Here is a 112,082-nt window from a genome sequence, read left to right as displayed (position 1 = left end):
CAGAAGTGTCGGCCGCGAGGGGACGGCAAGGCAGTCGCGGACATCGATAGAATCAGCCGATTCGGAAATCGCAACGGTGATCCTATTTGTCCGGCGTGCGGCCGCCCGCAGTCCTTGTCGCCTTGCGAACCCGGGCTGCCGCCTTGTTACGCAATCGTTCGATCTGGCCCCTGGGCAGGGTGACGCAGATCTCCCCGATCCATTCCAGCTTTACGCCGGTGATCGGCTTGGCATTGAAACTCGTGAGGTTGACCGAGGTCTGAGATTTTCCCCTCTCGATCGTCTTCAGATAACGCTCACCGGTCTTCAGGCGGACTGCAGCTTCCTCGCCATAGAAGCTCGACAGCGGATGGCGCTGCTCGCGATAGACCACAATAATATCGCCATTCTCGTACTTCGGCAGCATGGAATCGCCGGAGACCTCGAAGGCGATGGTCTCTTCGGCGATCGGGAAGGGCAGTTCGACCTCGCCGAGGCCTTCCGGCGGCACCTGCTCATGCTCAGGCTCGATCGAGGCGCCAGCGCCGACGCGGCCCATGATCGGCACCGAGTTCAGTTCGAGATAGTCGATGATCGGCGCGATTTCGGACGCCTTGATCAGGCGTATTCCGGACAGGATCTCGGAAACCGCGCCGGGGCGAACGCCCATTGCCGTCGCCAATCCACCCTTGGTCTTGCCCGGCTTCTCCAGGCCCCGTTCGATCAACCTGATGTCCAGCATGGTCAGACCTTTCCGAATTTCGGAAACGATAGCAGTTCCGATTATCCGAAATCAAGCTTGACTTTCATTTCGGAATATCAGAAATTGATTGCCGGCGTCGGGCGGCGTTGACAAGAGCAAGGACAACAAATGGAACTGTCGAACTGGGCGCCCGAGCACTCGGACGCGCTGCGGGACTTTATTGCCAAAGGCATGACCTTTTCGGAGGCTACGCGAGCGATCAATTCACGATTCAATACTTCCTACTCTCGCAGTGCTGCGCTCGGGCGCGCCCGGCGCCTGGGGCTGGGACCGGACGATCGCCAGCAACCATCGATGCCCACCAAGCCTGCCGAGCTGCATGAGATCGCTGAACCCCGTCCCAGCGATTTCAGGACGCTTGCGCTTCCCTGGCCGACGCCGGTGTTCAAAGCGATCAAGCCGGTCAAGCTGCGCTGCGTGCCGCTTGAACCGCGACATCTCTCCCTGATCGACTTGGAGCGCGGCGACTGCCGCTATCCCTACGGCGGCGATGAAGAGGGCGAGGCCATCACCTTCTGCGGTCATCCGCGCCGTCCGGGCTCGAGTTATTGCACGCCGCATTTTCATCTGAGCCGCGATCTGATCGTGCCCGCAGAACGCGCGGTGAGCGAGCACCGTTTCACTGCGCGTGGTGGCGGCATGAAGAGCGCCGCTGTTACATGCGTGGCCGACAGGCTGAAACCGCTACCGCGCCGCCATCGCATCGCTCATCTGCGTGCGCTGATCGGACTTCAGCCGGTGGGCTGCGGCCGTCGGGACGAATTGTCGGAATTGCTGCGCGACGAGATATCGGACGCATCAATCGAATAGGGCCTGCAACCGAATAGAGCTGCCGGTCGCGACCGAATTCCACTGCTTCAAGGAGCCCCTCAGATGCCGAGAGCCAAACGCCGAAAGCCGCACAATCCCGCCAAGGCGCATGACCGAAGGTCCCGCGACTTGTTACGCAAGGCCGAAGTTGCAACCGTCGAGGTCGATAATCCCCTGGCGTTGGAGCCGGGTGATAAGATCGTGGCCCTGCGTTCTATCCGCAACGATCCGCTCGCTCGCCTGCATTCCCACCGCCAGATCGACGAGGCGCAGTATCAGGCCGGACGTGCGTTCCAGAGCGACTGGGAGAAGGCCGAGCGCGGACCGCGCGCGGTCGACCCGACCCGGGAATATGTCGATGGCGGGCAGAGCCGCGAACCGATCACCGAGGGCCAGCGCAAGGCCGTGCTGCGGTTGAACCGGGCCGAACGCGAGCTTGGCGCGGATGGCTCGGCGCTGGTGCATGATGTCCTGGTCCAGGGTCTGACCATGGAGCAGATCGGCCAGCGAAGGGGCCTGTGTACCAAACGCTGGAGCGACTATTTTTCAAGACGATTCCGCGAATGCCTCGACCGGCTGGCGCTGCTGTATGGGTTCGCGACGGAGCATCCCGTTCCCGTCAAAAGCCTCCCGCGCTGAATCGCAGAGGCTGCACCACGTCATAGGCAGCCTTGGTCAGCGGAACGGCGTAGTCGACGGTCAATGCGCCGAACGGCGAGGCCCAGGTCAGGCCTGCGCCGATCGACGAGCGAACGACATTCTTGTTGGCGACCTGAAGCGATGCCGTCGATCCGCTGTAGCGGAATACGCTGCCGGCATCGACGAAGGCCGTGGCCCTGAGCCCGTATTCGTTGGGTACGCCGGGGATCGCGCTCTGCAGTTCGGCGGTCGTTGCCCAATAGGCGCTGCCGCCGACATTATCCATCGTGGTGCCCGGCGTCAGGTCGCGTGGGCCGAATCCGTTGGGGGCAAATCCACGCACCATGGTCGGGCCGCCGAAGAAATTGTTCATCAGCGGCACCTGCTGGCCACCCCAACCGGTGACGTAGCCGCCCTGGGCGCGAACCATGCCAACCAGGTCGCTACTGAGCGATTTGTAGTAGCGGACGTCTTCCGTGGTCTTCAGAAACTTTACGTCGCCGCCAAGTCCCGCCAGATCCTGGCTGAGCTGCGACCTGATTCCGCTGGTCGGGCTCTTTGTGTTGTCCAGTGTGCTGTAGGTTGTCGTACTGCCGGGGGCGGAGACCCAGGTCGGACCGGCGGCCGCCGCCTGCCGGACGGCGAGCGAGGGCGTCAGGCCCGAAGCGTTCGGCGAAAGCGTGATGTTTTGATTGTAGATCGAGTAACGCCACTGCACGCCGAGTTGCTCGTTGATCGGCGTACCGAGCTGCAGTCTCGCGCCATAGGTCGTGCTGCCATAGGATTGGTAGCTATTGGCGTCGTTCTGGCGGCCGAAAAGCTCGATGCCGGCCGCGACCTTGGTGCCGAGAAAATAGGGTTCGGACGCGGCCAGATTGATGCCACGCGCATATTGGCCGTAAGTGAAGGCGGCCTGGACGTTCTTGCCCGTGCCATAGAAATTGCGCTCGCCCACCTTGACCTCGACGAGCGCGCCGTCGGTGGTCGAGTAACCCCCGGCGACGTTGAAATCGCCGGTCGCCTGGTCAACTGCCTCGACATCGAGGATAACATGATCCGGCGCCGAGCCCGGCCTGTTCGATATCTTCACCGTCTTGAAGTAGTTCAAATTCTTCAAACGTCGTTCGGCCCGGTCTATCAGCGTCTTGTTGTAGGGATCGCCTTCCGCGATGTCGAATTCGCGCCGGATCACGTAATCGCGGGTGCGCGTATTGCCATGGATCTCGATCCGCTCGACATAGGTGCGAGGCCCTTGATCGATCACGAAGGCGACGTCGATGCGTTGCGCGGCGGCATCGCGCGTGAGGTGAGGGGTCGCTTGGGCAAAGGGATAGCCGAGCTTTGCCATTTCGATGGCCAGAAGCTCGGTGGTCTTGTCGAGGGCGTTGCCGTCGAACACGGCGCCCGGGTGGGCGGTAGGGACGGCACGAAGCTTGTCGCAATCCATGCCCGGAACGTTGCAGGCGACGCTGACTTCCCGGAAGTGATAGAGCGGGCCCTCATCGATTGCGAAGCTGAGCGTAAAACCCTTCGCCGCCGGATCATACTCGGTCTTTGCCGATGAGACGCTGACATCGGCATAACCCTTGCTGCGGTAGTAAAGGCGCAGCTGTTCCTGGTCTTGCGCGACGCGGTCGGGATCGTAGACGTTACCGCCGGTTAGAAAACTCAGCATATGGGTGGCGGAGGTCTTGATCACGGCGCTGAGCTGCCGTTTGCCGAAGGCCTTGTTGCCGGTGAAGTCGATCTGCCGCACCGGGGTTTTTGCTCCCTCCGTTATGGCGTAGATGAGATCGACCCGGCCATTGCCGCGGTCGATGATTTGCGGATCGACCTTGACCTCGGTGCGGCCGACACGGCGATACGACTCGATGATGCGGCCGACGTCAGCCTGCACGGCGGCGCGTTGCAGCGAGCCGCGCGGTTTGGATTCGACGGTAGCGGCAAGGTCGGTGTCCTTGACCTTCTTGTTGCCTTCGAATGCGACGCGGTCGAGCACGGGCGCTTCGGACAGATGCACTACAAGTCGCTCGCCGGCGCGTTCGATCGAAACCTTATCGAACAGGCCCGTTGCGATCAGCGCTTTCAACGCCGCGTCACGCGCGGCGTCGTCGAAATGCCCGTCGGGCGCTGCGTGGAAGTAGGAGCGTACGGTCTCGGCATCGACGCGGCGATTCCCTTCGACGATAACCGATCCCGGTGATGGCGGTGCGGATTGAGCGACGGCAGACGCCGCGAAAATCAAGCCGAGGGCGCCGGCTAGCCGGCAAGCAGCTAGCCCCGATCGGGACGATCGGTTGCGCAGCGTGATGCGTCTGATCCTCACGTCCCGCCGGACTCCTGTTGATCGGTTAAGATCGAATTGCCCGCGCGGGGCAAAAAAATGTCTGGGATAAGGTGAGTTGCGGGCGAGGCTCTCGTGATGCGCCACAATTTGGACGTCTTCTCGTAATGCGAACTTTCTCAGAATTGTCGCAATGCGCGCTTCATGCTTCGCCATCGAGAGAGCCCAGGACGTTCGCGCACTGACCGCGCATGCGTCTGCGCTCGCAGGAGCATCACATGCGTTATGCAGCTTTCGTCGCCGCCGCGTTCATGCTGATTCAGCCGGCGCACGCAGAGAAGACGCCGGAGGTCGATCCGCGCGCTTCGCTCGGCGTGGTCCAGCAATGGATCTATAACTACCGGGCCAAGCCGGACTATGCCCATATCCCGGCAGCCGTGCGCGTACTGTTTCATTCGCAGACGTTCAAGGAACCTGAGAACGCCGGAATCTATCTCGGCTTTATCGCCGGTGCGATCGGCTCGAACCCGGCCAAGGCCGAGCAGCTCATTGCCAGTTTCTTTCCCGTCCGACCGGAAGACGAATGGGTGATCGTCCGTGCCATCGCCTATTCGGGGCTGCCCGACTGGAGAAACGTTCTGCGCCGGGTTGCGCCACGAATGCCGGGCCGGCGGGTCATGATCGACAGCTACCTGGCGGGCAAGCTGCCGACCTTGACCGACATCCCACTGGAGGAGGTGAAGCCCGGCGTGATGGACAAGCTGCGCGGAGCATTCACCAAGAATCCCTTTGCCAAGGACGAGCGCAAGTTAAACACGACGCTCACATTCGCGAGCAACCAGGATTTGCTGGATACGCTGTGGGGCTACTATTTTGCGACCGGCTCGCATGCACCCATCCAGCGCATCATCCAGATGCTGCCGTGGAGCAAGAGCCGCGACACGATCGACAAACTGACGGTCGGAAGCATGGCGCGCTACACGCTGGCAAGCTACGCGATCCGCGACGCCGGTTTGCGCAACTATCTCCGCAACGAACTTGCAAGGCAACCGGCGGCGGTCAAGGCGCCGCTCGCCGAAGTGGTCGAGGCAGCGGACACGGTGCAGATCGCAGCCCTGCGCAAGGATGCGCTCGCTGCCGTGGATGAACTCAAGACCAAGGGCTCCGATAGCCGCCGCGACCTCAGCTTCTGGGGTCAGGTCGGCGTCGGCGCGGTCGCGGTCGGTTGTGTCTCTGCGGCTGCGCTGGGGCAGGTCGCGGTCGGCATTCCCTGTGTGATCGGCGGTTCGGCCTCGCAGGGATTGCTGTCGTTCTGGGAAAAGCAGCAGTAATCCAGAACCAGTCGCCGCAGTTCATTCCAGCCCGGCGCGGCGAAAGCCTTCGAGGTAATGCTCGCGATCGGCGTCGAGCTTCCAGGGCAACTGCGTCGCGATCCAGGCAAGCGAAATATTGGGCTGGGTCCGGCGCAGCTCCTGAAGCGCGGTCCGGGCGAGTTCGATCTGGCCGGTCATGCCGGCCGCGACCGTCAGCACCCGATAGGCGCCGGTGAGGTCGCCGCGCTGACGCGTCGCCTCGCGCGCCAGAGCGATCGCTTGGTGATAGTTCCGTCCGACAAACTGGGCGTAGGCCGCAACGCCGTAATAGATCGCGGAAGAAGGATCGCGCGGGCTCTGGCGGATGGCGCGTTGCGTCGCCGCATAGGCATCCGTCCACCGGCCGGTATAGGACAGCGCCAGGGCATAGTACCCCTGCGCCAGCGAGAAATTCGGGTTGAGCTGGAGCGCCAGTTCGAACTCGGCCAGCGAATGGTCGAGCCGGCGCGTGGAGAAATACACGCTGCCCAGCGCCGTATGCGCCCAAGCATCCTCGCTATCGGCGGCAATGGCTGCCAATGCCGCTTGCTCGGCGGCGGGCGCCGCAGTTGCAAGGTCAGTCCAGCCCAGATGCACGCCGAACATATGGTTGGTCGCGAACAGGGCCAACGCCTGGCCGTAGCCCGGATCGATCGCAATCGCGCGTTCCAGCAACGCCTGCGCGGCGAGGCTGTCAGGCCGCGTCACCCGCCAGTGATGCGACAGCGCCCGCATCACCAGGTCCCACGCGTCCACGCTATTGGGCGGCTTGCGCCGGCTGCGAAAGTTCTCAGCCGCGTAAATCTGCGGTTCGATCGCCGCGACGATGGCGTCGGTGATCTCGTCCTGTACGGCGAATACGTCGATCAGCTCGCGGTCGTAATGCTCCGCCCAGATGTGGCTGCCGGTCGCGGTGTCATTGAGCTGCGCTGTGATGCGGACGCGATCGCCGCTCCTTCTAACACTGCCTTCGACCACGTAGCGCACGCCGAGCTCGGCGGCGACCTGCCTCATGTGCACCGCCTTGCCTTTGTAGGTAAACGACGAGTTGCGCGCGATCACGAAGAACCAGCGCAATTTCGACAGCGCAGTGATGATGTCCTCGCTGATCCCGTCGGAAAAATACTCCTGCTCGCGGTCGCCGCTCATATTGTCGAACGGCAGTACGGCTATTGCCGGCTGGCTGGGCAGCGCTAACACCGAACGAGGTTGTTCTGCTTCTACCGGCGACGCGGCCTGTGCATCGCATGGCCCATTCACGACTCCGACGAAGCGGATCCCCTTACGGGGAATGGTGCGAATGAGCCGCTGTTCCTTGCCGTTGTCGCCGATCGCGTTTCGAGCGGCGTTGATCCGGCTGTCCAGCGTCGAGTCCGAGACGATCCGTCCTCTCCACACCAGCGCAATGAGATCATCCCGGCTGACCACGCGATCGCGGTGTTTCAACAGGTGAACCAGCAAGTCGAATACTTGCGGCTGCATCGCCACCAGTTCGCCGCCATGGCGCAGCTCGCGACGATCGGTGTCCAGGATGTAATAATCGAAGTTGAATTTCACGTGCGCTACCGCACCTTTCTCAAGAAACAATCAAGTCCGCCTCATGAAGAGATCAAGCGTTAGGCAAAGTCCTGGCGCCATCCTCCGTGCATCCTGCCAAAACCGGGAGTTGCAAGCCCATTTCCCGTAGCGGAGTCGATTTCATGACGGAAACCCAAGCCATCGGCCCGGCCATGCCGGGCAATCGAATACTAAGATTCACTGCATTTCTGTTCGGCGGTGTGGCCTATCTCACATTTCTGTTTCACGATTCTGTACGCCATCGGGTTCGTATCGGGGCTCGCCGTGCCGAAGGCGATCGATACCGGCGCGAGTTCGGGGATATTCGAGGCAATCGTCGTCAATCTCGCTCTGATGTCGTTATTTGCCATTCAACATAGCGTCATGGCGCGTAGATCGTTCAAACACTGGTGGACGCAGTTTATTCCGAAGTCTGTCGAGCGCAGCACCTATGTGCTGTGCGCAAGCCTGACGCTTCTGTTGCTGTTCTGGCAATGGCGTCCGATGCCGGCCGTCATCTGGAACGTGCAGGAGCCCGAAATGGCCGTGGTGATCGTCACACTGTCGTTCATTGGTTGGGTGATCGTGTTCACGAGCACCTTCCTGATCAATCATTTCGAACTGTTCGGACTACATCAGGTCGCCAACAATCTCGTAGGCCGCGAGATGCCGGCGCCCGTCTTCCGGACGCCGTTCTTCTACCGTTTTGTCCGGCACCCGATCTATCTCGGTTTCATCATCGCGTTCTGGGCGACCCCGACCATGAGCGCCGGGCATCTGCTGTTCGCGGCGGTGACCACGGCCTACATCTTCGTCGGTATCATGCTCGAAGAGCGCGATCTCGTAGGCATGTTCGGCGACGAATATCGCCGTTACCGGGAGCGCGTTTCCATGCTATTCCCCTGGCGCAGGCCGACCTGGTTACTTCTCAATTATCTGTAAGGAGACAGAAAATGATGAAGCATACTGGAAGCTGTTTTTGCGGCGCAGTGGAGGTCCAGGTCACGGGTCCGCCGGAAGGAATGGGTTATTGCCATTGCAGTTCCTGCCGTTCGTGGTCCGGCGGACCGGTGAACGCGTTTAGCCTGTGGAGGCCGGAAGCGGTACGGATCACGGCGGGGGCGCAACACGTCGCGACGTTCGAGAAGACTCCGATGAGCCAGCGCAAGTATTGCGCGGAGTGCGGCGGCCACCTGATGACCAATCATCCGACGCTCGGGCTGGTTGATGTCTTCGCCGCAACCCTTCCGACGCTCCCTTTCACGCCCGGCGTGCATGTCAATTACGCGGATACGGTGCTGCCGATGCGGGATGGCTTGCCCAAGCTAAAGGATTTTCCCGCCGAGCTTGGCGGCTCCGGTGAGGTGATCGCCGAGTAGGAAAGACGGGTCGCAACGGCGCGGCGTTGTTCGCGGCGCCCGCTCATCGATGAGGCGCCGCTCGGCTCCCGGATCAGACCGGGGGCGGGCGGCGCTCTTTTTGGGGTACCGTAACCGTCGGGCCGGGCCTGCAGCATGGATGGAAGAGCAATTCCCCATGGCCGCGTGCCGTCTTCAAGAGCTATGTCAGCGGCAGGTCCCGCCCTGCAAAATCGGGGTTTGGCCTTACCCGTCTGGTTCCGGTAAGAAAGCCTTGAAGTCGCGGCGAAAGCTTTCGTTTCGCCAGGCAGAATAACAAGAGGAAATGCCGGGGATGACTGCCAGACCGCAATTGCCGGAGCGAACGCCGCGCGTAACGGGCGAACCGACTGCGCTGGATGGTCTGCTGGTCGTCGATTTCACCCGGGTCGTTGCCGGCCCGGCCTGCACGCAAACGCTGGCCGATTTCGGCGCCGAAGTGATCAAGATCGAAAACCCCGACGGGGGCGACGATACCCGCCATTACGAACATGCGGAAATCGGTGGCGAGAGCGCGGCCTTCCTCAGCCTCAATCGCAACAAGCGCAGCATCGCGCTCGATTTCAACAATCCTGCGGCGCTCGAAGTCGCCCGCGAATTGATCGCGAAAGCGGATGTTGTCGTTGAGAATTTCTCCGGCGGGGTGATGAAGAAGTTCGGGCTCGACTATGCTTCCGTTGCGCCGACCAATCCGAAGCTGATCTATTGTTCGATCTCGGCCTATGGCCGCAATGGGGAGTTCGCTTTGCGTCCGGGCTTCGATCCGATCACGCAGGCCGAAAGCGGCTTCATGTCGCTGAACGGGTTTCCGGATGGAGAGCCGGTGCGGACCGGTCCGCCGATCGTCGACATGGCGACGGGCATGTCGGCATGCAACGCGATCCTCTTGGCGCTGATCGCCCGCGACCGGCTCGGCCGCGGCCAGCAGGTCGAGGTCGCGCTGATCGACACCGCCGTGACGATGACCGGTTTCTACGGCATGGCCTATCTGGTCAGCGGCGCGAATCCTGGCCGCTTCGGAAATTCGCCGAACGGCTCGCCCACCGTCGGCGTCTATCAGGCATCCGATGGACCGCTTTACATGGCCTGCGCCAACGACCGCCTGTACCGCCGGCTCGTGGTGGACGTGCTCGATCGGCCGGACCTCGTCACCGATCCCGAGTTCGCCCACAGGAAAAACCGAACCGCCAACAAGGAAAAGTTGCGCGCCATCATCGCCGGTATCTTTGCCAGCGACAGCCTTGAGCACTGGATGGCGAAGATGAAGAAGGCCAACATACCGGTCGGCTATCTGCGCACCGTAGAGGAAGGTTTCAACGCGCCGGAAGTGCGCGACCGCCATCGTCTCAGCCGGATTCCGCATCCAACCGCAGGCGCCGTCCCCAATATCGAAACGCCGCTGCAGATGAGCTTGACGCCAACCGTCGATCCCGTGGCGGCGCCGCTGCTCGGCGAACATACCAGGGAAGTGCTCCGAAAGACCCTCGGCTACGATGAGCGACGTATCGCAGCTCTGGCGGAGGCGGGGGCTTTCGGGAAGGCGGGCAATACTGCCTGAGCAGGCATTCAAGCGGAGACGAGGGAGTAGCTCGTGCTTCTGCCACCGCCTTCGTCCTTGGCGAGGATGCCCTGGTCAACGAGATTCTGAATGTCGCGCAAGGCCGTATCGGGCGAGCACCTCTCGATTGTTGCCCATTTGCTCGATGTCAGTTTTCCCTCGAAGCCGTCCAGCAGACGATTGAGCATATCGCGCTGCCGGTCATTGAACCTGGCGGCGGCATGCCGCTTCCAGAATTCCGTCTTTTCGAGCACGGCTGCGAGAATGGTGTTAGCTCCACTAAAGGCGCGGTCGAGACAGTCCAAGAACCACTCAAGCCACGACGTGACGTTGAGGTCGCCCTTCTGGGTGCCCTCCAGCATGTCGTAGTAAGTTTTCCGTTCCGCACGTATTTGGGCGGACATGCTATAGAAGCGTTGCGGGATTCCTTCGGAACGGGCGAGCGACATGTCGGCGATGGCGCGCGCAATCCGTCCGTTGCCATCCTCGAAGGGGTGGATGGTCACGAACCAAAGATGCGCGATCGCGGCCTTGATGATCGGATCGATGTTTTCCTCCGTGTTGTACCAATTGAGAAACGCGGTCATTTCGGCGTCAAGCTTTTCCGCCGTCGGTGCCTCGTAATGCACGCGTTCGCGTCCGTAATCGCCGGAGACGACCTGCATCGGTCCTGCCGACGCGTCGCGCCAGGCTCCCACGGTGATCTTCTTCATGTTGCTGTGGCTCGTCGGGAAGAGCGACGCATGCCAGCCAAAGAGTCTCTCCGCCGTAAGCTCGGCTTTGAATTTCTGAGTGGCGTCGAGCATCATCTCGACAATGCCTTCGACGTTGCGATCTGCGGAGGGCAAAGCACCAGCGTCCATGCCAAGGCGACGCGCGAGCGATGAGCGCACCGCGTTCTTGTCGAGCTTTTCTCCCTCGATGTCGCTGGACTTGAGGACTTCTTCGGTCAGGCTGGTCAGGACAGCTTCTTCCTGCTGGGGGAAGCCCAGTCCCTGCATCCGGCCAATAAACTGCCCCTGCCGCAGCCGAACTGCGGCAAGCTGCTTTGCCAGGGTGTTCGAATCCCAGGAAAAGTGAGGCCAATCAGGTAGTTGGTGGACATAATTCGGCATTATCCGCATCCTTTGCGGAGAATATGCCAGTTATTTGCCGCATCCGCAAGGCTATTATCCGCAAATTATGCGGAGAATGGAGCGACCATTCTCCGCATCGGGCCCAAAATCCTAGCATCGGACGATGGATTGAGCCCGGGGTTAGCGAGAGCGGTCTGCTCGCCAGTTCGCCCTGAGGGCCACGTAACCCAACGTCGGTGGGAGGGATCGTCCGTTCGTTGTTTTCGATGAAAGGACCATCGGCTCAGGCGAGACGGGTGTAAGGGTGGAGCGGGCCGTCCGTTCGCACGCAATCATAATCGTTTCGTCGAATGAGTATAACCCGCGCGCATTCGGGCAGTCAGTTGATCCCACGAACGCTCGAACGAGGTTCTTCGATTCGCTCGCCTACTGGCGTTCGGTCTTATGCGCAGCGCAATCGAAGCAGGCCAGACGATTTGATCCAGTTTGATCATTCCGTTCACTTCTACTGAGGTGTTTCCCGCGCCGACATCTTCTGCCATGGCATGCTGGATGCGCAGATCGCGATTCATCGCGTGCTGGCCGTGATGGCGGCGTTTCTGGTTGCTTCCCAGGTTTCGCGGGCGGAATCTTCCACCCCACCCGATGCACCTCGCAAGCGAATAACATCCTTGCGTTTGCGCGACGCCTAACCCGTTTCAAAGCGGTAGCTTTTCCCATTTATCTGCGGCTAATGTGCCGCCAAACGGGAGAGAAACAGCATGAATGAGGGGACCCCCCTACGGCCGACGCGGAATGTCGAACTCGGCGCCAGCGGTGAAGAATTCCAGAATCTCCATGAATTCATCCGAAAAGCCCGCTCCCGGCTCAACCAGAACGCATGGGACTATATCGTCGGCGCCTCGGAGACGGAGACCACCATGCGCCGTAACCGCATGGCGCTCGACGAGATTGCATTCCGGCCGCGGGTGCTGCGGAACGTCGCTCAGGTCGACGGGTCGACCGAGGTCTTCGGCCGCCGCCTGCGGTTGCCTGTTATGATTGCGCCGGTCGGCGCGCTCGAGATTTTCGATCCCAATTCAGGCGCCGCCGTCGCACGCGGCGCGGGGCAGTTTGGCGCCGCTCACATGTTGAGTTCGGTGTCCGAACCGGGGCTTGAGGCCACCGCCAAGGCCGCGCCCGCCGCGTTGCGCATTTTCCAGCTCTATGTCCGCGGCGATGACGCCTTTGTCGAAGACGTTGTCAGTCGCACGATCGATAACGGCTATGCCGCGTTCTGCCTGACCGTCGACACGGCGCATTACAGCCGGCGAGAACGCGATATCGCCAAGCGGTATGTCCGCGAAAGCCGCATCCGGGCCACCGGCGGCGACTTCCAGAAGGGGCTGGAATGGCGCACGGTGAAGCTGATCAAGGACAAGTATAAAATTCCGCTGGTGATCAAGGGTATTGCGACTGCGGAAGACGCAGCCATCGCGCTCGATCATGGCGTGGATTGGATCTATGTGTCGAACCACGGCGGCCGCCAGCTCGACCACGGACGAGGGTCAATGCACGTCTTGCCGGAAATCGTCGACGCCGTTGCCGGCCGCGCCAAGATCATGGTTGACGGTTCGTTCTGCCGCGGCACCGACATCGTGAAGGCGATCGCTTCCGGCGCCGATCTGGTCGGCATCGGCCGCCTGCAATGCTGGGCACTCGCGGCCGCGGGCGAAGCCGGCATCGCGCGGATGCTGGAGCTGCTGGAAGATGAGGTTATCCGCTGTCTCGGGCTGCTTGGCGTTACCAGCTTTGCCGAACTCGACAAGTCTTACCTGCATGCGGCGACCGCGACGAATCTGCCGAGCGTGTTCAGCGCCTTTCCACTGCTGGAAATCGAACCCTATCGCTATTGAGAAGGGCGGCCTCGCGGGGTCTTTCGCCTGAAGCCAGCCCTGTCATTTCAGGAGTGGTCGCTCGTCAGGGGAACTCAGCGGACATCTCCGCATTGTCAGGTGCGCCGAGGACGGCGCCGCCAAACACGAGTCTGATCTCCATGGTCCAGTAGTCTCAAGCGAATGGCAGAAAATCCTTTCGCTCAATTCAGCCTCGAGAAGGCAATCGATCTTCGCTGGACGTTGCGGGATATCCAGGCTCGCCGGCTGAAAATGTCTCCAGTCAGCGACGAAGATTTGAGGACATTGACAGGCCTCGGCCTGGTCGAAGTGCGCGACGAAGGGCTCGTGCTGACGCCGGCCGGAACGGCCGTGCTGAACGGGTCGTAGTCAGCGCGCCTTCAAGAAGCTCTCGCCCGAGTCGCAAGGCGTGCAGCGGTAGGTCAACACGTCGTAATTCTGGTCGCGCGGCTCGATCATCGCCAGCCGCATCTGTGCGCCGCATTTCATGCAAGCCATTTCTATGCTGGTTTGAAATCGCGTGCAGGTCGGCGTCGGTCGAAAAGTTTGCAGCATTTTATCCCCATGTCCCGAGAGAGACTTAAAACCAGAGACGCAACGCCACCGACAATCGATCCCTAACCCGAATCACTATGCCACACTGTTGCCACCATTGGAATCGGGCGTCGCACCGTATGGCTACGGGTCGCGAGGAAAGGAAATCATTCCTTGAGATGGCGCCGGCCCCGGGTCCCCGCCGCCAAATCCATGCCCGTGCGTCGGTCCATTACGGCGCAGACGCAGCCGGGAATTGTGCTAACCTGCCAAGGTCGACATTGGAGAAGCGACCATGACTGAACCGAAACTCGAAGTCCCGGCCGAGCTGCGCGATCTGGCCGAGAAAACCATCGATCAGGCAGAAAAGGCGTTCGGCATGTTCTTCGATGCCGCCGGAAAGTCCATGACGTCGATGCCCGGTGCGGGTACGGAAATTTCCAAACAGGCGCTATCGTTTACCGAGCAGAATATGAAGGCTGCGTTCGAGCATGCCCGAAAGCTGGTCCATGCGACCGACCTTCAGGAAGCGATGCGGATCCAGTCTGAATTCCTGCGCAGCCAGTTCACCAACGCCGGTGAACATATGCGCCAGATTACCGGCGGCGTCATATCGGCCGCGAAAGATTCGACGAAAGGCAAGTTCTGAGACTGCGTGCTAGCGGCGGCGTCCGATCGCGACACCGAATAGAAAGGCGATGCACAAGCTGGCGAGCGGCGCTTCGCGCGTAATCGCACTGATGGTTGAGAGCGGCATTCCCGGTTGCCGTGCCGCCGTGATCGCGTCGCTGAGACGCCCGACCGCAGCCTGCAGCGCGGCTGACACTTCCGTGAGCGTGCGCGATACATCGGTCGCCGTGTCGATGGCGCGTTCTGCCATGCCGGGCTGCGATGGCTCTGGGGTTTCGATGTTCACGTTCCACAACTCACTTGGTCGCTCGGCATTTGCCGGGCAACGGCTAACGTCCTGACAATACGCAGCCAGGACATTTGTTCCCGGAAGTCATCGCCTTGCTGAACTGATCAGGAACCTTCCTCATCGTCGGGATTTAATCTCGTGAGGAAATCAAAGCGGATTTTCAAATGGCGAAGGACTTGACAGAAGATTATTTGAGCCGACGTGGTGGCGCGCCGCTGAAGGTTGCGATTGCGGTCGCGGTTGTCGGCGTGCTCGGCATGCTGATTTTCGACCATGGGCCATGGAACAAGCCGAAGGTACAGCCGGCCTTTATGGCGAGTTACAGCTCCACCGGCGAAGCTGCCCGGGCAGCCGGCGCGCAGGTTATGCCGACCGAACCGAAGCTGCAGGTGGAGCCTGAGCCACCCGTGCCAAAGCCCGTTCATCCGGTTAACCCAGCGCGGCAGTAAAGCGCGCCGTTTGACACGTCGGGCAAATCACCGGCATAACGGCATCCTCACCGAGGTCCGCAAGCTTCCAAACGAACGCGTCAGCGCACGCTGACGAATGCGCCCCAGCACGCAGCCAACCCTGCAGCTACCAGTACGAGCAGCGGATTGTCGCAAAACGGGCTGCCGTATTGGCACATCGCTACACCCAGCGAGCCGATCTCGTGACGGCCCGCCGCATAGAACAAGCCCGACAGAATCGTGAGCACCGCAGCAACGAAAAACATCCGATAGCCTCCTTGCGCTCGGTTGGGCCGCAGGTCGCGCCATCCACAGCCCAACGGTCTTGTTTTCGATGTCGCTGTGCTGAACCTGGTTTGCTTGGCCACTTGACGCGTCGGGCAAATCAGGGGCACATTGGCATCATCGCCGATATCATAGAGCCCGCGCCGGAAACGGCGGCGGGCTTTTCATTTCACAAGACAATCGGCCAAGGCGGTTTCAATTTATCGAAACCGTTTCGTCGAATTTTCTGCAATTTGTTGAGAGCCGGCCATCGGAGTGCAGTGAAGGCTGCAAACCGGCGGAGCCGGTTGCTTGCAGCGCGAGCCTTTATTGCGACCGTCAGTTTGGCGGTGTTCTCCCATGCAATCACGGCTCGACATGCACGCGCAACGAGACGCTCCGCTGCGAATGATGGCGTCCGGAGCATTGATTTTGTTGCCTTCTCAGTTCGAGCGCCACCATGCCGGTTCATACGGCGCCGCTGCTGTGTCATCAAAATCAATGCGCAGACAAACACTTACGATCACCGGCGGCTGGCGCGACATCGTCGCTTTTATCTTGCCTTCCTAATCGGGCGTGCAAAGTCAACTCCGTCCTACGCCTTTTTGCTACTTCTCTAAACAAGCAGCGCTCCTTTCGTATGCGTCCGGAGGCTGCACATGACGTCGGGTCTTGACGAGCCTAGCCGTCTCGGGTGGCAATGCGCCGACTCGGGGAGCTCCTACTCTGTACGGGGCTCAGCAATGGCAGCTTTCGCGATCACCGCTTCGGCACGTTCTATCGCGGCACTGAGTTCATCGCTTTTCCAGGCATCAACCGAATGGCCATCGTCGAACGACCGATCGTTGGCGTCTCGCGCGCGTGCGACCAACTCACGAAGCGCGGCAACGGCTTCGGAGAGCAGCCTGGCATCCGTTCCGTTTCGGGAAGACTGCGTCACCTCTTTATCCCCATCACACCGTAATTATGGACCGCCAGGCAATATCGTTACAAAGGACGACCATTGCAACCGCCCGCGGTCTCATGTTCGCCGTTTGGCGAGAGCCTGGCTTTGCTCAGGCTGTGGCAGCGGCGGGCCCTGCGGAGCTCCAATTCCACGGCAGCAGTTCATCGAGACGATTGACGGGATGTCCATCCATTTCACCAAGCGAGGTTTTGAGAACGTGGCTCGGATTTTCAAGCGATGACTAGAGTGCAGGCTGCGGATGTCAGGGCCATCGTCGCAGAGACTCTGGCCGAACAACAAAGGACTGGTCGAGACGACATCGATGCAATGGTTGTCAAAGCCGTCGCGACGACACTGACATCCTTCGGGATCGACGAAGATGATCGCAAGGAGCTTCGCGCGGATCTTCACCACTTGCGGCGCTGGCGTAGGGGCGTCGAGCAGGTACAGAGCTATGCATTCAAGACTGTCGTCACGGTCATCGCAACAGGCTTTGTCGTAGCTGTGTGGCTCGGCATCAAGGTGACGCTCGGCAAATGACCGCTAACGTGCCAACGATGAGGGAGAGTTCAGGTGCGGCGGATATATCGGAGTCGCGAGGTTGACGCGAATGACAATGACATTGCTGATGTCCGCAGCCTGCACCCCATCGTCGCTTGATAATCAAACTTCGCTTGGCGAAATAGAACGACGACGCGAGGGATACGGGCAAGCGAACCCCGGCAAAAGCACAGAAGCGCGATTCTACCTAATCAACTTAGCGAGCTCGGCTGGCGACTACCCATGGACGCGAAGTGTAGAACGTTCACGGATCGCCGTGGGGCACTGCGAAGCGCTTATCTTCGTACGCCTTGATACGTAAATAGGACCGAGCTCACCGATAAGCTTTGGTCGCAAATAGAGTCGTAGGCCGACAGGAAATTACACAAACCCTATCAGTTGTGCGAGCAGGGCAACATCGTGCACCGCGTCGATAGGTTGCCTCGCCGTCGTCCTCAACAAGAAACACTCTTCGCTTATCAGTTCAGAGGGGAAAGCTTCTGGCTAGCTGTCTTGCGGAACGAAAACAGCTGAGCGTTGCCAAATACTCAACTTGCGAACCCAAGCTACTGCAGCAGAGTATTTGCAACATTCAACTTCGGCGAGCCGCCCGCCACCATCAGATATTGAGCTCCAGCGGACTGGTCTTCAGTGTTTTCCACGTTGAGCTTGCCGCCGCTGCCCGCCTTCGCGTCCGCCGGCGCCTCTTCGACCAGCAAATAATGCTCGAGCGATTTCTCCAACGACTTGGTCGACTTTCCTTTGCGAGAGAAACCGTTTGAGCAGTTGATTTTGAAACGGTCCTTTTTTGGAGGAGGGACCAACTAGCGCTCGATGATCTGAGGGCCTGCATCGTGCGATAGCTGAGCTCGCAGTGTTCATTGCAGCCCAGACCCGTCTCAGCAGATGGCGACCGGGAACGGCACCACGATTTGTCCAATGATGGATTGGAGCGAGAGTTTAGTTCTTTCAAATAGTTAGGAGACGGCGTGTGCACGAGGTGTGCACCGGGAGATCAAAGAAAATCTAGCGACAGCTAAATTAGCAGAGCCTCGACCGGGCGCGCTTCCTCCATTGGAGGCGTGGATCGGCGCGGTCGAGGTATCGACGGCCGGGACCGGCTCTCCAAAGGGATCGAATGCGGGCTGGCTCATGGTGGCTTCCGTTTTTGCTGAGCCTTGCCGTCGCGAGTAACCGTGCGGAAGGGTAGGGGAACGCGTTTGCGGCAGCGCCGTGGAAGCACGTTTTCCGCTGGCGACCCGGGACAGGTCTTCTTCCATAGTCCGGAAATGCGGCCATCAGCCTGCGAGAAAAGCCGCCATCGACGGCGACAACCGTGCCGGTCGTGTATTGCGATGCCGGCATGCAGAGAAATGCGACGGCGCCGGCAATGTCCTCTGGCTGCCCCCATCGTTTGAACGCCGTGCGATCGGCGATACGCTGGTAGTGCGCGCGATCGGATCGTCCTGCGGCATTGATCGCCGTCTCGATATAGCCCGGCGCGACCGCATTGACGCGGATACCTTCTTCCGCCCAGGCCAGCGCCAGCGCCTTGGTCAGCATGACGACGCCACCCTTGCTCGCGCAATAGGCGGGGATGCGCGGCAGCGCGAGCGTTGCGTTCATCGACGCGATGTTGACGATCGAACCTTTGGCGCCGGTAAGCGCAGCCCGAAAGGCCATGCAGGTGCGGAACGTCCCGGTGAGGTTGACATCGAGCACTTTTGTAAAAGTCTCGATCTCAAATTCCTTGTCGCGCGCCAGTATACCGGCGCAGTTGACCAGCGCATCGACGCGTTCATGCCGGCGGGCGAACGATGTAACCGCCTCGTCATTCGTAATATCGAGAGGAATCAGCTGCAATCCCGGTCGGGGCAGCAGTACGGTGCGCGCGATGTCGGCATCGTTGACACCGGTGGCTGTTACCGTGGCGCCGAGGTCGCAGAAAAGATTGGCGATGGCAGCGCCAATGTCGCCGGCGCCGCCGATCACCACGGCATGGAATCCAGAAGCCAGCGCGAAGGGTGCGTTCATCGGGTTGCTCCTTGTTCTTGGGATGATCGCATCGGCGGTGCGGTCGACTCGCGGACGATCAGCGAGTAATCGACTTCGTGATGCATGATGGTCTGCTCGCCCGCGAGGTGACGGACGAGATATTCGCCGGCGCGCTGCCAGGTATCTCCAGTCGGTACATGGATGGTCGTGAGGCTGGGTCGCAGATGCCGGCTCCAGTCGAGATCGTCGAAGCCGACCACCGACAGGTCGTCGGGCACTGAGAATCCGCTGCGTTCTGCCTCCAGCAGCACGCCATAGGCGATAACGTCATTGCCGCAGACCACGGCCGTCGGCCGGTCCTTGAGGCCGAGCAGGTAGCGGGCGGCTTCGCGCGCATCGTCCAGCGTATAGGGCACTTCGACATGCCATTGCGGGGGCGTCTTGATGCCGTGTTCGGCCATCGCGCGGCGAAAGCCGGCGACGCGGGCGCTCGCCCGATCGTTGTTGCGCTGGAGTGCGGACACGATCCCGATCCGCCGATGGCCGAGTTCGATTACATGCGAGGCGGCACGGTGCGCAGCGGCTTCGTTGTCGGTGCCGACACAAGGGTAGGGCCGGTCGGGGCGATAGATGCCGACATTGATGAAGGGCACGGAATAGTCGGCGAGCATCTTGCGCAAGCCGTCATGATGGCAGTCGCCGCGCAGCACCAGGCCGTCAACACCACGGCTGACGAGGTTGCGGGCCTGCTCCAGCTCGGCGTCGAGGTCGTAACCGCTCGTGGTCAGGAACAGCATGTAGCCGACGGAAGAGAGATACTTCTGCAGCGAGGCGATGCCGCGCGCGAACATGGTGTTGTCGATGGTCGGGACGATCGCGCCGAGTGTGCGCGAACGGCGTGACGACAGCTCACGCGCCGGTGCGTGCGGAATATAGCCGACCGTCTCGACGGCGCGCGCAATGCGCGCCCGCAGCGGCGCGCTTACTGAGTCCGGGTTGTTGAGGGCGCGCGATACCGAAGCGATCGACACGCCGGCCTTGGCGGCTACCGCGCGAATTCCTTGTTTTGCGGATCGTTCCATCGCCACGTACGCCGGTTGGCATTTGAAATGTAACGTTACAAGATTAAGGATGCCGGATGCGAGGCGACGTGTCTATCGATATTTGCCTTAGAAGTTGTGTTATGCGCCAACTTGACAGCCGGCTTTGTCGGCCTACTATGTAACCGTTTTCAGAGAATGCCGGTTCAGCCGGAAACGGGGGCGGTCAGCTCCCACCAAGGGAGGAGACCGATGAAAGCCACAGCCTTTGCGGCGCGCCTTGTGCTTGCCGTTGTCGCGGCCGGTAGCGCGGCTTCGGTGGCTTGCGCCGCCGATTTCGACTGGAAGAAATTCCAGGGCAAGACCGTTACCTTCCTCGCCAACAACAATCCGGTGTCGCAGGCGCTGCTGACGCACAAGGCCGATTTCGAGAAGCTCACCGGCATCACGCTGAAGGTCGACGGCTACCAGGAGCAGCAGATGCGCCAGCGCCTTGTCACCGTGATGAACGCACGTAGCGACGAGGTCGACGTGTTCATGTCCTTGCCATCGCGCGAAGGTCCGCAATTCGCCGCTGCCGGCTGGTACGCCGATCTAACGGCAATGACCAAAGGCGCGGTCGCAGGCGACTACGACTATGCAGGCCTCAGCCAGGCTCTGCTGAAGGCGGGAACCTTTGACGGCAAGCTGACCAGCATGCCGATGAATATCGAGGGGCCGATCCTCTATTACCGGACCGACATTCTCAAAAAATGCGGCGTCGAACCGCCCGCGACCATCAAGGACATCGAGCCGGCGGCGAAGAAGCTGAAGGCGTGCGACGCCAATATCACACCATTCGTCTCGCGCGGGCTGAAGCCTGCGATCGCCTATACCTTCAGCAACGTGCTGCACAATATCGGCGGCCACTACATCGCCAACGGCAAATCCAATCTCTGCTCGGGCAAGGGCAAGGAAGCGCTGGAAACCTACAGCGGCCTGCTCAGGGACTACGGACCGCCCGGCGTCGTCAATTACAGCTTCCAGCAGATTTCAGCACTCTATCGCAGTGGCCGCGCGGCGATGTCGTTCGAATCCTCAAACGAACTGCGTACGGTGATGGACGGCGGTGAGCGGCTGAAGGACACCGCGCTTGTTCCGTTCCCGGCCGGCGAAGCGGGGCAGGTCCCGACCGCGATCGGCTGGGGCATGGCCGTCTCCGCCCACAGCAAGCAGCCGGAGGCCGCCTGGTACTTCGTGCAATGGGCAACGAGCCCTGAAATTCAAAAGCGCATGGCACTGCAGGGGATTGCGCCGCCGCGTTCCGCCGTAGCCAACGATCCCGCGTATCGCAAGTGGATCGAGGAGGAGCCGGTGCGCAAGCAATGGCAGGCCGCGCTCGATGTCCTGGCTGCGAAGGGCTCGTCTGAAGTCGGCTATCCCATTGTCGCCAATCCGGAGTCGCGCGAATTCATCGGTCAAGCCGTACAGGATTTGATCCTGAAGCAAAAGACCGTCGATCAGGCCTGCGCCGACGCCGACAAGGGGCTCGATGCCCTGATCGCCCAGAAGTAGCACATGAGGCGTCGGCCGTATTGACGCGGTCGACGCCCTGTCGTTCCAGATTGAATCCGGGAAAACTGCAGGCATGTCCGAGGCTGCCGCCACATTGACTGAAGATCGGCAAAGGCTGGAACTGGCCGCGCTTTCGGCGCCGGCGGTGATCTTCACCGTCGCCATGATTGCGTTCCCGGTCATCTATACGGTCTGGCTCGGGCTGCACAGCTTTTCCTCCACCGGCAAGCAGTCGTTCGTTGGGCTGGCGAACTATGCAAGGCTGCTCGCCGATACCGAATTCTGGCACGGACTGTGGGTGACCATCGCGCTCTATGTTCTCTCGCTGGTGCTGCAACTGGTATTCGGGGTGTGGCTGGCGCTGGTTCTGTTTCACGCCAAGCGTCTGCCGGGCATCGTACGTTCGTTCTTCATCTCGCCCTTCATGATGCCGCCGGTGGTTGCCGGCATGATGTGGCTCGTCATCCTCGATCCGTCGCTCGGTGCTGCCAACTACATTCTGCAATCCCTCGGGTTGCCGCCATCGGAGTGGCTGGCATCGCCGGTCTGGGTAATCCCGACGGTTGCGCTGATCGACACCTGGCAATGGACGCCGTATGTCGCGCTCATTGTGCTCGGCGGTCTGCAGTCGCTGCCGCCGAGCGTTTATGAGGCGGCGCAAATCGATGGCGCCTCGGCGTTCAAGACGTTCCAGCGCATCACGCTGCCGCTGCTGATGCCGACGATCGTCACAGCAACGATCCTGCGCAGCGTCGATCTGCTGCGCTTCTTCGACATCATCTACATCACGACCCAGGGCGGTCCCGGCAACGCGTCGAACACGCTCAATATCTACGGCTTCCGGGTCGGCTTCGAGTTCTTCAACATCGGCTATGCGAGCGCGCTGATGCTGACATTGACCGCAATCGTGTTCGGCGCCGTGCTGGCGTTCAACCGCCTGCGCGGCGCAGTGGCTTGGTGAGGTGAAACCGTGACCGACGCGCCGATCACCGATGCCTGGATACGCCGCCTCAACCTGCTTCAGCTCGTGGTCGCCGGCATCGTTGTGCTGACGCCGACCCTCTGGATGGTGTTGTCCTCGCTGAAGCCGTCATTCGAGGTGACAGCTTATCCGCCGACGCTGATATTCACCCCGACGCTCGAGAACTATGCGCAGCTTACAAAAACGACGCCTTTCGTTAGCTACGCAATCAACAGCCTGATCGTCACCATCGGCTCGACCGCACTCGGCCTGTTGTTCGGAATTCCCGCGGCGTTTGCGGTATCGTGGACGCGCATTTCATGGCCGGCGATATTGACGCTGGCGGCGCGGATGGCGCCTGGCACGCTATTCCTGCTGCCGTGGTACGTGATGTTCCGTCAGGTCGGCATGATCGGCTCCTACACCGCGCTCATCCTGAGCCATGCCGTCATCACGCTTCCGATCGTCATATGGGTGCTGTTGCCGTCGTTTGACGGCATTCCGCGCAGCGTCTTTGAAGCGGCACAGGTCGATGGCTGCAGCGTCACGCGCATTCTCTGGCGGATAGCGCTGCCGCTGGTTGCCTCCGGCGTGGCCGTGGCGTCCATTCTGGCCTTCGTGTTTTCCTGGAATTATTTCCTGTTCGCGCTGGTGCTCTCGAATGGCGACAGCAAGACGTTGATTGCAGCGGCATTCAACTTTATCGGCGAAGGATCGACGCAATGGGGCGCATTGATGGCCGCGGCGACCCTGATCGCGCTGCCGCCACTGATTTTGGCTGCGCTGGTTCAGCGCTGGCTGGTATCCGGGCTGACGCTTGGCGCGGTGAAGGGTTAGGGCTTTGAGATGAACGTCGTTCCGCGATCCAATTCGATCATGCAGGCTGCCGTGTTCCACGGCGGCGACCGCATCACCATCGAGCGCATTGCGATGCCGGAAGTGTCGACTGGCGAGGTGCTGGTGCGCGTCTCGCGCACGGCGCTGTGCGGCTCCGATTTCAAGCTCTGGCACAAGGGCGCCGAATTCACCGCCGGTCACGAGATCTTTGGCGTGGTCGAGCAGCCCGGCCATCCCATGCACGGCAAACGGTGTGCCGTCTACATCCCGCTGCATTGCGACCGCTGCGCGGCTTGCCAACGCGGCGATACGCAGATGTGCCTTGAGGTATCGAGCCTGATCGGCTGGAACAGGCCCGGCGGCTACGCCGAGTACGTCCCGGTTCCGGAAAATTGCCTACTGCCGGTGCCTGACGACATCGAAGATAGCCTGGCCCCGCTTCTGCTCGACGTCATCGGCACGTCAGGTCATGCCGTGCGTTTTGTCAGTCGTATCGTGCCGCCGCAGGAAGCGAGTCCGGTTCTGGTGATGGGCGCGGGGCCGATTGGGCTCGGCGTGGTGCTGGCATTGCGCAGTCTCGGCTATCGCGACATTCATGTCGCCGATCCCAATGCGGCGCGCCTCAAGATCGCGCAGTCCTTCGGCGCGAAGGCGCATCCGGTCGGCCATACGTCGAGGCGGTTTGCGCTGATCATGGAATGCTCAGGCGCGCATGCGGCCCGCAATCTCGGGATCGAGCTCGTCTTGCCGCGCGGAGCCCTTGTGCTGGTTGGCGAGAACGTCGCGCCCTGGACGATCGAGGAGGGCAAGGTGTTTCGGCGCAAGGATTTCTACATGATCCGCACCTTCTATTTTCCGGTTAGCGATTTCGAGCCGAACGTGGCGCTGCTGCGCCGGTACAAGGAAGAATATCGTGTCCTCGTCGATGGCGAATTCGGGCTCTCGGCGCTGCCGGAGAACTTTGCGCGCTTTGCCAAGGGCGAGTTGATCAAGCCCGTGCTGGCGCTGGATTAGCGATCATGGCCTCGATCTCGATCCGCAACCTCGTCAAGTGCTACGGCAATTACACCGTGATCCCCGATCTCAATATGGAGATCGCGGACCACGAATTCGTCGTCTTCGTTGGCCCCTCCGGCTGCGGAAAGTCGACATTGCTCAGGATCATCGCAGGGCTCGAGCCAATCACGGCGGGCGATCTCTATATCGGCGACAGGCGCGTCAACGGTGTGCGGCCGGCGCAGCGCGATATCGCCATGGTGTTCCAGGACTACGCGCTCTATCCGCATATGCGGGTCTACGAGAACATGTCCTTTGCGCTGGAGCTGCGCGGCACGCCGAAGGCCGAGATCGACGCACGGGTCAAGCGCGCGGCAGCGCTGCTGCACATCGAGCCTTATCTGAACCGCAAGCCGAAAGAATTGTCCGGCGGCCAGCGCCAGCGCGTGGCGATGGGCCGCGCGATCGTACGCAATCCAAAAGCATTTTTGTTTGACGAGCCGCTCTCCAACCTCGACGCAAAGCTGCGGGGCCAGGTGCGCGCCGAGATCAAGGCGCTGTCGCAGGAGCTCAAGACCACAATGATCTTCGTCACCCACGACCAGATCGAGGCCATGACCATGGCCGACCGGATCGTGGTGATGCAGGGTGGCACGGTGCAGCAATACGATACGCCGGAAACGGTGTATGAGCGGCCGGCGAACCAGTTCGTGGCCGGCTTCATCGGCTCGCCCGCGATGAATTTCCTTCCCGTCGAGTGGCGCGAGGATCGCGCTGTCTTTTCCCACGATGGGACCGTCGTGCCTCTGAACGGTGAGTGCGGTGGCCGGCTGCGAGCAGCCGGCAACGGTGTACTTGGAATTCGTCCCGAGCACTTCGCTTTAGTGGCGGATCCGGCCGACGGCATTGCTGTCAATATCAGGCTCGTCGAACCGCTCGGCTCGGACACGCTGATTCACTTCGATATTGCCGGCGCTTCGGCTATTGCGCGGGTCGATCCGTCGCTGCGCCCGAAGGTCGGCGATTGTCTCCGGCTTCGTCCGCAGGCTGGGAAGGCGCATCTGTTCAACGGCAGCGACGGTCAGGTGTTGCGGTGAACCAACCCGGCAGGATCGGAGATCGCGTCGCGCTGGCGGACATCGCGTCCGAGGCCAGGCGCGTCCGGGTCATCTGCCTGGGCTTGTCCGCGCTCGACCAGATCTGGCGTGTCGATCGGCTCTTCTTCGGTCAAAGCGAGAAGATCAGGAGTCTCGACTATGCGACGCTCGGTGGCGGCATGGCGGCGAACGCTGCCGTGACGGTCGCCCGGCTCGGCGGTTCGGCCGCGTTCTGGGGCCGGGGCGGGGACGACGCAGCCGGGCACGAGATGCGATCGGCCTTCGTGGCCGAAGGCGTCGACGTCGAGAACTTCAGGCTATTTTCTGATGGCCGCTCGTCCGTCTCTGGCATCATCGTCGACAAATCCGGCGAGCGGCAGATTGTGAATTTTCGCGGCCTCTACCCCGAAGCTGCCGATTGGCTTCCGGTGGAAGAGGTGGCGCGCGCGTCGTCGGTGTTGGCCGATCCACGCTGGGTTGAGGGTGCGGCGGTCCTGTTTGGCAGAGCACGTGCGCTCGGTATTCCCACGGTGCTCGATGGCGACGTCGCCGATGCCGAGGTTTTCGAACGGCTGCTGCCGCTCACGGATCATGCAGTCTTCTCTGAACCGGCGCTCGCTTCCTTTGCGGGATCGGTGAACGATGAATCCCTCCCGAACCTCGCGCGCTTCAAGTGTCGCGTGATTGCGGTGACGCGCGGTCACGGCGGAGTTAGCTGGTACGAAGAGGGCAGTCTGCACCGGCAAGCCGCTTATCCCGTCGATGTCGTGGACACCACGGGGGCCGGCGATGTCTTCCACGGTGCCTACGCCTTTGCGGTAGGCGTCGGTCTTGAGGTGCGCGACGCCATGGCGTTTGCCGCCGCGAGCGCCGCGCTGAAATGCACCCACTCCGGCGGCCGCGTCGGAATCCCATCCATCAACGATTGTCTTGCATTCATGAGGACGAACCCATGAGAACGATTGGAAAGAACCGCGGCCTTGCGCGCCTGGCGGACGCGGACGGCCACTTCTGCATGGTCGCGTTGGATCAGCGGCCGCCGCTGTTCGACGCCATCGCGCAGGCGAGGGGCATTACGCGGGATCAGGTCGAATATGCTGACGTGACCGCCGCCAAGCGTCTCCTCGTCGAAAACCTCGCGCCTCACTGCAGCTCGATGCTGTTCGATCCGAACTTCGCCGTGCCTGCGGCGATCGACCTGTTGCCGGCACGTTGCGGACTCATCATGACGCTCGAGGAGCACCGCGTCGAGGAAACGCCGGGCGGACGCAAGTCGCGGGCGATCACCAATTGGAGCGTCGAGAAGATCCGCTCCATGGGCGGCGACGCCGTAAAAGTGCTCGCTTGGTATCGGCCGGATGCGGATCCGGCGGTGAACGAGCATCAGAAGCGGTTCGTGCGCGAGATCGGGCAGGACTGTGCGCGCTACGATATTCCTTATGTGCTGGAGCTCCTGGTCTATCCCTTCCTCGGCAGCGCCAATCATACGGCTGACTACGTAGAGTCTCCGGGCAAGCTCCCGGGCCTCGTGGTCGAAAGCGTGCGCGAGTTCGCCAAGCCGGAATATGGCGTCGATCTCCTGAAGCTGGAAAGCCCGCTTGCCGCCAACAGCCTGCCGCCGCGCGACGGAAGTCCCGCGGCGCTGGCGGCGCAGAAGGAATTTGACGCGATCGGCGACGTCTGCCGCGAACGCAGCATCCCCTGGGTGCTGCTGTCGGGCGGCGCGGCGCCGGAGAAATTCGAACGCGTGCTGGATTTTGCCTATACAGCGGGTGCAGGCGGCTTCCTCGCCGGACGAACGATCTGGCTCAATGCCGTGCTCAAGAACTTTCCGGACCGCGCAGCGGTTGCAGCAAGCCTACGCAAGGATGGCCTTGCCGTGCTGGAACGGTTAAATGATCTCACCACGGCCAAAGGAACGCAATGGAGGGCATGCTTTCCGGCATTCAGCGACATCAAGCAGGAGGGCGACTTCGCACGCGCCTACTGACGGTGCAAACGCTCACTAGGTCTGTTGTGGTCGGTGGATCCGGAAAATGACATCTGATACGTTCACCCTCCGCTCTGTCGAAGCGCGCTGCTACCGCTATCCATTGTCGACGCCGGTGGTGACGTCGTTCGGCAAGATGCTGAACCGTCCGGCGGTCTTCATTCGCGCGGTCGATGACGATGGCGTCGAGGGATGGGGAGAGGCTTGGTCCAATTTTCCCGCACCCGGTGCCGAGCATCGTGCACGGCTCGTCAATGAGGTGCTCGCGCCTGCCGTCGTCGGACGTAAGTTTGATGGCCCTGTGCAAGCCTTCGAGACTCTTACGCAAGGCACCGACGTGCTGGCGCTGCAATCCGGTGAGGCCGGGCCCTTTGCGCAGGCGATCGCGGGAATTGATCTGGCGCTGTGGGATCTCCATGCGCGCCGGCGGAAGATACCGCTGTGGCGGTTGTTGGGCGGCCGGACCGGCAAGATCAGAGTGTATGCGAGCGGCATCAATCCCAGCGGCGCCGTGCGGACGGCTGAGGCAGCCCTGAGGCGCGGGCATCGCGCGCTGAAGCTCAAAGTCGGGTTTGGCACCGAAACGGACCTCGCCAATCTGGCGGGGCTACGAGCGATCGCCGGCGCGGGCATGCTCGCGGCTGATGCGAATCAGGGCTGGACGGTCGAGCAGGCGCTGGAGATCCTGCCGCGGTTACGCGAATTCGATCTCCGCTGGCTAGAAGAACCGATCCGCGCCGATCGGCCGCGAACGGAGTGGCGGGCGCTGCGTGCAAGCGCGGGCACGCCGCTTGCCGCGGGCGAAAACATTGCAAGCCGGGAGTACTTCGAACAAGTACTGTCGGAGGACGTGCTTGGCGTGGTTCAGCCGGATATTGCAAAGTGGGGCGGGCTCACCCTTTGTACGGGATTGGCGCGCGACATCCTCAAAGCCGGCAAGGCGTTTTGTCCGCACTATCTCGCCGGCGGCATTGGCCTGCTGACGTCCGCCCATCTGCTTGCCGGCGTTGGAGGTGATGGCTGGCTGGAAGTCGACGCCAATGACAATCCGTTGCGCGACCAGCTCTGTGGTCCCGTTGCGAATGTGACCGAAGGCACCGTCGTACTGAATGAAGAACCGGGACTTGGAATAGTGCCCGATCTCTCTCGTATCGACCGATACCGCAGCATTTAGACGAGACCGAGAGTGGAGCACAGTGTCGCCCGGCGATGCCAGCTTCTGAACCGAAGCGGACGACTATTGATCTCGTTTCGTTTAGGTCGCTCTAACTAGCCCATACTTCCCCATGATGGATTGGAACGAGAGTTCAATTTTTTCAATTAGTTAGAAGGCGGCGTGTGCACGACGTGTGCACCGAGAGATCAAAGAAAATCTAGCAACAACCAACGTAAGCAGGCTGAATTGGACGCGCTGGGGTGACAGCGGCGCGCCGATTTTTGAGAGGGGAGTGATCTCGTTCAGCAAGACGCGAATTTGCGCCTATCACTTGCCGAGGTTCAATTCGCGGGTTGAGCCGTTGCTTGGACGTTGGCTCACTGGCTGACAGTAACGAGCTCTACCGCACTCCGCTCGAGCTGATCCCGCCGTGGCTGGAATCGCCCCGTTGACTGGATTTCTGGCGTGGTCTCTTTGAGCGTTTCGTTGGCTATCAGATAGATCAGCCCAACGTTTGCCTTTCGCGATTGGACTCTACTACCTGTTGCGCGCTCAGACGGTCAAGCTAGGATGGAAACCAAAGGGAGACCGCGATGGTTATCCTTGGTGCCATCTTAGTGGTCGCAGGAAGCGCGATTGTACTCGGGTGCGCTATCTTTTGGGCTTGGTTTGCTTACCGGCAGAAGGGATTGAGCGGCCCAGACGAGGGGGATCATCCACCCGAGGTCCCAACACCGTAATACATCCTGCACCAACGTGAAGCACTATCGGGGCAGGATGCTGGGTCAGAAAATAGTTTCTGAAAGCGGGCAAGTTCTTAGTCGCGCATCGATAGGGATATCCCAAGCTTTGCTGCCATAACAGTCGTCGCACCGGGAGTCCGCTTCAACGCTTTTGCGATCTTGGCGACGCCTGACTTTGCCTTTGCCATGGTCTTCATTGTTCGAACATCGTCCTTTGTCCACGCGCGGCGAACTACTTTCTTAGCTTTTGCCATTCTTTCTCCGAATCGTAGGGGGCGGAGCCGGGCTTCTATCATGACCGTCTACGTTGGCGATAATGAACAAGACTACATTGCGAGAATGTGAATGCGGCTTCGCCACGTGAAATTCAAATGTGTGAACTGGATTACTGTTTCGGCCGGAAAAAACGGGCATGTAACCTCGCGTTGCGAGGGGACAATTCCAGCATGGATGACCGATTTTATAGGGATAGAGCGCGCGTCCTGCGGGATCTTGCGGATGAGGCAGACCCGTTGATTAAGCAACGGCTTTTGCGTCTTGCCAACAATTACGACGATATAGCCACAACGAAGACGATACGTAATCACGCGGAAGAAGGGCCTGAGCTAGGTCGTGACGTAAATTAGCCGATACCCCGGGGGGCGTTTTATCTTTAGCGGTTTTAGGGCTTCGACCGGTGGGTGGTAAAAACGACGCATCCGCAAAATGGGTGAAATCAAGTACCCGACACCGACCGCGCTTCCAGACACAGTAGTTCAGATTGACCAAACAATTGCATTTCGAGGTCGAGAATTGATCGGCCCGTTCGGGCTTTCAGAGTCGCCAAGAGTGAAGAACTCGTACACGCGGTTGCTTCCGATGCGTGGCATGTAGCGGCGGGTTCTGCAATCATCGATGGCGAAGCCGTGCACCCGCTAAAGACGAGACGACAGATTTTTCAAATCTGCAAAACGAACTGAAAGGGCGATCTACCAAGATAGTGCTGGTCGTCTTTGATTTGCTCTATCGCAAATAGCTCATCGCGGCATTTGGGGTTGAGCTGCGGTTGCTTGCCGAAATTGAACTTCGGGCCAAGTCGTCGGAGGGCAAGTTGCGGCATCCGTTCTTCAAGGGGACCAGAGAGGATTTGGCATGACCAAAGCTATCGAGGCGCAACCGCAATGCCACATCGACGCGGATTCCGTTCCTTTGTGGTCAGTATCGTACAGACGCAACCGGAATGAAGGGTAGGCTTCGCGTGTGTGGTGCAATGCAGCGGCGGCGGTTGCGGACTCGTCGAGGTACCTCCAAGCCTCGAACGGGTCCGCTCGCGCCGCTCTTCGACTGATTGCGCGTATCGACTGCGCCACCAAGCGCTCGGTCAAATCCAGCATGATGGCGCGCGCCGCCGCGCAAAGCGGACTTTCGTCCCTGCCATTAGATGCAAGTATCTTTGGAACGCCGGATGGCTCAGCGTCTAGATGAAGCGCCTCGCCAGCCAAGTCTCTTCGACAGCGCCCCGCAGAGCGTCAGGACTTCAGGACGAAGTTCCTTAAGCTTCTGACGTGTCATTCGACTCCGCGGTCCGACAACGCATAGCGAGCCGACTACGCGTCCCGAATAAGCGAACACCGGTGCTGCTATGCATCGAATACCCTCGATATGCTCTTCGTCGTCATAGGCGTAGCCGGACATCCGAACGCGCTCAAGTTCCGCGGCGAACGCCGCTTGCGTCGTGATGGTCTGTGGCGCAAAGGCGTTGTAACGTAGCCGCGGCAGCAGGCCCTAAGTTCGGCCTCCGGCAGAAATGCCACGATGGCCTTCGCGACGGCGGTTGCGTGTATCGGGCGCTTGGCGCCTACGCTCTGAACGACGCGCACCGGGCCTTCGGCGTCGCGTTTGGCGACGATGGATACGGTTCCATCCCTGTAGGCAGCCATGCTGCCGCCTTCACCGCTGATACGGGTGAGGCGGCAACGAATGGTTGCGCGATCTCGCCGAGCTGTTCGGGCGTCCACATTCTGCCGGTCAGTTCGAATAGCTTTGAAGTCAGTTCATAGCCGCGTGACCGGTCGCCGCGATGGTCTCGAGCACCTGCAATCCACGCTCAAGTGATTGGTGAGTACCCGTCCCCGGCGGCGGTTCCTCAGCCGCGGACAATATTCTGGTCCGCATCTTTCCCGGAGCATTGACCGGCCGTGGAACGGACTTCGCCTCGGCGGAATTTACCCTCGCGGTGGTTATCGCGCTGTTTCACGGTATGAGAAAGCAAGGTCCACCTGCTTTCATTCGGTTTAGCATCGGCCTCGGCGGCAAGCCGTCGTCAGAATGGCCGCCGCAAGAAAAAGACGGGAGGCACGGGACGGCACGCCGGCACAAAGCCGCAGGGAGGATGTGATGAAGAATTTGGCTGTGATCACGTGTGCTGCGCTCGGCCTGTGGGCGCTCGACTGTTCGAATGTTTTGGCTCAGGCACCGAAAACATTCACGCTAAAATTCAATCACGTGCTTGGCCCGAAGGAGCCATACCACGATGGCTTCCTGAAGTGGGCCAAAGCCGTCGAGCAGCGCACCAATGGCGGCCTCAAGATCGATGTCTTCCATTCCGCGCAACTGGGTCTCGAGGAAGACATCATCGAGCAGATCAGGCAGGGAGCCAATATCGGCCAGAACACCGACGCCGCGCGTATGGGAAACTACGTTCCCGGCATCGCCGTGATGAACGGACCTTATTTCGCCGAGACGCTGGAAGAGGTTGCCAAGCTGCGCAAAGCGCCGACCGTCGCAAAATGGCAGGAAGAACTCGCGACCAAGTTCGGGCTCAAGGTGGTGTCTTTCAACTGGGTGCAAGGCTATCGACATTTCTTTACGAACAAGCCGATAAAGACGCCGGACGATCTGAAGGGCCTGCGCATCCGCACGCCGCCGGCGCCAATTTGGCAAGAGTCGATACGCGCGCTCGGTGCCGTTCCGGTAGCGATGGCATTCGGCGATATGTACCCGGGACTGCAGCAGCGGGCGATCGATGGTGTCGAGCTGGTTTACAACAACATTCCGGGTGGCCGCTTCTACGAGGTGCTTAAAGTCGCGAATGAGACAAGGCACATCATGCTGATCAACTTCGAAGTCGTCGGCGCCAAATGGTTCGACAGCCTGCCGAAGGAGTATCAGGACGCGCTGGTGGAAGAGGCCGATCGAGCCGGAGAGGAGACATCGCGTCAGATCCTGAGGCTAGAGGAAGAAGTCGAGCAGCAATTGAAGTCTCGCGGCATGACGATCAACAAGCTTTCCGAGCGGGCACGCAGCGATTTCGGCTGTCTGTTATCTGACGCTCGGCTTGATGCTTGCTCAAACGCAAGCTTCCCGCTCTGTTCGCATCCATCTTATAATGACCGCCGCGATCCTTGCCCTGCTGGTCGGAGTCAGCCGCATATATCTCGGAGTTCATTATCCGAGCGATGTGTTGGCGGGCTGGTGCTTCGGCACTTCGTGGGCGCTAATTTGCCAGATGCTCATGTCGTATTTTCAGCGCACCGGAATGATCGAGCAGCCGAGCGACTAGTCAGCGTTGCGCCGCTCAGGCGTCAACTTTGCTCGCCTGCACGGACGAAGTGATCGATGACGTCGGACTTCCGCTATTGGCGGCGGGTCATTCGGCAAATTTGTGATGCCGTTTCGGACGTGAAGCAGCTTATTCGATCACCCGGTCAGCTCGGGAAAGCAGCGTCGCAGGGATTTCAGTACCAAGCTATTTTGAGGTTGATGATCAGCTCAAGTCCGGTCGGTTGTTCGATGGGCAGATTGGAGGGGTCCGCGCCATCCAGAATCTTCATGACGAAATAACCGGTTCGACGCGGTATCTTATAGATCGATGCGCCGTAGCCGACGAGGCCACGCGAAAGATTTGGCGTTTCCAAACACACCATCGGCAGATTTCGGAAGCAATAGAAACGTGGGCGCGCCGCCCACGTGAATGGCGGTGGATCGGGCGCTATTGTCGCCCACCGCGCCTTACCAAATTCAATATGGCTGCCGTCGCCAAGTGGCACGGAACGCGCAACACCTCGCTTCTGTTTGGTTGGTGCCAATCAGAGGAAAGAAGGGATGCGTGCTTCTGCGTTGACTGATGACTCACTCCGGGACAGCAGTTATCCGCGTTAGCCGTGAAAGGCACGATGGGCGGAAACGATATTCTTCTCGCGTCGGAAAACGGGTGGTTGGAACATCAGTCGTGCACTAGGTGAGAGGGACGATGTCACGCGGCAAGAATTTGGAGGCGAATCTGAGTTTACCGCTGAAGGCCGCGGCGTACGTTTCGCTTGCGAACTGTGGGGCACAATAGAGAAGGAGCTGCGAATGTCGAAGGAAGAAAAAAACAAAGCTGTTGTAGGCCGTTGGTTCAAGGAGTTCTGGGGCAATCCCTGGAACCCCGATATCGTCGACGAGCTGGCTGCGCCTGACATACTGTTGCAGTATTCGCTGCATGAGCCGCGCCGCGGTCGCAAGGACGTGAAGGAATTCATGATTGGATTCCGCAATGCGTTTCCAGATCTCAACTTCTGGGGCGCTGCGGACTTGATCGCGGAAGGCGATTACGTCGTCGGTCGCTGGGAAGGCGGGGTACACACACCGGCTCTGCTTTCGATGACTTCATCATCGGATCATTGCCGGCAGCTTCTGGTCGGAAAATGCGCTTCACCGGAATTACCGTGCTCCGCGTCGAGAGCGGCAAAATCGCGGAAGAGGTCGGCCTGGACGACGGCGCGACCGCGCTGCAACAGCTCAACATCTTGCGCGCGGCCTAGTCAATCGTGATGGCCATCTCCGACGATGTTGGTAGCAGAAACGAGTCGGACCGGGGTCATTCCCCGGTTCGGTTCGCTGCTTGGTGGCCACAAGCGGCGTTATTAAAAACAAGGAGGACAAGCTCAATGAGTATGAGTCGCAAAGAATTAACGTTCGCCTCCGGCCATGATACATGTGCTGCGTGGTTCTACCCCGTGGTGGCGGAAAAAGGGGCGAGACCTATCATCGTCATGGCCCACGGATTGACCGGCACACGCCGAGACCGTCTTGGCGCGTTCGCCGAACGGTTTGCGGCCGCCGGTATCGCGGCGCTCGTTTTCGATTATCGAGGCTTTGGCGACAGCACGGGCGAGCCGGATCTATTCGAGCCTTCTCTTCAGTTGGAAGACTGGCGCGCTGCCATCGCGTTTGCTCGTTCTCTACCCGATATCGATGCCGGACGCGTGGCGACGTTTGGCTCCTCGTTGGCCGGGGGCAACGCGCTCGCCGCGGCAGCGGAGGACCTCCAGGTGGCCGCGGTTATCAGCCAGGTTCCATATCTGGACAGGGACACCCAGACCTACACCAAACCTCAGCACGTCGTGGAGGAAATGAAGGCTGCAGCAGCCGAAGGTCGTTATTTGGCTTCCGTTGGTCAGCCCCATGAGGCGGCATTCATTAGCGCGCCCGGAGCTGAGGTTGGTTGGCGTCGTGTTGTCGCAATCGGTGAGGAATCTCGATGGCGGAGCCGCGTCTCGGCGTCTTGGCTGCTAGGTCCTCCGTATAGTCCCATCCGACATGCCGCCTCGCTTCACTGTCCCTGGCTGGTTTGCATCGCTACGGACGATCAGGTTGCCAAGCCGGGACCTGCAATTGAGGCCGCGCGCCAAGCCCCGAAAGGTGAGCTCCGCATCTATCCAGGTGTCGATCATTTCGACATCTACGATGGGCCGTCCCACGAGGCAGTGGTCGCGGATGAGATTGAGTTTCTTCACCGCCACCTGCTAGGCCGTAGCCTCTGCGGAACAACTAAAGCAGCGTCGGAGTTGCCGCGAGTTATTTACCCGCGTTGACCTCGGGTGAAAGCCCAGTTGGTGAAGGCGTTGCGAAAGCACGAAAGTAGCGCCGGCATCTTGCAAATCAAGATAACAAAGCCATGGTGACCAGATGGTTTTCTGAATACTGGCACAAAGGGAATGCACATCGTCGATGAGTTCGGCGCAGATGACCTCGTATTCTCCTATCGTTTGCATGGCGAGCTGCATGGCCGAGAACTAAACCTGATTTTCCGTGTCGTTTGAGATGGGTCAAAAACAGGCATCCCGGGAATGACCGCCTCTGGCACTTTTGAGACTTGCCGACCGGCCCTGACGATGTCCGTTCACCGGGGTACACCGGAAGTCTTCGTCGGACGGTGAAAACGACGCTTTTGACCCCAAGCGGACGTGCAGCCTGATCCATACCGTGGCTCAAGCGCGGTCTTTATCGTCGCTCCTCGGACTCTTTTTGGGGGGCGCATTGTCAGGGCAGCTGGATCATTCGTTCCAAGCCTGCCCTCCGGATAGTCGCGCGGCTGTCGTGGCGCTGTTGGCCTATGACTATCCAGTAGTACGGCTGATCTTAGGCCAAGCGCAGTGTGGTAACTGCGTCGGAAAGTGGTAAGTTCGAAGGCCTCTCGCCTCGCACGGAGGTCCTGATGCTGGTTCCGGACACTCTATACGCCAAGAGCGGTCACGTTCGCATCGCTTATCAGGTCGTGGGGGACGGACCCTTCGATCTCGTGTTTGTTCCTGGCTTTATTTCCAACCTCGATCTGGCATGGGAAGATCCGGTCCGGGCTCAGGTCTGGACCCGCCTCGCTGCCTTCTCGCGCCTTATCTTGTTTGACAAGCGGGGTACCGGACTATCCGACCGAATAGGGGGGGTGCCAACACTTGAAGAGCGAATGGACGATGTGCGCGCAGTGATGGATGCAGTTGGCTCGCGCCAGGCGGGTCTTTTCGGCGCCTCGGAGGGCGGCGCGATGTCAATGCTGTTTGCAGCCACTTATCCGGACCGCACCCGGGCGTTGGCCTTGTATGGTGCCTTTAGCCACTTCCTCTCGTGGGTTATGCCCCCAGATCAACTTGAGGCATTTCTTGAAAGTTTGGAGAAAAACTGGGGGACGGGTCAAAGCCTTGCTCTGTTTGCCCCTAGTCTGCTCTCTGACGACGCGTGCAAGCGACGCTACGCACGCTTCGAACGACTCAGTGCGAGCCCGTCGTCGGCCACTGCACTCATTCGCATGAATAGTGAAATCGACATTCGCCCAATCCTTCCGTCAATCCAAGTGCCCACGCTTATTGTGCATCGAGAAGGAGATGCTAATGTTAACGTTGAAGCGGGGCGGTTCTTGGCTAATCAAATCCCAAACGCGAAATACGTCGAGTTGCCTGGAAATGATCATTTGCTGTGGGTCGGCAACACGGAACGGGTGGTGGACGAGGTCGAGGAGTTCTTGACGGGGTCGCGGCATACACCAGAGCCCGACCGTGTGCTTGCCACCGTTCTGTTTACCGACATCGTAGGCTCGACAAAGAGAGCGGAAGCAATTGGGGATAGGGCCTGGCATGACTTACTCGATCGACACAATGAGATCGTACGGCGAGAGATTCTACACCATCGCGGGCGCGAGGTGAAAACGACCGGAGATGGGTTTCTCATCACGTTTGATGGTCCGGCGCGATCAATCAGGTGTTCGCTGGCCATAAGCGAGGCCGTTGAGGACCTTGGCTTGCAGGTGAGGGCCGGACTTCACACGGGCGAAGTCGAAATGACGGACAATGACCTAAGCGGTATTGCAGTCCACATCGCATCGCGCATTGCGGCGATGGCACAGCCTGGACAGGTTCTCGTATCGAGCACCGTCCGTGACCTTGTCGCAGGATCAAACATTCGCTTTCGCGATGAAGGTAGCCACCGCCTGAAAGGCCTGGAAGAAAGCGTCAGGCTGTTTGCTGCGGGACACCGATAGTTAGCTCGTAAGCTTGGTGGTCGGGGACCTGTCTCCGACGAACTGATCTGTTGCGCTCAATAAAGCGAAGAGTCCGCTCATGGTACTTTGCGACCTGCCGACCGGTTCTGAAATTGTCCGCTTATCGGGGTAGATCGGAAGTGATCGGCGCATGGCCAAACCGACGCTTTTGACCCAAATCGGACATTAGCATCAGTAGTTATTCGCCGGGCTGGCGGCGCCACCTAACAAGCGCGAAGGCCCAAAACGCTTGGACGACTAAGAGGAACGGCCACAGGTACCAAAACCAAAGCCACGCAACGTTCGGCATGCCGTTTTTGAAGCCAAGTGCGGGCATGACCCTCAGCTCAACGTCTTCTCCTTCGAGCGGTCGTTCGGCGGCGACGACTTCGATATTGACGACATTCACACCGCGGTGAAGCACAAGTCCGCTCCTGGTTGGCGGCCACTGCCACACACCTGGCGAGATTGATACACCAGGCGTTAGGTCCCGAACCGCCGATGATGGCGGAGAGGCAACACTGTTAGGCATCGCCTCATAGGTGATGGGCGTTGCGTTCGGCATGAATGCAGCGATGCGAACGGCACTGCCCGGATTGATGAGCTTCAGAAGCCCCGTCTTAGTCCAATCCTCGCGGAAGCTGTGATTGCCCAGTTCGGGCCTGGGTTTATCGCCAACCTTGAATTCCAGTCGCATCCGCAGCACGTCTTCGGCGAGTCAAAAGATGTGCAGTTGCGTCGAGTAGCCTGGCTCAAGCCTGACGCTGATCACGTCGGTCTGGCTCGCCACGGAGCCGGCCGAAACGTACAGCAGCAAGAGCACGGTCGCGGTGGACCATGTGAACCAGGATTTCCATGTCATGTCGGCTTAAATTATCCAGAATCGACCTATCCCGCGAGCTGGGAGAGCATACTAGGTTAATGGCGTACTATCTAAGGATGCGAATGCCGGAATGTCCGCTTATGGCAGATACTGTTGCAAAAGTCTTTTTGGGGTGACGAACGAAAATTCTTAGAGCTGTCGATGCATTTTACGAGCCGCGACGTTAGGGACCACATCGTTTCATCAAAAATCGATCACGGATCTCCGTAATGGCGCTGAAAAGCGACGCAGCAGCGGAGAGGTCCAAATATCAACTTTCGCGAGATTTTTAGGGTTGTGCGATTTTCGACTTTTGCAACAGTATCGGCACTTTTCGGACCTGACAGGTCTGGCTGACGATGCCTGTTGTTGAGGGCAAAGCGGACTTCCCAGTTGCGCACTCAGACTTCTGAGTTTGTGAAGGTTTTCGGATGCCGGCCCCATGAAGATTGCGCCGCGGGCACGGGGCCGGCGTCCGCAAACCTCCAAGGGAGGAAACCGCGGGATGTCGGGCGAGGTGGCGCGTCAGTCGCTATGGGGATTTCGTCGCTGGCGGTGTGTTGCCGAGGAGCGTTGACTACCTCTGTAGGGAGCGGTCGAAGCGGTGGCGAACTCGGTCGGTCGATTGCAATCGTCGGAACTGGGGTCGCGCAGCGGAGATTGATCGACGAGTCGGTTGCCGCGGGCGTCGCAACGGCGAGCATGGTCATGGCCGATCGAGAGTCGGCGAGGCAGAGGCGCAATGGAATGCCGTGGCGAACCGGTTCTGGTCACGATGTGTCGATCCTGATTACCGCCGGCCGGTAAGCGCGGCGAGGCGCCGCGATGGAATGTCTCGATGATGACCATGCGGCCGCCGCAGCAAGGGCACGGGTGCGAGAGCGGTTTGGGCTCATCGGTCTCGGCGCAGCTATTATCTTCGACCTCGGGCTGTGCCGCAGGCACGTCGAGCAATCGGCGCGCTTGAGCGATATTGCCGGCGCGGGTACCGCTGGCGAGCAGTCCGTAGTGACGGATGCGGTGGAAGCCGTGCGGCAGGACGTGGATCAGGAAGCGACGGATGAACTCGCTGGTGGCCAGTGTCATGACATTGTGGCGATCACGACCTTCGGCACGATAGTCCTTCCATCGGAAGGCGACGCTGTCGCGGTCGCAGGCGATCAGCCGGCTGTTGGCGATGGCGACACGGTGGGTATAGCGGGACAGATAGGCCAACACGGCCTGTGGCCCACCGAACGGGCGCTTGGCATAGACCACCCATTCGGCTCGGCGTAGCGGTGCCAGACACGCCGCGAACGCCTGCGGGTCGGCGAGGGCTGCGTGATCGCCGAAGAACTTCAGGAGGCCGGCCTGGTGTGCGGCAAGGAGCCTCTCCAGGAACAGCCGTCGGAACAGGCGGGAGAGCACGCGCACGGGGAGGAAGAATCCGGGCCGGCAGGACACCCAGCGCTTGCCGTCAGGCGAGATGCCGCCGCCTGGGACGATCATGTGAACATGCGGGTGGTGAGTCATCGCTGAGCCCCAGGTGTGCAGCACGGAGGTGATGCCGATCCTGGCACCCAAATGCTCCGGATCGGCAGCGATCGTCAGCATGGTCTCGGCCGAGACCTTGAACAAGAGATCGTAGATCACCGCCTTGTTCTGGTAGGCAATGTCGGCGATCGGCGCCGGCAGCGTGAACACCACGTGATAGTACGGCACCGGCAACAGATCGGCTTCACGCGCGGCGAGCCATTGCTTCGCGGCGGCGCCCTGGCACTTCGGGCAGTGCCGGTTGCGGCAGGAGTTGTAGGCAATCGTCGTATAGGCGCAGTCCTCGCAGCGCGTAACATGGCCGCCGAGAGCTGCCGTGCGGCAGTTCTCGATTGCCGACATCACCTTCAACTGCTCGAGGCTGACATGGCCGGCATTGGCTCTGCGCCATGCCGGTCCACGGTCGCGGAAGATATCCGCGACCTCCAAAGCCGGGCGCGACATAAGCGCCTCAGCGTCAGCCGGGCGGCCGGATCTCCTTGAGCTTGAGCGCGATGTGCTCCAGCGGGCTCATGACCTCGCTGATCGTCTTGGTGGCGACGCGGGTATAGAGCGCCGTGGTGTCGAGCTTGGCGTGACCGAGCAGCACCTGGATGACGCGGACATCGATGTTCTGCTCGAGCAGGTGGGTGGCAAAGCTGTGCCGCAAGGTGTGCAGCGAGACGCGCTTGTTGATCTCCGCCATCTGGGCGGCGGCGTGGCAGGCGCGATTGAGCTGGCGCGTGGTCATCGGCTGCGCCGGATCGCGGCCTGGAAATAGCCAACCCCGGGGCCGCGCCGTCCGCCACCAGGTGCGCAACAGATTGAGCAGGTGTGGGGAGAGCATGACGTTACGGTCCTTGCCGCCTTTGCCCTGCTCGACGCGGATGATCATGCGTTTGCTGTCGATGTCGGCGACCTTGAGCGAGACCACCTCGGCGGCGCGCAGACCGGCGCCATAGGCCACGCTCAGCGCCGCCTTGTACTTCAGCCCCGGCGCCGCATCGAGCAGCCGCGCCACCTCTTCGACGCTGAGCACCACCGGCAGCTTGCGCGGCTCGTGAATGACATGGGTATGCTCGACGATCTCGTGGCGCTTGAGCGTGACCTTAAAGAAGAACCGCAGCGTCGATACGGTCTGGTTGATGGTCGGCACGCCAACGCCGCTCGCCGCCAGATGGAGCTGGTAGCGGCGCACGTCCTCGAAGCTCGCCGTATCCGGCGATCGCCCGAGGAACGCAGCGAAGTTCTTGACCCGTTGCACGTAGTCATGTTGGGTCTTCGGCGCTAACTTGCGGATCGTCATGTCTTCGATCATGCGCCGCCGCAATGGGCTCATGGCCTCGTCGGTCATGGGGATGCTCCTGTCTTGAGTGAGGTTGTCGAAACCCCTCGATCTCAAGACAGGACGCCCCGTTGCGCTATCCTGTTGGCTGCCCTGCCTGCTGCGGCGCCCTATCGCGCGAGCGGTTTAGTCCTTTGACACTAAGCAGACGTCACTGACCCGGCGCGACGCTCAGGTGAAATGTCGCCACTAGGATGCGCCAGCTTTCGGCAAAGCGAATGACGTTGTGCGACTGCCGCCACTGCCATGCCAAGCTTCCATCAGGCCGAAGATTTTTTCATGTCACGGTCGGGAGAGCACTGCACTCGCCTATGGAAGCGACCTCTAAATCGTGCTTGGCCTCCTGTTCGCCTAGATTGGAGCCCATCATTGGATTTTCCGTAGATCATCTGGCTCGCGATGAAGTCGTCTAAGCCCCGGGAATGGACCGAACTAGAGGTTAAGACCCTGATCTCCATGAGCGGGCAGCGGCATAGCGCGGCAGAAATATCGAAATCCCTTGGACGCTACGTTGGTTCGGTGAAAACGAAAGCGCGGGAGCTTGGATTAGTAGCTGTCAAAAAGCGATCAAAGTCCAACCGGTGGGGCGCGTACTGATGACCATTGGAGATGGAAGAGGCGCGCTCCCGCGTTGAATTGGCTATCATCCAGTCAGATCACCGAGCGCAGGCCGCAACCCGCGTTGCCTCCGAAGGCAATCGAATGACGTCACCCAGGCCCTGGCGGGCGGCGGCAGCGCCACGATCGCCGCGGTGGTACTGCCGAGTCGCTCACTCTCGGCGCATCATCGCTTCCTTAGCCAACGGCTTGTCCTCGTCGAACTTCACCCAGGCGCTGCGCGATCTTGGAACGGGCGGCAGTTGATGAGCGCTCCCACGAAACGGCCGCGGAAGCGCCGGTACTTCTCCTGAAAATCGGCCTCGATTCGTTTTGACGAACAGGAGCGGGGCTACCCGCTCCGCTGATGACGGAGTCGTCGTTACGGGTCCGCGTGACGATGCTCGCATGGAACTATGCGGCGCGGGTTTTGTTTTTTCCCGATCGGGCGACCTTTGCCTTTTTAGTGGATTTCGTCGCAACCAATCCCGTGTCGGTGGGCGCTGCGGCGGCAGCGTTGCTGCCTGAGCCTTCAACGGATGTCGTGAGAATTTCGCGTTGAGCATTGAGCCAATAGATGTCTGCCTGGCCCTCGGGTTCACCATCGGCGATCCAGAGGTGGTAGGCACGTTCGCGAATGGCCTCTTCCAGATTTGGCATGGGATTCTTCTTTCATGATGCGCCCAGCCCCGGCAGGCAAAGTCTCGCTCCGTAGGATTAACGAAATGTTAACCGCATGTGTCGGTTGGATTGCCTGTCGGATTGCGATCAGCCGGTCTCTTTGAAGCGCGTCAAGATCACAGCGGCGGGTGAGGGACGAGCCTGCTGCCGCCCGGCAGCGCGATCGGCTCGTGGAACTTACGGCCCCAGCCTGATGAACGCTCTGGCATCTCCTCGTCCCGGGGGTATCCAACCCGAGGCGCAAGGGTTGCGTTGGCAATCAGGTTGGCGTCTATTTCCTCAGACCGGGCGAAAAGAAGAAAAAATCCTAAGAGGGCGTGCGCATGTTTCGCGCCGCCAAAATGGGCGCCAACGGAGCGGCGGCCGACGTCGATCATCTCAAAAGCTGCGCCAATGTGCCTCCAGCCCGGCACGGAGCCAAAACCATTCCAGTCGCTGGTTGGGATTTGAGAGCAACAGACAATAGGTGGAGAAGGTCGCCTGAACAGGTAGGATGATGCACTGAACTGCCTGCGATTCGGAGGGGCCATGACCAAGCCGCGGCCAAGAACCGGTAACCTCTTAGCGATGCGTGCAGAGACCGGAGAGAAAGTCGATAAAATTCCAGCCGCGCGTTTCCCGGTTCAACACGAAATCCAGCAACTGCAAAAGGAATTGAGCGATTTTAACGAGCGAATCATAGAATTGGAAAATGAAGGCCATCGCGGCCATGCGATGGAAGTGTTGAAGGCAAAGGCAATAGACTTTGCACGGCAGATCGATGAACTTCGCTGCTTGCTAGTCGAACCGCTTCCGAAAGATTAGGACCTGCAATCAGCAGATCATGCTGGGCACCGGCATCTTCCACGAACGCCGATACGTCATGTATTCACGCCGGCGAAGCTGAGGATCAGCAAGAGATTGCTATTCGAGAATCCGGGGCGGATTTTTTCATACGTGTCCCACGTAAAGCAAAACCCCCGTCGGTCTGGGTAAGACGGCAGGGGTTCTTGCGGGTGGATGGTGCGGGGCTAGGGGAGGTTGCTCCTACGTGTCGCGCCACGGACCTACTCGACGAGCAAACGTCTTACATCAGGTTCCCACAAGGCGATTTTCTGAGCAGTTGGTCTGAACTGCATACTCGAAGGCAGCTCCTTCAGGATCGTTTTCCTCGAACTATTCTGGGCCGCGTCCTGGCTCGAAAGACCTTCAGGTGATCGCGGTCACCAACCTGCTTGGCGTTTTCGACGTAGATCCAGACGGTCATGATTGGTCCCTCTTGAGCTTCCGCTTCCCCCAATGGGTATCCTTGCGCTCGGGATTGAACACCCTCTCGACATGACGGTTCAGCGCCTTCATGACCCCGATCCGCGCCATCATCGCCAGAACGCCCGCGTATCAAGAGCCGCCTTACATCCGGTTTGGAATGCCCCGCGCCGGGCCAGAACTTTAGGAATATGATGCGTGACCATTGGGAGGTTTACGCATGGCAAAAGAACCGCACCAAAAGACCAACGCCGAACTCGCGCAGGATTTGTCCACACGGCCTGACAGTCTCATCCACCTCACCGCAAAGGCCGAAATGGCACGAAGAGCCGCCGTACAGGATCAGTGGCGGAGCTGGATCATGTTCGCTTCCGTGGTGATCGCAGCGCTCGCGGCCGCCGCTTCGGCCTGCTCGGCTTACTTCGCCTATCCCAGTTCGCTCCATAAGTGAGAACGTCAGAACGCCCCGCGCGAAAAGGTGGTGCATAGGCGCCTGTCTTCACTCCACCTCATACTGGAACGCCACGCCTTCCGGGTCATTCTCCTGAAGCCATGTCTCGGCGGCTTTCTCGCTCGCAAAGATCTTTAGGTGTTCCTTGTCGCCGACCTGCTTACTGGTCTGTTGATATCGATGGGGCGCCAAGAAGCTACAAAGCCCGGCCGCCCGTGAAGTCCGGTAGTGCCTCAGTTTGAAATTTAGAACTTGCCTTCCCGTCTGAACTGGGCGGCCAAATCAGTATCAAGCTTTTCAATCCGCGCTATCGTCACTTCCCGTTGCCACAATTATCTGCTCATTCGTCCCCATTCACTCACCGCGCGACGAATGAGTAGATAATCCAGATTACGACGAGAGCCGCTAGAACAAGTATCCAATTGGGAACTTGACTACCCGCTATCGATGTCTTCCGGCTAAACCATTCCATGGCCTTCCTCCCAGATAGACCGCCTCACTTGGGCGACCTCCCACGCTTCCAACACCCCAACGATATCACCGATTTCCCAAAGCCGCTTGGTAACATTCGCGGCCATCGCTGAAAGAGCCCACTACCGCATTTGACCCTCCCTTGGAAGCTTACCGCTAAGCATTACCTATAGCTGGGCTTATCGCAATGCAGGAGGTGGAAATGGGTCAAAGCAGGGTATTGCACAGCTACGTGTCGAGCCAGCGCGATTCTTGGTGGTATTTGGTACAAGACGACAATGGCGCGCTGTTCATCGATTATGAGAATGACGTCTCCCCTGAGGACGGCAGGACGCGCACACCTATCAACGAGTTTATTGCCAAGGATAGAAACGGTGCGGTGGGAAAAGCCATCCAGTTGCTAATCGACCGCATGTTCGAGGATAGAGATGCCAAGGGGTCCTAAGGGCGAGAAGCGGCCAGCCGCCGCCATCGGCAACGCCATCATGATCGCCAAGATCGCCACCGGCGAGATCGAGGACATCACCACCGAGGACGGCAAGAACGCGGCCGCCGTGGCGCTGGGGCGCATGGGCGGCAAGGCGCGGGCCGCGGGCATGTCGGCGAAGAAGCGGAAAGAGATCGCCAAGAAGGCTGCGGAAAAACGCTGGGGAAAGTAAAAGAGTCTGCTTGCAAGTAAGCAGAGGCGCCCCGGAAGGGGATGGTGTCATTTTCCCTTCGCCTTGGAGCCTTTGGTTTTCGCGGGCGGGGGCCCCGCAGCCTCCCTGGCGAGCCGCTCTGCCTTCAGACGCTCACGGTTGTTAGTGAAGGCCTTCTGCGCGATCTCGTGCTCAGTCATTGCCTTCTTGGCATCGACTTGGCGAAATGCCTTACGCGCATCGCGCTCGGCTTTGGTGGTCGGCTTTGGTGGTTGAAGCCCGCCCGGCGGCTTTGTCATTTCTTCGCCTTCAGCCCGATCTCGACTGCCTCTCGCGCCAGCCTTTCTGCTCTAAGGCGTTTGTGGTTTGCATGGAATTCTGGCTCGGCTTGGCTGTCCGATATCGTCTGCCTCGACGAAAGCGGGTGGAGAGCCCGTCGCTCGAGCTCGTCCGCAACCTGTTGCTCGGCAGACCGCTTCGGCTTGATCATTTGCTTTTTCCCTTCGCCCGAGTTCGACCAGGCGGCCGATGGCTTCTTAACGCAAATCAGCGGGTCGGCTGGCTGGTACTTCCGGTTTTCGGCCTCGCAGCCTCCTTCGCGCGCTCGGCCTGCCAAGCATCATATTCCGGCGTCCCACGTCGCGGAGGCGCGTCCGGCGGCAATCCGCCGATCCAATGCGGCATGTCGGCGATATGGGGCCCGCTCGCACAGGCCGAGACCAATGAGCAGAGTGCGCACAGCGTCAAAAAAGTCCGGAGCACGGTCGGAAATCCTTAAGTGCGCCGCAGACGTCGTTTCTCCGCTCCAATCGAGCACGTTTCCCCGGGGTGGGGAATTGTTTTTTAAGCAAATCAGGTGCAGCATGTCCGTGGGCCTAAGAACCCGAAACCAGTGCTGCCCCGTGTCATCCCTGATTTGCTCGCCGCCTTCGGGCGTCCTGTGACCATGGATCACGGCTGTCTCGGCCTTTTGGCCGGGGGGCGCCGCCATGTCCAAGGCCGCAAGGCCCAAAACCGTCGCGCCTGTCTCACTGGCAGGTTCTTAGCCCCCGGCTGCCGCGGCTGATCCGCGACACAGGCCCTAAGAAGCCAAACCAGTGAGCAACCCCCATGACCATCGAAAGACCCATGTTTCCGCCCGTCGACCAAGCGCGGCGCCACTTCCTGACCGTTGTTGCCTCCGGCACCGTTGCCATGATCCCTACCGCCGTGTCGGCGACCGCGCCTGCGGTCGACCCGATCTACGCCGCGATCGACGCGCACCGGCAGGCTGTCGCCGCACATGATGCGGTTACGGATGTTCGTGCTGCCTTCAACGACGTCAACATGAACGACGAACAGAAGGCGCAACTCGCCGTCCTTGAGGCCGCGGGGGCCGATGCCTGGGACCAGTTGGATGACGCTGGCTGCGATCTGGTGAATTCCAAGCCCACTACACTCGCCGGTGTAGCGGCCCTCTGCAGATACGTTGAGCCGCTTCTCAACGAGAAGGACACGGTCAACTTGCCGGAGGTGAATCAGACATTATTCCTCGGGCACCCCAGCCATGCGCATGCCGTCAAACCTCCGCCCACGTCCTGCAAGGTACTGAGGCTAACCTGCAGGTCGGTCGTGTCCTGCTTGGCCTGCTGCATGGACAGGCCCTTCCAGTGCATCCCAAATGCTTCCGGGCTGGCATAGACCTCGTACAGCATGATCGTGTCGGCTTCCTTCTGCGGCACGAGGATTTCGAACTTCAAGGTGCCGGGTTCGGTCGCCAAGCAACGCTGAGCGTGAGCCTTTAGGTGTTTCAGGTATTCGTTCCGCTTGCCCGGGGTGGTCTTGATGGTTGCCACGATTGCTAGTTTGGCCATATGTTCATCCCCTTCTCGCTAGGCGATGCGCCGACTTATGTAGTGTGCGCTCAAAGCGGACGTCAGCCAATGCCAGAGGTTCTTACGTCTCGAAAACGACGAGCCGGGCCGCCAAATAAAATACCGCGGCTGCGGCGCATGCCCCGCCTATCGTAGCGGCTGTGCGTCTAATTGTCCGGCCCCAGTTCATAGATCGTCCCTTAGGCCCTTGAAGAACGGATGCCGCACCGTGCCTTCTGCGGACTTCGCCCGGTACTCGATTTCGGCCAACAACTCCGGCTCCACCCAGATGCCCTTGTGTGCAATCCTCTTTGCGTAGGGCTGTGTCTTGCGGATCAGCGGCGTCAGTCGTTTGCGCAGATCGGCAGCGGATGCCTTGTCGAAGCCGTGATCGACCTTACCCGCATAGATCAGGTCGTTGCCCTTGCGGCGGGCGAGATAGATGATCCCCGAATGCCGCTGCGAGCCGCTCCTTAAGGGATTGTTACTGGTTGTTTGTCAGCATACCGCCATTGCAGATAGAGCGCGACGAGCGACAGCGAATTCCGAAATGCTTTAACCCGACCAGCGTCTCTCATAGGAGGCCCACTTTGCTCAGGGGCTTCGTGATTGCAGCCTTGGTGCTGCTTGGTGCATCGCAGCTAGATCAGTATCTCACCCATGGTCGGTATACCGACGCGGCCATGTCGATGCTGCGACAGATCAGGCACTCGTTTGGCGTTTGAGGGTGGACGCCGTTTGCAAAAGGGCGCTTCCCCCGCGCGTTGCATCGTAGCCGTTCCCGAATTGGCAATGAGATCGATTTTGCCGCTGCCTGACGCCTCCCGCGTTCGGAACCGCAACCTTTTTTTGCCTAGGTGAATTTAGTTCATGGGTCTCGGGGCTTCGCAAACCTGCGAGGCGAGCCATGTTCCTACGGCCAATTGATGCTCTTCTTGCCGTTGTCACTCTAGGAACCGCAGTCCTGATCGAGATCGCTGCGTTCATCGTCATAGGACTGATCTAGGGCGCACTGGCTCGCAACGCGGGGCACGCAATCGTTAGCGTGCCCGTTTTGTTCAACATTTCTATGGAACCAAAGGGGCTGGCGCTGGTAACCCCGTGTCAAGCGATCCCTCCAGCACCCGAGCGAAACGTGTCCAAGCCCCTAATCCTCGTCATCGAGGACGAGTATCCGGTGCAAGACATTGTCGAAGATGCGCTAACCGAAGGCGGTTTTGAAACCGATATTCTCTCCTCAGCGGAAGAAGCCCTCACCTTGTTCAAGAGCGGGAACAAGAACTACAAGGCGCTCATCACCGACGTTAACTTGAAGGGCAGATTGAGCGGTTGGGAGGTGGCGAGACAGATCAGGGAAAAAGACCCTGCCTTTCCGGTGGTCTACATGACGGGCGCGGCTGCGGACGATTGGGCGTCGCAAGGCGTCCCCAACAGCATCCTGCTGCAAAAGCCGTTTGCGCCCGCGCAGCTTGTCACCGCCGTTTCCCAGCTTCTAAATAGCGCAAGCCAAAATCAAAGCATGGCCCCACCCTCGGCTTCCGAGGCCAAATGAGCAAGGCCCGCTGCGTGCACGGTCCCGCCTCGGGTAGTGGGGCTGGGGGCTTTGGGACGGAACCGTGCCAGGCCGCTCGGGGTTGGCGACCCGATCTGATAACGCGGCGCTGTTAGCTGTCGTTCCTGCGCGACGCAAATGCGCGCGAGGCCCGGATGAGGGTATCCGGGCCTCTGGCAAAAACCTCAACAGCACCCCTCCGTGCCGCTCGGTCGATGCTCGAATCAACGCTAGAGCATAGACCGACGGGCGCGTATTGATCTGGGGCAAGCCACGGCCCGCGTTGATGTATGCGGACATCGCGCGCCGCGCGGCGGGGACCTTAGCGCCGCGCGCCGATGTCCGTGGTTCTCACAAATTTGGCAGGCTTGTCGGCGGCCAGACAGACGAACCGGACGACATTGATTAGTCTTTTGCCTGATCAATGTGAGGCTCGCCATGGGGCGATTTTATTTTCACCTCCGTGCGGGCGACGAACTAACATCCGATGACGAAGGAATGGATTTACCGGATCTTTCTGCGGCTAAGCGCGAGGCTATGCTAACTGCCCGTGAACTTTTGGTCGAAGCAATCAAGAGCGGTAAGCAAACGGTTCCGGAGGCTTTCGTTATCGCAGATGATGAAGGTCGAGCGCTCGACACCATATCGCTCGCAGCGGTTCTGCCCGCGCCGTTCAACAAGTAAGGGCGTTCAGCGCCCTTTCGGGATATCTCGCTCACAGTATGCGGGAAATTCGCGCTCGGCCTTCGGCAATTTGATGATGTACTGCGCGGCGTCGCGGAACGTGACCAGCGGCTTCCGACCCGGCACCATGATTGGATCGAAGAACCGCTGATCCCGGAATCACAGCTCGCATCCCATTGCGTGGACAACCTCGGTGCGAACCATGTCCGAGATTTGCCAATAACCGGACATGTGGCGGATATTTCAAAATCGACGCGAATGATGTGGTGGACGACGCCCGCTCCCGGCATCGAATGTGCCAAAGGGTGATTGTTCAACAACGAATCACCGGAGGGGGTCGTCCACATGCAGGTTAGCACCATCGGCGTTGATCTCGCCAAGAACGTGTTCCAAGTGCACGGCGTGGATAGTGCGGGCAAGGTCGTCATCAATCGTCAGTTGCGGCGCAAGCAGGTCATCGACTTCTTTAGCAAGCTTCCCCCTTGCCTGGTCGGCATGGAAGCCTGCGGAACCGCTCATCATTGGGCGCGTGAAGTCTCCAAGCTCGGTCACACCGTGCGTCTGATGCCGCCGAGTTACGTGAAGGGCTATGTCAAACGGTCGAAAAACGATGCTGCCGACGCAGCCGCCATCTGTGAGGCCGTGACACGCCCATCAATGCGGTTCGTGCCGATCAAGTCGGCCGATCAGCAAGCCTTGCTGATGTTGCATCGAACGCGGGATCTTTTAATCCGTCAGCGCACGCAGCTGATCAATGCGCTCCGAGCCCACCTTGCCGAGTTCGGCCTCGTTGCGGAGATGGGGCGCGAAGGTCTCGCGCAGCTTGCCGCGATCATCACGGACGAAAGTAACCGCGAAGCTCTTCCATCTGCGATGAAACAGGCGCTGCAGGCCATTGTAGATCAACTCGCTGCTCTGGAATTGCAAATCGGGACTCTGGATCGCGCCATTCACGCCCATCATCGTGCCAATGACATGAGCTGCCGCCTCGAGACCGTGCCCGGGATTGGCGTGATCGGGGCCACGGCCATTGCTTCTACTGTCACAGACCCGAGTGACTTCAAATCCGGTCGGGATTTTGCGGCATGGATCGGACTTGTGCCGCGGCAGCACTCGACGGGGGGCAAGGAGCGGCTCGGCGGCATCTCCAAGCAAGGAGATCGCTATCTCCGACGGTTGCTCGTCATCGGTGCAACAGCCGTTGTTCGACACGCCCGGCAGCAGCCGCAAAAGCATCCCTGGGTCATGAGGCTGCTGGCCAAGAAGCCGGCCAAGCTCGTTGCCGTTGCCGTTGCCAACAAGATGGCGCGCATCGCCTGGGCGATCATGGCCAAGGGAGGATACTATCGAGCGCCGGAGCTTGCTGCAGCCGCCTGAAGAGGCTTGGCAACGGGAGCCTGAGGCGACGGCGGAGCAAGACAACCGAATTGCGAGGGTGATGATGGCGTGATGCGAAACGGTCGAGCCGTCGATTGGGACAACCCGCTTCTGGGTCATGGGCGTCAAAGCCCGTGCGAATGATTGGGACCCGATCCGCGGACTACATCAGGGCCAGCGGTCATGGTGCCGCGCAAACAGGCCGGACACATGACTTGCACCCGACCGCAAGCCGAACGTCAGATTCTTCTTGCAACGCGGGCGTCGTCCACACATGACCCGAAGCGGACAAGAGCAGCACCGTTGACCCAACGCGGCGGGCCTTCCGCCGACGCTAACGTGTCGCAGCCACAGACATTGCAGTCGCCTTGCGGAAAGGACGGATACGTCTCAAAATTCGTTTCAGGGGTCTCTTTGGATCCGGTTCCGGCGACCCGTTGAAGTCCCGCATCCGGCAGATTTTTTCCCTCCGTCTGATTTGGAGCCCACTATGGCGACATTCACGCGATCGCGAAGCCTGCTGGTTTCCGCAAGTCTTGCCGCACTCGGCGGCACGGCACTGGCGGCGCTGCTGGCCGGGACCGGTTTTATTCTCGCGGACGCACGCGCAACCGCCGTGGATGTATCGCTGCCGCTCGCCGACGCCGATATTCCGATCTGCGGCACGCCGACGGCAACCGCCCGGCCGAACATGATGTTTCGCCTGGTGCAGACGGAAGTGCCGCGCGCCGAGATGAGCGCAGCCAGCCCCGCGCCGGCATTCGCGGACACCGAGCCGCCGCTGTGGACCGGCATCGGCTCCATCACATGGAAGGTCACGACCGCGAACGAGCGCGCGCAGGCCTATTTCGATCAGGGCCTGCGTCTCGCCTACGCCTTCAATCACGATGAGGCGCGACGCGCGTTTCGCATGGCGCAAAAACTCGACCCTGACTGCGCCATGTGTTTCTGGGGCGAGGCGCTGGTGCTCGGTCCCAACATCAATCTCCCGATGCCGGAGGACGCGGTCGCGCCAGCCTATGCCGCCGCGCAGAAGGCTAAGGCGCTGGCCGGGAAAGCGAGCCCGCGCGAGCAGGCGCTGATCGGCGCCATCGCGGTGCGCTACGGCAGCGATCCCAAGGCCGCCCGCGCACCACTCGACGCTGCCTACGCGGCCGAGATGGCGAAGGCAGCAAAACAGTTTGCCGACGACGACGAGATTGCCACGCTCTATGCCGAGGCGGTGATGGATCTCAGCCCCTGGGACTACTGGAAGCCGGGCGGCCGCGACGCCAAGCCGCAAAGCGTGCCGATCGTGCCGACGCTGGAGCGCGTGCTGACGCGTAATCCCAATCATGCCGGCGCTATTCACCTTTATATTCATGCCGTCGAGGCGTCGGACCGGCCCAAGCGCGCCGAGCCCTATGCCGACAAGTTGCGCGGCACGATTCCCGGCGCCGGCCATCTCGTGCACATGCCGAGCCACATCTATTATCGGGTCGGCCGCTATCTCGACGCGCTGGAAGACAACAAGACCGCGGTCAAGGTCGATGAAAAATACCTGACCGAGACCAACGCGCCGATGGGCGTCTACCGGCTCGGCTATTATCCGCACAACGTGCACTTCGTGATGGCGTCGGCGCAGATGGCCGGCGACGGCCCGACCGTGATTGCGGCTGCGGAGAAGCTCGGCCAGCTCATTCCCAGCGAGGCTGCCAAGGGCATTGCGATGGTGCAGCCGGTCAAGGCGGCGCCTTACTTCGCGCACGCGCAGTTCAGCACGCCCGAGACCATTTTGGCGCTGCCGGATCCCGGCGATGCGATTCCTTATGTCAAGGCGATGTGGCTCTACGTGCGCGGCGTCGCGCTGGTGGCGAACCGTGACTTCGCGGGCGCTACTGCCGCAGCGAGCGCCATCGAGACGATCGAGCGCACCGCGGACTTCAAGCTGCTGAAGGATTCAGGCGTCCCGGCGCAGGAGGTGCTCCGCATCGCGCGCACGGTGATCCTCGCACGCGTAGCTCAGGCCAAGGGCGACTATCGCACCGCCATCATCCGGTTCGAACGGGCGGCGGCATTGCAGGACACGTTGGCCTACACCGAGCCGCCCTATTGGTATTATCCGATCCGGCAATCGCTTGCCGCCGCCCTGCTGCAGGCCGGCCGTTACGCCGAGGCGGAGCGGCAATTCCAGCGCGCGCTCAGCCGGGCGCCCGCCAATGGCTGGTCGTATTACGGGCTGGCGGAACTGCATAAGTCACGCGGTGATGGCTCCGCAGCCCGCAAGGCCGAGGCCGACCTTGCCAGAACCTGGATCGGCGACCGCAAGCTGTTGCAGATTTCAAATCTTTGAAGCGCGCGCCTGACTCGTGCCGATGAGGTGATCGAATGAGGTCGCGGACTTCCGTTCCTGGCACTTTTCGGCCTGACAGGCCGGACTGACCAGGTCAGTTGATAGGAGCAAAGGGACCTCGCGATTACGCAGGTCCACTTCCAAAGATGACCCCGGCCGCGATAGACTTGGTTCGCGGGCGGCTGTAGTCTCATTGGCCGAAATCCCTGCAAGGGACCGGCCACCATGGGTGCGGAGCATATCCGGCGAAGGCTTGCCGCGATCCTCGCTGCCGACGTGGTTGGATATTCCCGACTGATCGAGGCAGATGAGGAAGAGACGCATGCGCGTCTCAAATCGCTCCAGGCTGAGCTGGTCGGACCTCGGGTCGAAGCTGACGGCGGGCGCATCGTCAAGACCACAGGAGACGGAATTCTGATCGAGTTTCCTAGCGCCGTAGATGCGGTGCGCAGTGCGCTCGCAATTCAATCGGAACTCGCAGAGCGCAATGCGCCCCTTCCAAAGCACCGCCGCATTATCTTCCGGATCGGCATTACGGTGGGCGATGTCATCGTCGAGGGCGACGACATTCACGGGGAAGGCGTTAACATTGCCGCGCGACTCGAAGGATTGTGCGAGCCGGGAGAGGTCTACGTCTCCAGTACCATTCACGACCAGGTCGTAGGCAAACTGCCGGCGGGTTTCGATGACCTTGGCATGCGGACAGTAAAGAACATGGCGCGGCCTATCCACGTCTATCGCGCCCGTTCACCACATGACGCGCCCGGGAGCCACGCCGCTGCCGGCGGCTCCCCTCCAATTCCCGACAAGCCGTCTATCGCGGTGCTGCCACTTAACAGTATCAGCGGCGATCCCGCGCAGGACTATTTTTCCGACGGGATCACCGAGGACATTATCATTGAGTTGTCGCGGTTCCGATCGTTATTCGTGGTCGCCCCCCACTCGTCGTTCTCCCTGCACGGCAAGACGGTCGATGTTACCGAAGTCGGCCGCCGGCTCGGTGTCCGATACGCGGTCGAAGGCAGCGTTCGCAAGGCCGGCAAACGGGTGCGGGTAACGATCCAGCTCCTCGACGCGGCGAGTGGCAATCACCTTTGGGCCGAGCGCTGGGACTGCGAACTTGAGGATATTTTCGTTGTCCAGGATGAGATCACCCGGACGATTGTCTCGACGCTGGCGGGCCGGTTGGAGGACGCCGGCCGCGATCTCGCCAAGCGCAAGCAAACCTCGAATTTTACCGCGTACGATTTTGTCTTGCTGGGGAACGAGCGGTGGCGGCGCTTGACGCAGAACGACCTTGCGGAGGCGCGCGGTTATTTCCGGAGCGCCGTGGCGCTTGACCCACAGTACGCCCGCGCCCACGCGAACATCGCTTGGACCGCTGTCTGCGACGTATTCCTTGAGTCAGCCGACGCGAACTCGCTGGACGAGGCGTTGCGACATATAGAGACGGCTCTCGACATTGACGACAGCGACGCTTGGTCTCACGGCGTCTACGCGCAATTGCTGTTCCTGCTCAGGAGGGACGATGAGGCCGAAATTCACTTCAAGCGCGCTCTCGCGCTCAACCCCAACGACGCCGATGTCGCCGCTGTTTTCGCCAATATTCTCGTCTACTGGGGACGGTGGCGAGAGGCGGTCACATCAATCGACGCGGCCAAGCGTCTCAACCCGTTCCCGCCCAATCTCTACCATTGGTACCACGCGCTTGCCCTCTATTCGGGCCGCGAATACGAGCAAGCGGTCAAAGCACTCAAGGAGATGCGGGCCCTTGATCGCTGGTCGCACGGCCTCCTCGCCGCCTGCTATGCGCAGATGGGCCGGCTCGATGAAGCACGGTTCGAAGTGGATGCATTCGTGAGCGAACGGCAGCGCGAATTGAAGGATCGTGGCGAACCGCTATCTCGGAACCGCCTCGACCTTGCGCTGGCGCGAGCCGACAGGTACAGAAATCCGTCGGATCGCGAACACTTTCTCGAAGGTTTGCGCAAGGCGGGTTTGACAGGCTGATCGCAGCGCGTCTCAATCGAGAACTTCAATCGGTATCTCTCGGCCGTCTTGATTCGCGTTTGAGCGCTGCGGCGTCTGCTCCACCCAAAGCGGACATTCGACCTCTTGGATGTCTCGCTTAAAGGTTCTACGCTGTACTTGTGATACACAGCAGGGGCACGGACGATGCGCCGGCGAGACATCATTGCAATAGTTACTGGCATCGCAGCTTTGCCGCTCGCGGCACACGCGCAGCAGCAAACCCCGCCGGCCTCAACCGATATCTCCAAGTGCGCGCACAATCTGGACGGGTTTCCCCGGCGGCTCGACGGACCGCGATGGAACGGCTGGGGCGTAGACATCAACAACAGCCGGTTTCAGCCAGCAGCGATGGCCGGAATGACGCCGGAACAGGTGCCCCGGTTGCAACTGAAATGGGCGTTCGGATTTCCCGGCGCATCTGCGGCCAATGCCCAGCCGACCATTGTTGGCGGTCTGCTGTTTGTGGGAGGTGGCGATCGCAAGGTCTACGCGCTTGATGCAAGGAGCGGATGCATCCGCTGGACGTTCGCAACAGAGGCGATGGTCCGAACGGCGATCAGCGTAGGTCCGATCTCCGGCACGGATCAGTTTGCGGTGTTCTTTGGCGACGTGCGCGCCAGTGCCTACGCCGTGAATGCGACGACGGGCGCATTGATGTGGAAGACCAAGGTCGAGGATCATCCGGCTGCCCGGATCGTTGGCGCGCCGACGCTATATTCCGGCGTGCTGTATGTGCCGGTCTCATCATTCGAGGAAGCGACTGGATCTAAAGCCAGCTACCAATGCTGCACCTTTCGCGGCAGCGTCGTAGCGCTGGATAGCAGGACCGGCCGGCAGGTGTGGAAGGCCTACACGATCCCTGAGGCGCCGCGCCCGACAAAGCAGAATGTCATCGGGACGCAGCTGTATGGTCCGGCCGGTGCCGCCATCTGGTCAGCGCCGACCATCGATGTCCAGCGTCACGCGGTCTACGTCGCAACTGGAAACAGCTATTCGAATCCGCCAGCAGAAACGAGCGATGCAATTCTTGCGTTTGACCTTGCGACGGGCCGGATGCTCTGGCATCGGCAGGTCACGGCCAAGGACAGCTATGTCGTGGGTTGTTTAGGTGCGGACCAGTCCAATTGTCCGGAAGACCATGGTCCGGACAGCGACTTTGGCCAATCACCCATCCTGGTGAGTTTACGCAACGGACAGCGTGTGTTGGTCGTCGGGCAGAAATCCGGGGTGGTCCATGCGCTAGATCCTGACCAGGAGGGCAAAATCTTGTGGCAAACGCCGGTCGGTAAGGGTGGTCCGCTGGGAGGCATCATGTGGGGCTCCGCCGCGGATCAGGAGCGCGTGTATGTCGCCAACTCCGACCTGCGGTTTCTTCCTGACGGCACTATGAGTCTTGATCCCACTGCCGGCGGCGGTCTGTTCGCGCTGGATCTTGCCACCGGGAAAGTCTCAATGCAGGTACCGCCGGTCCCGTGTGGTGACCGGAGCCAATGCAGCCCCGCTCTTTCCGCAGCTGTCACCGCAATTCCCGGCGTTATTTTTTCGGGTGAGGTCAGCGGCTATCTACGTGCCTTTGCCACTGCCGACGCCAGGCTGCTTTGGGAAGTCGACACGGCGCGCGATTACGCGACGGTGAACGGCGTTTCGGCACACGGCGGTGCCATGGACGGACCCGGCCCAACGATCGTGGACGGGATGCTCTACGTGGCTTCGGGCTACGCCCAATGGAGTGGTCTGCCCGGCAACGTCCTGTTGGCCTTCGAAGTCAGGAATCCCTGATAAGGCGGTGAGTTGGCGTCGGCGATGGCGTTGATGCCAAGTCAATGTCGCCTCTTGGCGCGAAGCGGACATTGACCAAAACAGGCGGAATTGCAGTGCCGTCGGTCAGCAGTGTTTTCAAAGCCACAGTTTGCGGACGTCGATCATGCGCGACGTTGCCAGGACCGTAATTTCGAAATGATCTGTATGTATGGCCGGAGCAACGCTTCCTCGTCAGCCACCCGAGGTAGGAGCCGTATGCGTGAATTGCGCACGTACGGATCTGGGCGGGGGGCGCTCAGCAATGGGCGTCCCTACCGCGACAAACGGAAATTCGGTCAGAGGGTTAGATGGCCGCGTGTGCACAACGTGAGCACCGAGAGATCAATATAAGAATCCACTTGCAGCAAATTTGAGAGGGGCAGTTCTGGAGCGACGAGCGTCGATATGTCCCTTTTCCGGTTGTTTTTATCCGCTATCGGTCGAGTAGGGTCGTCAATTCCGCCCCCTCGTCAGCGACGAACACGGCAATCAGCTCGGCCGGCTCCGTGTTGCTTGAATTGGCGGAAACAAGATGCGTCGCGCCAGGTGGTTCAAAGAACGATTGCCCGACCTCGAATGTCTCCAGCACGCCGCCTTTGAGCTGCGAGCGGACCCGGCCCTTGGTGATGTAGGCCGTGACCGAGCCACCATGGCGGTGCGGCGGAGTAAAGCCGCCCGGTCCGTAAGCGACGCGCACCACCGTTACCCTCTTGCCGGGTACATTCGGCAAGGCGTGCGAAGCGATCACTTCGACTTTATTGAGCGATGAGCCCGACGCATTGTCGGCGCACAGCGGAGCGGGAGCTGCCGATATCGCGTCCATCGCTACCGGCAGCGTTCTCGCGATCGCCGCCGCGCAGGTGAAACCCGTAACGATGGCCAGCGTCAGCCGGCGCCAGTTTCGCTCCGCGAGCGGTAATGTCATTCCCGATGCAACGGTCATTGGCATCTCCCGTTTGACCCCAAGGATTCCAAAAGGGGATTGTTTTCAAAGATCGTCAGCTGGCGACGGCTGGCTTGAACACCGAGAGGGGGGCAGGATCGCGGCTCGGCGGGGGAGGGATTTTCCCGTTGATATCGGTGAAGCCGTATTCCGCTGCCAGTTCCGAGGCGAGCAGGATCTGGCCGGTCTTGGCGATAACATCGGGATCGGCAGCCAGCGCTGCAATTGCGCGCCCGACGAAGACCGGTGTCTCGCCTCTCTCCGCGATCAGCTTGGCGAGCGCCGCTGGCACGCGATCGGGCTGTGCCGCAAGCTTCTCGCTCCTGATATATCCAGGCCAGATCGAGACTGCAGAAATGCCAAAGGGCTTCAGCTCATGAGCCATGTCGCGGGCCATCCGGTCGACGCCCGATTTCTGCACGCCGAACGGAACGTTGAATGTGTATCGGACGCCGCCGCCCGACGACGTATTGACGATCAACCCGCGTTTTTGCGGCAGCATCAGCGGGACAGCGAACTGGCTGGCGACGAAGTGTGAACGCAGGCCGACGCGATGCAGGGTGTCCCACAGCGAGGTCGGGACCTGCCAGAAGGGAACGTTGACCGGCATGACGTTCGGCGCCGCAAACACGTTATTCACCAGGACGTCGAGGCGACCGTAGTCACGCTGGATCAGGTCGAAGGCGTCCTTCACCGAACCGTCGTCGGAATGATCGCACAGGAGGCCGACGCCCTTGCCGCCGGCGTTGTCGATTGCCGCAATCGTCTCGTCGAGAGAGCCGGGCCATTCCGACCCGCCGCTGCTGCGCGTGCGTGCCGTCACGATCACGGTCGCCCCGGCTTCGGCCAGGCCGATGGCTGCTCCCTTACCGACCCCGCGGCTTCCACCAGTCACCAGCGCAACACAATCCTTGAGGCGTCCCTTGGTCATATGACCTCCCCATGTTCCTTCTCAGGAAGATGCATTGACAAAAATCTTCCTGGGAAGATAATAGGCGAAGATAACCAAACGCGTCAACCAGGGATGTCTCGCTATGGTCACGAGGGAAGAGAATGAATTGCTGTGCCGCGTCACGGGTGACGCTCCGATGGGACGAATGCTGCGCCAGCATTATTGGCTGCCGGCCGCCCTCTCGGTGCGGGTGCGCAAGGGTGAAGCGCCCGTTCGAGTCAAACTTTTCGGTCGCAATTTCGTGGCGTTCAGGGGCAAGGACGGAACGGTCGGCTTCCTCGACGAAGCGTGCCCGCACAGGGGCGCTTCGCTTGCGCTTGCGCGCGTCGACGATTGCTCGCTGACCTGCCTGTTCCACGGCTGGAAGATCAGTGCCGGCGGCGACGTGCTGGAGGTTCCCAACGAGCCGAACAATCCCAAAGAATTCGCAAAGACGGTCAAAGTAAAATCCTATCCGACGCGGGAAGGAGCTGGGCTGATCTGGGTCTGGCTCGGCGAAGGAACGGCGCCCGCAGCGCCCGACTTCGAATGGATGGATCTGCCACCGGATCAGGTTTACGCGGCCGGCATCGAGCTTAACGCGAACTGGCTTCAGGGCGTCGAAGCGACCATCGATTCCTCGCATGTCGCTCTGTTGCACCAGAGCTGGACCGCGAGCTCGGCAACGGACTTTGGGGCGACACGGCTCAATACGGAAGTCAGCTACGAGTTCGAGAAGAAGCCGTACGGCTTCCGTGCCGCTGCTCTTCGATCCGCGCCCGATGGATCATGCCTCGCCCGCGTCACGGAGTTCGTGATGCCCTATTACGGGTTGATCGCACCGATCTATTCCGGGCCGCAGCAGGATCGCACCGCGATCATCGCAGTGCCGATCGACGATGAGAATCTGATTCAGTGGTACATCTTCTACAATCCCGAAAAGCCGGTGGATTCCTGGCGTAAGGTGCAGCGGGCCAATCAGTGGCCGATGGCCGGCGGCCTCCCGGGTGATCAAACCAACAATTGGGGGCAGAATCGCCAGATCATGGATGCCGGCAACAGCACCGGCTTCCACGAGATCGTCATCGAGGATTTCGTGGTGATGGTCAGCATGGGCCCGATCGCCGACCGTTCGCAGGAATATCTGTGTTCGGCGGACCAGGCGATCGTCAGGGTGCGCCGCCAATTGCTTGAGGAAGTGCGCGGCTTCATGAACGGCAAGCCGCCGAAAAGCGGCCAGAGCGACAGCATGTCCTACAAGGATATCCGCGCGGTCGGCGGCCGGCTGGCGTCCGCCTCCGAGGAGTGGCGACAGATTCCCCGCTAATTGGATCGGAAGCGTCGGGCGCGGACGTCTTGTCCGCGTCCATTCCCCGGCTCAGGAGACATCATGGCCATGACTTGGAAGCATCTGTGCGCCGCATCGAGACTGTCCGAAGGGGAGCCGTTGGGCTTCAAGGTCGGCGACCAGCGCGTCGCGCTCTACAAGGTCGGCGACGATATCTTCGCAACGGACGACGTCTGCTCGCATGCGTTCGCGCTACTTTCCAGCGGGTTTCTCGAAGGACATGTCGTCGAATGTCCGCTGCATGGTGCGATGTTCGATGTCCGCGATGGCAGGTGCCGGTCGGGGACCTACAGGGATATCAAGGCATTCAAGGTCGAGAGCCGCGATGGCAAGATCTATGTGCATCTCGACGATGACGTTGCGAATGAGAATACCCCCGACCACGCGCTGGATGCCGAATCGTGAGCGGGCTTGTCATCATCGGAGCATCCTATGCCGGTGTTCAGGCGGCGCTCAGTGCCCGCGAAGCCGTCTATGACGAACCGGTGACCGTCGTCGCCGATGAACATTCACTCCCATATCAGCGGCCGCCGCTATCGAAAGACTTCCTGCTCGACGAGACCAGCGAGCACAACCTGATCCTGCGCGACGACGCCTTCTTCGCGAGCAAGCGAATCGATCTGCTGCTGGGCCGTCGCGTGATCGAGATTGACCGGACAGCCAGGCAAGTGGCGCTGGCGGACGGGGGCCGGCTGGATTTCGACAAGCTCGTTATTGCCACCGGGTCGCGGGCGCGGCGGATATCGATCCCTGGAGCCGAGCCCGACGGAGTTTGCTATCTTCGATCGGTCGCCGATGCCATCGATCTCAAGGCGCGACTGGGGCAGGCGAACGAGATCGTCATCGTCGGTGGCGGGTTCATTGGACTTGAGGTCGCGTCCTCGGCGGCAAAGCTCGGCAAGAACGTCACGGTGATTGAGGCCGCGTCCCGGCTGCTCGAGCGGGCCGTCTCGCCAATTGTCTCGCGTTTCCTGCTCGATGCCCATGCACAGGCGGGCGTCGATGTGAGGCTCGGCGACATTGTCATCGCGATGACCGGTGATGCCGGACGAATTGCCGGGGTCGATCTTGGCAGCGGTGTGCGCCTCCGCGCGGATCTCGTGGTCGTAGGCATTGGCGGAATCGCGAACGACGAACTCGCCAGCGCGGCCGGGCTGAAATGCTCCAATGGAATCGTCGTGGATCAGCATGGCCGCACCGGAGCCTCCGACATCTACGCCGCCGGCGACTGCGCAAGCCATTACAGTCGGTTCGCGGAAGGCTGGATCAGGCTGGAATCAGTCCAGCACGCCCAGGACCAGGCCAGGGCGGTGGGGCTCGCGATCGCTGATAAACATGAGCCTTACGACAGTGTCCCGCGGTTCTGGTCGGATCAGTACGACCTCAAGCTTCAGATCGTCGGGCACTCCGGGCGCAGCGACCAGATGGTCACCCGTGGCTCGATCGAGGAGAGCAGCTATTCTGTGTTCCATTACAGGCAGGGGAGATTGGTCGCAGTCGATAGCATCAACAGGCCCGGTGACCAGATGGCGGCGCGGCGCCTCATCGCGGCGGGCATTTCGCCGACGCCGGGGCAGGCGGCAGACAGCTCGTTCGATATCAAATCGCTCCTGAAGGCGATCGATAAGGCCGTCGCGTAGTCTCGCGGGGGCGCGTCTAACTCGCCGCGAGTCGGCTGGTCTTCTTCGTCGCCCTCACGGTCCTCACAGCCAACAGCTTGCGCAGGCACCGGTCGAGCATCGCGATCTCGGCCTTGGTCAGGCCGCTCGCCTCGGCCACGCTCGCGACGACCTTCGCGATCTCAGTAATGCCGCGGTCGGCGGTCGCAAGGCCCTTCGCGGTCAGGCGGACCAGCTCGGAGCGGCCGTCGTCGTTTGCGGAGACGCGGAGGATGAACCCGCCTTCCTGGAGCCGCGCCACGCGCTTGGTCATGGCGCCGGAAGTGACGAGCAGCGCGCGAAACAGGTCGGTTGGGCGCAGTTCGTAAGGCTTTCCCGAGCGCCTGAGCGCCAGCAGAACGTAAAGCTCGCCGGTCTGCACGCCGACGGTTTTCGATATTTCGTGCAGCCGCATTTCGTGAAGTTGGTTGACCCGCTCCAGCCGCAACAGCGTGCAGGCCATGGCCATGTCGAGGTCAGGACGCTGCTCAAGCCAGGCGGCTTCGATATCGTCGTACAGGATGCTATCGGGCTTTGGTGCTTGTTTGGTGACTGGCTCTGTACCGCGCGACACGCTCTTTTTCCTCATTCCTTCCTATCCTCGTTAGTCCTGCACCAAGTGGCACCGCCACTATCCCTTGGTCCAATCTAACACCCTCGAATTCACGTGTCGCGCGGCAAGTTCCTGGTATTGGTCGAAGGTGGCGGTACGGCCATTTGACGCTGGGGCTCGCTGTTGACAAATATCTTCCTAGGAAGAATATTCTTGGTAAGAAATATAGGGGAGGATCGCATGCGTGGACTTGGCGCAGTATTCTTTTTCGCAGCTTCACTGGTCACATTGTGCGCAGCCAGGGCGGAGGAGGGCGAGCTGATCCTCGGGCAGACGATGCCCTATAGCGGTCCGGCCTCGGCGCTGAGCGCGGTCGGCAAGGTCCAGACCCGCTATTTTCAGATGATCAATGAACGCGGTGGAATCAACGGCCACAAGATCAAGCTGATCTCGCTCGACGATGGCTATAGTCCGCCAAAGGCAGTGGAACAGACCCGAAGGCTGATCGAGAGTGATGAGGCTGTTGCGATTTTCGGCAGCATGGGCACCGCGCAGAACGCGGCCGTCCAGAAATATCTGAACGGCCGCAAGGTACCCCAGCTCTTCGTATTCGCCGCCAGCGACCGCTTTGCCGATCCGAAGACCAGCCCATACACCATCTCGGGAATGACCTTGTTCAGTACCGAAGCGGCCATTTACGCCAGGCTGGTTTCCGAGACCATTCCGCGGGCGCGCGTCGCGGTTCTCTACCAGAACGACGACTATGGGCGCGAATACCTTCGCAGCTTCAAGGCCGAACTGGCGCAGCGCGATCCGCAGGCGGAGATCGTCGCCACCGCGCCTTACGAGGTCACGTCGCCGACGGTCGATTCACAGGTGGTATCGCTGGCCAGCACCAACGCCAATGTCTTCCTGAATGCGTCGACCGGCAAGTTCACGTCGCAGGCAATCCGCAAGGTTGGTGAACTCGGCTGGCACGCGCAACAGTTTCTGCCTATCGGGAGCAACTTCGTCGCAACGATCCTCAAGCCGGCGGGGCTCGAAAATGCCAAGGGCGCGATTTCGGCCACGCCGACGAAGACAGTGGGCGATCCCGAATGGGTCAAAGACCCAGCCTATCTGGAGTGGGTGGCCTTCATGAAGAAATACTATCCCGAGGGGGACATCGAGGAACAGCTCAACTTCACTGGATGGAACGTCGCCGTCCTCATGACCAAGGTACTCGAAGCCTGTGGTAACGACTTTTCGCGGCAAAATATCATGAAGCATGCCACGGCACTGAAGAACGTCACACTTCCTGGCCTGATCCCCGGCATCACCGTCAACTCGACCCCGGACGACTACCGCCTGATCAAGTCGCTCCGGCCGCAACGCTTCGACGGCGAGCGCTGGGTCGCGATATCAGGGACGATCGAGGCTCGATAAGGGCGCCACCGGCCGGCTGAGCGACGCACGCCATCCGCTATCGCCCGCGCCTGAGGTCCTCGGTCGCGCGCCGGAGGATTTCGTGAAGCCATTCGTGCGATGGCTCGCGTTCGACACGCTCGTGCCACAGCAGCCGGACCTCGACAGGCGTCGTGGTGTAGGGCAGCTCGTAGGTCGTGATGGCATGGGTTTGCTCGAGCGCTCTCGCCAATGGACGCGGGACGATGGCTGCCAGTTCGGAATCCACGAGCAAGGCGGGCAGGGCAAGAAAATGCGGCAGCGAAACCGCTATTCGCGGCGGCCGGTCGCTTTCGGATAGTGCCCGTTCGAGCGCCGCGCGGTCGTACATTTCCGACCGCCTGGCGAGACCCCGCTCGGAGATGAAGCCTCCAATCGCGCCTTCCTGGTCGCCGCCAAAGGAGACGACGACCAGCGGCAGGCGAGCCAGCTTCGACTTGTCGAGCCGGTCAAGCCTACGCTTTCCGCCAACGATCAGCACATCGTCATATTCGAACAGCAGAGCCGTGCGGAAACGGCTCGGAGGGGTCGAGAAGACACCGATGGCGACGTCGATGCGGCCAAGGTCGATCTGCTCGGCAAGGTCGATCCGCGTCACCGGCTTTATCATCAGGTCGATCGCCGGCGCCTCGCGGCCGAGTATCCTCAGGAGCGGAGACGCCAGCACCATCGTGGTGAAGTCGTTGGCGGCCAGCGTGAACTGCTTGGTGGAAACCGCCGGAACGAAGGTCGGCAACTCGACCGCCGCCTCGAGGGATCGCAGGGCTTCGCGAACCTGCGGTGCCATCGTCAGCGCGCGCGCCGTCGGTTGCATCCCCGTTGCCGTGCGTACGAACAGGTCGTCTTCGAGCATCTCGCGGAGCCGGGCGAGCGAGTGGCTCACGGCGGATTGACTCAGCGCGACCTTCTGGCTGGCTCGCAGCACGCTGCGCTCTTCCATGACGGCGTCGAAGACCTTGAGCAGATTCAGGTCCAATGTCTTGAAGGGAACGGACACGATAAGGATCCAATCGATGGCAGACCGCACAGCCAATGTGTTGCTGCGAGCGATTCCAGTTAATGCCAGACGCGCCGCGGACGCAACCGCGCGGACGCTGAAGACATGCTGTGGCGTTGTCGGCGCCAGCAATCTGAAAGCGGTTCAGGACCACTCTGCAAGAGTTTCACTTCCGCAACCGGGCGATCCCGTCATTATCATGCCACCGTGTTTGGAGGAGACGGGAAATGAGATTTTGCGTGATGTCGATCGGAGCTGTCAAAGGCAATGCTGTCGGGGCCGTCTTGGCGTCGACACTGTTCGTGACGTCCGCGATTGCACAGGACGGTCCGGTCAAGCTCGGGGTCGTGACCGACATGTCCTCGCTTTACGCCGACAATGGCGGCCAGGGTTCGGTGGTTGCGGCGCAGATGGCCGTTGACGATTTCAAGGGCAAGGTGCTGGGGCGCGCTGTCCAGATTGTTGCCGGCGACCATCAGAACAAGGCCGACGTTGGATCTGTGATCACACGGCGCTGGCTGGAGAATGAGGGCGTCGAGGCGATCCTCGACGTGCCCAATTCCGCCGTTGCCTTGGCGGTGCAGGGCATCATGCGAGACAAGAAGAAGCTGTTTCTCGCAACAGGCGCCGCGACGTCGCGCCTGACCGGCGACGAATGCTCGATGACCGGCATTCACTGGACCTATGACACCTTTGCGCTGTCGCAGGGCGCAACACGGGCGATCTCGCGTCTTGGCGCAAAGAGCTGGTTCTTCCTCTCGGCCGACTACTCCCTCGGCTCGCAGCTCGAAGCGGATAGCCGCAGGGTCATCGGCGCGACAGGCGGTAAGGTCGTCGGTGCCGTAAAGCACCCGATCAACACGTCTGATTTTTCCTCGTTCCTGCTCCAGGCACAATCCTCCAAGGCGGAGGTGATCGCGCTCGCTGATGCCGGCGGTGATTTCATCAACGCCGTCAAGCAGGCGGGTGAGTTCGGGATTACGCGTGAGCAGAAGCTTGCCGGACTGATCGTCTTCATTGCTGATATTCACAGCCTTGGGCTGCAGAGCGCCCAGGGCCTGTTGCTCAGCTCGGCATTCTATTGGGACTTGAATGAGGAGACGCGGGCATGGTCGAAGCGTTTCATCGAGAAGACCCAGAAGGTCCCGACCATGATCCAAGCCGGCACGTATGGCGCGGTGATGCACTATCTCAAGGCGGTCGAAGCAGCAGGCACGCTGGATGGACCGACCGTTGCCGCCAAGATGCGCGAAATGCCCGTGAACGATTTCATGACCCGTAACGGCAAGATCCGGGAAGACGGCCGGCTGGTCCGCGACATGTATCTGTTCCGCGTCAAGTCGCCGGAGGAGTCCAAGTACAAGTTCGACTACTACAAGCTGCTCGCGACAATTCCAGGAGAAGAAGCCTTCAAACCGATGGAGGAAGGGGGATGTCCGCTCTTGAAGAAGCCGTAATCGGCGAGGGCGCGGCTCGGACTGCCCGGAGCCGCATCGACGAGATCATCGCTGGCCGCTTCGCGTGCCGCGAATTCTCCGACGCTCCCGTTCCGAGACGGACCATCGAGCAGATTCTCCGCGTGGCGCGGTTCGCGCCGAGTGGCGCGAACATCCAGCCATGGCAGGTGTACGTGCTCGCAAGCGCAGCCAAGGACAGGGTATCGGCGGCGCTGCTGGAGGCGCACGAAACGTCCCGCGACGAACACGTGTCCGAGTACAAATATTACGCCAGCGATTTGCCTGAGCCGTACCTGAATCGGCGACAGGAATTCGGCCGACTGTTCTACGGCTCGCTCGGCATCGCTCAAGCCGATATTGAAGCCCGGAGCAGGCAAACCGCCAGGAACTACGCATTCTTCGGCGCGCCGGTGGGATTAATCGTCACCATCGACCGCCGGCTGGAAGTGGGAAGCTGGCTCGACCTCGGAATGTTCGTTCAGAACGTGCTGCTGGCTGCGGCGGGGCGTGGGCTGCAATCCTGTCCGCAGGAAACGTTCGCGAAGTATCACAGGATACTGCGCCCGCTTCTGTCGATCCCTGTGGAGCAGATGGTGATCTGCGGAATATCGATCGGCCACGCGAAGGACGCGGCAACGAGAGGCTTGATGCCACGAGCGGACGTGGAGGCATTCGCCTCGTTCGCGGGTTTCGACGACTAGCTGCTCTAAAAGGAGAGATGACCATGGGAAGCCGAGAACAGTTGATCGAACGCAGCATTCCCTTTTTGCAGGAAGTCAAGGACATGACGCCCGGTGCCGCGATGGAGCGTTGGCTCAACGAGAAATACGGCGAGGACAGCTCGCTCTACCAGGACCTTTCTCGTCTCATCAAAATCGGCGTCGAGGAAGGCTGGGCGGCGAACCAGGAAGTGGAGGGCCCGAACTACCGGCGCAGCCGCATCCTGGAGCCGACGCCCGAAACGTTCCAGTTCAGCATCACCGCCGTCTACATGAACAGCGCTGATCCGCGCCGCTTCAAGGACGAGGATGATCACGACGTGCTGCGCGGGCAGTATCACGGTCATCCCTATGGCGAGCTCAACCTGGTTGTTCCCCTCGACAGGGGCGCCGAGTTGAGGGGGTTGCAGGGGTGGCAGGGACCTGGCTGGACAGCGCCCGATCCTGGCAGCCGGCACTATCCCGAGGTCAGGGGTGGCGCGGTGATCGCGCTGTTCTATCTGCCGGCCGGGCGCATCTCCTACGATTTCAAGGCACCGGCCTGATTGCTGACTGGACATCCCGAGTGGGGCCTAGCGTCCTTGGAACAAACACATGACGTTGATCTATCCGGTCACCTCGAACAGCATCCTTCCCGCGCCGCTGTCTCCCGCCTACAAAAGTTCGATCAAACGCGCGCCGCAGAAGCCGCTGATCCCGATGCGCCACACGCTCTCGGAACTGACCGGCCCGGTCTATGGCCACGAGACCGTGCGCGAGCACGACAACGACCTCACCATCCAGCACAAGGGCGAGCCGCTCGGCGAGCGCATCATCGTCCACGGCTATGTGCTCGATGAGGACGGCCGGGGCGTGCCCAATACGCTCGTCGAGCTGTGGCAGGCCAATGCCTGCGGCCGCTATATCCACGTCGTCGATCAGCATCCGGCGCCGCTCGATCCGAACTTCACCGGCGCCGGCCGGACGCAATCGGATGACAAGGGCTACTACAAGTTCATCACTATCAAGCCCGGTGCCTATCCCTGGGGCAATCATCACAACGCGTGGCGGCCGGCCCACATCCACTTCTCGGTGTTCGGTCATTCCTTCGTCTCGCGCCTGGTGACGCAAATGTATTTCCCGGGCGATCCGCTGTTCCCGTTCGATCCGATCTTCAATTCGGTGACCGACGAGAAGGCGCGCGCGCGGGATGATCTCGTCCTTCGATCTCGACAACACCAAGCCGGAATGGGCGCTGTGCTACCGCTTCGACATCGTCCTGCGCGGCCGCAACGCGACGCCGATGGAGACCAAGTAGTGCCGGAATCAAAAGGGATCACGCCGTCGCAGACCGTCGGTCCGTATTTCAAGTACGGCCTAACGCCGAACGGCGAGTACGCCTGGAACGACCCTTTTACCAACAACCTCGTCACGCCTGACGTGACGGGTGACCGGATCCGCGTCGAGGGCATCGTCTATGACGGCGACGGCAAGCCGGTGCCGGACTGCATGCTGGAGATCTGGCAGGCCGACGCGCAGGGCCGCTTCTCCGATCCGCAGGACAAGCGCGCCTTGCCCAACACCTCGTTCAAGAGGTTCGGCCGCTGCGGCACCCGCGGCAATGGCGGCTATGTCTTCGACACCATCAAGCCCGGCGTGGTGCCCGATCCCGACGGCAAGCCGCAGGCGCCGCATATCGTGCTCGCGGTGTTCGCGCGCGGCATGCTGCTGCACCTCTACACCCGCATCTATTTCGACGGCGAGGCGGGCAACGCCGCCGATCCGGTGCTGGCGCTAGTGCCGGCCGATCGTCGCGCGACCTTGATCGCCAAGCGCAAGGCGGGAGGAGCGAACGCGATCTATTCGCTCGACATCCACCTGCAGGGCGACAACGAGACGGTGTTCTTCGACGTCTAGTGGCAGGGAAGGGTGCACGCCTGCGCGCGGGTCGGATGCTCCATGACGAGATTGCCGCAGCGATTCATGGGATCCGCACCGGACGGAAGTCGGCGTCGAATCACCAGTTCTACGTCGTGGCATAGCGCTGCCCCATGGCCGGTGAAACGCTGCTGTTCACGGAGGCTGAGTGGATACCGCGGTAGACGACGTCGTTCGCAAGATGACGTCGTTTCGGCTCGCTGGACAACTTCGAGAGCCGAAGCTACCAGTGGTCTGAATGCCGGCGCGATCGTGCCGCCGCATTCGCCACCAGCGGGCTCAGAGTGAGGAGGGCTCGATGCTGAGACCGATGCCATGCGATTCCACATCGGCTCGGCGCGTCGGTAACTACGTGGTCCCGAGTGGACTTCTTTCGTGCCAAGGAAGGCCCTCTAGCGACGCACCAGCGGAAAAGCGCGGGCCGCTGTGGGTCCATCGCCTCTCGCCTGAAACGTAACTATTAGTCCACCCAGGATTACGGAGACCTCCGTCATGTCCGTTGATTGTATTGCGCCCCTCACTCTGGTAGCGAAGGATCACAATGAGAGATCCTCTCGATAAGCTTTCTTGGGACGATTTACGCATCGTAAAGGTGATTGGCGAGAGCGGATCCCTCGCGCTTGCCGCGACTGCGCTTGGCATCAATACTTCGACCGTTTCCCGGCGGCTCTCGCAGCTCGAGGGGACTTTGGGCGTTGCTCTTTTTGACCGGCGGCGCGCTGGATACTTGCCGACGGCGTCTGGTGCCGAACTGATGGCTCTCGCCGAACGCGTTGAACTTGACGTAATCAGCGTGGCGCGACGCGTCTCGGGTCACGTTGAGAAACAGGCGGGCGACTTGCGCGTAACGACCAGCGACGCGCTGATGCTAGATTTCCTCACGCCGATCATTGCAGACTTCCATGCCTTGAATCCATCGGTCAGAGTCGACGTGATCGTCGGAAACTGTTTGCTGAATCTTGCACGTGGGGAGTCGGACATCGCTTTCCGCGCAGTGACCGGAGTGCCTCCTGAAAATCTCTTCGGCCGGAAGGTCGCAACCATTGCATGGGCGGCCTACGGGCGCAGGCTCGACTTCTTCGACGACCGGCCGCCCCCTAGCGATATCTATCAGCGTCGATGGCTATCATACGGAAAGGGCCTATCCGGCCTCAAGGCACACGCTTTCGTCGAGGAGCGTGTCCCTAGAGAAAGGATTGTCTTCCAAAGCGATTCCGTCGCGGGGATGTCGACGGCAATCGCCGCGGGCATGGGGATTGGATTCTTGCCCTGCATGCACGGCGATATTTCTGCGGACCTCATGCGTGTGGGCCCGACAGAGCCCGACACCAGTGACGAGCTCTGGATATTGACCCATCCCGACATTCGGAAGTCAGGGCGCGTGAATGCCTTCATGACGCATTGCCTGAAAGCCATCGCGAAACAGCGAGCATTGATCGAGGGGCGACGGCCTGACGCGCACCGTGCGGACGGTCAGCGATAGTCGTCAAGCTCTTCTCGCCGCCCAATACTTTGCAAGTCGCGCAGCTGTTCTAAGTCTGCAATTTTGCGGAAATGCTTCAGCGTAAATGCTGCTCGCGCGATGCAAAGCTCCGTCGTAACTGCTTCCTCGTTCTGCGGTCGTCGGTCCCCGCGCGGTTATCGGCTCCGCATCGGCCTAATCGCCAAAATCAAGAAGTTTCATCACTCTGGAAAGGAAGCCGACGTGAGCATCAAAGCGATCGCTAAACCCGCCAAAACGCTTCTCAGCCCCAAGGATCACGCCTTGATCCTGATCGATCATCAGTCGCAGATGGCGTTCAACACCAAGTCGATTGACATCACCAATCTGCGTACAAATGTCGCGATCCTCGCTCACACGGCGAAGGGCTTCAAGGTGCCGACGATCCTCACCACGATCTCGAAGGATACTTTCGCAGGTCCGCTGTTCAGTGAAATCACGGATGTCTTTCCGGATGCGGAGGTCACCGACCGCACGACGTTGAATGGCTGGGAAGACGAGAATCTCATCCGCCGCGTCAACGCCGTCGGCAAGGACCGCCTCGTTATCTGCGGCCTGTGGACTTCTGTCTGTTGCAATGGTCCCGTGTTGTCGGCGCTGGAGCAGGGCTATGAAGTTTATATCGTTACGGATGCTTGCGGTGACTGCACGACCGAGGCGCACGAACGGGCGGTCGAGCGCATGATCCAAGCCGGTGCGCGTCCGATCACCGCGCTCGGCTATCTGTCTGAACTGCAGCGGGATTGGGCGCGTCAGGAGACCTACGACGTCACCACCAGCATCGCGAAGCAGTACGGTGGCGCCTTCGGCGTGGGTGTCCAGTACGTCAAGACGATGTTTGGCGCCCACTAGGGCTCAAGTTCTGCTTCTCGCCTCAAACGGGCGCAGGATCATCCGCCTTCAGTATCGGGTGAACGAGAAATTCGTTCATCCGATGCCGGCCAACGCCAAGGGCAGCGCCGATCCAGAACATTCGGCCATGACGCCCACACCCATTGCCAAGCTGCTTGCAAGTCGCTGGTGCGGCGTGGCTGCGCGCGCGGTGCTCACATTCCCCTATTGGATCAATCCGATTGCCTCGATTTTGAACTCACGGCCGAACTTCCACGATCCGCGCAAACCGCTTGCGATACTCGGCCGGCGTCACTCCGACGTGCCGAGCGAATGCACGCCGCAACGTATCCGCATCAGCAAAGCCACAATGCGTGGCCACTTGTTTCGGAGCCTCATGCCCAAGCTCAAGTAGACGCCTGGCAGCGTTGACGCGGGCTTCTTCGACCCACGTCGCGGGTGTGATGCCGACTTCGTTACGAAACAGCCGCGCAAAGTGTCGCGGACTTAGCTCCATACGCTTCGCCAAGTTGGCGACGCTATGGTCTAGCGCAGGATTGGCGGCGACCCAGCGCTGCAACTCCTGCAGCGCAGCGCGGCCAGCGGGTACTACCTCGCCATTGCGGGTGAACTGCATTTGTCCACCTGGGCGCTTGAAGAACATGACAAGTTGGCTCGCAACCTTCATCGCCGTCTCGCGTCCGAGATCTTCCTCCACGAGGGCGAGCGCCAGATCGAGCCCTGCGGTCACGCCGGCAGCCGTACGGAGCTGGCCGTCGGTGATGTAAATCGCGTCCTGATCTACGGTGACCGAGGGAAATCTCTCAGCCAGCGTATCTGCGACCGCCCAATGCGTCGTGACGCGCCTGCCGTCGAGGAGGCCAGCCGCCGCGAGGAAAAAAGCGCCGCTGCACACCGACCCGAAGCGTTTGGCCGTGGGGGCCCGCCGGCGAAGCCAATCGACCACGATGCCGTCTGCAGGCACTTCGGCAGCATTCGGACATCCTGCGATCAGCAGCGTGTCGATAGCCTCCCGGAAATCGCGATCAATGATCCGGTCGGGCATCAACCGCACACCCGACGAGCTACGGACTAGGCCTGGCTCTGCCGCCGCCACGAAAAGCTCATACGCCGGATAGCCCGCCTGCACGTTCGCCTCCGCGAACACATCAAGAGGTCCAGAGACGTCGAGGAGCTGCACCCCCGGCAACGCCACGATCACGACCGTCCTTGGCTTCGACTTCACATTCACGTCCGCCTTAGTCAGTATTTGTCCGGTTTAGACGTAATACGTTAATTGCGGACAGAATAGCCCAGTCTTACTGTCCTGGCGAGTGGAAAATTCAGGAGAAATTCAATGCCGTCGATCGCAGACGCTGTCATCCCCGAGAGTAAATTGGCGCGCGCCATCACCGAGTATGTCCGCGATACCGAGACCGAGCTGCTCTTCAACCATTCCAGCCGCGTCTATCAGTTCGGCGCGCTGGCCGGCGTTCATCGCGGGCTGAAGTTCGATCGTGAACTGCTCTATGCCGGCGCCATGTTTCACGACATTGGCTTGATGCCGAGCCATAGCAGCAAGGACGAGCGCTTCGAGGTCGATGGCGCGCATGCCGCTCGCTATTTCCTCCGCAGCCACGGCATCCCCGAAGACGACGCCTACGCGGTCTGGACCGCGATCGCGCTCCACACGACGCCGGGCGTACCGCAGCACATGCATCCGGTCGTGGCCCTGGTGACCGCGGGCGTCGAAATGGATGTTCTTGGGCTCACCTACAAGGAATATTCCGACGATGAACGTAAGGCAGTCGTGAAGGCGTTCCCGCGAACGCCGCGGTTCAAGGAAGACATCATCCAAGCATTCTACGACGGCATCAAGCACAAGACGGAGACGACGTTCGGCAACGTTAAGGCGGACGTCATCGCCGACAAGGAGCCGCATTTCCATCGCGGCAACTTCTGCAGCGTCATCCGCCGCTCCCAGTGGCACGGCTGAGCCGTCCTTTCCACATTTTCGCGCTGCTCGGCCGTCGTTCGGGTGGGCAGCGCATAACCGAGGAATCGTCCCATGACTGACAAACCACCACATCTTACCCACGCTACCGGCGCTCCCGTAAGCGATAACCTGAACATCGTGACCGCTGGTCGCCGTGGTCCCGCGTTGCTGCAGGACATCTGGCTAATCGAGAAGCTCGCCCACTTCGATCGTGAAGTGATCCCGGAACGCCGTATGCACGCCAAGGGCTCGGGCGCCTTCGGAACCTTCACGACAACCCATGACGTCACACGTTATACAAAGGCGAAGATCTTCTCGGAGGTCGGTAAGGTAACGCCGATATTCGCGCGCTTCTCGACCGTAGCCGGCGAACGCGGCGCGGCCGATGCAGAGCGTGACATCCGCGGCTTTGCGCTGAAGTTCTACACGGAGGAAGGTAACTGGGACATGGTGGGCAACAACACCCCTGTGTTCTTCTTCCGCGATCCGTTGCGCTTCCCCGACCTCAATCACGCAATCAAGCGGGACCCGCGCACCGGCATGCGCAGCGCCGACAATAACTGGGACTTCTGGACCCTTTTGCCGGAAGCACTGCACCAGGTCACCATCGTCATGAGCGAGCGCGGTATTCCGAAGAGCTACCGTCACATGCATGGTTTCGGCAGCCATACCTACAGCTTCATCAACGCCGCCAATGAGCGGATCTGGGTGAAGTTCCACTTTCGCACCCAGCAGGGCATCGAGAACCTGACGGACGCGGAGGCGGAAGCACTTGTCGGCAAGGACCGCGAGACTCACCAGCGCGACCTCTTTGAGAGCATCGAACGCGGTGATTTCCCCCGTTGGACACTGCTTGTCCAGGTCATGACCGACGCGCAGGCCAAGGCGTTCCCCTTCAACCCGTTCGACTTGACCAAGGTCTGGCCAAAGGCGGACTTTCCGTTGATCGAAGTCGGCTACTTCGAGTTGAACCGCAATCCGGAAAACGTCTTCGCCGAGGTGGAGCAAGCTGCCTTTTCCCCGGCTAACGTCGTGCCTGGCATCGGTTTCTCTCCCGACAAGATGCTGCAGGCGCGGCTGTTCTCCTATGGCGACACGCAGCGCTACCGTCTCGGTGTCAACTTCAACCACATCCCGGTCAACGCGCCGAAATGTCCCTTTCACAGCTATCACCGGGACGGTGCGATGCGGACGGACGGTAATCTGGGCCGGACACCGACGTACTTCCCGAACAGCCGCGGAGAGTGGACGGATCAGCCTAATCTCAACGAGCCGCCGCTCGAGATCGACGGCGCAGCCGCACATTGGGATCACCGCGTTGATGACGACCACTATCAGCAACCTGGCGACTTGTTCCGCAAGATGAATGCGGCCCAACGACAAGCCTTATTCGACGACACGGCGCGCGCGGTCGGCGGCGCGGCGATCCATATCCAGGAACGGCACATCGCCAATTGCACCAAGGCCGACCCGGCTTACGGGACCGGCGTCCGCGAAGCGCTGACCCGCCTCGCTACCGTTCGTCCGACCGAAGGGAAAGTCGCCGCGGAATAACAGAAGAAGGTCAATGCTTGCAATGCGCGAGACGCTGCGACGGCGCGCAAGATCGGAAAGTAAGAAACCGATTTCACGAACTAGGTGAAGGAACATCATTTCATCGTCGCCAAGCCGGAACGACCTCAGCGAAAAACGTCACGTTGCGCTAGTCATCTGGAACTCAAGTTCGTCACATTACAAGTTAGCGCTCGAAACCTTGGAGGAGAGCGCTTGTGGCGAATGCAGGTGTGAGAGGCCGGCCGATCGAGCCGTTGGTGCTGAGTGCGCTGGAGCGGACGTACTTGGAGAGACAAGTCCGTCGTCACCATGTTGCGCGGTCGCTATCTGAGCGGTGCCGCGCGATCCTGCGATGTGCGGACGGCTTGCCAAGCAAATCCGTGGCTGCCGAACTCGGCATCCACGAGCACACCGTTGGCAAGTGGCGCCGCCGGTTTTTGAAGGATCGCTGTGATGGCCTGCTCGACGAGGCCCGCCCCGGCCGCCTTCGAACCATCAACGACGATCAGGTTGCTGCCGTGCGGGGGAACGATGTCGGCCGCGGCTTCGTCGGCCGCGATATCCTCGGGCCAAGTGAAAAGCCCTGCGTCGGTCTTGTGCGCGAAAGTTTATTCGCGATCACGTCGTGCGGCCGAATTCGTTCCAAAGCCGAATATGACAAACGACCGCTTGTGGCGCAAAGCGGTCATTCGGCGGGACGGCCGTCCCCCTTGCTTTCACTGCATGAAGCCTTCGGCGCGGACCTTCCCGGTCACCAGGCTCGCGGTCCCCACACCCCAGATCTGTCGCTCATTGACCCAGGCATAGTTTTTGGACGCGGTGGAGAGGCGGACGTTTGCGAAGATGTCGAGCACCGGCTCGCCGGGTCGCGGCGCAGCCTGGCCGTCACCGGACAACGCGATCCGGTGGCCGTCCTCAGTCTCGATGATGACGTGCAGGTCCAGCTCGATGCGACCATCGGCGCGTACCCGCAGATAGTCGACGCCGTGCGCGTGTCCCGCGAGGCGGCCCTCGTACCGCCCATCGACCGCAAGGTCAAATCGAGCTCCGTGTAGTGGAATCGCTTCCTGGCTGGCAAGGATGGCGTCCATGCTCACGCCGTAGTCGGTAACTCCAGTGATATTGAGTTCCATGTCGTAAATCTTCTCGCCCCTCATTGCTGCATTTTGAGTCATTGCATTTCTCCTGGTAACTCCTGTTGTTTGGCCGGATCGCCGACACCCAGTCGAACGGGTGACCACCAAGACGACATGTTCGGGAGAAATTATTTTCGCTGGAAATTATTTTCGCTGGATATGCGGGGCGATAGGGGGTGACGGTCTAGCGCTGAGCGACCCGAGCGCGGAGAAAATGTCTCATGTGGGTCAATTGCGTCCTTGATCGATCGAAGTGGGGCCGAAGTATGTCTCCAATCGTCTGAAAGCCGACGCAGGTTCAGAAGGTTACCGGGTTGAGAATGGCCATCCTCATCAACTGAGGAGGTCACCATGACCGATATCCCAAGCACCAGTGAGAACGTCTCGAAGCACGTGCCATGGAATAAGGGAAAGGTCGTCGGCGCTAAGCCACCTCTCCGGCCGAAGCACGTCTGGTCCATCCGAACGAAGCTCCAGGTCGAAGGGAGGCTCCGGGATCTGGCGCTTTTCAACGTTGCCATTGATAGCAAACTTCGCGGCTGCGATGTCGTGGCCCTGAAAGTCGATGACATTGCGCCAAGCGGCTATGCCGCCGATCGCGCAAGCGTCCGGCAGAAGAAGACGGGACGGCCGGTCAAATTTGAACTCACGGAGTCAACGCGCGAAGCTATCGACGATTATCTGAGGGCGACCGGCAAGAAGCCGGGCCAATATTTATTCGCCGGCCGACGAGGACCTGACCGCAGCCTAACCACTCGGCAGTACGCGCGCCTGTTGTCTGATTGGCTTGCCAGTATAGGGCTGGATTCGCACTGGCTCGGAACGCATTCACTGCGTCGAACAAAGGCGACCCTCATCTACCGGCGTACCGGCAACTTGCGAGCCGTGCAGCTTTTATTGGGCCACACGAAAATCGAGAGTACCGTCCGATATCTGGGGATCGAAGTCGACGATGCTCTCGCAATAGCGGAACAGGTTGATGTCTGAACCACCGGGGCGGAGCGGACGAACTCCGCCCTGCTCAGAAAGGCAGCTCAGGGCCAGACTCGGACTCATGCACTGCGTCAAACCGACATCCCGTTGCCCCACTGTGAGACGAAGCGTCACCTGCTCCGCGGCCCGTCGATGATCGAACCGAACCCCTTTTCCAATGTCCGTGAACGATGGGGATCGTTCGCGTCGGCTCGATCGGTTAAAAAAAGATCGTGAAGAGGCCGCCAGCAAAAGGCGGCCTCTGGCTCAGGTATTCAAGCTACTCTTTCAGACCATCAACAGCAAACGAGCGGAACTTCGCGTATTTTTCGCCAACCTTGCGAAGCTCGACATATTCTGGATTGGCCCGCCAGGCCCGAATTTTCTCCATACTATCCCAGACCTGAACGACCACACGCTTCGGCGCGTCTCCATCAAATGCTGTCACCGTTCCTGTAGTTGCGGCGGATCCGCCGATAGCCAAGAAGCGACCGCCGGCTGCCTTGATGATGGCCTGAGCCTTCGGAGCGTACTCCTTTGCATACGCATCCGGGTTGGTCACGTCGATTTCTGCCACGAAATAGACCGGTGGCTTTGCCTGAGCGTGAAGACCTTCAACCGCGAGAGCGCCAATCGCGACACCTGCGGTCACTGCCACTGCGATTTTGTAATTTGATCTCATGGCATTCCCTCCTAGTGTGTGCAATTTCCCCCCGAGGCACACGTTGAAAGTGCCCCAGCTGACGGTGGGACCAAACGTGCGCGGTGGATGTGAACCGGCTCACATGGGCGGATGCAAATATCTGAGATCGACGGCGCAGATGTGTAAGGAAGCCTGTCAAGTCCGAGTTGGGTCAAAATGCGACTTGGCCAGGAGGGCAGCTCTTGGCACGAAGCGGACCTAAGCAAGCGGCTCGCGATGTCTGCTCTGTGGGAATAGAACGGACATGCCGCGCCAGCGGAGGGATTTCCGATTTTGTGAAGGTTTTCGGATGCCGGCCCCATGAAGATTGCGCCGCGGGCACGGGGCCGGCGTCCGCAAACCTCCAAGGGAGGAAACCGCGGGATGTTGGGCGAGGTGGCGCGTCAGTCGCTATGGGGATTTCGTCGCTGGCGGTGTGTTGCCGAGGAGCGTTGACTACCTCTGTAGGGAGCGGTCGAAGCGGTGGCGAACTCGGTCGGTCGATTGCAATCGTCGGAACTGGGGTCGCGCAGCGGAGATTGATCGACGAGTCGGTTGCCGCGGGCGTCGCAACGGCGAGCATGGTCATGGCCGATCGAGAGTCGGCGAGGCAGAGGCGCAATGGAATGCCGTGGCGAACCGGTTCTGGTCACGATGTGTCGATCCTGATTACCGCCGGCCGGTAGCGCGGCGAGGCGCCGCGATGGAATGTCTCGATGATGACCATGCGGCCGCCGCAGCAAGGGCACGGGTGCGAGAGCGGTTTGGGCTCATCGGTCTCGGCGCAGCTATTATCTTCGACCTCGGGCTGTGCCGCAGGCACGTCGAGCAATCGGCGCGCTTGAGCGATATTGCCGGCGCGGGTACCGCTGGCGAGCAGTCCGTAGTGACGGATGCGGTGGAAGCCGTGCGGCAGGACGTGGATCAGGAAGCGACGGATGAACTCGCTGGTGGCCAGTGTCATGACATTGTGGCGATCACGACCTTCGGCACGATAGTCCTTCCATCGGAAGGCGACGCTGTCGCGGTCGCAGGCGATCAGCCGGCTGTTGGCGATGGCGACACGGTGGGTATAGCGGGACAGATAGGCCAACACGGCCTGTGGCCCACCGAACGGGCGCTTGGCATAGACCACCCATTCGGCTCGGCGTAGCGGTGCCAGACACGCCGCGAACGCCTGCGGGTCGGCGAGGGCTGCGTGATCGCCGAAGAACTTCAGGAGGCCGGCCTGGTGTGCGGCAAGGAGCCTCTCCAGGAACAGCCGTCGGAACAGGCGGGAGAGCACGCGCACGGGGAGGAAGAATCCGGGCCGGCAGGACACCTAGCGCTTGCCGTCAGGCGAGATGCCGCCGCCTGGGACGATCATGTGAACATGCGGGTGGTGAGTCATCGCTGAGCCCCAGGTGTGCAGCACGGAGGTGATGCCGATCCTGGCACCCAAATGCTCCGGATCGGCAGCGATCGTCAGCATGGTCTCGGCCGAGACCTTGAACAAGAGATCGTAGATCACCGCCTTGTTCTGGTAGGCAATGTCGGCGATCGGCGCCGGCAGCGTGAACACCACGTGATAGTACGGCACCGGCAACAGATCGGCTTCACGCGCGGCGAGCCATTGCTTCGCGGCGGCGCCCTGGCACTTCGGGCAGTGCCGGTTGCGGCAGGAGTTGTAGGCAATCGTCGTATAGGCGCAGTCCTCGCAGCGCGTAACATGGCCGCCGAGAGCTGCCGTGCGGCAGTTCTCGATTGCCGACATCACCTTCAACTGCTCGAGGCTGACATGGCCGGCATTGGCTCTGCGCCATGCCGGTCCACGGTCGCGGAAGATATCCGCGACCTCCAAAGCCGGGCGCGACATAAGCGCCTCAGCGTCAGCCGGGCGGCCGGATCTCCTTGAGCTTGAGCGCGATGTGCTCCAGCGGGCTCATGACCTCGCTGATCGTCTTGGTGGCGACGCGGGTATAGAGCGCCGTGGTGTCGAGCTTGGCGTGACCGAGCAGCACCTGGATGACGCGGACATCGATGTTCTGCTCGAGCAGGTGGGTGGCAAAGCTGTGCCGCAAGGTGTGCAGCGAGACGCGCTTGTTGATCTCCGCCATCTGGGCGGCGGCGTGGCAGGCGCGATTGAGCTGGCGCGTGGTCATCGGCTGCGCCGGATCGCGGCCTGGAAATAGCCAACCCCGGGGCCGCGCCGTCCGCCACCAGGTGCGCAACAGATTGAGCAGGTGTGGGGAGAGCATGACGTTACGGTCCTTGCCGCCTTTGCCCTGCTCGACGCGGATGATCATGCGTTTGCTGTCGATGTCGGCGACCTTGAGCGAGACCACCTCGGCGGCGCGCAGACCGGCGCCATAGGCCACGCTCAGCGCCGCCTTGTACTTCAGCCCCGGCGCCGCATCGAGCAGCCGCGCCACCTCTTCGACGCTGAGCACCACCGGCAGCTTGCGCGGCTCGTGAATGACATGGGTATGCTCGACGATCTCGTGGCGCTTGAGCGTGACCTTAAAGAAGAACCGCAGCGTCGATACGGTCTGGTTGATGGTCGGCACGCCAACGCCGCTCGCCGCCAGATGGAGCTGGTAGCGGCGCACGTCCTCGAAGCTCGCCGTATCCGGCGATCGCCCGAGGAACGCAGCGAAGTTCTTGACCCGTTGCACGTAGTCATGTTTGGTCTTCGGCGCTAACTTGCGGATCGTCATGTCTTCGATCATGCGCCGCCGCAATGGGCTCATGGCCTCGTCGGTCATGGGGATGCTCCTGTCTTGAGTGAGGTTGTCGAAACCCCTCGATCTCAAGACAGGACGCCCCGTTGCGCTATCCTGTTGGCTGCCCTGCCTGCTGCGGCGCCCTATCGCGCGAGCGGTTTAGTCCCTTGGCGCAAAGCGGACATTCGACAAAGGTTCAACTTCTGGTTTTGCCACTTGCGGACACTCTGTCAGAAATGATCTAGAGCGGGGTGGGTTTATGTTTGGTCATATCCGGCGTTGGCGAAGTAATTAGCGCATTCGGCCGGTGAGACGGTGTTGAGGATGGGAGCGATAGCATCGTAGACGGCCTCGGTGGTTCGCTGTGCGGCTTTTCGCAGCCAGTGTTTGAACTTAGCGAAGAACTGCTCGATGGGGTTCAGATCGGGCGAGTATTTCGGCAGGTAGAAGAGCCGGGCGCCGGCGGCACGGATGGCGCGACGCACGGCGGTGGCCTTGTGCGAGCCGAGATTGTCCATGATGACGATGTCGCCATGGCGCAGGGTCGGGACCAGAACCTTCTCGATGTAGAGAAGGAAGGCTTCGCCGTTGATCGGCCCCTCGATGAACCATGGAGCGGTGATGCGATCGTGGCGCAAGGCGGCCATGAAGGTCATGGTCTGCCAGCGGCCGTGCGGCACCTTGGCTTTGAGGCGTTGACCGCGCGGCGCCCAGCCCCGTAGCGGCGCCATATTGGTTTTGGTCCAGGTCTCATCGATGAACACCAGCCGAGTGGGATCGATCCGATCCCGATACTTGGTCCACTGCGCCCGCCGACGGGCAACATCGGGACGATCCTGCTCGGCAGCAATCAGCGTCTTTTTTTGTAACTGAGCTTCTCAGCGTGGACGAATTCCCACATCGTGCGGTAATCGACCTTGAGGCCACGCTCGGCGAGTTCGGCGACCAGCCCGCGCACGGTAAAATCCTTCCGGCACCGTTGCATCAGCCATTCGCGGTGCGGCCCCGCAATCTTCTTTGGCCTGTAGCCGCCGATCTGGTCCGGCTTGACGCTCCCAGTCTCGTGGAAGCGCTGTACCCAGTTGATCGCCGTGCTGATGCCCACCCCAAATTGGGCCGCCGCCTGATGCCGCGACAGGCCGCCTTTGATGACGGCCTTCACCACCCGCTCACGAAGGTCGTTCGAATAGGGTCGTCCCATCCATGCTGGCCTCCTTCCCAGCCAGCATGTTGAATCAGAAGTCTTCCGATTTGGGAATCCTCAATCGATTCAGACTAGACCCATCCCGCTCTAGTCACGTGAATCTAAATTTCGTCGCATAAGGTCTGCTGAGCTTTGCGGCAGAAGCGCTTAACTGAAGCCAAGATTTGGTCCATTTGAAGGGCTTTGGATTTTCGTTATGCCGTCGATGAAAGCGCGAATATCGGCCTCGAGCTGCCTGACGGAGGTATGAACACCTGTTCGGAGCCGCGGTCGGCCGCCAAAATTCGGCGAGCCAACGCCTGGAGCGCTTCGGCGGATGGCGCAACGCGCGTGTCTCGCGTCGACCGGCCCAGCTCTATGCCGGCTTCTGCGTTGAGGATGTCGCCGGGAAGAGAGATGAATACGGGCCCCGTGGGGGGCGTGGTTGCGATCTTGGCTGCCCGGCGCACGATGCGGGGCAGGTCTTCAAGCCGAGTAACTTCTACAGCCCATTTGACCAGCGGCTCGGCAATCCGGACGAGGGGTTCGTACAGCAGGGGCTCCATCAATCCATGGCCCTGTTCCTGCTGTCCCGCAGTGAGGATCATGGGAGTACCGGTGAACTTCGCGTTGTAGAGCGAACCTATGGCGTTGCCGAGACCGGGCGCGACATGGACGTTACAGGCGACCAGGCGGCCGGATGCCCGGCTGAATCCGTCGGCGATCGCAACCACCAAGCTCTCCTGCATCGCCATGACGTAGATCAGCTCCGGATGGTCCTTCAGCGCGTGCATGATGGGAAGTTCGGTGGTGCCGGGATTTCCGAACAGATGGGTAATGCCCTCATCCTTCAGCAGGGCCAGGAAGGCCGAGCGGCCGGTGATGCGGTTCATGGGTGGCTCCGGTTCATTAGGGCACTGGGTTGAGGTCATCGCCTCAATCTTGCTTGAGGCGACGTTCGCTCTGTCTCGGTTGGTAGCGAGCGCCGAGAGGCAAAAAAAGCCCGGACTTTTGCAAGGCGGGGCCCCAAGTCTGGGAGGAAACGACTATTTGCCCAGCCAAACCTTCGGCGCCTGAATCTACTGAAGGCATCGCCGCCCGCCCTTGGCTTCTATCGGTGCATGAGTACCGGCACCGGTGCGAAGAAGAGGAAGTTGGGCAGTGAGAACCAGCGGGCCGCGATTTCGGCGTGAGCGGAAGGCGTCCAGAGGCTGACGATTGCAATGGCTGCCACAAGGCCAACGGTGATCGGGCGAGCGAGCTCACGCATTCGCTGCTGTAGTTCGCAGCAGGTGATCAAGCTCGGCATGGTCCCCGGCAACAGCCCGCCGCGTGACCAGCTGCCAGGTTTCATCAGCGCTGAAATCGAACGGTGGCGCAAAGTCATAATTTAGGCCGGGCTTGCTGGCTCGCAACGTTGACCGACCCACGCTACCTGTCATGAGCGGCCGCCAACCGCAGATCGAAGGCTCTTAAGGCCGGACGCGAGAAGATCGTCAGCGACGCCGCCTCAAGCCATATCTATTTCTTCCCCGCCTTTGCGACAACCGTTTCCCATTTCTTCGCCTCGCTCTCGATAAATCGTGAAAATTCATCCGGCGCCATTGGTAATGGATCAGAGCCCAGCGCGCGGATTCGCTCGACGATTGCCGGATCCTTCAGCGCTGTCACAAATGCTGTGTTGATTTTCGCGATTGCATCATCTGGAGTTCCGGCCGGCGCAACGATGCCGAACCAGCCCGTCGCTTCAAAACCCGGGACCCCCTGCTCGGCAAATGGTGGAATGTCTGGAAGACGTTGATATCGATACGCCGAAGAGACGGCGATAGGCGTGATGAGACCGCCCTCGATCGCGGCCATCGCTGATGGAGGATCGATCACCCCGAGCGGCATATGCCCGCCGATCAGATCGGTAACTACCGGAGCCATACCGCGATAGGGCACCAGTTCAAGCCTGGTATCGGCCATCTGTTGAACATCTCGGTTGTCAGGTGCATCAGCGTGCCGTTACCACCGTGACCGATTGCAAGTTGGTTGGGCTGCTTTGCCATGGCGACGATGTCGCGAAGCGTCTTTCCCCGCAGCGAATTCGAAGCCGCGAGGATGAAAGGCACCGACGCGAGGCCGGTAACGGGCGCGAGGTCCTTGCGCGGGTCATAGCCCGCGTTCTCCTGGACGCCGAGGCTGACGCCTAGACCCGCCGCGCCGCCCAGTCCGATCAGGTAGCCGTCCGGCGGCGCCTTGGCGACCATGCCGATCGCGATCGAGCCGCCTGCACCCGGGCGATTTTCAATGACCAACGTTTGCCCCAATTGCTTTTCGACGGTCGGCTGTACGATGCGTGCGCTTGCATCGGAACTGCCGCCGGCGGGAAACCCAACGACGAGGCGGATCGCACGTTCGGGGTAGGCGCCCGCAGCCGTACCACTCCCAACTGTTGTCCACTGGCATGCGAGCACGATTGCTATCACGGCTCTTGAAGCGCTTCTCATGATCCCTCCCGGTGTTTCTTGTGAGGCCCCGCGCACCAGCCAACAGATTTGGATTTCTAGGGATGCCGGCCGGTATTGTCGGTGCACTGGTAAGCAATTGCAGATCGTCATTGTGCCGGCAGCCAGGACGAGTGGAAATGCTTGATGCTCCAACCCTGGTCGCCTTGGTCACGAGGAAGGTGAGCTGGCAGGATCGTCAATAGAACGAACGCCAACAGCAATTTTCTCATGATCGTTCGCCTCGCGCTGTGGGTTGACACCCACACACACGCCTCAGATCATCTTGCAGAATCCTGACGCTTCGGGTTAGCCACAAAATACTCTTGAATTGATAAGGTCGCCTTATGACTCCAGCAATGCGGTTAGCCAATCTACTTTGCGGATCCCGCGCCACGGACGATATCCAAACCGTCGCGAGATTGTTCACCGCGAAGGGCGGGAGAAGTCAGCCGTTCCGGCTAGCGCGAACGACCGGTTCACAGTATTGTCTCCCGCGGTTTATGTCGTGAAGATGGTTGGTCAATCGAGTGAACGTGGCCAATCATCATGGGCGTCCTTGGACCGACATCATGATCCAGGCTATTCTCAAGAATGAGAACTATGTCGGGAATCTCGTCTACAACCGTACGTCCCGCCGCCTCGGACAGAAGCTGGTCAACAATCCTCAACACCTGTGGGTTAGGAGCGCGGCGGCGGTGGACCCGATGGTCGACCAAGACCTCTTCGCACGTGCCCAAAAAATCATGGCCGAGCAGTATATCTCCATCCCAGAAGACGAGATGTTGCGCCGGCTGCGACACACGCTCGCTCGCAGGGGAAAGCTTAGCGACGGCATCATCCGCAATACGGCCGGACTTCCCTCCACCCAATGTTACGTCAAGCATTTTGGCTCGATAAGAAAAGCCTATGCGCTCATTGGCTATAAAGCCTCACGGGACTGCGCTTGGTATGATGCGCGACAGCATTGGTCCGATGTATTGTCAAAACTGGCGGCGCAGGTTGCGGAGGCGCTAAGGATCGAACTTGGACTTCAAGTGCACCTCAGAGAGGACGGTCCAAGCCTGGCACTGAACGGAACGCGCAGCATCATCTCATTTCGCGTGGCGCGGCAACCGCCAAGGAAGAGCGCAAGCCGCACGTCACAATGGCGAGCCCATCTGAGGAAGATGCGATCAGAGCTGTTTATCGTCCCGCGACTGAACGATGCCAAGCTAATCCAAGACTATGTGATCGTACCCAAGTCAGACGGTGCCAAGCCATATCTGACGCTTTCGGATGCCTCTTTGGCCCGTCACAGGGCGGTTCGCGTCGAGACCGTGGACGAGGTGATTGCCGAGATCAAGGCGAGGTTCACATCGTCCAGCCATGCCGCGCCAGCCAAGCCAATGCGACGGAGCAAGCGAAGGAAACCAAGCCGGCCCAAAACCAAGAACGTCCGCGCGCGGCACTGACGGAGTGCAGATAGAGAATTGCGCCCAAAACCTTGCCGTAGTTTCTTCGGCTGACGGCGGAGAAAGGACCGGAAGCCGCCATCCGAATCGCGCGCGCTGCCAAGATGCCGCTTCGTATCGCTGCAAAGGTGCCGCGGGGCGAAACGGGCTACTTCAAAGAACAACTCGAGCCGCAGATTGACGGGAAACAGGTCCAGCTCACCGGCGAGGTCAATGATGAAGCGAAGCGACAGTTTCTGGCGGGCGCCGCAGCACTGTTGTTTCCGATCGATTGGCCGGAACCGTTCGGCCTCGTCATGATCGAGGCCATGGCGTGCGGCACGCCCGTCATCGCGTTCAAGTCCGGCTCGGTGTCGGAGGTCATCGACGACGGCATCACCGGCTTTGTCGTATCCGACAAGGCAGAAGCCGTTGAAGCGATCGGAAGGCTTTCCGAGCTCGATCGACGTCAGGTGCGAATGCAATTCGAGAAAAGGTTTACCGCAAGACGAATGGCACAGGAATATCTCCGCCGCTACAAGACATTGATTCATCCCGATGTGAGCGAAGTTCATCCCGGCATCAGGCCCGCCTTGTCTAAAGGTTCATCTGGCGCTTGCTCAGATCGCGTACGTTGAAGTGACTTATGAGGGTGGAAACTGCAATCACCATCACCAACCCGACCAATCCCATCAGGCCCGCCATCAGCATGTCTTTGCACCATGCGTAAAGTTGGAGCGTCAACAACTCACTTCAGATTTGCCGGCTTTTCCCGCAGCGGCACGTTGGCCGCAGGTGGTGGGCAATAGTTCAAAAGCCTAAACAGCGCCTTGGCTTCGAGTTCTTCCTTGGCATGTCTGCAGGCTTTAAAATCTTCAAGGATAGAATTCAAAAATCTCTTCGACGGCTTTGCTCATCGGAATCCACTCACGCCGCGATATTCTGGCATGGTGCTGCGCTGCTTATTCCGGTTGCTTTAGCCCCGGAGACGATAGCCAATCGTTTATACGCAATGCGGTGTCGGCCTGCCGGGCTTTTCTCAAGAGCTCTTCTCGCTCCTTTCCGTGCGGCATTTTCTTGGCTTCTTCGCGTAGGCGTTCGGCTTCCTGCGCAAGTCGATCAGGGAACGACAGGATTTGTTTAAAACGGCGTCGCTGCATGGCGCTGCTCCATTTCCATGGAAGGCGGGACCGGCGTTCTCATCACCACTTGCTGTCCCGCGAGCGAAGAGGTCCACAATCGATCCGCTTAACCTTCACGAGCGTGAGCCTCATGGACTTGTGGCATTTCGGGCAGATTGGGGGCTTTGAGGCATTCATCGCACAGGTGCACCGGGCATTTTTGGCAACCGTATTGGAAAGTGTATTCCTCGAAATGGGGACTGTAAACATCTAAGTTATTGATATTATTAGTACTTTTACTAATTTTTGGACTTTTTGGTTGTTGAAGGAACTTGGTTTGATTGAGTGAATTGAGCAATTTACTAATTTCGCGTTGAACACTGAAAATGCTCTGCGTGGAGGAGGCCATGAACGATCTCCGTGGTGAGCGATTGCAGATCATGCTTTCGCCGGAAGAACTATCGGTGATTGACGACTTCAGATTTCAGCATCGTATGCCGACCCGAGCCGCGGCTGTTCGCGAGTTGCTTAAACTGGGCCTCGCGTCGACTGCGACCGCTGGCAATGGCATGAAATCCAGCAACTATGGCGTGTTCAGTCGCGGACCTACCGGTCATCTGGATAGCGACGCCACCGGCGAGTAGCGCGTCCCAGTGAGGGTTCGTTGTGCCATGTCTATGTCCGCGTTGGGTCCAGAAGGCGACCTCCAGCATGCGGGCGGTAGTGGTACAACGCGGACAGGAATCCGTATGCCCGCTGCGCGCGAGACTGACCAACGGGTGCCTTCCTCAGATGTTGAGATTTGGTGCCCAGGAAAGGATAGGATCACCACCGCCGTGCGAGATTGATTTTGCTAGGCTTTTGAGCCGTCCGGTGATTTCTTGTATATCGTCCACAACTTGATTTCGCCAGAATGACTTGAGCGCTAGGGATGCGCCACTATGCGGTCCTTTGGAAAAGAAAGGTCTATTGTCAGGCCTGCGGGGTTCCAATCCCACGCGATCCCGCCCCCAAATTGGCTCTGCACCGTTGCACGGGAGAGTAGCGTACCAAAGCCCTCTACCTCTGCTTGACGACCAACCGGTGGTCCTCCGCGTTCCGTCCACGTTAGCACGAATTGGTCAGTGTTTTCGGAGCACGCGATATTGATGGAGCCACTTTGGCTCGAAAGTGCCCCGTACTTTGTGGCGTTGGTTGCAAACTCGTGCAATAGCAACGCAAAACCGGTCACCACGTCGCCCGCGATTGGAATGTCGGGTCCGCTGATCGTGACACGCGCCCCGCCTTTGTCGGTGCTGCCATCATAAGGCGAGAGAATCGTCCCAATCAACGTATGCAGCAGCGTTGAGTGTTGCATTCGATGAGTGCCATCGGCAGTCAGCTTCAACGTTAGGTCGTTGGCTTTCGCGAGGGACAACAAGCGGTCTCGCACCACAGTAGCGAGTTCTTCCGCTGTTTTCGCCGATCGGGCACTCATCGTGACCACGCCGCCAGCGACAGCAAAGAGGTTCTTGATGCGATGATCCATCTCTCGGAAGATTAGCCGCTGCTGTTCCTCTGCTCGCTTTCGAAATGAAATATCGCGGGCTATTTTCGAAGCGCCGACGATCTTGCCGTCCTTGTCTCTGATCGGGGAGATCGTCAGCGAAATGTCGATGGTGCGGCCATCCTTGCGTTGGCGAACGCTTTCGTAGTGCTCGACGCGCTCACCGCGCCGGATGCGGGCAAGAATGGTCGGCTCCTCGTCGTGACGGTCGGGAGGGATTAGCATCATGACCGACTTCCCAATCGCCTCTTTAGCGCTATAGCCAAACAGCCGCTCCGCGCCCTGATTCCAGCTTGTGATGATGCTATTGAGGTCCTTCGAAACGACCGCGTCGTCGGATGATTCGATGATCGCGGCGATGGCTCGATAGCGCGCCTCACTCTCTCGAAGCCGCTGTTCAGCCTCCCGGCGCTCGGTGATGTCGACCAGCATGTTGACAGCGCCAATCAAAGCCCGTGAAGCATCGAACAGGGGCGTTGGATACGGAATGAACGGTACGCGCGTGCCGTCCGGCCGTTCGGCGACCGCTTCCATGCCTCGGATAGGACGCCGCTCCTTGAGCGCCAGCGCCATCGGACATTCGGCGTGCGGGAGGGAAGTGCCGTCCGGCCAATAGAGCTTCCATGATCCGCAAAACTCGGCGGTCCCTAGCGTCGGTCGGCATCCCCACAATTGCGCCGCCGCTTCATTGTAGAAGGTGATACGGCCGGCGGCGTCCGTCATATAGAGCGCTACCGGCAGTGCCTGCAAGAGTTCGTCGGATCCCCACGCCCCTTGATCTACGTTCGGCTTCTGCAGGGAGACCAGCAGCGATTCGATGTCGTCTTGTTCGGCGATACTCATCACACCCTCACGGCTGGAAAAACCTAACTTGCCTAAGCTGTGTCACAGTGGAAGCTGCAACGCTTTGTCTCGATGGCCGCGACAAGACCCCTGAGATATTTCAGAGGATGAAAGGTGCCTTGGCGCGGATAGCATAATACGTGCCGCTGGGCGCAATGGGCGAGGGGAACGCCGACCAGTCGACGGACAGGCGCGCCGACCTTGCGGACCGCATCCAATTCATACTCAATGATCTTCGCATCGGTGTCGCGCGCCTGAAACAGAAAACCGTCCAGGCGCCGGAAATCGCAGTCGATGGATTCCCGCTGCTGGATTTCCTCGATGCGATCCACCGCTGCGGCCTGACTCTCGTAGAACAGGCGGGATGTGTCCTCCCCGCGCAGGCCGATCATCGCGGACGTCAGATCATCGCAGAGCGGCGCCAGATGCGCAGTGGTGCGCGCCGTTATGCCGCCCGCGATCTTCCCACGATCGAGCACGATGACGCGCGAACCTCCGAGGGCGAGTTCATAGGCCGTAGAAATCCCGGCAATACCCGCGCCAATGATTACAACATTGCATTCCTTGCCGCCCTGCAGCGGTGTCGCGTTTGGGGCGACCGCAACGTCCATCCAAAGCGACTTGCTGCGCCGATCGATGAAAGGATCCATCCGAAAGCCCGATAAGTCGACAAATGATTTCTGGAGGTCAAACGGCCGATCAAGGGAGTGGTTCCTAATCAGTCCGCTGTCGTCGGCCGGCGCCGTCGACTCAGTCAGGCGTCTGCATCGGCCGGCGCCGCGCTTTTCTGGTCTTGTCGAAATAGACGAACACGTCGCAGCCTTGCCGCTTCCAGGACCTGATGCGGCGAGCCCATTCCGAAAGGGTTCGCGGACTATAGTGGCCCTTGTAACGGACCGTGGGGCCGTGCCAGCGTCACATAGACGAAGTCCGCCGTGCGCGTCCAAGGCGCCGGCGCGTCATGATGGTCGGAAATGCATAGCGAGATGGCTTGCTGCCGGAGCAATCGCGATATCTCTGGTGAATACCAGCTTGGATGGCGGAACTCGAAACTGTAGCGGCGTTTTCTTCGAAAGAAGCTTGAAGAAGGAAGTGAGTCGGTCGGCGTCAGCCCTAAAGTTGGGCGGAAGCTGAAACAAGATCGGCCCGACTTTCTTGCCGAGTAGGGACAGGCGGTCTTCCAGCAGTTCAAGGCTGTTGACCGAATTGTCGGAAAGCCGCTTCCAATGCGTGATGAATTTGGATGCCTTCCAGGCAAAAACCAAATCGCGCCCGGTCTGATCACGCCAGCTCACCACCGCCTTCGGAGTGGGTATTCTGTAAAACACGCCGTTGAGCTCAGTCGTCGAAAACTGGCTGCTGTAATAAGGCAACTGCTCCTTGAGGGGCAGGCCATTCGGGAAGAACGGCCCGCGCCAGGAATCGTAGTGCCAGCCCGATGTACCGATCAGAACCCGCGCCATGAGGTCACGGCTTCAAGACGACCTCGATGCAGCCGCCCTACCGTGCCATGCCAGTGCTTTCATCGTCCGGATCCTCCGCGTCGTTGATGAGAAAGACCTGGAAGCACGAGTAGTTCCTATCGCTCGGGCAAACGACGAGGAAGCGGCGCCGCTTAGGAACAACGGTCCCGGCAATAACGTTAAGCGCGCATCCAATCAAGGAGGATGCCATGGGACTATTCACAGAAGACATCAAGACAATGGACGACCTGTTCCTGCACGGCCTGCAGGATATTTATTATGCAGAGCAACAGATCACGAAGGCGTTGCCGAAGATGATCGATAAGGCGGCCAACCGCGATCTCGTCGCGGGCCTCAAGGCGCATCTGAAAGAGACCAACAAGCAGATCGAGCGGCTGGACAAGGTGTTTCTGAAGCTCGAGCAGCAGCCGCGCGGCACCCAATGCCCGGCCATCGATGGTCTGATTACGGAAGCCGATGAATTGACCGGCGAGGTAGCCGACAAGGCCGTGCTCGATGCGGCGATCGTCGCCGGCGCGCAGGCCGTCGAACACTACGAGATCTGCCGCTACGGCACGCTGATTGCCTGGGCCGAAAAGCTCGGTCATGACGAGGTGGTTCGCTTCCTGACCACCAACCTCAACGAGGAAAAGGCTGCGAACACGAAGCTCAATACCATCGCGCTTCGGAAGGGCGTCAACACCAAGGCATCGAACGCTGCCTGACCCGGAACTGGCAGCCAAGGCTCCGGCGAGAAACCGGGCCTTGGCAATGCCTATGGGCCAGTGGGGATACCTTTTACAGGAACGGCTTTCCGCCAGTGACGGCGATCGTCGCGCCGGATACGTAGCTCGAAGGCGGATCGGCCAGCACGACATAGGCCGTGGCCAACTCAGCCGGCTGACCGGGGCGCTTGATCGGGGCCTGTTTGCCGAAGTTCTTCACGGAGTCCTCAGGCAAGGTGGACGGGATGAGTGGCGTCCAGATCGGCCCCGGAGCAACCGCATTGGCACGAATGCCCTTCTCGGCCAGCATCTGCGCCAGTCCCGCCGTGAAATTGTGGATAGCACCCTTGGTCGTTGCATAGGCTAACAGCGTCGGGTTCGGTACATCCGAATTGATCGACGCCGTGTTGATGATGCAGCTACCCGCCTTCATGTGACTTACCGCTGCCATGGTAAGATAAAACATCGCGTGGATGTTTACCTTGAACGTCAGTTTCCATTCCTCGTCGCTGATGTCGTCGATCGATTTGAAGCTGGCCTGATGGGCCGCGTTGTTGACGAGGATATCTGCACCGCCCAGTTCCGATACGCCCTTCGCGATGACGGCGCGGCATTGACCGGGGTCCTGGATGTCGCCGGGAAGCAAAACGGCCGTTCTGCCGGCTTCCGTCACCATCCGCTCGGTCTCCCGGGCATCGTCATGCTCGTCGAGATAGGAGATCAGAACGTCAGCTCCTTCTCGGGCGTAGGCGATAGCAACCGCGCGGCCGATCCCGCTATCGCCACCGGTGATGACGACCTTCTTGCCGTTGAGGCGGCCGCTGCCCTTGTATGTCGTTTCGCCATGGTCGGGCACCGGATTCATCGCGGCAGTCTTGCCGGGCATCGGCTGGTGTTGGTTCGGAAAGGGGGGGCGGGGATAATGCAGCATGGCTCAGCCTGTGCTCTCTTTTATCTCAATGCTCCTTAACATCCGCTTGGCAGGTTCGCTCCTGCGTTGGCGAGCCGGGCAGGCGAGGGGCGCGGGGAATGCGAGGAACGAAGTGAGGTATCGCCAATTGATATGGAAGGTTCCGTCTTAAGGATTACAAAACGACATATCTTGCACCGTGCCTTGCGCTCATGCTCCTCGGCGTGCATGCAAAAGACCGGCATCAACTCCACCCTCGGCATCGCTCCGAAGACGGAAGATTTCGTGAGGCAAGTTGTCATCAGTGACATGTTCGAAATTCAGTCCAGCAGGATCGCGCAGGAACGGGGCAACGCCGACCAGAAGGCGTTTGCCGGGACCATGATCAAGGATCATCAAGTGACTTCGGCTGATATCTGATGGATCATGCCGGCGAGTGGAAAACGGCACTGCCGACCAAGCTGGACAGCCTCCACCAAAGCAAGATCGACAAGCTAAAATCTCTTCATGGCGCCGAGTTCAGCTCCCGATACAATCTTGACCAGGTCAGCGGCCACAAAGATGCCGTTTCGCTGTTTGAACGGTACGCGAAAGGCGGCGACGACCCGAACCTCAAGGAATGGGCAGAAAAGACGCTGCCGACCCTGTGGCATCATCTCGAAATGGCCCAGGAGATGGCGGCCGGAAAGCCTGTTGAAAGCACTAGATGCCGATCATAGGACTTGCGAGGGAGGCCGGTCCCAAGGCTCCGGTATAAACGCGGGTCCGGCTCCGAGACCGAAATTCATGCCAGGAATTCGCGATAGGGCACATCTGCTTGGCCGCCAAACGCGGGAGGAGGTTGCGCAGGCAATCGTCTGGCTGCTGTCGGACGCATCCTCGCAGGTCACTCATCGATATAGCAGGTGCGGCCGCTGATGGCGGCGGGCGTGGGCTCTGGTCGCTACAAGGCTTGCGCGAGCGCATGGACGAAGAGAGACCGGGCCTCCAGCGAATTTATGGCGGTGAAAAGCCGGCCGCAAAGATGGCGCCCAAGAAAGTCCAAGGGCGTGCGGGCCGAGAAGAAGGTAGGCGCTAGAAATGCCAGCATGCCAAGATACTTTTTCCGTGTGTACCACGACCGACCTGAGCCGGACGAGGAGGGAGAAGAACTGGCCGGATGCGCAAGCCGCGTGGCGCGAGGCAACGGTGACGGTGGGGCAGATCATTCAGGACCTCGATGGGAGGTTGCGTCCCGGCAAGGATTAGCGACTGGAAGTGACCGACGAATTCGCGAACCGGCTGTACGTCATCCACCTCTACGCCGAAAAACCAAAGTGATGGCTTGGGCGAATGCTGAAGGCTGAACGGCCGGCTATTTCGGGCTGCGCAATTCCGGGGATGCCAGCCACCGGTCTATCGCGGCTGCAGCATCACTGGAGACCGCTGTCTGTATCAGACGGTCGCGTTCCTGGCCCGGCGGTAAGCCGTCGGCTTTTGCGCGCGCGAGAGACGCGACTTGTTTCAAGCGTTCCTGAAGCGAAAGGACCGGGCGGCTGCGGTTGCGCTTTTTCTTCATGTTAGATCTCCTGCGAGATCTGAACTTTCCACATCGCAGCGGCCTCATCCTTAACCTTTGTTGGGAACCGCGCCCTTCCGCGCCCGTTTTTCCAGAGAAAGTGGACCGCGAAGGAGAATCTGGTTTGGATAAAGAATCGATCGTCGCGACCCTATTACGGCGGCTTGATGCGGTCACGGGGCTCGATGAGGCGGACATCGCCGCCATCCGCGCGCTTCCGATTGTCGTTCGTCCGTGGGAGGCCGGACGAGCCATCGTTTCCGACGGCGACCGCCCGACGGAATGCTGTCTGGTGATCGAGGGATTCTGCGTGCGCTCCAAAACGATAATGAACGGCCAGCGGCAAATTCTTTCCATTCATATCTCCGGGGACATCCCAGACCTTCAGAGCCTATATCTGCACCGCATGGACCACGATCTCATCAGCTTGGTCCCGTCCAGGTTGGGCTTTATCAGTCACGCCGCGCTGCGGGCTATGACGCGCGGGAATCCGAACATCACCGAGGTGCTCTGGCGCGACACACTGATCGATGCCGCGATGTTCCGGGAATGGATTGTCAATGTTGGGCAACGGCCGGCCGCGAGCCGGCTTGCTCACATCGTCGTTGAGTTGCGCAGACGTCTCGCCATCACGGGCTACACGGAATCAGGCGCGTTCGAGATGCCTCTCACGCAGGAGCAGATTGGCGAGACGCTGGGCATAACGCCAGTGCACGCCAACCGAATCATCAAACAACTGCGCGATGAGAACATCCTCGATATCAACAGGGGCCGGGTGAGGGTGCTCAACGAAACTAGGCTTGCGGAACTGGCGCAATTCGACGACCGCTATCTTCACCAAAGTCCGTCCCTATGAGGGGGACGCAACGAATCCTTTTTCTAAGGAAGTCGTGTAGCCGAAATAGCAGCGCTTTTCCATGCGCAGCTCCCCGGGAGCGATCGGCAGACGCTGGACGGATCAAGATATCGACGATCTAAAGCGCATGGCCAGTATTATTCCGCACCGCAGATTGCCGAACTGACCAATCGGACCGTCGGGGGCGTCGTATTCAAAGCCTATCAACTGGGGCTTTCCTTGCGATCCAACCGACACGCAAGAGAGCAGGCTGCCGTCGCGGAATAGGGAAGCCCACAGACCATCGGGAATGCTCGGTTTGTCCGATATGGGACATACGCGACGCCAAAAAAACGGACTGCCTACCGGCAGCGCGCCGGAGAAACGTGCCGTTTGCCAAAAACTGAGGACCCTGACGGCGTCCACGGCTTGGGCGTCTGGGCGCTGGCCGTCATTATGGGAGCGGCGCTCGCCTCGTTGATCGGCGCGGCCAGTCTCAATCGAACGCCTTCGATGCGAAGCCCTGCGCAGGCCAGCGCGGCCAAGCCGTTCCTGAGCTATGAGCTTGACCGGCTGTTTCGTGCCAGCCGTCGTGCGCCCAATGTTGATCTCTGCGCCGAGCGCGCTGAGACCGGGCGCATCCTTCTCACCACCTCAAGTCATAGCGGCCTGAGCACGGACGATCGCGCCTATCTCATTCAGCAGGTTGGCGCGCTTACGGGACTCTCTGCGGCCGATGCAGAGCGAAGGGTGGACAGCGTCATTGTAAACGCCAAGACCGCTGTTACGCAGCACAGTCATCCTTGCCTTCTCGGTCGCGACCGCCGTCTTGCTTGGCGCCGTGGCTGCATGGGCGGTCGCGTGCGCCGGCGGACGGCATCGCGACGGTGCTCTCGTGCCGGAATGGATGGCTCGATCAGATGCGATCGGCCGACGGCATGAGGCGATGGTGCCGTAGGGCAAGAGTTGCGTAGATCGCCCGCGCTGCAACGGCATAAGCGCGGCAGAGAATTGTCCTCGCCCAAATTAATAAGCCCCGCTAAAGCGGGGCCTTTTGTTACCACCCCTGGCTTCCGTACCAGGCGTCGATCTCTTTCTTGGCCTGGTCTTTGGCATAGCCATACCGCTGCTGCAGACGGCCCTCGAGTTGGTCTTGCTTGCCGTCTATGACATTGAGGTCATCATCGGTAAGCTTCCCCCACTGTTCTTTGACCTTGCCCTTCATCTCCTTCCAATTACCTTCAACGCGGCTCCAATCCATGCGGTCCTCCATTTAGTGCCCGTGACGAAACGTGTCGCTGCTGGCATAGTTCCTAACAGACCATGAGACATCCTTACTGACTGCGTTACTCCAGACGCAGGGACCGGAATTCAACGATGCGGCGTCACGCCGGTTGGGCTCGCTGGTCGAATGCAACCGCTGCAAGGCGGGCGAGCCTGCCGCCTGACGCCCTCCGTGACCGCGCGACACGCTCTGGGAGCTGGAGGCGTCGCTGAAATGCCGGTTGTCCTGGCCGGTGCCCGTGATCAAGCTGACCGCGCGAGATCACGCCCCACAAATGGGGTGAATCCGGAGGAGCGATAAACGGCGAGACCGCAACGCGGCGTTGTCATTCGATTTCGGAGCGGTCGCAAGGCCGCGCGATCCCGAGCGCATTAGGAACATTGCCTAGTATTCCAACGTTGAGAGTGTCCGTCCGATCACACGAGTGTGCAACCGCCATGGCGACTCTAGTCACGCGCAACCAATTCAATGTCACGCCGCAAGGGTGGTGCATAAGCCGGCGGAGGCTGCTTTCATCCCCAGTCCTGGCGACCCACTTTCAGGAACGATGCGGCTAGGTCAGCTAGTCAACCAGCGGGCCAACGGGCGGGGATACCGCGCGGAAGACGTTCTGAGAATTATGGGAGAACTTTGGGAAGAGTTTGTTGCCAGCAACCCGGAGATGTTCACTACGAACTCAGCGCCCTGCTAATCGTTTGGTGGCGCGTTCGAGGGAGGCGAGGGAAAACCAATGGGACTTTTGTGGCGGGTCCTGAAGGCGGCGGCATCCGGCTTTATCGCTAATGATGCCCTAAGCCGCGGAGCTTCCATCGCCTTCTATGCCGCCACGTCCCTGGCGCCCGTACTCCTTATCGTCGTGGCTATCGCCGGCTTGGCGTTCGGGCAGGATGCCGCTCGCGCCGCGATCAGTGATGAGCTCGGCCGGTTGTTGGGACCAACCGGCGGCGACTTCATCAAATCCATCCTGGCCCGATCAAGCGATCCGACGTCAGGCGCGACCGCAACCGTCGTGGGCGTCGTCACGGTGCTGGTAACGGCATCCGGTGTGTTCGGCGAGATGCGCACGGCACTGAACGCAACGTTCAAGTCCAAGCCGACGGACGAGCCAATTTTCTCCTTGATCCGGAGCCGGGCAGCCAGCCTTGGCCTTGTCGCCGCACTGGGCTTCATGCTGATCGTCTCGCTGGCCGCGAGTGCCGGGCTATCCGCCCTGGAGCACTGGTCGACCGGCAAGGCCGTGCTCAGCGCGCTCAACGCGGTCGTGTCACTTGGCATCTTCACGCTATTGTTCACAGCGATCTACAGGGTACTGCCGGACACGACGATCTACTGGCGCCATCTTCTGCTGGGCGCTTTTGTCACAGCCCTGCTGTTCACCGTCGGGAAATCGCTGATCGGATGGTACCTCGGTCAGGCAGCCCCGAACTCGACCTATGGCGCCGCGGGCGCGCTGATCGTCCTGATGTTCTGGGTCTACTACTCCGCGCAGATACTCCTGTTCGGCGCGGAATTAACGAAGGCGATCGATGACGCGCGCGATCCAGCGGCGCGCAACGAGCGTTAGGAACGATTCAATAGTGCCTGAGTTCGTTCTCAAAACAACACGAACGCACAGGCGGTGACGACATGACACGATCCGTGGAGGAGCTACGACGGGACTCCGAGCAAAGCCGCGCGCAGCTTGCGGCAACCGTCGACCGGCTGAGGGAGCAGATCGCCGACACCGCAGAAGACATCCGCTACAAGGTCTCGCCGGAAAACCTCAAGGCTGAGGTGAGCGGCTTCATCAGTCACAAGACCCACGGCTGGATGGATGCGCTGAAGCAACAAGCCATGGATAATCCGATGCAGGCAATCGCCGCGGGCACCGCGATCGCCGTGCCCGCGATGCGCCTGGCCCGCGGCTTCCCACTACCGCTCTTGATGATCGGTGCCGGCCTTGCCCTAAGTTCGAAGACCGTTCGCGATCGCGCCGCGGAAGCGGCAGCGCCGGGAATTGACAAGGCGAGGGAGGTTATCGACGAGACCGCGGAACGCGCCCAGTATCTGGGTGACGGTATGCGGAAAGCGATGTCCCACACTGAGCGTCAGGCAGCCGGCATGGCCGGTGAAGCTCGTGAAACCGCAGGCGGAATGGCAGATGCGGCGAGCGGAATGGCTGGTGACCTGAGGGATCGCGCGGCGCAGGCCGCCGATGCCGTCGCCGACAAGGTCAGGTCCGGCATGGATGCCGCTTCGGAGATAGCCAAGGAGAAGATGGAGCGCGTTCGCTCGACTGCGACGAACGCGGCGACGGCTGCTCCCGAGACTGCAAGCAAGGTGATCCGGGACAACGTCGCATTGATTGGCGGCCTCGGCGTGGCGATCGGCGCGATCCTTGCTGCTTCCCTTCCGAGCACCAGGGTCGAGGCGAGCGTGGCCGGTGAAGCGAGCGACCGCGTCAAGCGCGCCGCCGGCACGGCGGCTCAATCCGGATTTGAGGCGGCCAAGGACACGGTGCTGTCGGCGGCGGATGCCGCGGCAAGAAGCCTGTCCGAAGCCGACCTCGGCGGACACGCCAGCCGCATCACCGAAGGCGTGACCGAGAGACTCAAAGAGGTGGCCGACGACGTCGTGACAACGGCCTTCGATCCTTCCCGAAACCCGCCAGCCAAATAGAGGCCGCCATGAGCGATATGGATCTTAACACCCGCGATAAGAATTCTTCCCAGAACCAGAATACGGGCTCGTCCCAGAACCTGAAGGACCAGGTGGCGGATGCCGGCGCTGAGATCAAACAGCGCGCCGGTGATGTGCTGAGGGCGTCGACGGACACCGCACGCGACAAGGAGGCGGCCGATGCCGCCAAGGAGGCTGCAGCCGGAACTGCGGATCGTTTCCAGGATCAGGCGCGTGAACAACAGCGCTCGGGTGCCGATTTTGTCGGCCGCTTCGCCGGCAACATCAGGGATGCGGCGCGCGCATTCGAAAACGACGTGCCGTTCGCAGCCCGCGGCATCAATTCGGCGGCCGAATATGTCGACGAAACCGCCGACAAAATCCGCAACGGAAGCTTCCGCGATCTGGTCGATGGCGCGACGGATTTTGCCAAGCGGCAGCCTGCGGCCTTCTTGGGTCTGTCGGTGCTGACCGGTTTCGCCGCTGTCCGCTTCCTGAGGGCATCGGGAAGCGAGAGCTCTTCACGCCAGGGCTCTTCCTCATCGTCATCGTCCTACGAGCCGTCATCATCCTACAGCTCGGGATCCTACAAAGGTGAGGCGTCATGAGCACGAAAACCGATCTTCGGACGATCTCGCACCTTTTCGGCGACGCGCTTTCGCAATTCGCAAAACTGTTCCAGAACGAGGTTGATCTCGCCAAGGCCGAACTCGGCGAGAAGGTTCAGCAAATCGGTGGCGCCGTCGGCCTCATTGCGGCCGGTGCCGTCCTGGTTATTCCCGCGATCGTCATGGCGCTGTTTGCGCTTTCCGCGGCCTTGATCGCGGGCGGCTGGTCGCAGCCGGTCTCTTATCTGATCTCCGCGATTGTTGCCGCGGTGCTCGCAGGCATCTTGTTTGCGGTCGGTATGAATCGGCTCGACACACGTCATCTGGCGCCGCGAGAAACGTTGCGTCAGCTCGAAAAGGACAAGGACACCGTGAAGGGAATGGTGCGATGATCGGTTCACAAGGGAGTTTCATAGATGGTCTGGCCGCGGCTGCCCGGGAAAACCCGCTCGCCGCAGCCCTGATCGGAGGTGGCGCGCTGTGGCTGCTTATCGGCAGCGACAAGCTGAAGAACGCCGCCGGTTCGGTCACGTCAGCGGCCGCGCCGCTCGCCGATCTCGGCGCGCGTGCCCAAAGGTCGGCCGCCTCCAGCTGGGACGATACTTACGGTTCCATGCGGAATCGCGCCTCCCGAATGCAGGACGAAGCCTCGCGCGATATCAATGAAACGGTCCGCAACGCCAGAATGGCCACTTCCGATGCGATGTCCGGCGCGGCGGAAACGATGAGCGAGCGATTCGACGAAGGCGTGGCCGGCGCCCGGGAAATGTTTGACCGGGTGGGCCGGGCCTTGCCGAGGAAGGAAACTCTGAGGCAGGCGCAGTCCTCGCTGTCCGATCTCCTGGAAAGGCAACCGCTGGTGCTTGGTGCCGTAGGCCTTGCGATCGGCGCCACGGTGGCGGGCGCCCTGGCCAAGTCGGGTCTCGAAAAAGAGTGGGTCGGGGACTTGAGTGACAGCCTCAAGGCAGATCTGAAGGTGCGTGCCGGGGCCGTGTCGCAAAGCGTCCGAGAGGGGGCCGATACGCTCAAAGCCGAATTCGAAGATGCCGGCGCCGAATACGTCGATCGCGTCAAACAGGCGGGCCAGGATGCGATGGAGGCGGCCCGAGAGAAAGTAGGATCGTAAGAACACTCTGTTGTCGCCGCCTTTCGGAGGATGTTCAGCCCGGTCCGGTATTCGGTAGAATGGCCCCAGCGCAGTAGCGCTGGGGCCGTTTGTAGGTGGTATCGGGTCGCTTGGTTATGCGGCTTTCGCGGTCTCGGCGTGCTGGTTGACCTCGGATTCCGCGAGCTGACTCAGGGCACTGTCCGTTGCCTTCTCTTCCTTAAGGGTTGCATCGAGCAACTTCACTGCATCGGCGTAACCCAATTCGTTTGCCCAGGTCTTGAGGGTGCCATAACGCGAAATCTCGTAATGCTCGACGGCCTGTGCGGCAGCGAGCAGACCAGCGTCAAGGGCCGGCATACCCTTGTACTCGTCCATAACTTCCTTGCCTTCTTCGATGATTCCCACGATGGCATCGCAGGTCTTGCCCTTCGGCGTTTCGTCGATCGACGCGAATACCTGCTCCAACCGCTCGACCTGGCCGTCGGTTTCGGCCATGTGCTTTTCAAACGCAGCCTTAAGCTTCGGCGACTGCGCGGCTTTGGCCATTTTCGGCAGGGCGGACAGGATCTTCTTCTCGGCGAAGTAGATATCCTTCAGTGTATCAAGAAACAGATCTTTCAGTTCTTTCTCTCTAGCCATAGAACCCTCCAGGTTAATTGCTGGTACCAAACAAGATTGCCGTTGAGTTGTTCCTAGCCGAAACCGCTTTCCCTTGCGCAGATCAGACACTAAGTCGCCTGGGTTCAGAAGCGCAGCATTTCCGAACATGAAAAGTAGAGCGATCGTGATCAGGGCCGGGAGCATGAGCGATCCGAGACAGCCCAACCGGTCTATTCCCGCTCTGGACGGCGAAACCCTTCAGCTCGTAGCCCCAGATCTGCACGCGCGGGAGCGGCAGGAGGTACTGGAAGCCCAAAGAGAAATGTACGAAACCAAATATCTGGGAAGCGTTAGGGCATTCACCGGTTTGCGGGAAGTGTCGAGACACTAAGGGAGGCGGCGGGCAAACTTGCGCTCCGCTCGCTACTGAACGTCAATGATGCCATGGCATGCGGGGACGACCTCGAACATGGCTAGCCGGATCCACGATTAGTCGGGCTAGCGCTTGGAAAGCTGGGGATCTCAGCATAATCGGGGATGCTCCTTATGAACGTCAAGGCTGCGAGCGGAGCAGGCACCTGCAGCCGGCGAGCTTCTTACAGGTGGGTTTGCCAAGCAAGCGCGACTGGAGGCTGGCCGTTTCGGAATGAACACCCTATAAACAGACACCGTTACCGTGTCGGCATGTCTCAAAGGTGCCATGACGCTGCCGAGGGCACCGATGGTGGATCAAGACCGCTGGGACCTCGAAATTGACACCGCCTGAGTGACCGCTGATCAGCCTGCCGTTACCTAGGCGCGGATCATCTCGATCGCTTCCTCGCGGAACGTGTGCATGTCCGTCGTCTGTGAAGCCGACGATTTATTGCCCGTGCAAGCTCGCGACACGAATTGCATGAAGGGAACTTGCTGGGTCCGTTCGCGTTTTCGTGTGAGGCGCAGCACAATGCATAATTTGCCTACAGCCTCAGGGCTTCCATCATCAAGCCAGGTCCGCGCGGATGCGGTCACGTCTCGCGAACTGGATATTGTAAGAGTTGCGGCCGCCCTGGTGTCGGGCGCGGTCATCCTTGCTGGCCTGTATTTCGGCCGTGAAATACTCATACCACTCGCGATCGCGTTCCTGATCACATTCGCGCTGAACCCGCCCGTCACATGGCTTGCCCGGCTCGGCCTGCCCAGACTGCTCGCGACGAGCCTCGTCATGGTAACCGTCGGATGCGCCCTGGTTGGACTAGGCGTCATTCTCGGCGCACAGGTCCGTTCGATCGCTGTCGAATTGCCGGCCTATCAATCGACGATACTGACGAAGTTGGCGGATCTACGCCAGAATCTTAAGGCACCCGGATTGTTCGACGGCGTGCTGAAGACAGTCGAACGCGTACAGAAGGAGGTCGAGTCAAAGGACGACAAACCCGCGGAAGGCCCGGTGCCACAGCGTGTCGAAATCGTTCCCATGCCGCAAACGCCGTTCGAGCAGGCATTTGCCTGGCTTGTGCGGTCAGCGGAGCCGCTGGCTACGGCCGGCATCGTCTTGATCTTCGTCTTTCTGGCGCTGCTTGATATCGGCGACCTTCGCGACCGGTTTCTACGACTATTGGGTGGCAACTTCCATCGTTCGACCGATGCGATCCAGGAGGCTGGTGCGCGTATCAGCAGGTATCTTCTGATGCAGCTACTCGTAAACGTCAGTTACGGCGTGCCGCTCGCTGCCGGCCTCTGGATCATCGGCGTACCAGGCGCGCTTCTGTGGGGCGCCGTGGGCGCGGTCATGCGCTTCATCCCCTATGTCGGCCCACTGATTGCTGCGATCTTTCCAGTCTCGATCGCTTTTGCCGTCGACAGTGGCTGGAGCATGTTGCTATGGACCGTTGCGGTGATCGTCATCCTCGAGTTGATAAGCAACAACATTGTCGAGCCCCTGCTATATGGTTCGAGCACCGGCCTGTCGGCCATATCGCTGATCGCCGCGGCGATATTGTGGACAGCGCTTTGGGGTCCCGTGGGGCTGATCCTCTCCACCCCTCTCACGGTTTGTCTACTAGTCCTCGGGCGTAATCTGCCGCAGCTGCGCTTCCTCGACACTATGCTCGGTTCGACGCCTGCACTGGATGTACCCGCCCGCATCTATCAGCGACTGATTGCAGATGATGCCGACGAAGCTGTCGAGATCGCAAGCGCCGAAATCGAAGAGTCTTCGGTTATATCATTCTACGATGCAATCGGCATTGAGGTCCTTCGTCTGGCAAGCGAGGAGTATCTCCAGAACGCAAGCGCTGAGCACCGCCTGCGTCTGGCAAGCGGAATGGATACACTGCTCGACGATCTCAGAGATCAATACCCAGCCTCCCTGAGTCCGGAGGCAAAGCCAACGGTCCTGTGCATCGGAGGAAAATGGGAGATCGATGCCCTCGCCGGCGAGATGCTAGCCCACGCGCTTGGTTTCGAAGGGATCGCCGCAGCTTCCCAACCCGCTGCAAGCGTCAATGCCGACTATCTGGCTAAACTCGACCTGAAGGGCGCGGACATTGTCTGCCTCAGCTACTTTACGCCGAACCCAGCCATCCCCGCCCGCCACGCCTGCCGGCGTCTGCGAAGACGATGGCCGGATCTGCGCATCGTTCTAGCGCTATGGAGGGCGCCCCCGGAACTGTTGACCGACGAATCCCTCGCAGCGCTCAAAGCCGATGCTGTCGTGACTTCGGTCGAGGAGGCGGTCCGTCGTATTCACCGCATCGTCGACCCTGAAGAAGCCAAGGTGGTCCAACAAGCCCCCGTGCCTGACAACGACGCAGAGCGTGTCAACGCGCTGAAAGCGACCGGGGTCTTAGAGGGTGACAAACGTGAAGCGCTGGATGCTCTCGCCAAGCGTGCGGCCGACGTATTCAACACCAGCGTTGCCGTGATCACCACTATCGATAAGGACCGCGAATACTTCGTCGGACAAAGTGGAAAATTGCCGGATGCCATCACCGACGATACAGGTACGCTGCTGCCGATGGACCGCGAACATGCGATCTGCAACTACGTAGTAGCCAACGACGAGACGCTAGTGGTCTCGGATATCGAGCGCGACCCGCGCTTTGCCGATAACGAGACGATCGAGCAATGGAACGTGCGCTTCTACGCTGGGGCGCCGCTACGCGCAGCTGACGGTCTGATAATCGGAGCGCTATGCATTCTCGACTCCGAACCCCGCACCCTGGAAGGAGACGAAGTCGCATTGCTTGAAACGATGGCTGCTGATGTTGTAGCCACCATTACCACGAGTGATGCGGATGAAGAAGCGCCAGAGAAATCTGCACCTGCTACCTCATCGGCAGCGGTCGGGCAGGAGGTGCCTCAGTAAGCGCCAACTCCAGGGTTCAGGCGGACGCCGGCCACCGCAAGGTTGCACAAGCGAGTCGCATTTCTTCGCGCATCACTGACCAGATGACCTATGAGCGGCTTAGGGCGTGGGTCGAGGAACTTAGACAGAGGCTTGGACAACGTCTGGCCGCCCAGCGGACCAGGGAAGAGATTAGAGCGCGCCCACGAACTTTGGGACAGAACGGACGGCCAGCAGACCGCGACCTGGAGTTCTGGCTTCAAGCCGAGTCTGAAATACGGCCGAACGGCAAGTGTGAAGCTATCGCGCTAACCCCAAGATGTGTGCCTTGAACGTCCGGATCTGTCCATCCAATTGCCATAGCTCGACGTCGTGGCCCGTCAACAAGTTGCCTATCTCCGGCATCTGCGCCGCGCGTGGCAACAGTCAGCGAAATGGGCCATGTGCCGTGCCCCGAGGCCCGATTTTCAGCAGCTTTTGAACGATGTTCGGGGGCATGCTTCGTCGCGTAGGCGGCCGCGATAGCCGATTTACGAACGGCCGAAGAGGGTAAACGGGTGCGCAGCACCGGTCTTGAACTTCGGTTCTCCTCAGTAGGCGTACAGCAGCACTAAAATCTAGCGCCAACTCGGGTCAATGGCTATACGTCGGATCAGGCCAAGCGCGTTCTGCGTAGCGAAAGCGGAACGAGCCTCGCGAGTGTTTTACTGCTCGTCACCGCGTTCGCACTTGGAACACCTGATCATAATTCACGCCAGGGTGCCCTGGTTGGTTTGGCTTGAGGGCCGCATGAAACTCTTGATCAAGGCCGAACTCGTCTATGCTTTCGCGCAAGCAACGCAGGTTATCGCTATCATTGAGGCTTCACATACGAGCGATCAAAAAATCCTCTCGGAATCGCTCGACATTCAGCCACCGGCGCTATTGCTCTTCGACAAGACACCATACGGTGACCGGAGCATACGCGCCTCGTTCTCTGGCGAAGTGGCGATCCGTTATCAGGTCGTGGTGGAAAACAATCTTCGGCAGCTCCTGCCGCCGGCCGGTCACCAGCATCTATGGTCGGACCTTCCCACCGACGTGCTCCCGTTTCTCCTGCCCAGCCGCTTTTGCCCGTCGGACAAGTTCATGCGATTTGCGCAACGCGAGTTCGGCGGAGCCGGCGACGGCGTGGCGCGAGTTATGTCGATCTTGGATTGGATTCATCGCAACGTTGACTATGTGTCGGGCGTCAGCAACGCTGAGACGACCGCGGAGCGGACGTTTATAGACCGCGCGGGCGTCTGCGGCGATTTCGCGCATTTGGGCATCACGCTGGCTCGCGCACTCGGCATTCCGGCCCGCGCCGTCAGCGCGTATGCGCTTCAACTGGACCCGCCTGACTTCCACGCAGTCTTCGAAGTTTATCTCGAAAATAGTTGGTGGCTGATTGACGCGACGCAGCTTGCGCCGATTGAAGGGATTATCCGCATCGGCAGTGGCCGGGATGCGTCGGATATCGCATTTCTGACCTCGGACAAGCAGTGCCAGGTCTTGAGACAGACGATTGAGGTTTCGAAACCCCATCGGTTACTGGCTGAGCCATTGCTGCCGTATTCCCACGTCGGCATATTATCGGGACCCCCGAAGGGGATGGATTTTAAGTGCGGCCGTGCGCGGGCGACCGCCCCTGGCGCGGGCCTGTTTCTTTCCGTGTGAGTACGTGGCTCGCCATGCTCGGTCAGTGGCTCGCCGGCTTCTAAGTAATCCCCCCGGGCTCATCCCGGCGGGTTACTTTTTGCCAGCGTCGGCCGGAACGTCTCTGCCGGTCCGCGATTGTGTTAGCGGCGACGGAATCTTGCGAGGAGCGGGACAGTCCCGGCATCAGGCCATGCGGTGTAACGCCCGCGTGGCTATTGTCTTGGGGGGCGGTTGGGGTGCTCGCCAGCGCCTTTTGAGCCATCCCTTTAGCAGCGGCTACGGACGCCGTCCTTTAGCAGCGGCTACGGACGCCGTGATTTTGGCTAGGGTGCTTTCTCATCGGATCTTCGTCTTCTTCGCTGACTCAACCCAGGGTTAAATCGTACGTACGAGCACGACAGCATCTCTGGAGCGCTTGCTACCGAGCGGGCCGGCTCCTCCGCGCTTCTAATCACGCCGGGGCGCGACCAGGGAGTTGCAAAAAAAAGCCCGCCAGGCCGAGTCGTTGGCTAGCGCCAAACTGGACCCTAGCAATTTCGTGATCGACCTACCAAGCCTAGGCGAATAAGTCAGCGCTACCTTGCTGGGCCTTACAGCTAGCCACAAAAGCAGCGGGCCGATAGGCCCGCTGCACGTCAATTCGGACGGTCGACCTTTACTGTTTGCTGCGATCGACTTGCGTACCTGTGGGGTTCGGAGACGGCAGCGTCGGACGGTTGGTCGTCGCCGCGCCCGTGGTCGTGCCGGGCTCGGTGTTGGTCTTGCCCGAAGGCCCCGCAGGGTTGGCCGGCTGGGTCTGCTGCGCGGTCTCGCTGGGCGGCGTGGTGCCCGCCTGGTCCACGCTGTTGTTGCTCAGGCCGTAGAACACGACACCCAGCACAACTGCGATGGCGATGGCGTACATTGCGACCTTGGTGCCGCTGGCGGGACCTTCGGCGAGCTGGGGATCGGCTTGCAGCTCATTATCGCGACGCCGCATTTCCTCTTTACTACGGCCCGCACGATGGAGATCGTTTGGATTGGGTTGGTATGCCATGAATTCGTTCCTCCGGTAGCGCCCCGGCTAAGCGAACAGGACAATGGCCGCGCTCGCTGATGTTCCGCGCCAATGTTGCGACCACCGGCCACATAGCAGCGTCCACCTCTATTGAGCGGCCGCATTTGTAATCGGAACAATAGACCAAGACGCGACGAACCCGATTCGTGCATTTCGCTGAAGGTGATTTTTTGCGATCGTTTCACCACTCGTCCCCAGTGGCCCGACGTCGGGCTCAGGCGTACTCGTCTGTCTGAGTTACGGCCGGTCTCTTGTACCAGGGCCTCATTGACCTTGGCGCGGTCGCGCCGCGCTTCCGGCGGTAGCGACATGACGATGAATGTCGGCCAGGATCGTCAGACTGTCGAGCGGCTTGTTTGCCCATTCCTAGAACCGATCGAAATCATCCATCAAAGGTCCTCCCGTGGGCCTCTGAAGAAGGGATGGCGCACCTTGCCCTCACCCGATTTGGCTCGGTACTCGATTTCGGCAAGCAATTCCGGCTCGACCCAGATGCCCTTGTGCGCGATCCTTTTGGTGAAGGGCTGAGTCCTGCGGATCAGCGGCGTCAACCGCTTGCGCAGCGATTTGTTCGGCATGATCCATGTCTGCTATGCGCCGATAACGACCAAATTCCGCATCGCAGCGGACTGACGCGATGGGCCAAGATCAGACATCGAACCGTTGCCAAGCACGCAGACCGCCGTATAGATTATTGTTGGGGAAATCGCGGCCTCCCCGTGAAATGGCGATCCCATTCAAGCGCTGCTCGCTTTTTGTTGGGGCGAGCACATGGATGGATCATCCGCAGTCGAAATCGCGCTCTTTCTTCTCGCGACCTTTGGGGGCGCGCTGGTCGCCGGTCTCTCCGGCTTTGCCTTCGGGCTCGTCGCCTCCGCGATCTGGCTCTACATCCTCACGCCCCTTCAAACGGCCACGTTGATCATTGCGTTCGGGCTGATCGTGCAGGGCTACTCGGTCTGGAAGCTGCGCGGCGCGCTGGACTTGAAAAAACTCTGGCCCTTCGTTCTCGGTGCCGCGCTCGGCGTTCCCGTCGGCGTCAGCATTCTCACTTGGGCAAATCCTGTCCATGTGCGTATGGCCGTCGGGGCCTTCCTAGTGCTCTACAGCTTCTATGCGCTGTTGCGGCCTGCGATTCCGCGGGTCGATGCGGGTGGCGCCACGGCCGATGCCGGCATCGGCTTCCTCAATGGCGTGCTCGGCGGCATTACCGGGCTTGCCGGCATCCTGGTGACGATTTGGTGCGGCCTTCGCGGCTGGCCGAAGGACGTCCAACGCACGGTGTTTCAGCCGGTCGCGGTGGCGATCTTTGCCATGAGCGCATTCTGGATCGGCGCGAAGGGCGCGATCACGCCGGACACGATCAAGCTGTTCCTGATCGGCTTGCCGGCGCTGTTCGCCGGCACCTGGCTCGGCCTAAAGCTGTTCGGGCGGCTTGACGAGGCTTCGTTCCGGAAAGTCGTGCTGGTGCTGCTGCTCGCCTCGGGAATCGTGCTGGTGCTAGCTGATCCCCGTTGACAGCCGAAGCGTCAGGCAGTTAATTCGGCCCATGGGGATTTTGCGATCTCCCCACGAGGCGACATGCTCAAGTATCGCGTCCCGTTTCTTTTACGAGGGCGCAGCCATGTCATCCTACACCAGCATATCTCCAGACAAGCTTTCACGATTGATCGGCACGGCGCACATGCCTGCCCTGATCGACGTTCGTACCGACGAGGATTTCGCCGCCGACCAGCGGCTGATTCCCGGCGCGGTCAGGCGCAACCATAAGGACGCCGCCGGCTGGGGCGAAGAATTTTCCGGCCGCTCGGCCATTGTCGTCTGCCTGCGCGGCCAGAAACTCGCGCAGGGCACCGCCGCCTGGCTGCGGCATCTGCACGTATCGGCCGAGGCGCTGGAAGGCGGCTTCGAAGGCTGGAAGGCCGCCAAGCTGCCGCTGGTGCCGGCCGCAAAACTCCCCGCACGCGATGCGCAGGGCCGCACCGTCTGGGTCACGCGCGCGCGGCCGAAGATCGATCGCATCGCCTGCCCCTGGCTGATCCGCCGGTTCGTCGATCCGAACGCGGTATTTCTTTTCGTCGCGCCGCCGGAAGTGATCGCGGTTGGCGAGCGCTTCAACGCCGCGCCCTTCGACATCGAGAACGTGTTCTGGAGCCACCGCGGCGAACTCTGCACGTTCGACGTGATGATCGAGGAATTCGGTCTGGCGACACCACCTTTGCTGCGGCTGGCGACGATGGTACGTGGCGCCGACACCGGGCGGCTCGATCTGTCGCCGGAAGCGCCCGGGCTGCTCGCCGCCTCGCTCGGCCTGTCGCGCATGTTCGACGACGATCTCGAGCAGCTGGAAGCGGGCATGACGCTGTACGACGCGTTCTACCGCTGGTGCCGCGACGCGACTGGCGAGACCCACAACTGGCCGACCAACAAGGCGAAACCGTAATGGATGCCACCATGGGCAAGAGGACTGATCCCGGCGCAAGCCGGGAGATCGGTCACGGCATCAGTTTTGGTGAAGCCTTCCGGGTCTGGCTGCGGGTTGCCGTGCTGAGCTTCGGCGGCCCGGCCGGGCAGATCGCGGTCATGCACCGCATCCTGGTCAAGGAAAAGAACTGGATCTCGGAGGGCCGGTTTTTGCATGCGCTGAACTACTGCATGCTGCTGCCGGGGCCGGAGGCGCAGCAGCTTGCCACCTATATCGGCTGGCTGTTGCACCGGACCGCCGGCGGCATCATGGCCGGCGGCCTGTTCATCCTGCCCGGTATTATCGCCATCATGGGCCTGAGCTATATCTACGCGGCCTACGGCAATGTCGGCTTCGTCGAGGCGGTGTTCTTCGGATTGAAGGCCGCGGTGCTCACGATCGTGGTGCAGGCCGTCGTCCGCGTCGGCAAGCGCGCGCTGCGCAACCGGGTGATGATCGCGCTGGCGGCCATCGCCTTTGTCGCGATCTTCTTTTTTGACGTACCCTTCCCGATCATTATCATCGCGGCAGGCGTGATCGGCTATTTCGGCGCGCGCAGCGGACGGCCGGAATTCGCCGCGATCGAGCACGGTGGCGGAAACAAGAAAGCGGCGGCGATCGACAGCTTGCTCGGCGAGGAACTACCCGACCATGTCCGTCCCTCTGTTGGGCGCGCGCTCACCGTGAGTTCGGTGTGGATGTTGCTGTGGGTAGTACCGGTGGCGGCGCTGCTGATCGGGCTCGGCCAGGCCAACGTGTTCAGCCAAATCGCCCTGTTCTTCAGCAAGATGGCGATGGTGACGTTCGGCGGCGCCTATGCGGTGCTGGCCTATGTCGCCCAGCAGGCGGTCGAGCATTACCACTGGCTGCAGCCGCGCGAGATGCTGGACGGCCTCGGCATGGCCGAGACCACGCCGGGGCCGCTGATCATGGTGCTGCAGTTCGTCGGCTTCATGGCCGCCTATCGCGATCCCGGCACGCTGTCGCCGATGCTTGCCGCCACGCTCGGAGGATTGCTGGCGACCTGGGTCACCTTCATCCCCTGCTTCCTCTGGATCTTCCTCGGCGCGCCCTACATCGAGACACTACGTGGCAACAAGGGGTTGGCCGGCGCGCTGACCGCGATTACCGCCGCGGTGGTCGGCGTGATCCTCAATCTGTCGATCTGGTTCGCACTGCATACGCTGTTCCGGCAGACCACGCCGGTTCGCTCGTTCGGCCTGTCGTTCGACATGCCGGTGTGGGGAAGCCTCGATCTAGCGGCCTTCGTGCTGGCGGCGGCCGCGGCCACCGCCATCTTCCGCCTCAACATCGGCATGCTCTGGGTGCTGGCGGGGTCGTGCGCGGCCGGCGTGGCGCTGCGGTTTGTGGGTATGGCGTGAACGGTACACCGGCTCGGGCAAGCCCCTTAGGACACGAGTTGGTCGCAAGCCTGCAAGTTGCGTTGCGAACGTCAGCTATGGTGAACCGACATCGGGTCGGCTTGCGAGTTTCCGTGAAGGCTGACCCTTGCCAAAGCGTATGGGCATGATACAGAAAGCACTCGGGCCATTGACAACCGCCCGATGAGCTCCCGCAGCCAAGCGTTGTTTCGCTCCATTACGGAGGTGAAACATGTCTTGCGGCAGCACTACCTTAAATTCAACCAACAATCTCAAAGCAGCTTCACCCTTGTTTCCGAGCCTGAGAAGGTCTTGGAAAATTCCGCTTGCGTGGCTGGCCGGAATAGCACTGGGTTGGGAACGACGGTACCAGCGCAGGCAACTTCTCGAAAAACTTGATGACCATCTGCTCGCCGACATTGGCGTATCGAGGACTGCTGAAGAAGTGCGCAGGTCTCCCTTGTACCTAATAGCGTGGCGCGACAGCCGATGACAGTCTTTGCATTTGCAAGACCACAACCGCTTTCGTTTGTGCCGAGGTTCATGTCCGAGTTGGGTCATTCGCGCCGGTTTGACTGAGCACCTGCGACTTCCGTTCTACCCTGGTGAGCAGACATTCTCAGTATGGGCGGGCATGTCCCAAGAGGACATTGGTGCTCTATGCGATGCGCGTCTCTAAAAAGAAGTCTGCGTCGGGTTTGACCAATGAGTTCATAGCTACATGCAGCGAGTTTACTTGCTCGCCATGCTGTTTGACATATTCGTACGCGGCATGCTCCCGCTCCAGGTCGGTATAGACGAGTTCACCTCGATACGTGAAGGCCGGTAGCGTTTTGCCAAAGCCGTCCAGCGCCTCGCGGCGCATAACGCGATAGCCCGTGGCAAACCCCATATCTATGAAATGCTGGAAGAAGGCGTGCAATCTCGGCAAAAACTCTTTTTCACTCACGCCGTCCCGCAAAGCAAATACGCCACTGAAACTAACTAGCGAAATTTCCTGCATCTGGTGTCCCGAGTGTTTTCCTTGCCAACGGGAATTTTACAAGAGAATGCAATTATGTCGATCTGGGAGTTATCGACGATGTCCGAGTAGGGTCAAAGGCGCCATGCTGGCGGTCGGCCGTTCACTTCCGGTTTACTCCGATAAGCGGACGTATTCGGTGTCGGCTACCACTTCGCAAAAGTGCCATAAGCGGAATACGCCAAACACCAATGATATGGGTTAGTATGTTCTCCTTGGCCGCAGATAATAGGAAGGTCACATGACGCACTACATTATCTACTTCAACCAGCAATGGGTCGGTGATCACTCCGAAGAGTGGTTTCAGTCTCGCGGACCGTTGGCTAGGGCAGTCGTGGCCGAGATGAAGGAAGCGGGCGTGCTCATCTTCGCCGCGGGAGTAGATGAAGATCTGAGCAAGGCTTTTAGTGCTAATAACATCAGCGGCGAACTGCAGTTTATTGAAGGTCGGTATTCCAACGCCCCGGAGTATCTCGGTGGCTTCACGGTCGTTGATGTCTCCGAGCAAGAGTCGGCGAAGTTTTGGGCCGGCAAGCTCGCAATCGCTTGTGGCTGGCCGCAAGAGGTCCGGCCACTCCATGTGTGACAGCTGCAGGATGTGAGTCCGAACCTACGCTGAGGTCGATGGCTGAACGTCTCGCGTCGTTCATGATGACTGGCTTGGATCACAAGCGGCGGTAGAGGCGAGCATGGACCTGCGTCCGGTCTGCCCCTGCCAGCCGACATGACAAAGGCTTGTGCGGTGTTCGGCTTAGGGCCAGTAGGCGACATTCAGCCGGAAGCCACGAAGGTCGCGATCCGACCCTTCTGTGTCCTTCCTGCGGAGCAGTCCTACGGCGGCGGTGACCAAAAAGCGGACTGGCGAGGCACCGAGGCGTATTGTTTCCTTCAAGAAAGAACCTTGCG

General features: G+C 60.4%; 109 protein-coding genes and 14 pseudogenes (1 of these 123 cut by a window edge). 70 read left to right on the top strand and 53 right to left on the bottom strand.

The window, feature by feature from the left end:
- Positions 1-82: 82 nt before the first annotated feature.
- Positions 83-721: a S24 family peptidase gene (locus V1279_RS23690; protein WP_334440736.1), complete on the bottom strand. Its 639-nt coding sequence runs from the start codon at positions 719-721 to the stop codon at positions 83-85.
- 129 nt (positions 722-850) lie between these two features.
- Here V1279_RS23690 and V1279_RS23685 point away from each other — a divergent pair, with 129 nt between their 5' ends.
- Together V1279_RS23685 and V1279_RS23680 are read left to right on the top strand one after the other, a co-directional pair.
- Positions 851-1,552, top strand: a complete 702-nt coding sequence (locus V1279_RS23685; protein ID WP_334440734.1) for a GcrA family cell cycle regulator — start codon at positions 851-853, stop codon at positions 1,550-1,552.
- A 63-nt stretch (positions 1,553-1,615) separates the two neighbouring features.
- Entirely contained in the window at positions 1,616-2,191 is a 576-nt protein-coding gene (locus tag V1279_RS23680) for a DUF6456 domain-containing protein (protein WP_334440730.1), read from the top strand.
- Here V1279_RS23680 and bamA read toward each other — a convergent pair.
- On the bottom strand, positions 2,172-4,517 hold the full coding sequence (bamA, locus tag V1279_RS23675) for an outer membrane protein assembly factor BamA (protein WP_334440727.1): 2,346 nt from the start codon (positions 4,515-4,517) through the stop codon (positions 2,172-2,174). The two genes, V1279_RS23680 and bamA, sit on opposite strands and share 20 nt — an antisense overlap.
- 236 nt (positions 4,518-4,753) lie before the next feature.
- Between bamA and V1279_RS23670 the strand changes: the two genes are divergently transcribed.
- Entirely contained in the window at positions 4,754-5,806 is a 1,053-nt protein-coding gene (locus V1279_RS23670; RefSeq protein ID WP_442894807.1) for a hypothetical protein, read from the top strand.
- Positions 5,807-5,827: 21 nt separating this feature from the next.
- Here V1279_RS23670 and V1279_RS23665 read toward each other — a convergent pair whose 3' ends face one another.
- Positions 5,828-7,384, bottom strand: a complete 1,557-nt coding sequence (locus V1279_RS23665) for a winged helix-turn-helix domain-containing tetratricopeptide repeat protein (RefSeq protein WP_334440724.1) — start codon at positions 7,382-7,384, stop codon at positions 5,828-5,830.
- Between the two features lie 143 nt (positions 7,385-7,527).
- On the opposite strand from V1279_RS23665, the pseudogene mddA reads away from it, so the two are divergent.
- The 3 genes and pseudogenes from mddA (at position 7,528) to V1279_RS23650 (ending at position 10,339) form a co-directional block, all read left to right on the top strand.
- Positions 7,528-8,326: pseudogene (gene mddA, locus V1279_RS23660) on the top strand (methanethiol S-methyltransferase).
- A gap of 14 nt (positions 8,327-8,340) precedes the next feature.
- Complete coding sequence (locus tag V1279_RS23655; protein ID WP_334446547.1) at positions 8,341-8,763, top strand: GFA family protein; 423 nt, start codon at positions 8,341-8,343, stop codon at positions 8,761-8,763.
- A gap of 313 nt (positions 8,764-9,076) precedes the next feature.
- Positions 9,077-10,339, top strand: coding sequence for a CaiB/BaiF CoA transferase family protein (locus V1279_RS23650; protein WP_334440721.1), 1,263 nt, complete (start codon positions 9,077-9,079; stop codon positions 10,337-10,339).
- A gap of 8 nt (positions 10,340-10,347) precedes the next feature.
- Here V1279_RS23650 and V1279_RS23645 read toward each other — a convergent pair whose 3' ends face one another.
- A complete protein-coding gene (locus V1279_RS23645) occupies positions 10,348-11,454 on the bottom strand; it encodes a Fic family protein (protein ID WP_334440719.1) in 1,107 nt (368 codons plus the stop codon).
- 722 nt (positions 11,455-12,176) lie between these two features.
- On the opposite strand from V1279_RS23645, the gene V1279_RS23640 reads away from it, so the two are divergent.
- The 3 genes from V1279_RS23640 to V1279_RS23630 all read left to right on the top strand — a co-directional run bounded on the left by V1279_RS23640 (position 12,177) and on the right by V1279_RS23630 (position 14,493).
- On the top strand, positions 12,177-13,310 hold the full coding sequence (locus tag V1279_RS23640) for an alpha-hydroxy acid oxidase (RefSeq protein WP_334440717.1): 1,134 nt from the start codon (positions 12,177-12,179) through the stop codon (positions 13,308-13,310).
- Between the two features lie 162 nt (positions 13,311-13,472).
- Positions 13,473-13,679, top strand: coding sequence for a hypothetical protein (locus V1279_RS23635; protein WP_334440714.1), 207 nt, complete (start codon positions 13,473-13,475; stop codon positions 13,677-13,679).
- A 460-nt stretch (positions 13,680-14,139) separates the two neighbouring features.
- Positions 14,140-14,493, top strand: a complete 354-nt coding sequence (locus tag V1279_RS23630; protein ID WP_334358789.1) for a phasin — start codon at positions 14,140-14,142, stop codon at positions 14,491-14,493.
- Positions 14,494-14,502: 9 nt separating this feature from the next.
- Here V1279_RS23630 and V1279_RS23625 read toward each other — a convergent pair whose 3' ends face one another.
- Positions 14,503-14,724: a hypothetical protein gene (locus V1279_RS23625; protein ID WP_442894908.1), complete on the bottom strand. Its 222-nt coding sequence runs from the start codon at positions 14,722-14,724 to the stop codon at positions 14,503-14,505.
- Between the two features lie 203 nt (positions 14,725-14,927).
- Between V1279_RS23625 and V1279_RS23620 the strand changes: the two genes are divergently transcribed.
- Positions 14,928-15,212, top strand: coding sequence for a hypothetical protein (locus V1279_RS23620; RefSeq protein ID WP_334440708.1), 285 nt, complete (start codon positions 14,928-14,930; stop codon positions 15,210-15,212).
- An 80-nt stretch (positions 15,213-15,292) separates the two neighbouring features.
- On the opposite strand, the gene V1279_RS23615 is transcribed toward V1279_RS23620, so the two are convergent.
- Positions 15,293-15,478, bottom strand: coding sequence for a hypothetical protein (locus V1279_RS23615; RefSeq protein ID WP_057840332.1), 186 nt, complete (start codon positions 15,476-15,478; stop codon positions 15,293-15,295).
- A 358-nt stretch (positions 15,479-15,836) separates the two neighbouring features.
- Here V1279_RS23615 and V1279_RS23610 point away from each other — a divergent pair, with 358 nt between their 5' ends.
- Positions 15,837-16,046 (top strand): hypothetical protein, encoded by a 210-nt coding sequence (locus tag V1279_RS23610; protein ID WP_334440704.1) that lies wholly within the window; start codon positions 15,837-15,839, stop codon positions 16,044-16,046.
- A 151-nt stretch (positions 16,047-16,197) separates the two neighbouring features.
- Here the strand turns inward: V1279_RS23610 and V1279_RS23605 are convergent, their stop codons facing one another.
- On the bottom strand, positions 16,198-16,416 hold the full coding sequence (locus tag V1279_RS23605; protein WP_334440701.1) for a hypothetical protein: 219 nt from the start codon (positions 16,414-16,416) through the stop codon (positions 16,198-16,200).
- Positions 16,417-16,668: 252 nt separating this feature from the next.
- On the opposite strand from V1279_RS23605, the gene V1279_RS23600 reads away from it, so the two are divergent.
- Positions 16,669-16,962, top strand: coding sequence for a hypothetical protein (locus tag V1279_RS23600; RefSeq protein WP_442894806.1), 294 nt, complete (start codon positions 16,669-16,671; stop codon positions 16,960-16,962).
- A gap of 566 nt (positions 16,963-17,528) precedes the next feature.
- Here the strand turns inward: V1279_RS23600 and V1279_RS23595 are convergent.
- The 3 genes from V1279_RS23595 to V1279_RS23585 all read right to left on the bottom strand — a co-directional run bounded on the left by V1279_RS23595 (position 17,529) and on the right by V1279_RS23585 (position 20,039).
- Positions 17,529-17,705, bottom strand: coding sequence for a hypothetical protein (locus V1279_RS23595; protein WP_334440695.1), 177 nt, complete (start codon positions 17,703-17,705; stop codon positions 17,529-17,531).
- A gap of 298 nt (positions 17,706-18,003) precedes the next feature.
- Positions 18,004-18,996 (bottom strand): SDR family NAD(P)-dependent oxidoreductase, encoded by a 993-nt coding sequence (locus tag V1279_RS23590; RefSeq protein WP_334440692.1) that lies wholly within the window; start codon positions 18,994-18,996, stop codon positions 18,004-18,006.
- Entirely contained in the window at positions 18,993-20,039 is a 1,047-nt protein-coding gene (locus V1279_RS23585) for a LacI family DNA-binding transcriptional regulator (protein WP_334440689.1), read from the bottom strand. Before V1279_RS23585 ends, V1279_RS23590 begins: the two co-directional genes overlap by 4 nt.
- Positions 20,040-20,249: 210 nt before the next feature.
- Here V1279_RS23585 and V1279_RS23580 point away from each other — a divergent pair, with 210 nt between their 5' ends.
- The 8 genes from V1279_RS23580 to V1279_RS23545 all read left to right on the top strand — a co-directional run bounded on the left by V1279_RS23580 (position 20,250) and on the right by V1279_RS23545 (position 28,606).
- On the top strand, positions 20,250-21,551 hold the full coding sequence (locus V1279_RS23580) for an ABC transporter substrate-binding protein (protein WP_334440686.1): 1,302 nt from the start codon (positions 20,250-20,252) through the stop codon (positions 21,549-21,551).
- 73 nt (positions 21,552-21,624) lie between these two features.
- Complete coding sequence (locus V1279_RS23575) at positions 21,625-22,512, top strand: carbohydrate ABC transporter permease (RefSeq protein WP_334440683.1); 888 nt, start codon at positions 21,625-21,627, stop codon at positions 22,510-22,512.
- Between the two features lie 9 nt (positions 22,513-22,521).
- The gene (locus tag V1279_RS23570) at positions 22,522-23,349 is read left to right on the top strand and encodes a carbohydrate ABC transporter permease (RefSeq protein ID WP_334440681.1); all 828 of its coding nucleotides are present in this window, start codon (positions 22,522-22,524) and stop codon (positions 23,347-23,349) included.
- A gap of 9 nt (positions 23,350-23,358) precedes the next feature.
- The gene (locus tag V1279_RS23565) at positions 23,359-24,363 is read left to right on the top strand and encodes an alcohol dehydrogenase catalytic domain-containing protein (protein WP_334440678.1); all 1,005 of its coding nucleotides are present in this window, start codon (positions 23,359-23,361) and stop codon (positions 24,361-24,363) included.
- A 5-nt stretch (positions 24,364-24,368) separates the two neighbouring features.
- Positions 24,369-25,442, top strand: coding sequence for an ABC transporter ATP-binding protein (locus tag V1279_RS23560; protein WP_334440676.1), 1,074 nt, complete (start codon positions 24,369-24,371; stop codon positions 25,440-25,442).
- Positions 25,439-26,398, top strand: coding sequence for a sugar kinase (locus V1279_RS23555; protein WP_334440673.1), 960 nt, complete (start codon positions 25,439-25,441; stop codon positions 26,396-26,398). Before V1279_RS23560 ends, V1279_RS23555 begins: the two co-directional genes overlap by 4 nt.
- The gene (locus V1279_RS23550) at positions 26,395-27,432 is read left to right on the top strand and encodes a tagatose 1,6-diphosphate aldolase (protein ID WP_334440670.1); all 1,038 of its coding nucleotides are present in this window, start codon (positions 26,395-26,397) and stop codon (positions 27,430-27,432) included. The genes V1279_RS23555 and V1279_RS23550 overlap by 4 nt, the downstream gene beginning before the upstream one ends.
- Before the next feature lie 46 nt (positions 27,433-27,478).
- A complete protein-coding gene (locus V1279_RS23545) occupies positions 27,479-28,606 on the top strand; it encodes a mandelate racemase/muconate lactonizing enzyme family protein (protein ID WP_334440667.1) in 1,128 nt (375 codons plus the stop codon).
- 799 nt (positions 28,607-29,405) lie between these two features.
- Here V1279_RS23545 and V1279_RS23540 read toward each other — a convergent pair.
- Positions 29,406-29,585, bottom strand: a complete 180-nt coding sequence (locus V1279_RS23540) for a hypothetical protein (RefSeq protein WP_057848490.1) — start codon at positions 29,583-29,585, stop codon at positions 29,406-29,408.
- Positions 29,586-30,179: 594 nt separating this feature from the next.
- On the opposite strand from V1279_RS23540, the pseudogene V1279_RS37940 reads away from it, so the two are divergent.
- Positions 30,180-30,337, top strand: a pseudogene (locus V1279_RS37940) (DNA ligase); the annotation flags it as partial.
- A 443-nt stretch (positions 30,338-30,780) separates the two neighbouring features.
- On the opposite strand, the pseudogene V1279_RS37935 reads toward V1279_RS37940, so the two are convergent.
- Positions 30,781-31,328, bottom strand: a pseudogene (locus tag V1279_RS37935) (IclR family transcriptional regulator).
- Between the two features lie 379 nt (positions 31,329-31,707).
- On the opposite strand from V1279_RS37935, the gene V1279_RS23535 reads away from it, so the two are divergent.
- Positions 31,708-32,925: a C4-dicarboxylate TRAP transporter substrate-binding protein gene (locus V1279_RS23535; protein WP_442894805.1), complete on the top strand. Its 1,218-nt coding sequence runs from the start codon at positions 31,708-31,710 to the stop codon at positions 32,923-32,925.
- A gap of 122 nt (positions 32,926-33,047) precedes the next feature.
- On the opposite strand, the gene V1279_RS23525 is transcribed toward V1279_RS23535, so the two are convergent.
- Positions 33,048-33,359, bottom strand: coding sequence for an ABC transporter substrate binding protein (locus V1279_RS23525; protein ID WP_334440662.1), 312 nt, complete (start codon positions 33,357-33,359; stop codon positions 33,048-33,050).
- Positions 33,360-33,666: 307 nt separating this feature from the next.
- Between V1279_RS23525 and V1279_RS23520 the strand changes: the two are divergent.
- From V1279_RS23520 to V1279_RS23510, 3 genes and pseudogenes are all read left to right on the top strand, one after another.
- Positions 33,667-34,115: pseudogene (locus V1279_RS23520) on the top strand (ester cyclase).
- A gap of 126 nt (positions 34,116-34,241) precedes the next feature.
- The gene (locus V1279_RS23515; RefSeq protein ID WP_334440659.1) at positions 34,242-35,168 is read left to right on the top strand and encodes an alpha/beta hydrolase; all 927 of its coding nucleotides are present in this window, start codon (positions 34,242-34,244) and stop codon (positions 35,166-35,168) included.
- Positions 35,169-35,791: 623 nt separating this feature from the next.
- Positions 35,792-37,108 carry an adenylate/guanylate cyclase domain-containing protein gene (locus V1279_RS23510; RefSeq protein ID WP_334440657.1) on the top strand — a complete coding sequence of 439 codons (1,317 nt, stop codon included), beginning with the start codon at positions 35,792-35,794 and terminating at the stop codon, positions 37,106-37,108.
- A 199-nt stretch (positions 37,109-37,307) separates the two neighbouring features.
- Here the strand turns inward: V1279_RS23510 and V1279_RS23505 are convergent, their stop codons facing one another.
- From V1279_RS23505 to V1279_RS23480, 6 genes and pseudogenes are all read right to left on the bottom strand, one after another.
- On the bottom strand, positions 37,308-37,805 hold the full coding sequence (locus V1279_RS23505) for a hypothetical protein (protein WP_334440654.1): 498 nt from the start codon (positions 37,803-37,805) through the stop codon (positions 37,308-37,310).
- A 21-nt stretch (positions 37,806-37,826) separates the two neighbouring features.
- On the bottom strand, positions 37,827-37,970 hold the full coding sequence (locus V1279_RS23500; RefSeq protein WP_334440651.1) for a hypothetical protein: 144 nt from the start codon (positions 37,968-37,970) through the stop codon (positions 37,827-37,829).
- A 770-nt stretch (positions 37,971-38,740) separates the two neighbouring features.
- Positions 38,741-39,947 (bottom strand): annotated as a pseudogene (locus V1279_RS23495) (IS91 family transposase).
- A 13-nt stretch (positions 39,948-39,960) separates the two neighbouring features.
- A complete protein-coding gene (locus V1279_RS23490) occupies positions 39,961-40,836 on the bottom strand; it encodes a tyrosine-type recombinase/integrase (protein WP_334440649.1) in 876 nt (291 codons plus the stop codon).
- 1,002 nt (positions 40,837-41,838) lie between these two features.
- The gene (locus V1279_RS23485; protein ID WP_334440646.1) at positions 41,839-42,084 is read right to left on the bottom strand and encodes a DUF2934 domain-containing protein; all 246 of its coding nucleotides are present in this window, start codon (positions 42,082-42,084) and stop codon (positions 41,839-41,841) included.
- Between the two features lie 137 nt (positions 42,085-42,221).
- Positions 42,222-42,482, bottom strand: a complete 261-nt coding sequence (locus tag V1279_RS23480; RefSeq protein ID WP_334440644.1) for a hypothetical protein — start codon at positions 42,480-42,482, stop codon at positions 42,222-42,224.
- 151 nt (positions 42,483-42,633) lie between these two features.
- Here V1279_RS23480 and V1279_RS23475 point away from each other — a divergent pair, with 151 nt between their 5' ends.
- The 4 genes from V1279_RS23475 (at position 42,634) to V1279_RS23460 (ending at position 44,931) form a co-directional block, all read left to right on the top strand.
- On the top strand, positions 42,634-42,909 hold the full coding sequence (locus V1279_RS23475; protein WP_275186094.1) for a hypothetical protein: 276 nt from the start codon (positions 42,634-42,636) through the stop codon (positions 42,907-42,909).
- 661 nt (positions 42,910-43,570) lie between these two features.
- A complete protein-coding gene (locus V1279_RS23470; RefSeq protein ID WP_334440637.1) occupies positions 43,571-43,801 on the top strand; it encodes a hypothetical protein in 231 nt (76 codons plus the stop codon).
- 673 nt (positions 43,802-44,474) lie between these two features.
- Positions 44,475-44,717, top strand: a complete 243-nt coding sequence (locus V1279_RS23465) for a hypothetical protein (RefSeq protein ID WP_334440634.1) — start codon at positions 44,475-44,477, stop codon at positions 44,715-44,717.
- Entirely contained in the window at positions 44,701-44,931 is a 231-nt protein-coding gene (locus V1279_RS23460) for a hypothetical protein (protein ID WP_057852316.1), read from the top strand. Before V1279_RS23465 ends, V1279_RS23460 begins: the two co-directional genes overlap by 17 nt.
- 47 nt (positions 44,932-44,978) lie before the next feature.
- Here the strand turns inward: V1279_RS23460 and V1279_RS23455 are convergent, their stop codons facing one another.
- The 4 genes from V1279_RS23455 to V1279_RS23440 all read right to left on the bottom strand — a co-directional run bounded on the left by V1279_RS23455 (position 44,979) and on the right by V1279_RS23440 (position 47,210).
- On the bottom strand, positions 44,979-45,209 hold the full coding sequence (locus V1279_RS23455) for a hypothetical protein (protein WP_057852315.1): 231 nt from the start codon (positions 45,207-45,209) through the stop codon (positions 44,979-44,981).
- A complete protein-coding gene (locus V1279_RS23450; protein ID WP_057852314.1) occupies positions 45,206-45,400 on the bottom strand; it encodes a hypothetical protein in 195 nt (64 codons plus the stop codon). The genes V1279_RS23455 and V1279_RS23450 overlap by 4 nt, the downstream gene beginning before the upstream one ends.
- A gap of 1,027 nt (positions 45,401-46,427) precedes the next feature.
- Positions 46,428-46,763 carry a putative quinol monooxygenase gene (locus tag V1279_RS23445; protein ID WP_334440630.1) on the bottom strand — a complete coding sequence of 112 codons (336 nt, stop codon included), beginning with the start codon at positions 46,761-46,763 and terminating at the stop codon, positions 46,428-46,430.
- 186 nt (positions 46,764-46,949) lie between these two features.
- Positions 46,950-47,210 carry an ATP dependent DNA ligase gene (locus tag V1279_RS23440; protein WP_334446545.1) on the bottom strand — a complete coding sequence of 87 codons (261 nt, stop codon included), beginning with the start codon at positions 47,208-47,210 and terminating at the stop codon, positions 46,950-46,952.
- A gap of 598 nt (positions 47,211-47,808) precedes the next feature.
- Here V1279_RS23440 and V1279_RS23435 point away from each other — a divergent pair.
- The 6 genes from V1279_RS23435 (at position 47,809) to V1279_RS23410 (ending at position 56,518) form a co-directional block, all read left to right on the top strand.
- Positions 47,809-48,315 carry a response regulator gene (locus V1279_RS23435; RefSeq protein ID WP_334440628.1) on the top strand — a complete coding sequence of 169 codons (507 nt, stop codon included), beginning with the start codon at positions 47,809-47,811 and terminating at the stop codon, positions 48,313-48,315.
- A gap of 438 nt (positions 48,316-48,753) precedes the next feature.
- Positions 48,754-48,999 (top strand): DUF6894 family protein, encoded by a 246-nt coding sequence (locus tag V1279_RS23430; RefSeq protein WP_334440626.1) that lies wholly within the window; start codon positions 48,754-48,756, stop codon positions 48,997-48,999.
- A gap of 345 nt (positions 49,000-49,344) precedes the next feature.
- Positions 49,345-50,376: an IS110 family transposase gene (locus V1279_RS23425; protein ID WP_334440624.1), complete on the top strand. Its 1,032-nt coding sequence runs from the start codon at positions 49,345-49,347 to the stop codon at positions 50,374-50,376.
- 490 nt (positions 50,377-50,866) lie between these two features.
- On the top strand, positions 50,867-52,708 hold the full coding sequence (locus V1279_RS23420) for a tetratricopeptide repeat protein (protein WP_334440623.1): 1,842 nt from the start codon (positions 50,867-50,869) through the stop codon (positions 52,706-52,708).
- Between the two features lie 225 nt (positions 52,709-52,933).
- The gene (locus tag V1279_RS23415) at positions 52,934-54,718 is read left to right on the top strand and encodes an adenylate/guanylate cyclase domain-containing protein (protein WP_334440622.1); all 1,785 of its coding nucleotides are present in this window, start codon (positions 52,934-52,936) and stop codon (positions 54,716-54,718) included.
- Positions 54,719-54,883: 165 nt separating this feature from the next.
- A complete protein-coding gene (locus V1279_RS23410) occupies positions 54,884-56,518 on the top strand; it encodes an outer membrane protein assembly factor BamB family protein (RefSeq protein WP_334440620.1) in 1,635 nt (544 codons plus the stop codon).
- 454 nt (positions 56,519-56,972) lie between these two features.
- Here the strand turns inward: V1279_RS23410 and V1279_RS23405 are convergent, their stop codons facing one another.
- A complete protein-coding gene (locus V1279_RS23405) occupies positions 56,973-57,482 on the bottom strand; it encodes a cupin domain-containing protein (RefSeq protein ID WP_334440618.1) in 510 nt (169 codons plus the stop codon).
- Positions 57,483-57,537: 55 nt separating this feature from the next.
- Positions 57,538-58,413 carry an SDR family NAD(P)-dependent oxidoreductase gene (locus tag V1279_RS23400; RefSeq protein ID WP_334440616.1) on the bottom strand — a complete coding sequence of 292 codons (876 nt, stop codon included), beginning with the start codon at positions 58,411-58,413 and terminating at the stop codon, positions 57,538-57,540.
- 103 nt (positions 58,414-58,516) lie between these two features.
- Between V1279_RS23400 and V1279_RS23395 the strand changes: the two genes are divergently transcribed.
- The 3 genes from V1279_RS23395 to V1279_RS23385 all read left to right on the top strand — a co-directional run bounded on the left by V1279_RS23395 (position 58,517) and on the right by V1279_RS23385 (position 61,401).
- On the top strand, positions 58,517-59,740 hold the full coding sequence (locus V1279_RS23395) for a Rieske 2Fe-2S domain-containing protein (RefSeq protein WP_334440614.1): 1,224 nt from the start codon (positions 58,517-58,519) through the stop codon (positions 59,738-59,740).
- A 63-nt stretch (positions 59,741-59,803) separates the two neighbouring features.
- Positions 59,804-60,166 carry a Rieske (2Fe-2S) protein gene (locus V1279_RS23390; protein WP_334440613.1) on the top strand — a complete coding sequence of 121 codons (363 nt, stop codon included), beginning with the start codon at positions 59,804-59,806 and terminating at the stop codon, positions 60,164-60,166.
- Entirely contained in the window at positions 60,163-61,401 is a 1,239-nt protein-coding gene (locus V1279_RS23385; RefSeq protein ID WP_334440612.1) for an NAD(P)/FAD-dependent oxidoreductase, read from the top strand. The genes V1279_RS23390 and V1279_RS23385 overlap by 4 nt, the downstream gene beginning before the upstream one ends.
- Positions 61,402-61,417: 16 nt before the next feature.
- Here V1279_RS23385 and V1279_RS23380 read toward each other — a convergent pair whose 3' ends face one another.
- Positions 61,418-61,993 (bottom strand): MarR family winged helix-turn-helix transcriptional regulator, encoded by a 576-nt coding sequence (locus V1279_RS23380; RefSeq protein ID WP_334440611.1) that lies wholly within the window; start codon positions 61,991-61,993, stop codon positions 61,418-61,420.
- A 219-nt stretch (positions 61,994-62,212) separates the two neighbouring features.
- On the opposite strand from V1279_RS23380, the gene V1279_RS23375 reads away from it, so the two are divergent.
- Positions 62,213-63,397, top strand: a complete 1,185-nt coding sequence (locus tag V1279_RS23375; protein WP_334440610.1) for an ABC transporter substrate-binding protein — start codon at positions 62,213-62,215, stop codon at positions 63,395-63,397.
- 37 nt (positions 63,398-63,434) lie between these two features.
- On the opposite strand, the gene V1279_RS23370 is transcribed toward V1279_RS23375, so the two are convergent.
- The gene (locus V1279_RS23370; RefSeq protein ID WP_334440607.1) at positions 63,435-64,412 is read right to left on the bottom strand and encodes a LysR family transcriptional regulator; all 978 of its coding nucleotides are present in this window, start codon (positions 64,410-64,412) and stop codon (positions 63,435-63,437) included.
- Between the two features lie 227 nt (positions 64,413-64,639).
- Here V1279_RS23370 and V1279_RS23365 point away from each other — a divergent pair, with 227 nt between their 5' ends.
- The 7 genes and pseudogenes from V1279_RS23365 (at position 64,640) to V1279_RS23335 (ending at position 70,858) form a co-directional block, all read left to right on the top strand.
- Positions 64,640-65,869, top strand: coding sequence for an ABC transporter substrate-binding protein (locus V1279_RS23365; protein ID WP_334440606.1), 1,230 nt, complete (start codon positions 64,640-64,642; stop codon positions 65,867-65,869).
- Positions 65,845-66,570 carry a nitroreductase gene (locus V1279_RS23360; RefSeq protein ID WP_334440605.1) on the top strand — a complete coding sequence of 242 codons (726 nt, stop codon included), beginning with the start codon at positions 65,845-65,847 and terminating at the stop codon, positions 66,568-66,570. The genes V1279_RS23365 and V1279_RS23360 overlap by 25 nt, the downstream gene beginning before the upstream one ends.
- Before the next feature lie 23 nt (positions 66,571-66,593).
- On the top strand, positions 66,594-67,133 hold the full coding sequence (locus V1279_RS23355) for a 4-hydroxylaminobenzoate lyase (RefSeq protein WP_334440603.1): 540 nt from the start codon (positions 66,594-66,596) through the stop codon (positions 67,131-67,133).
- Positions 67,134-67,182: 49 nt separating this feature from the next.
- Positions 67,183-67,885 (top strand): annotated as a pseudogene (pcaH, locus tag V1279_RS23350) (protocatechuate 3,4-dioxygenase subunit beta).
- Positions 67,885-68,484, top strand: a complete 600-nt coding sequence (pcaG, locus tag V1279_RS23345; RefSeq protein ID WP_334440602.1) for a protocatechuate 3,4-dioxygenase subunit alpha — start codon at positions 67,885-67,887, stop codon at positions 68,482-68,484. The pseudogene pcaH and the gene pcaG overlap by 1 nt, the downstream one beginning before the upstream one ends.
- Before the next feature lie 562 nt (positions 68,485-69,046).
- The gene (locus V1279_RS23340) at positions 69,047-69,988 is read left to right on the top strand and encodes a LysR family transcriptional regulator (protein ID WP_334440600.1); all 942 of its coding nucleotides are present in this window, start codon (positions 69,047-69,049) and stop codon (positions 69,986-69,988) included.
- Positions 69,989-70,210: 222 nt separating this feature from the next.
- A complete protein-coding gene (locus tag V1279_RS23335; RefSeq protein WP_334440598.1) occupies positions 70,211-70,858 on the top strand; it encodes a hydrolase in 648 nt (215 codons plus the stop codon).
- 238 nt (positions 70,859-71,096) lie between these two features.
- Here the strand turns inward: V1279_RS23335 and V1279_RS23330 are convergent, their stop codons facing one another.
- Entirely contained in the window at positions 71,097-72,059 is a 963-nt protein-coding gene (locus V1279_RS23330) for a GlxA family transcriptional regulator (RefSeq protein ID WP_334440596.1), read from the bottom strand.
- A gap of 135 nt (positions 72,060-72,194) precedes the next feature.
- Here V1279_RS23330 and V1279_RS23325 point away from each other — a divergent pair, with 135 nt between their 5' ends.
- From V1279_RS23325 to V1279_RS23315, 3 genes and pseudogenes are all read left to right on the top strand, one after another.
- The gene (locus V1279_RS23325; RefSeq protein WP_334440595.1) at positions 72,195-72,833 is read left to right on the top strand and encodes an HD domain-containing protein; all 639 of its coding nucleotides are present in this window, start codon (positions 72,195-72,197) and stop codon (positions 72,831-72,833) included.
- A 72-nt stretch (positions 72,834-72,905) separates the two neighbouring features.
- Complete coding sequence (locus V1279_RS23320) at positions 72,906-74,387, top strand: catalase (protein ID WP_334440594.1); 1,482 nt, start codon at positions 72,906-72,908, stop codon at positions 74,385-74,387.
- Between the two features lie 215 nt (positions 74,388-74,602).
- Positions 74,603-74,908: pseudogene (locus tag V1279_RS23315) on the top strand (helix-turn-helix domain-containing protein); the annotation flags it as partial.
- Between the two features lie 195 nt (positions 74,909-75,103).
- On the opposite strand, the gene V1279_RS23310 reads toward V1279_RS23315, so the two are convergent.
- Positions 75,104-75,562, bottom strand: coding sequence for a DUF3237 family protein (locus tag V1279_RS23310; RefSeq protein WP_334440592.1), 459 nt, complete (start codon positions 75,560-75,562; stop codon positions 75,104-75,106).
- Positions 75,563-75,874: 312 nt separating this feature from the next.
- Here V1279_RS23310 and V1279_RS23305 point away from each other — a divergent pair, with 312 nt between their 5' ends.
- The gene (locus V1279_RS23305; protein WP_334440591.1) at positions 75,875-76,510 is read left to right on the top strand and encodes a tyrosine-type recombinase/integrase; all 636 of its coding nucleotides are present in this window, start codon (positions 75,875-75,877) and stop codon (positions 76,508-76,510) included.
- A 265-nt stretch (positions 76,511-76,775) separates the two neighbouring features.
- On the opposite strand, the gene V1279_RS23300 is transcribed toward V1279_RS23305, so the two are convergent.
- The 8 genes and pseudogenes from V1279_RS23300 to V1279_RS37925 all read right to left on the bottom strand — a co-directional run bounded on the left by V1279_RS23300 (position 76,776) and on the right by V1279_RS37925 (position 83,554).
- Positions 76,776-77,177 carry a DUF1330 domain-containing protein gene (locus V1279_RS23300; protein ID WP_334440589.1) on the bottom strand — a complete coding sequence of 134 codons (402 nt, stop codon included), beginning with the start codon at positions 77,175-77,177 and terminating at the stop codon, positions 76,776-76,778.
- Between the two features lie 649 nt (positions 77,178-77,826).
- Positions 77,827-79,032 (bottom strand): annotated as a pseudogene (locus V1279_RS23295) (IS91 family transposase).
- A 13-nt stretch (positions 79,033-79,045) separates the two neighbouring features.
- Positions 79,046-79,921 carry a tyrosine-type recombinase/integrase gene (locus V1279_RS23290; RefSeq protein WP_334440587.1) on the bottom strand — a complete coding sequence of 292 codons (876 nt, stop codon included), beginning with the start codon at positions 79,919-79,921 and terminating at the stop codon, positions 79,046-79,048.
- A gap of 215 nt (positions 79,922-80,136) precedes the next feature.
- A protein-coding gene (locus V1279_RS23285) for an IS630 family transposase (RefSeq protein WP_334440586.1) occupies positions 80,137-81,080 on the bottom strand; the annotation gives its coding sequence in 2 pieces (ribosomal slippage) (positions 80,137-80,742 and positions 80,745-81,080; 942 coding nt in all).
- 104 nt (positions 81,081-81,184) lie between these two features.
- Positions 81,185-81,356 (bottom strand): annotated as a pseudogene (locus V1279_RS23280) (IS630 family transposase); the annotation flags it as partial.
- Positions 81,350-81,955, bottom strand: a pseudogene (locus V1279_RS23275) (thiamine pyrophosphate-binding protein); the annotation flags it as partial. The pseudogenes V1279_RS23275 and V1279_RS23280, both read right to left, overlap by 7 nt.
- A gap of 628 nt (positions 81,956-82,583) precedes the next feature.
- The gene (locus tag V1279_RS37930; protein ID WP_442894804.1) at positions 82,584-83,030 is read right to left on the bottom strand and encodes a Bug family tripartite tricarboxylate transporter substrate binding protein; all 447 of its coding nucleotides are present in this window, start codon (positions 83,028-83,030) and stop codon (positions 82,584-82,586) included.
- Entirely contained in the window at positions 82,979-83,554 is a 576-nt protein-coding gene (locus tag V1279_RS37925; protein WP_442894803.1) for a Bug family tripartite tricarboxylate transporter substrate binding protein, read from the bottom strand. The genes V1279_RS37930 and V1279_RS37925 overlap by 52 nt, the downstream gene beginning before the upstream one ends.
- Before the next feature lie 527 nt (positions 83,555-84,081).
- Between V1279_RS37925 and V1279_RS23265 the strand changes: the two genes are divergently transcribed.
- Positions 84,082-85,005, top strand: a complete 924-nt coding sequence (locus tag V1279_RS23265) for a recombinase family protein (RefSeq protein WP_334440585.1) — start codon at positions 84,082-84,084, stop codon at positions 85,003-85,005.
- Positions 85,006-85,052: 47 nt separating this feature from the next.
- Positions 85,053-85,622, top strand: a pseudogene (locus V1279_RS23260) (glycosyltransferase); the annotation flags it as partial.
- A gap of 110 nt (positions 85,623-85,732) precedes the next feature.
- On the opposite strand, the gene V1279_RS23255 reads toward V1279_RS23260, so the two are convergent.
- From V1279_RS23255 to V1279_RS23245, 3 genes are all read right to left on the bottom strand, one after another.
- On the bottom strand, positions 85,733-85,876 hold the full coding sequence (locus V1279_RS23255; RefSeq protein ID WP_334440583.1) for a hypothetical protein: 144 nt from the start codon (positions 85,874-85,876) through the stop codon (positions 85,733-85,735).
- A gap of 70 nt (positions 85,877-85,946) precedes the next feature.
- Entirely contained in the window at positions 85,947-86,144 is a 198-nt protein-coding gene (locus V1279_RS23250) for a hypothetical protein (protein WP_247834207.1), read from the bottom strand.
- Between the two features lie 88 nt (positions 86,145-86,232).
- Positions 86,233-86,514: a hypothetical protein gene (locus V1279_RS23245; RefSeq protein ID WP_334440582.1), complete on the bottom strand. Its 282-nt coding sequence runs from the start codon at positions 86,512-86,514 to the stop codon at positions 86,233-86,235.
- Between V1279_RS23245 and V1279_RS23240 the strand changes: the two genes are divergently transcribed.
- Positions 86,513-86,749 (top strand): hypothetical protein, encoded by a 237-nt coding sequence (locus tag V1279_RS23240; protein ID WP_334374808.1) that lies wholly within the window; start codon positions 86,513-86,515, stop codon positions 86,747-86,749. The genes V1279_RS23245 and V1279_RS23240 overlap by 2 nt on opposite strands.
- 281 nt (positions 86,750-87,030) lie before the next feature.
- Here V1279_RS23240 and V1279_RS23235 read toward each other — a convergent pair whose 3' ends face one another.
- From V1279_RS23235 to V1279_RS37910, 5 genes and pseudogenes are all read right to left on the bottom strand, one after another.
- Complete coding sequence (locus tag V1279_RS23235) at positions 87,031-88,494, bottom strand: PAS domain S-box protein (RefSeq protein WP_334440581.1); 1,464 nt, start codon at positions 88,492-88,494, stop codon at positions 87,031-87,033.
- Positions 88,495-88,526: 32 nt separating this feature from the next.
- A complete protein-coding gene (locus V1279_RS23230) occupies positions 88,527-89,105 on the bottom strand; it encodes an NAD(P)/FAD-dependent oxidoreductase (RefSeq protein WP_334440580.1) in 579 nt (192 codons plus the stop codon).
- Between the two features lie 139 nt (positions 89,106-89,244).
- A pseudogene (locus tag V1279_RS37920) lies at positions 89,245-89,349 on the bottom strand (hypothetical protein); the annotation flags it as partial.
- A gap of 19 nt (positions 89,350-89,368) precedes the next feature.
- Complete coding sequence (locus tag V1279_RS37915) at positions 89,369-89,779, bottom strand: DUF72 domain-containing protein (protein ID WP_442894907.1); 411 nt, start codon at positions 89,777-89,779, stop codon at positions 89,369-89,371.
- Positions 89,700-89,957, bottom strand: a pseudogene (locus tag V1279_RS37910) (DUF72 domain-containing protein); the annotation flags it as partial. The gene V1279_RS37915 and the pseudogene V1279_RS37910, both read right to left, overlap by 80 nt.
- Before the next feature lie 209 nt (positions 89,958-90,166).
- On the opposite strand from V1279_RS37910, the gene V1279_RS23220 reads away from it, so the two are divergent.
- Positions 90,167-90,682 (top strand): YciE/YciF ferroxidase family protein, encoded by a 516-nt coding sequence (locus V1279_RS23220; RefSeq protein WP_334440578.1) that lies wholly within the window; start codon positions 90,167-90,169, stop codon positions 90,680-90,682.
- Positions 90,683-90,755: 73 nt separating this feature from the next.
- Here the strand turns inward: V1279_RS23220 and V1279_RS23215 are convergent, their stop codons facing one another.
- Entirely contained in the window at positions 90,756-91,613 is an 858-nt protein-coding gene (locus V1279_RS23215) for an SDR family oxidoreductase (protein ID WP_334440576.1), read from the bottom strand.
- Positions 91,614-91,877: 264 nt separating this feature from the next.
- Here V1279_RS23215 and V1279_RS37905 point away from each other — a divergent pair, with 264 nt between their 5' ends.
- The 3 genes from V1279_RS37905 (at position 91,878) to V1279_RS23205 (ending at position 92,840) form a co-directional block, all read left to right on the top strand.
- On the top strand, positions 91,878-92,012 hold the full coding sequence (locus V1279_RS37905) for a DUF4142 domain-containing protein (RefSeq protein ID WP_442894802.1): 135 nt from the start codon (positions 91,878-91,880) through the stop codon (positions 92,010-92,012).
- Positions 92,012-92,311 (top strand): DUF4142 domain-containing protein, encoded by a 300-nt coding sequence (locus V1279_RS37900; RefSeq protein ID WP_442894801.1) that lies wholly within the window; start codon positions 92,012-92,014, stop codon positions 92,309-92,311. The genes V1279_RS37905 and V1279_RS37900 overlap by 1 nt, the downstream gene beginning before the upstream one ends.
- A 388-nt stretch (positions 92,312-92,699) precedes the next feature.
- The gene (locus V1279_RS23205) at positions 92,700-92,840 is read left to right on the top strand and encodes a hypothetical protein (protein ID WP_244608611.1); all 141 of its coding nucleotides are present in this window, start codon (positions 92,700-92,702) and stop codon (positions 92,838-92,840) included.
- A gap of 106 nt (positions 92,841-92,946) precedes the next feature.
- Here the strand turns inward: V1279_RS23205 and V1279_RS23200 are convergent, their stop codons facing one another.
- Entirely contained in the window at positions 92,947-93,150 is a 204-nt protein-coding gene (locus V1279_RS23200; RefSeq protein ID WP_108522340.1) for a hypothetical protein, read from the bottom strand.
- Positions 93,151-93,274: 124 nt separating this feature from the next.
- Between V1279_RS23200 and V1279_RS23195 the strand changes: the two genes are divergently transcribed.
- Positions 93,275-94,006 (top strand): Crp/Fnr family transcriptional regulator, encoded by a 732-nt coding sequence (locus V1279_RS23195; protein ID WP_334374816.1) that lies wholly within the window; start codon positions 93,275-93,277, stop codon positions 94,004-94,006.
- 1,036 nt (positions 94,007-95,042) lie between these two features.
- Here V1279_RS23195 and V1279_RS23185 read toward each other — a convergent pair.
- The gene (locus V1279_RS23185; RefSeq protein ID WP_108522338.1) at positions 95,043-95,246 is read right to left on the bottom strand and encodes a CsbD family protein; all 204 of its coding nucleotides are present in this window, start codon (positions 95,244-95,246) and stop codon (positions 95,043-95,045) included.
- Positions 95,247-96,000: 754 nt separating this feature from the next.
- Here V1279_RS23185 and V1279_RS23180 point away from each other — a divergent pair.
- From V1279_RS23180 to V1279_RS23160, 5 genes are all read left to right on the top strand, one after another.
- Positions 96,001-96,834: a YihY/virulence factor BrkB family protein gene (locus V1279_RS23180; protein ID WP_334440575.1), complete on the top strand. Its 834-nt coding sequence runs from the start codon at positions 96,001-96,003 to the stop codon at positions 96,832-96,834.
- A gap of 62 nt (positions 96,835-96,896) precedes the next feature.
- Positions 96,897-97,928 (top strand): DUF3618 domain-containing protein, encoded by a 1,032-nt coding sequence (locus V1279_RS23175; RefSeq protein ID WP_334440574.1) that lies wholly within the window; start codon positions 96,897-96,899, stop codon positions 97,926-97,928.
- A gap of 8 nt (positions 97,929-97,936) precedes the next feature.
- The gene (locus V1279_RS23170) at positions 97,937-98,536 is read left to right on the top strand and encodes a hypothetical protein (RefSeq protein ID WP_334440573.1); all 600 of its coding nucleotides are present in this window, start codon (positions 97,937-97,939) and stop codon (positions 98,534-98,536) included.
- Positions 98,533-98,928, top strand: a complete 396-nt coding sequence (locus V1279_RS23165; protein WP_334440572.1) for a phage holin family protein — start codon at positions 98,533-98,535, stop codon at positions 98,926-98,928. The genes V1279_RS23170 and V1279_RS23165 overlap by 4 nt, the downstream gene beginning before the upstream one ends.
- Positions 98,925-99,662 carry a hypothetical protein gene (locus V1279_RS23160; RefSeq protein WP_334440571.1) on the top strand — a complete coding sequence of 246 codons (738 nt, stop codon included), beginning with the start codon at positions 98,925-98,927 and terminating at the stop codon, positions 99,660-99,662. The genes V1279_RS23165 and V1279_RS23160 overlap by 4 nt, the downstream gene beginning before the upstream one ends.
- A 114-nt stretch (positions 99,663-99,776) precedes the next feature.
- Here V1279_RS23160 and V1279_RS23155 read toward each other — a convergent pair whose 3' ends face one another.
- On the bottom strand, positions 99,777-100,283 hold the full coding sequence (locus V1279_RS23155) for a YciE/YciF ferroxidase family protein (RefSeq protein WP_108522332.1): 507 nt from the start codon (positions 100,281-100,283) through the stop codon (positions 99,777-99,779).
- Positions 100,284-101,190: 907 nt separating this feature from the next.
- Between V1279_RS23155 and V1279_RS23150 the strand changes: the two genes are divergently transcribed.
- A complete protein-coding gene (locus V1279_RS23150; protein WP_334440570.1) occupies positions 101,191-103,593 on the top strand; it encodes an AI-2E family transporter in 2,403 nt (800 codons plus the stop codon).
- Positions 103,594-104,361: 768 nt separating this feature from the next.
- Positions 104,362-105,270 carry a transglutaminase-like domain-containing protein gene (locus tag V1279_RS23145; protein ID WP_334440568.1) on the top strand — a complete coding sequence of 303 codons (909 nt, stop codon included), beginning with the start codon at positions 104,362-104,364 and terminating at the stop codon, positions 105,268-105,270.
- Between the two features lie 637 nt (positions 105,271-105,907).
- Here V1279_RS23145 and V1279_RS23140 read toward each other — a convergent pair.
- The gene (locus tag V1279_RS23140; protein ID WP_334440567.1) at positions 105,908-106,288 is read right to left on the bottom strand and encodes a hypothetical protein; all 381 of its coding nucleotides are present in this window, start codon (positions 106,286-106,288) and stop codon (positions 105,908-105,910) included.
- Positions 106,289-106,698: 410 nt separating this feature from the next.
- Positions 106,699-106,872 (bottom strand): annotated as a pseudogene (locus tag V1279_RS23135) (ATP dependent DNA ligase); the annotation flags it as partial.
- Positions 106,873-107,080: 208 nt separating this feature from the next.
- On the opposite strand from V1279_RS23135, the gene V1279_RS23130 reads away from it, so the two are divergent.
- The 4 genes from V1279_RS23130 (at position 107,081) to V1279_RS23115 (ending at position 110,648) form a co-directional block, all read left to right on the top strand.
- The gene (locus V1279_RS23130; protein WP_334440566.1) at positions 107,081-107,827 is read left to right on the top strand and encodes a sulfite exporter TauE/SafE family protein; all 747 of its coding nucleotides are present in this window, start codon (positions 107,081-107,083) and stop codon (positions 107,825-107,827) included.
- A gap of 106 nt (positions 107,828-107,933) precedes the next feature.
- A complete protein-coding gene (locus V1279_RS23125; protein ID WP_334440564.1) occupies positions 107,934-108,752 on the top strand; it encodes a sulfurtransferase/chromate resistance protein in 819 nt (272 codons plus the stop codon).
- A gap of 11 nt (positions 108,753-108,763) precedes the next feature.
- On the top strand, positions 108,764-110,155 hold the full coding sequence (chrA, locus tag V1279_RS23120; RefSeq protein ID WP_334440562.1) for a chromate efflux transporter: 1,392 nt from the start codon (positions 108,764-108,766) through the stop codon (positions 110,153-110,155).
- A 232-nt stretch (positions 110,156-110,387) separates the two neighbouring features.
- Positions 110,388-110,648, top strand: a complete 261-nt coding sequence (locus tag V1279_RS23115) for a DUF1127 domain-containing protein (protein WP_334440561.1) — start codon at positions 110,388-110,390, stop codon at positions 110,646-110,648.
- Positions 110,649-110,813: 165 nt separating this feature from the next.
- Here the strand turns inward: V1279_RS23115 and V1279_RS23110 are convergent, their stop codons facing one another.
- Positions 110,814-111,158 carry a DUF6614 family protein gene (locus V1279_RS23110; protein ID WP_334440560.1) on the bottom strand — a complete coding sequence of 115 codons (345 nt, stop codon included), beginning with the start codon at positions 111,156-111,158 and terminating at the stop codon, positions 110,814-110,816.
- 259 nt (positions 111,159-111,417) lie between these two features.
- Here V1279_RS23110 and V1279_RS23105 point away from each other — a divergent pair, with 259 nt between their 5' ends.
- Positions 111,418-111,762, top strand: a complete 345-nt coding sequence (locus V1279_RS23105) for a YciI family protein (RefSeq protein WP_334440557.1) — start codon at positions 111,418-111,420, stop codon at positions 111,760-111,762.
- Positions 111,763-112,064: 302 nt separating this feature from the next.
- Here V1279_RS23105 and V1279_RS23100 read toward each other — a convergent pair whose 3' ends face one another.
- Positions 112,065-112,082: the 3' portion of an alpha/beta fold hydrolase gene (locus V1279_RS23100; protein WP_334440555.1), read on the bottom strand. The gene runs 789 nt beyond the window's last position; only the last 18 of its 807 coding nucleotides appear in the window; its start codon lies off the right edge, out of view; it ends in the stop codon at positions 112,065-112,067.

Origin of the sequence: Bradyrhizobium sp. AZCC 1610 (assembly GCF_036924515.1) — a bacterium.
GTDB lineage: Bacteria > Pseudomonadota > Alphaproteobacteria > Rhizobiales > Xanthobacteraceae > Bradyrhizobium.
The sequence above is the reverse complement of the archived record's forward strand: the minus strand, read 5'-3'. Positions and strand labels throughout refer to the sequence as shown.

What these genes read in the sequence shown, in the direction of transcription:
- V1279_RS23690 (WP_334440736.1), bottom strand. Translation starts at nt 721, where the DNA reads ATGCTGGACATCAGGTTGATCGAACGGGGCCTGGAGAAGCCGGGCAAG.
- V1279_RS23685 (WP_334440734.1), top strand. Translation starts at nt 851, where the DNA reads ATGGAACTGTCGAACTGGGCGCCCGAGCACTCGGACGCGCTGCGGGAC.
- V1279_RS23680 (WP_334440730.1), top strand. Translation starts at nt 1,616, where the DNA reads ATGCCGAGAGCCAAACGCCGAAAGCCGCACAATCCCGCCAAGGCGCAT.
- V1279_RS23670 (WP_442894807.1), top strand. Translation starts at nt 4,754, where the DNA reads ATGCGTTATGCAGCTTTCGTCGCCGCCGCGTTCATGCTGATTCAGCCG.
- V1279_RS23655 (WP_334446547.1), top strand. Translation starts at nt 8,341, where the DNA reads ATGAAGCATACTGGAAGCTGTTTTTGCGGCGCAGTGGAGGTCCAGGTC.
- V1279_RS23650 (WP_334440721.1), top strand. Translation starts at nt 9,077, where the DNA reads ATGACTGCCAGACCGCAATTGCCGGAGCGAACGCCGCGCGTAACGGGC.
- V1279_RS23645 (WP_334440719.1), bottom strand. Translation starts at nt 11,454, where the DNA reads ATGCCGAATTATGTCCACCAACTACCTGATTGGCCTCACTTTTCCTGG.
- V1279_RS23640 (WP_334440717.1), top strand. Translation starts at nt 12,177, where the DNA reads ATGAATGAGGGGACCCCCCTACGGCCGACGCGGAATGTCGAACTCGGC.
- V1279_RS23635 (WP_334440714.1), top strand. Translation starts at nt 13,473, where the DNA reads ATGGCAGAAAATCCTTTCGCTCAATTCAGCCTCGAGAAGGCAATCGAT.
- V1279_RS23630 (WP_334358789.1), top strand. Translation starts at nt 14,140, where the DNA reads ATGACTGAACCGAAACTCGAAGTCCCGGCCGAGCTGCGCGATCTGGCC.
- V1279_RS23625 (WP_442894908.1), bottom strand. Translation starts at nt 14,724, where the DNA reads ATGGCAGAACGCGCCATCGACACGGCGACCGATGTATCGCGCACGCTC.
- V1279_RS23620 (WP_334440708.1), top strand. Translation starts at nt 14,928, where the DNA reads ATGGCGAAGGACTTGACAGAAGATTATTTGAGCCGACGTGGTGGCGCG.
- V1279_RS23615 (WP_057840332.1), bottom strand. Translation starts at nt 15,478, where the DNA reads ATGTTTTTCGTTGCTGCGGTGCTCACGATTCTGTCGGGCTTGTTCTAT.
- V1279_RS23610 (WP_334440704.1), top strand. Translation starts at nt 15,837, where the DNA reads ATGCAATCACGGCTCGACATGCACGCGCAACGAGACGCTCCGCTGCGA.
- V1279_RS23590 (WP_334440692.1), bottom strand. Translation starts at nt 18,996, where the DNA reads ATGAACGCACCCTTCGCGCTGGCTTCTGGATTCCATGCCGTGGTGATC.
- V1279_RS23585 (WP_334440689.1), bottom strand. Translation starts at nt 20,039, where the DNA reads ATGGAACGATCCGCAAAACAAGGAATTCGCGCGGTAGCCGCCAAGGCC.
- V1279_RS23580 (WP_334440686.1), top strand. Translation starts at nt 20,250, where the DNA reads ATGAAAGCCACAGCCTTTGCGGCGCGCCTTGTGCTTGCCGTTGTCGCG.
- V1279_RS23575 (WP_334440683.1), top strand. Translation starts at nt 21,625, where the DNA reads ATGTCCGAGGCTGCCGCCACATTGACTGAAGATCGGCAAAGGCTGGAA.
- V1279_RS23565 (WP_334440678.1), top strand. Translation starts at nt 23,359, where the DNA reads ATGAACGTCGTTCCGCGATCCAATTCGATCATGCAGGCTGCCGTGTTC.
- V1279_RS23560 (WP_334440676.1), top strand. Translation starts at nt 24,369, where the DNA reads ATGGCCTCGATCTCGATCCGCAACCTCGTCAAGTGCTACGGCAATTAC.
- V1279_RS23550 (WP_334440670.1), top strand. Translation starts at nt 26,395, where the DNA reads ATGAGAACGATTGGAAAGAACCGCGGCCTTGCGCGCCTGGCGGACGCG.
- V1279_RS23545 (WP_334440667.1), top strand. Translation starts at nt 27,479, where the DNA reads ATGACATCTGATACGTTCACCCTCCGCTCTGTCGAAGCGCGCTGCTAC.
- V1279_RS23540 (WP_057848490.1), bottom strand. Translation starts at nt 29,585, where the DNA reads ATGGCAAAAGCTAAGAAAGTAGTTCGCCGCGCGTGGACAAAGGACGAT.
- V1279_RS23535 (WP_442894805.1), top strand. Translation starts at nt 31,708, where the DNA reads ATGAAGAATTTGGCTGTGATCACGTGTGCTGCGCTCGGCCTGTGGGCG.
- V1279_RS23515 (WP_334440659.1), top strand. Translation starts at nt 34,242, where the DNA reads ATGAGTATGAGTCGCAAAGAATTAACGTTCGCCTCCGGCCATGATACA.
- V1279_RS23510 (WP_334440657.1), top strand. Translation starts at nt 35,792, where the DNA reads ATGCTGGTTCCGGACACTCTATACGCCAAGAGCGGTCACGTTCGCATC.
- V1279_RS23505 (WP_334440654.1), bottom strand. Translation starts at nt 37,805, where the DNA reads ATGCGACTGGAATTCAAGGTTGGCGATAAACCCAGGCCCGAACTGGGC.
- V1279_RS23500 (WP_334440651.1), bottom strand. Translation starts at nt 37,970, where the DNA reads ATGACATGGAAATCCTGGTTCACATGGTCCACCGCGACCGTGCTCTTG.
- V1279_RS23490 (WP_334440649.1), bottom strand. Translation starts at nt 40,836, where the DNA reads ATGACCGACGAGGCCATGAGCCCATTGCGGCGGCGCATGATCGAAGAC.
- V1279_RS23485 (WP_334440646.1), bottom strand. Translation starts at nt 42,084, where the DNA reads ATGCCAAATCTGGAAGAGGCCATTCGCGAACGTGCCTACCACCTCTGG.
- V1279_RS23480 (WP_334440644.1), bottom strand. Translation starts at nt 42,482, where the DNA reads ATGATCGACGTCGGCCGCCGCTCCGTTGGCGCCCATTTTGGCGGCGCG.
- V1279_RS23475 (WP_275186094.1), top strand. Translation starts at nt 42,634, where the DNA reads ATGACCAAGCCGCGGCCAAGAACCGGTAACCTCTTAGCGATGCGTGCA.
- V1279_RS23470 (WP_334440637.1), top strand. Translation starts at nt 43,571, where the DNA reads ATGGCAAAAGAACCGCACCAAAAGACCAACGCCGAACTCGCGCAGGAT.
- V1279_RS23465 (WP_334440634.1), top strand. Translation starts at nt 44,475, where the DNA reads ATGGGTCAAAGCAGGGTATTGCACAGCTACGTGTCGAGCCAGCGCGAT.
- V1279_RS23460 (WP_057852316.1), top strand. Translation starts at nt 44,701, where the DNA reads ATGCCAAGGGGTCCTAAGGGCGAGAAGCGGCCAGCCGCCGCCATCGGC.
- V1279_RS23455 (WP_057852315.1), bottom strand. Translation starts at nt 45,209, where the DNA reads ATGACAAAGCCGCCGGGCGGGCTTCAACCACCAAAGCCGACCACCAAA.
- V1279_RS23450 (WP_057852314.1), bottom strand. Translation starts at nt 45,400, where the DNA reads ATGATCAAGCCGAAGCGGTCTGCCGAGCAACAGGTTGCGGACGAGCTC.
- V1279_RS23445 (WP_334440630.1), bottom strand. Translation starts at nt 46,763, where the DNA reads ATGGCCAAACTAGCAATCGTGGCAACCATCAAGACCACCCCGGGCAAG.
- V1279_RS23430 (WP_334440626.1), top strand. Translation starts at nt 48,754, where the DNA reads ATGGGGCGATTTTATTTTCACCTCCGTGCGGGCGACGAACTAACATCC.
- V1279_RS23425 (WP_334440624.1), top strand. Translation starts at nt 49,345, where the DNA reads ATGCAGGTTAGCACCATCGGCGTTGATCTCGCCAAGAACGTGTTCCAA.
- V1279_RS23420 (WP_334440623.1), top strand. Translation starts at nt 50,867, where the DNA reads ATGGCGACATTCACGCGATCGCGAAGCCTGCTGGTTTCCGCAAGTCTT.
- V1279_RS23415 (WP_334440622.1), top strand. Translation starts at nt 52,934, where the DNA reads ATGGGTGCGGAGCATATCCGGCGAAGGCTTGCCGCGATCCTCGCTGCC.
- V1279_RS23410 (WP_334440620.1), top strand. Translation starts at nt 54,884, where the DNA reads ATGCGCCGGCGAGACATCATTGCAATAGTTACTGGCATCGCAGCTTTG.
- V1279_RS23405 (WP_334440618.1), bottom strand. Translation starts at nt 57,482, where the DNA reads ATGACCGTTGCATCGGGAATGACATTACCGCTCGCGGAGCGAAACTGG.
- V1279_RS23400 (WP_334440616.1), bottom strand. Translation starts at nt 58,413, where the DNA reads ATGACCAAGGGACGCCTCAAGGATTGTGTTGCGCTGGTGACTGGTGGA.
- V1279_RS23395 (WP_334440614.1), top strand. Translation starts at nt 58,517, where the DNA reads ATGGTCACGAGGGAAGAGAATGAATTGCTGTGCCGCGTCACGGGTGAC.
- V1279_RS23390 (WP_334440613.1), top strand. Translation starts at nt 59,804, where the DNA reads ATGGCCATGACTTGGAAGCATCTGTGCGCCGCATCGAGACTGTCCGAA.
- V1279_RS23375 (WP_334440610.1), top strand. Translation starts at nt 62,213, where the DNA reads ATGCGTGGACTTGGCGCAGTATTCTTTTTCGCAGCTTCACTGGTCACA.
- V1279_RS23365 (WP_334440606.1), top strand. Translation starts at nt 64,640, where the DNA reads ATGAGATTTTGCGTGATGTCGATCGGAGCTGTCAAAGGCAATGCTGTC.
- V1279_RS23360 (WP_334440605.1), top strand. Translation starts at nt 65,845, where the DNA reads ATGTCCGCTCTTGAAGAAGCCGTAATCGGCGAGGGCGCGGCTCGGACT.
- V1279_RS23355 (WP_334440603.1), top strand. Translation starts at nt 66,594, where the DNA reads ATGGGAAGCCGAGAACAGTTGATCGAACGCAGCATTCCCTTTTTGCAG.
- V1279_RS23340 (WP_334440600.1), top strand. Translation starts at nt 69,047, where the DNA reads ATGAGAGATCCTCTCGATAAGCTTTCTTGGGACGATTTACGCATCGTA.
- V1279_RS23325 (WP_334440595.1), top strand. Translation starts at nt 72,195, where the DNA reads ATGCCGTCGATCGCAGACGCTGTCATCCCCGAGAGTAAATTGGCGCGC.
- V1279_RS23320 (WP_334440594.1), top strand. Translation starts at nt 72,906, where the DNA reads ATGACTGACAAACCACCACATCTTACCCACGCTACCGGCGCTCCCGTA.
- V1279_RS23310 (WP_334440592.1), bottom strand. Translation starts at nt 75,562, where the DNA reads ATGACTCAAAATGCAGCAATGAGGGGCGAGAAGATTTACGACATGGAA.
- V1279_RS23305 (WP_334440591.1), top strand. Translation starts at nt 75,875, where the DNA reads ATGACCGATATCCCAAGCACCAGTGAGAACGTCTCGAAGCACGTGCCA.
- V1279_RS23300 (WP_334440589.1), bottom strand. Translation starts at nt 77,177, where the DNA reads ATGAGATCAAATTACAAAATCGCAGTGGCAGTGACCGCAGGTGTCGCG.
- V1279_RS23290 (WP_334440587.1), bottom strand. Translation starts at nt 79,921, where the DNA reads ATGACCGACGAGGCCATGAGCCCATTGCGGCGGCGCATGATCGAAGAC.
- V1279_RS37930 (WP_442894804.1), bottom strand. Translation starts at nt 83,030, where the DNA reads ATGGCCGATACCAGGCTTGAACTGGTGCCCTATCGCGGTATGGCTCCG.
- V1279_RS37925 (WP_442894803.1), bottom strand. Translation starts at nt 83,554, where the DNA reads ATGAGAAGCGCTTCAAGAGCCGTGATAGCAATCGTGCTCGCATGCCAG.
- V1279_RS23250 (WP_247834207.1), bottom strand. Translation starts at nt 86,144, where the DNA reads ATGCAGCGACGCCGTTTTAAACAAATCCTGTCGTTCCCTGATCGACTT.
- V1279_RS23240 (WP_334374808.1), top strand. Translation starts at nt 86,513, where the DNA reads ATGAACGATCTCCGTGGTGAGCGATTGCAGATCATGCTTTCGCCGGAA.
- V1279_RS23245 (WP_334440582.1), bottom strand. Translation starts at nt 86,514, where the DNA reads ATGGCCTCCTCCACGCAGAGCATTTTCAGTGTTCAACGCGAAATTAGT.
- V1279_RS23235 (WP_334440581.1), bottom strand. Translation starts at nt 88,494, where the DNA reads ATGAGTATCGCCGAACAAGACGACATCGAATCGCTGCTGGTCTCCCTG.
- V1279_RS23230 (WP_334440580.1), bottom strand. Translation starts at nt 89,105, where the DNA reads ATGGACGTTGCGGTCGCCCCAAACGCGACACCGCTGCAGGGCGGCAAG.
- V1279_RS23220 (WP_334440578.1), top strand. Translation starts at nt 90,167, where the DNA reads ATGGGACTATTCACAGAAGACATCAAGACAATGGACGACCTGTTCCTG.
- V1279_RS23215 (WP_334440576.1), bottom strand. Translation starts at nt 91,613, where the DNA reads ATGCTGCATTATCCCCGCCCCCCCTTTCCGAACCAACACCAGCCGATG.
- V1279_RS37900 (WP_442894801.1), top strand. Translation starts at nt 92,012, where the DNA reads ATGGATCATGCCGGCGAGTGGAAAACGGCACTGCCGACCAAGCTGGAC.
- V1279_RS23200 (WP_108522340.1), bottom strand. Translation starts at nt 93,150, where the DNA reads ATGAAGAAAAAGCGCAACCGCAGCCGCCCGGTCCTTTCGCTTCAGGAA.
- V1279_RS23185 (WP_108522338.1), bottom strand. Translation starts at nt 95,246, where the DNA reads ATGGATTGGAGCCGCGTTGAAGGTAATTGGAAGGAGATGAAGGGCAAG.
- V1279_RS23180 (WP_334440575.1), top strand. Translation starts at nt 96,001, where the DNA reads ATGGGACTTTTGTGGCGGGTCCTGAAGGCGGCGGCATCCGGCTTTATC.
- V1279_RS23175 (WP_334440574.1), top strand. Translation starts at nt 96,897, where the DNA reads ATGACACGATCCGTGGAGGAGCTACGACGGGACTCCGAGCAAAGCCGC.
- V1279_RS23170 (WP_334440573.1), top strand. Translation starts at nt 97,937, where the DNA reads ATGAGCGATATGGATCTTAACACCCGCGATAAGAATTCTTCCCAGAAC.
- V1279_RS23165 (WP_334440572.1), top strand. Translation starts at nt 98,533, where the DNA reads ATGAGCACGAAAACCGATCTTCGGACGATCTCGCACCTTTTCGGCGAC.
- V1279_RS23160 (WP_334440571.1), top strand. Translation starts at nt 98,925, where the DNA reads ATGATCGGTTCACAAGGGAGTTTCATAGATGGTCTGGCCGCGGCTGCC.
- V1279_RS23155 (WP_108522332.1), bottom strand. Translation starts at nt 100,283, where the DNA reads ATGGCTAGAGAGAAAGAACTGAAAGATCTGTTTCTTGATACACTGAAG.
- V1279_RS23150 (WP_334440570.1), top strand. Translation starts at nt 101,191, where the DNA reads ATGCATAATTTGCCTACAGCCTCAGGGCTTCCATCATCAAGCCAGGTC.
- V1279_RS23145 (WP_334440568.1), top strand. Translation starts at nt 104,362, where the DNA reads ATGAAACTCTTGATCAAGGCCGAACTCGTCTATGCTTTCGCGCAAGCA.
- V1279_RS23140 (WP_334440567.1), bottom strand. Translation starts at nt 106,288, where the DNA reads ATGGCATACCAACCCAATCCAAACGATCTCCATCGTGCGGGCCGTAGT.
- V1279_RS23130 (WP_334440566.1), top strand. Translation starts at nt 107,081, where the DNA reads ATGGATGGATCATCCGCAGTCGAAATCGCGCTCTTTCTTCTCGCGACC.
- V1279_RS23125 (WP_334440564.1), top strand. Translation starts at nt 107,934, where the DNA reads ATGTCATCCTACACCAGCATATCTCCAGACAAGCTTTCACGATTGATC.
- chrA (WP_334440562.1), top strand. Translation starts at nt 108,764, where the DNA reads ATGGGCAAGAGGACTGATCCCGGCGCAAGCCGGGAGATCGGTCACGGC.
- V1279_RS23115 (WP_334440561.1), top strand. Translation starts at nt 110,388, where the DNA reads ATGTCTTGCGGCAGCACTACCTTAAATTCAACCAACAATCTCAAAGCA.
- V1279_RS23110 (WP_334440560.1), bottom strand. Translation starts at nt 111,158, where the DNA reads ATGCAGGAAATTTCGCTAGTTAGTTTCAGTGGCGTATTTGCTTTGCGG.
- V1279_RS23105 (WP_334440557.1), top strand. Translation starts at nt 111,418, where the DNA reads ATGACGCACTACATTATCTACTTCAACCAGCAATGGGTCGGTGATCAC.